A 115,069-nucleotide genomic window follows, 5' to 3' on the forward strand; every position below is an offset into this window, starting at 1 on the left:
TATATCGGTCTATGTTTGGACATCTTTTACCGGCTAATTTCGGTCATGGTAGGTTAGCGGAAACAGAGTGTGTCAATGGTATTCCATAATTAATCTTCTCAAACGAAAGTCAACTCACTAAGTTTGCGTTAATGAAATCAACATGGAGTCAACCTGTCTTGTGACAAGCCGTTTAATAATAAATTTTGAATTTTAAATTCTTTTGTTTAGCTAATAACAAAACATGGAACTCCTTGTTTCTGCCGATTCAATTACCTCAAGTCGTATGTCCGGTGCAGGAATGCGTCGAAACGTGTAGAATCCATAAGCATCCTACTTATTGGAATTAGACTGTTCAGCGAGGATGGGACGAATGAAGAAAATCGGACTGATTTCGGCGTTAATTGTATTCGCGACATGTCTCTGGTCGCCGACGAAGGAGAGGGTGACCGCTGCGGCGGTGAGTTGGCAGACGGTACAGGTGGCTAGCTTTTACGACAATAAAATCGTTACGACCCCGGACGGAATGGCTTGGACGATTGGGGTCATGGAATGCAACGACGGATATAACCCGGATAAGAGCTATACGAACATTCGAGGCGTTCGGCACGTTCAATCCACCGCGATCGGCGAGCAACATGCGCTCATGCTTAACGATGTCGGAGAGGTTTACGCGATCGGCTGCAACAAAGTGGGCCAGATGGGCATGGGACATATTCCGAGCTATACCTGGCATTGGAACGCCGTTCGCATACCGGGAATGCCCGCGGTTCGTCAAATTGCGGCCGAAGCCTATATGTCCTACGCTTTGGATCAGATGGGAATGATCTGGTACTGGGGGAACGACATCCAATATGTGCCGAAGGCTGTCGAAGGCTATACGGCAACGTCGATCAGCGCAAACGGCAACTCCGGGTTCGTCGCGTCCATGTCGGATGGCACGGTGTGGCAAGGGTCATTCGAAGATGATCACTCGCTTTCGATGATGCAGCTGACGGAGTACGCTGGTATTTCCTCCATATCGTCTAGAGATGGCCACGTGTTGGCGCTTGGCCGTGACGGTACCGTGTGGGAACAGAGCTACGGCGAAGACGGACGGCAGGTTCCGGGACTCCCGACAATTAAGGCGATATCAGCAGGGGATACCTTCGCGCTGGCGTTGGATGAGAAGGACACGCTATGGTCCTGGCGGTATGGCGAGGAGGAGAGGCCGAGTCAAGTGCCGGGCCTCGCGAACGTCGTTTCCTTTTTTGCGAATTACGGACAGGCGAACGCGGCGACGGCAAGCGGCAAGCTGTATGAATGGCATTACGACGACACGTCCAAGCTGACACCGACGATAGTGACGCTTCCGCCGTATGAGGTAAAGTTCAACTCGCTTGAGGAATTTTTCCTGAAATACAACGTCGACTACACTCATATGGAAGGGGATACGCTGTACTTTTCCCACCTCATGAACCAATACGAGATTAAGAAGGGTTCTTTGACCGCAAGAATCTCGAATCATTACGATACGAACGTCGAAATCTACGATCGCGATAGTCCTATCGCCAAGTACGTCATCTCACGCGGCTATTTCATGGACAGGATCGCCGGGGATTGGATCTACTACTTGGACCGCGTCGACATTAACAAGCCGCTCGAGTACAAGCGCATCAAGAAAGACGGCACCGGAGAATCCTTGATTCTGCGAGGCGACGATAAAGACGACTATATATGGCTAGATCATATCGAGGGCGACTGGTTTTATTACAACCATGACATAGACGGCGGGCAAGCGAAGCTACTAAGGAAGAACATGCAAACGGGCAAAACGGAAGTCGTGCTGTCTAATTTCGATTTTTTTCCGGTAGGTCCGGAGATCAACTTCAACTACGCCACAAGGAACAGCTGGAACATGCGCTTCCAGACAGAGACGACCGGGATTTCTTCTCCGTACTTCGAGAATAACAAGATTTATTACACGGTGAGCGGAGTGCTCTACTCGTCTAATCTCGATGGAACAGGGAAGAAGCGGCTGATGAAGGCCGGCCAAGTCTCGTTCTACGAGAAAATCATTTTCGCTAAGGACTGGATTTATTACTATACGTACCCGGGCAGCGTGTATAAGGTAAAGAAAGACGGTTCGCAGCCTACGCGTATTATCAAGAATGTGGTATCCGATTTCTTCATGTTCGACGGCGTGATGGACGGATGGCTTTATTACACGGACAGCGATCTGTACAAAATCCGGTTGGACGGTACGCAGAAGACGAAGCTGTTTGACGTCGAGAACAACTTGAATGCGGTGATCGACAGCATTTACAACGATAAATTCAGAATTAAGGTGTTTTCTATGTTCAGCGGCATAAAGGGGTATTACTTGTATGAATCGAAGACGAAGACGAAGAAGTTCCAGCCGACGGAGATACAGCCCATACCGAACTGATTATAGTTAATTCAATGGACTTGACGGAGTAATGAGCATAATGACTTAGATCGGTGCTTCATCAATATGTTGTGAATTATTTCAATAACACTTCCGGAGGGAATCCGACAGCTGGAGTGATTGGATTTCTTACAATGACAACCCCATCGCCGCCGGAGAGAAAAAATAACTGGGAGACACTTAACAGTATGTGAAGTTGAATACAGAGCACGGTGAACTGAACCCCGTTGCTCTGTATTTTTTATTTGCCGAAGTCAACACGGAGTCAACGCTCGCTCTCAGAAAACATTTTCCGGAGCTATGGAAACCGAGCGTGCATTCTCATGCCCGTGCATACAAAGAAAGGGTCGGATGCCCCACCATAGTGGTGCTGCAAAACCCGGCCCCAATCATATAAGTCAACAATCTGAGTTAGCTAAAAAGTTGATCAACGAAAAAACAACAAATATTTGGTACTTCGGGGGGCGGCCGTTACGATATTCGGTTTATGATGCCTTCGAATTCAGTCCGAATCTATGCCGCCGGAAACGGCAAGTCCGATGGAGCCGATATGCTTCTCAGCCCGGATGGCAGGGGCGAGGTTCCTCCTAATGCGGAGGCTTTATCGTTTGATCCTTTGGATTATGGCAGACCGGCACCCGCCGCGACCCCTTTTGATGAGAATAGCCGTTTTGATCAGAAGTTCAAGAGGGTGATGGGGACTTGGTCAAAATTACTATCGTGATTTCGCGCGGATAATCCTGGTATTTAGATGAACCATTGTTATAATCTCGAACACGCCTCGGTAGGGATGATGATGCAACTGGCCTATGAAGGGGTGACATCGCCCTTCGAGGTCGGCAGGGCGACGAGGAATAATCCGGAATAGTCGTCATAAACGTAACTGAAATCAGAAAAAAGTCCGCCGTCCCGATGGGGACGACGGATCCAATCATGCGGCCTAAACCTGAATAGCCGAAGACCTGCGGATTGCCCACCGGCCTGTTGCTTATGGTGTTGTTACGTTTCGGCGGTCGTGCAACAAGCCACTCCATCGTGAAAACTAAACTTAACTTAACCCTATTCTACATGAATGGAGGCAAACCTTTTCCGATCCGTTTTGATTTCGTTTTCGAATGCTTTTTTGTATTCCTTATATTCGTTAGTCGATACGACATCGTTTTTGGATTGCGCGGAAATAAGCACGCTCGAATTGGGGCCGGCAATTAATAGCGAACCATCTGGTTGAGCATATGCGGCTATCACATAATACTTACCTTTTTCTAATAGCGTGTCATTTTCATAGAGAATGTACTTACTGCCATCTTTACTTAAACCCCCGGCTTGCTGAATTGGAATAGCGTTATTCTTCTTCAACTTTCCTTTGATATTCTCTATGACTGTAATTGTATAGTTAGTGTAGGGGTCTGAAATTTCTTTGGAACCAACTTTTACAGCATTTTTGTAGACGGTATCAACCAACTCTTCGACATGTCCGACAAATACGTAATCCGCATCGCCAATAACGGCTTTGGGATCGTTCACGTCAACATTAAACGTTGCTTGCAAATATTCGGTAGTAGGAGTATTAATCCCATTAGCGCTATTGTCGTTAGATGTGCATCCGACTAGAAGTAAAGTCAACACGACAGCTATTATCGCTTTTTTCATTATTTCCCTCCTAGTAATAGTTGTTATATGCCAAGTCATACGAATCTTTATCATTGGTACTTAAAGTCGTATTCGTCGTAACATTCACATACATAACATCGGAAGTTGTATTGTGGTCTAATCTTAATGCATGTCCTAGTTCATGTAAATATTAGTCTTTTTTGCCTTTGTGAAATTAGTTCCAGTAAAAATGTATTCGTTGACAAAAGTTGGATTAGCAACTCGACCAGCCCTATCGCTGTTGGAGACGAAGAAGAACAGAAAGACGTATAACAGTACTTTAATGACGAATACACCGCCATGTTGCCCAAAGGCTCTGACGGTGTATTTTTGATGTCGAGAAGTCAACACAGAGTCAACAAACGGCTTCGATGCCGCACGTCTGAGCGAACCGGCTCTCCCTATAAGTTGACCGACTTCATGCTTGCGTCCGGATAACGATTACCGGCGGCGACGCCCTTAGGTGCTGCCTCGTCGATGCGGGCGAGATCGTCCCCGGATAGCTTCACATCTAGTGCGCCAACGTTATCCTCGAGGTATGTTCTGCGCTTCGTGCCTGGAATCGGCGCAATGTCTTCGCCTTGGGCGAGCAGCCATGCGAGAGCCAATTGCGACGGCGTACATCCTTTCTCAGAGGCAATCTCCACAATTTTATCCACGAGATCCAAGTTTTTTGCAAAGTTATCACCTTGAAATCGGGGAGAGTTCCGACGGAAATCGTCCTCCGCCAAATCCTCGAAGCGGCGAATTTGACCGGTCAGAAACCCGCGACCCAGCGGGCTGTAAGGAACGAAGCCGATGCCCAGCTCGCGGCACGTCGGTAAAATATCATCCTCCACATCACGGCTCCAGAGCGAATATTCCGTCTGCAGCGCGGTAATCGGATGGACAGCGTGCGCCCGGCGAATTGTCGCCGGCCCCGCCTCGGACAAGCCGAGGTATCGCACTTTGCCTTCGCGTATGAGGTCGGCCATCGCGCCAACCGTCTCTTCGATCGGCGTATTGGCATCAACGCGATGCTGGTAATAGAGGTCGATATGATCGACGCCGAGCCGGCGTAAGCTAGCTTCGCAAGCCGTTCGCACGTATTCGGGACGACCATCGATCCGCAGCATTTTACCGTTTTCATCCCTCACGTTGCCGAACTTGGTCGCCAGCACGACTTCGTCGCGCCGTCCCTTGATCGCCCGGCCGACTAGCTCCTCGTTGCGGCCGATGCCATATATGTCCGCCGTGTCCAGGAACGTCACGCCGAGCTCCAGCGCCCGATGCAGCGTGCGCACCGACTCTTCGTCATCCCTTCCGCTGTAGAAATCCGACATCCCCATGCATCCTAGCCCGAGCGCCGATACTTTCAACCCGCCATTACCTAATGTTCTTTGCTCCACTTCTACTCCGCCTTTCGGGATATAATCACGATACCGCCTCTTGTTATATCCTTATTTTACCTCTGGGAAACAAGGGAAGCAAAACGCGCGGAGTCAACAGTCGGATGCTGTTGTATTAATATGTAAGTTGATAGAATGAGTTATAAGATACTTTTACGCATAGCGGCGGATAATCAATCAGTAGTCTCCCAGAGAGATAGGTGAATTTCAGTGAAAAAGAAAGTTGTCAAAATTGCTTTGGTTCAGATGAACAGTGAAAAAGCAGCAATTGACCGTAACCTCGAATTAATGAAGCGATACATCATTGCAAGTCGAGAAAACGGAGTGGATATTATTTGTTTTCCTGAGATGAATATTACAGGATACATTGATCCCATTAAGCATTCGCATGCCATCATAACCTTTGATCATAGGGCAATCGACCAAGTTATCATACTAAGTGGTCTATATAACATGTGTATAATCGCCGGATTTGTAGAATATAACCCCATGGGCAAGCCGTACATTACTCAGTTTGTTGCCCATAACGGGAAATTACTTGGATTCTATCGGAAGCAAACAATAAAAGACGGAGAGGAAGATTGGTTCGCTCCCGGTGATCAACAACCAACATTTTTCGTTTCCGGGGTGACATTTGGTTTATCCGTTTGCGCGGACATAGACGACTCAAGTATTTTTAGCAAATATGCTGAAAAGGGTGCAACAATCGTTTTTGAAAGTGCTGCCCCTGGGTTGTATGGAGATCAAGAAACAAGGAATTGGTCATCAGGTTATCATTGGTGGAGAAGCAAATGCATGGATCAATTGGGGAACTACGCAGCTAAAGAATCGCTCTATATTGGAGTTGCCACACAAGCCGGACGTACGACAGATGAAGACTTCCCAGGGGGCGGATATCTATTTAATCCGCGGGGTGAATGTACGGCTGAATCGGGTGACTGGAATGAGGGTGTAATTTATGTTCAAATGGAAATTTGAGTAGGTAGTGGATTATAGGCAATCGCCCGATAAAAGGAGGATATTCACCATGAGAAAAATACTTTGTCTTAGCGATTTTACTTCGGAGCAGCAAGCGGCGGTGCGGCGTGCTGCTCCGGAATTCTCGATTGTTTTCGGCCGGCCGACCGATAAGGAAGATCAAGATTACCGGGAAGCGGAGATCATTTGCGGTTGGGATGCGAAGGTGAAGGAAGTTGCGCTGAGGGAAGGCGCCAAGCTGCGTTGGGTGCAGAGCTGGTCGTCGGGGATCGACAGTCTGCCGCTCGGCCTTCTGGAAGAGCGCGGCATTCTGCTGACCGATGCTAGCGGCGTTCATGCCCGATCTGTATCCGAGACGGCCGTCGCCATGATGCTGGGGCTGTCACGCGGAATTGCAGCCGCCGTTCGCAATCAGCAATCGGGCGTATGGGAAAGCCCGAAAACGCTTGCCGAGATGAACGGAAGCACCGTCGCGATTGTCGGCGCCGGCGAGATCGGCCGCGAGGTGGCCCGGCTTGCGCGCGCATTCGATATGCGCGTCGTCGCCGTCCGCCGATCGGGCGGAACCCTGCCGGAAGTGGATGTAGTCTACGATACTTCCCACCTCGACGACGCGCTGCGGGAAGCCGATTACGTCGTCAACATTTTGCCCCTCACGAACGAGACGCAGCATATATTCGATGCCGAACGATTCGCCGTCATGAAGAGCAGCGCCTATTTTATCAACGTTGGGCGCGGCGCGACGGTTCGGACGGAGGATCTGATCGAAGCGTTGGACAAGGGCATCATCGCGGGGGCCGGACTCGACGTGTTCGAACATGAGCCGCTGCCTGCTAGCCATGCGTTCTGGGCAATGCCAAACGTGATCCTCACGCCGCACAATGCTGGCGGTATGACTGTTCGCAACACGGAGCGACTCGCAAAGCTGTTCGTCTCGAATCTTGAGATTTACTTGTCCGGCGAGACTGGAAATCTGCGCAATCTGGTCGACTACAAGAAGAAGTACTGAACGACAGCTGGAGTGATTGGATTTCATACAAATAAGGTGCAGCCTCCTCTCTATTTAGGGAGCAGAGATGCGAGGAAAGGGAAAAAGACCGGCCCCGAACAAATAAGGGCCAGTCTGCGAGAAATCGCGATTGCGGGGGATTATACTCCTTACGAAATTAAAGGAAAGTAACTTGGATCACATCACTGCCGATGAGAGTCCCCGAGCTGTTATAAACCGACGCGAGAATTTTGTAAGTCCCGCCTGCCAGCACGAGCTTCGTACTGTTCGATAGCGTATGGCGAATGTCGGATCCGCTGGACGGCACGTTAATCTTGCCCGAATAGTAGGATCGTGATCCGTTGTTCGTCTCCTGAATGCGGATCTCGTACTGGTAAGCCCCGGTCGGCTTCGTAATGCCGATATAATTCGGAACCGCGCCGGTGCTATTCGGATACGGGTTAAACACATAAACCCCATTGGCCGCGCTCGCTTGGGAAGCGATCCCGAGCAGCAAACCGATGGCCATGACAAGCGACAACATTTTCTTCATTATTCATTCCTCCTAGTAAGGTTCGTCTTACCCGTTCCGGCCGAAACGGAAATGCACCTTTGCAGAGAGCTCTCGCGATGAATATATCATCATATGGAAGAAGTAACTATATTTAGAATTTTGAATTGTATGTCTATTTCTATCGGATTAAAGATAAACAAGTGGTTAACCGTCCTAAAAAGACCGGCACTCCCCAGGGAGTGCCGGTCTTGCGTCATGGCTAGTTTATCTCGGAGGCAAGGGCCCGAAATATTGATAGTACGTACACTCGATCTGACCGTTGAACAACTTGCGCTTCTTGTCCGCCTTCCGGCCGAATTTCGCTTCGAACTCCTTGTCCGGAGTAATAACGAAGTGAGACCAGTTCGGCAATTGCTTCGCAATCTGCCCTAGCTGTTTCGTCAGCCGTTCGACCTCGGAGGTCGTCCCGATTCGTTCTCCGTATGGCGGATTCGTAATGATGCATCCGTAATCGCCTTCCGGGCGCGCGTCCGCGACGGACATAACTTTCAGCTTGATTTCCTTGCTCATTCCCGCGCTCTTCAAGTTGGCGAGCGAAGCTTGAATCGCATCGCGATCAATATCGGAGCCTACGATGTTGATGGGGAGGTTATCCTTCATTAAATCGTACGCTTCTTCGCGGGCTTCCTCCCACATGGCCGCCGTTACGCTAGGCCAGCCTTGTGCGTTGAAGGTGCGACGCAATCCCGGCGCGATGTTCCAGCCGATCAGTGCGGCTTCGAAGAGAATCGTCCCCGAACCGCAGAACGGGTCGTACAGCGGACGCTCCGGGCGCCATCGGCTGAGCAAGACCATCGCCGCGGCAAGAGACTCTCGCAAGGGCGCTTCTGTCGTATCGACGCGATAACCGCGTTTGTGCAACCCCGTCCCCGAGGTGTCGAGCGTTAACGTCGCGACATCATTCAGCAACGTTACCTCCGCCACATAACGGCCTCCCGTCTCCGGGAACCATTCGGTGTCGTAGCGCTGCTTCATTTTCTCCACGATGGCTTTCTTAACGATCCCTTGGCAAGCGGGCACGCTGCTAAGTTGCGACTTATGAGACCGACCGTCTACCGGGAATTGTCCGTCTTGAGGAATCCAATCGGGCCAAGCTAACGCTTTGGTTCCTTCGAATAGCTGGTCGAACGTGCGCGCTTCGAATTCGCCCATCTTAATTAGGACGCGACCTGCGGTTCTTAGCCATAAGTTGGTTCTGCATATATCGATCTCCGTGCCGTAGAACGTGACGCGACCATTCTCGACGAGCTGGTCCTCGTAGCCCAGGCTCTTCAGCTCTCTGGCGAGCACGGCTTCAAGTCCCATTGGGCACGTTGCGATCAGTTCGAATTTAGTCATTAGGGTATCACTCGTTTTTCATTAATGGTAGCATTGGCACGATTCGAAAGCAACGGGTCCGCTTGTGGCTGTCATTTTGCCATGGATTTTGCATCGCGGTGACTTGCCCTGGCTTCCTTAAGCGTTTTACTTGCCCTCGGCGAAGCTCCCGCGCGGCGTTGGCTAGCCTTCGGACGCGGACATACTTTCCGAATGTCTCTCCCGTCCAAGCCTGAAATAATCGGTGAAAATGAAACGGTGAATATCCGAACTCGCGGGCAGCGGCTTCGGAAAGCAACACTTGACTTTTATTGCTGAATCACAGGGAGTGTCCCTTAGTCATCTAGGATGACTGAGGGATGCTTTTTTTTGCATTTCATAACCGACAAAATTCTACGCAGTCCGCGATTTGTTTAGGTTTTGTTTAGACTTGCTTTGATATGGTGGAACAAATTGTTCAGATCTTGGCTGAATTTGATGAAATATTGCGGGAGGGGAAGCACCTTGTACAAACGTTTACTAAGTTTACTGCTATCGTTCGCTATTCTCATATCGTTAGTTCCCACGCAGATCTATGCGGCTGAGCGCAATACTGTCGATGCATCTTCGGCAATTAATTGGCATGATGTGTCGCCTAATACTATGGTAGCTGCTGCGAACGGCCCTAGTGGGCAACAATCCGTTCAAAATTCTTTTGGGGACGTTAAAGCAACGGACTGGTTCTATAATGCGATCACGTATGTCAAACAGAATGGCATATTCGGCGGTACAGGCAATGATAGCTTCTCGCCCGACGGTACAATGACTCGTGCCATGTACGTAACTGTGCTCGGGCGTATGGCGGGAGTTGATATAAGTAAATATACAACTTCCGCATTTACGGACGTAAAGTCGGACGCTTGGTATGCGCCTTATGTGCGATGGGCCGTTGAAAAGGGCATTACAGGCGGTACAGGCAATCATAAATTTACTCCGGACATGGCTATAACAAGAGAACAGATGGCAACGCTGACTTTGCGGTTTTTCGAAGTCTTCAACATCCCTTATCAGACGAATGCCAGCGTAACCACGAAACCGAAAGACTTATCCAGCATTTCTCTTTGGGCGGTTGATGCGATCGTCAAGCTCTGGCAGGCGGGCTTGCTTACTGGAGATGCCAACGGCAATTTTAATCCACAATCCAAGGCTACTCGTGCAGAGGCAGCTACTTTTGCCATGCGCAGCAACGAGGTTGTGAAAGCAGGAGCAAACCCGGATCCAGCAACGCCAACAACGCCAACTACAACAGGCCCGAGCTCTGGTGGTAGCGGATCAGGCGCCTCTAGCTATACCATTACGTTCGAAACCAATGGTGGCGCTGCTATTAATAGCCTCACGCTGCGTCCGGGCGAACCACTAAGCAATCTCCCGGCTCCAGTGAAGAAAGGGTATATTTTTCAGGGTTGGTATAGGGACAGGGCTTTAACGCAAGTACTCGTTGAGGGCGATCCAGTCACCGGCAATATGACGCTGTATGCCAATTATATAGGCAGTTCCGATAAGGCCGTGGCGAGTGTGCCCGGTGTATCCGTGCTGGATGTAGCGCCAACCTTCACCATCGGGGTGAACGATGCGACAGGCCAAATGACGGCTGCCCAAGTGCAAGCGGGTATGACGTTCGATTCCCCGGCGAATCCTTTGTTTGCAGGTATTGTCGTCACCGGATCGAATGGTCACTTCACGGTAGCATCTGCGGCTCAAGACGGTAAATTCGAGGAAGGACACACGTACCAACTTACGCTGACGGACACTAACCTCTCTTTTGCGGGTCAAGACGCTACAACAAAGATCTATGTTTTCAGCATTGCCAAACAGGAAGTCATGAAATTACCGTTCAATCCAGACATGATCTATCTATCATTCGCGGACGTATCAAATATGATGCTAAACGGAGCGGATGTGGATTCCCCTTCGATTCCGGTTATCACGACTAATGTCGGCGATAGCGGCAACGGTCTGGACGCAGCGAATGCGACCAATGGGACATTTGACTATACCGGTGGCACAGAGATTCAAGTTGGCAATACCGTCGCCATCTATGAAGGTGCTCGCCCTGATCAGCGCACGGTGGATAACGCCAATGACGGCAGTGTTGCCTATATACAGATCACGGCGATCAATGGCGGCACCTACACTTATACCCATGCGGATTCTAAGAATGTATTGACCAAACCCGATGTGCTTCCCGTGAGTACGGCGGCGGACACGGATGGGGACGCGACGAACCATTCCATCACGGTGGAGCATACCGCGATGAACTATAGTGACAATCTGTATGCGCCATATGGTCTGAATGAACTCACCGTGGTCAATGCGGGAGACTTCATCGGTTTCTACACGGGTAAATTTGCTAGCGAAGGCTCCACTGTAACAGGTTATGGGCGCATCACGTCGATTACACATGACGGAGAAATGGATACCATCACGTATACCGATGCCACAGTAGACGAGATGACGCATACCCTCGATGTCTATCAGCAACAACAGCTCAATGGCGATCAATTATTGTCCGCCGAGGATATCGCGACGTTGGAAGGGCAAGTCGAGCAACAAGCAAAAGACAGCGGGTTCGTCGCTCAAGCCGCCGATTATCTGTCTGACTTGGCGTTGCAGACCGACAGTTTCAAGCAACAGTACAGTCAGCTTGCGCCGATGGCCGCAAGCAGCAGTCCTTCCAGAGTAAGCGTGAAAAATCTGACTGTCGTAGCTGAAGCAGGCACTACGCTGAGACACATCTCCGGGAAAACCTCCGGCGTAAGCGTCGCGTTGCAAGTGGGCGCCGATATTGTCGTTAGTATCAACGACTCCAGCGACCTCGTCATCCACTTGACCGGTACATTCTCCGAAGAGATGTACCTAAACCTCGGTGTCAATGGGGATGTCGAAGGGCATTGGCTTAAAATTTCTACTTTCTTTGGAGATATCCCATACTGGTATGTCATAGATGACTATACGGTCACTGCTAGCTTAGATGCCTATACGTATACCGGGATCAGCGTAAACGCCCTGATCAGCACCGTCGAACATTCTGACTTGGCGAGTGTGTTAGAAAACAGGGGCGTAGCCGATGCGGAAGGAAAACTAGGGAAAGTAGAGAATATCAAGGCAGAGCTTGAGGCGTTGATGGAAGGTGTGCAGGATACAAGCATCGACGCCACGACACTAAAAGATAGCTACAAAAGTATGCTGGAAAAAGAGACGGATTGGGTTCCGTTATTTGAGAGAAATATCGTGGATGAACGTCTAAGAGTGTGTGTCTTTGCCATCGAGGTCCAATTTAAAGTAGACTTCGTGGTCAGCGCCAATGTGAATCTGTCGGTAGGTATTGATCTTAGTTACAACAGCGCTAAGCGGTACTCGGCTCACATACACGTTCTCAGTTTTACAGGCGATAGTAGTACCGTAGACTTGCCTGGCAATGGGGATTACAATTTTGATTTTTATGTTATGGGTACCCTCGGATTACGAGCGGGTGTTAAGGTGGCGCTTAACGCGGGCCTCGGTAGTGTCAAGTGGGATAGTATTGGCGTCTTCGTGGAGCCCGGCTTGTATTTAAATTTGTGGGGGTACTTCTACTATCAAGTCAAGAGTGTAAGCGGTGTGAAGACCACCAAGACCATTGGCGCGCTGTATTTGGAACTTGGCATTTACTTGGTTTCCGAAGTCGGGGCGCAATTAGGCGATGGTTATCTCGCCACCAGTCATGAGCTCATGAACAAAACGTGGCCGCTTTTCACGGCTGGAGATGTCAATAATGCGGTGGATTTCTCTTATCCTCAATCTGCTATATCTCCCATTGATCTCTCAGCCTTTTATATGAGTCCAGATCCTTCCATATATATGAATCAATTGAGCGGTAACTATATGAGAATGGAAAAAATGAACATTAAGACCGGCGACACGACCACGGAACTGTTAGATCGGTCGAATTTCACCATCACGTCGGATAGTAGCGATTTCTCTTATGATCCCGTAACCAATCGCATAGAGATTTCACAGGATTTGTTCACGCAAATGAAGAAAGGTTTCCCGATTCATGCGAAAGGGTCTTTAACTATCAGATATAATAGCGGCAAATTGGCGATTGCGCCAACGCGCACTGTTCCATTGACGGTCGACATTAAAGTGAACGACACTTACTTCCAATTAAATCCAGTTAACGGCAATACTAATCTTATCACTATTACCGGGCAACCCGGAGACCCCATTACCGGCACTGCCGATCCTGTAAAGCCGGGATACACCTTTAATGGATGGTATACGGACCCGCAATACGGCACGAAGGTTACGATTCCTACCGTTATGCCGACATGGGAAGTAATGGTACAGAATAAAACCTTAATGTTCTATGCTCACTGGTCGCCTAGGACGGATACGCCGTACAAAGTAAACTACTATATGGCTAAGCCGGATCGCGATCGTACAAGGATTGACCTTTCGCAGTATACCCTTATGGCGACTGAAGACTATACGGGGACCACGGGTGCGCAGATCAATCTTCCTAGCAACATCTCCAGCCGATTCACAGCGCAGGGGTATACTTGCGACAACTGTTTGTTGGTTGCGCATTCGGGGTATATTCAGCCGGATGGTTCGACCAGTGTGAATATTTTATACGTGCCTGTTTCGGTATCTATAACCTTTAGTAAAGGCTACGGGGTTAATAACGGCGCACTCTATGCCATATCCACTGAATCCAAGAGCACCTTTACCTGGACGCCGCCTGTCGTGTCAAGGCCGGGCTATCTATTTACCGGTTGGTCGCCGTCCATTCCAAGTACGACACCGGATCATGACACTACGTACACTGCGCAGTGGAAGGCCAGAGACGATGTACATTACAAAGTCGTGTACTTGAAGCAGGATATTACCAAGACTACCGTAGAGGGCTACTGGATTTCGAATACTTACCCTGTTCTAATTCACGATCCAGTTGCGAATACGTACAAATGGCAATCAACGGTTCCGACTCCCGCAAATACCTACACCGTCGCCGACGTTGAAGATTATATCGGTTCAACAGATGCCGTCACGAGTGCGGTAACGCCTAAGAATTATGAGGGCTTCACTTTTGACAGCAGTGTTCGGGGTACCGTTTTGTCGAGTACAATAGCAGCGGATGGTACTACGGTTCTCAAGTTGTACTACAAGCGCAATACGTATAACGCAACATTTGATCCGAACGGCGGATCAGGCAGTGTCTCGACAGAAAAGGTTCCGTATGGAGCTAGCATACCGCAGCCTTCCGTGACCAAGGACAATTATTCACTCTCTTGGATGCCTGCCGTTCCGGCAACGATGCCGGCGCATGATGTTAGTTTCACCGCGCAGTGGGATACGAAGAAGGTTTCGTATACGGTAACCTATTATGGAGCCAACTCCGTGACGTCGGGTTACACCGCAATCGGAACGGATACGTTTAGCGACATCGTGGGCGCATCGGTCACCGCAACACCGAAGAGTATCGAGGGATTCTCGTATGACAGCAGCGTGTCAAGTACGGTCGTATCGGGGACAATCCCGACGAGCGGTACGCTCCAATTGAAGCTGTACTACTCACGCAACGTCTACAAGCTGAAATTCGATCCCAATGGCGGCGTTGTCAATGGAAACACGACAACCGTTCTTGCGGTAGGTGAACGGTATGGGGATTCCTTGTCATCGATATCGGGAATATCCATTACAAGGGCAGGTTATATATTCGCGGGCTGGTCCCCTGCTATACCTGCGACAATGCCTGCTAATGATCTTACGGTTATCGCGCAGTGGACGGTTAATAACACCATTTCCAATGTAAGTGTCGACAATACGACCCCCGCGATAGGGGACACCTTGAATGCGGCTGTATCGATGGGTGATGGGAATGCCGCCGGTAGTCGCGTCACCTATCAATGGAAGGTCGAGACGGCAGCGGGAAGCGGGACGTATGAGAATATCACGGACGCAACATCAGCAAGTTACCAGGTTATAACTGAGGACATGGGCAAGAAGCTGCAAGTGGTGGTGACGGGGGTAAGCCCGATTACCGGCTCGCGAACGGCAACGACCGACGTGGTATCTATTCCGATCACCAGCGTCACGATAGACAAACCGTCTCCAGCCTTGGGCGATACGCTTACAGCCAGCGTGACCATGGGCGATGGCAGCGCGGCGGGCAATCAAGTGAAGTATCAATGGCAAGTCGAGACGGCGACCAGCGGGACGTACGCGAATGTCACGGGCAAAATAACGGCCAGTTACACGATTACGGCAGCAGATGTAGGCAAACGACTGCGAATTGTGGTGTCGTATATGGGCCGAGCGACTAGTGCCGTACCAAGCGCACCGACAAGTGCGGTAGTCAGACCGCTTCCTGAATGGATCTCTAGCGCGACAGCATTGGATTTGGACGATGCGACGGTCACTGTTGCGTCCCCAACGGAAGTGACCATTAGCGGTGCTGCGCTGACGGATGATTGGACGATTCCGGAAGACGTAACGCTGAATATGAGCAGTACGGCGCTCAATGGTCACACGTTGACCCTTTCGGATGGTTCGACGCTGAATGTGAGCAATTCAACGGTGGATGGATATATCGAAGTCGGGACGGGCGCTACGCTGAATGTGAATAATACGACGTTGGACGAGGGTTATTATTGGAACATCGCTGCGGGAGCAGCGTTGAATGTGAGCGGAACATTGACGCTGGCTGCGCCAGCCCCAGATGAGTTCGGTCCGACTGCAGAACTGGCTGTTTACGGCACATTCCATATTTTAAGCTCAGCGACCGTGATCAATAACGGCACAATCACAGTATATGAACTCACGGGCGTCCTCACGAACAACGGCACGATCACGAACAACAACGGCATCTCGGTCTGGTACAGAATGACGAACAGCGGCACGATCACGAACTCCGCAAACGGCACGATCACGAACTTCGGTACGATCACGAACAACGGCACGATCACGAACAATGGCATGATTCTGAATGACGTTACCGGTACGATATCCGGTACAGGCTCGATCAACGGTAACGCTCCGACTACACCGTAACGAGATCGCCGGTTGACGTGGTGAAGGGGCTTTTCCCGATAATGGAGAAGCCCCTTTCCCTATTAACCTATGCTGGAGGTCTATCATGCACAATCGGATTGGCACGATAAGTTTGGCTCTTGCGGTGCTGTTGGGGAGCTTAGTCACATCATCTTCCGCGTCGGCAACATCATCTGTATCGACAACGCAGATCATCATGTACGACGACAATGGGACGAACTTCGCGTCGCGGATTATGGAGGAACTCAACAGGGTACGGACAGCGATGGGTCTACCCACGGTCAAGCCCGACCAATATCTCGCCCAAGCGGCTCAGAACCATGCGGCTTACATGATCGCCAACGTCACCTACAGCCACGACGAGAATCGAAAAGGTCAAGGATTCACAGGGGTGACTCACGCCGATCGAATCCACGCCGTCGGTGGCGACACATCGATCCCTACTTGGGAAATTATGACCGTGGACGAAAGCGATCCGCACGTCATTATCGAGGAGTTTCTGAACACGGCGTACCACCGCGAGCCTTTGATTTCACCGGATGCCACGGAAATCGGGGTCGGTATGGTTGGCAGTGCCGTCGTCATCGAGATCGCTTGCGCGGCCAATACAATGGGATACGCCACGTACCCTTACGATGGTCAGACCAACGTGATCACGACTTTCTCCGGGCATGAGATCCCTAACCCCATCGAGCAATTCGGGGTAGCTCAGTCAGGGCAGATCATCACGCTCAAGACTCCTTACCTGCTGGATGGCATAGACGTAACCCTCACCAACAGTGCAGGCGAGGCGATACCGTTCTTTAAGCCTTTTACTGCATCGAACTATTGGCATATCATTCCGAAGTCTCCGCTTGCGGGCAACGAGACCTACACCGTCTCGGTAACGTTCGCGCCTTGGTCGGGTCCCGACGCTGGCAAGACGTTCAACAAGACTTGGTCTTTTAGTACGGGGAGCGCCCTCACTCCAAGCATCGCCGCAATATTCAGTCCGAACAACATCGGTATCCAGCTTAACGGCACCTATATAACGGTAAACCCGAAGCCGCAAATCATTGGCGGCAGCACATTCATTCCGCTCCGCGGAGTATTCGAGAAGTTAGGGGCAACCGTAACCTATCACGCGAAGAATAAGTCCATCGACATCATCAAGAACCGTACGATAATCCACCTACAGATCGGCAGCAAAACCGCGACGGTTGGCGGCAAGCCGATCACCCTAACCACGGCTCCATTCACCGATAAGAGCGGATCTACCTTCGTGCCGCTCCGCTTCGCAAGTGAAGCGCTCGACGCAACGGTAACATGGGACGATGCAAACTGGACTGCCGTAATCGATACAAAGTAAAAGAAACGGCACCGGGACTCGCTCCCTGTGCCTTTTTCGTCAACGCCTTCCCATCAATCCGTATTGTTCTTATCCGCAAACTCCAGCATTCTCCTGGCCGTTTCCTTCGGCTCCATTCTAAACTCGGTCAGCAACATCGTCCTTAACGCCTCATACTGCTTTATCGCAGAAATACGATCGTCCGCCAACACCAGCACGTGAATAAGCTGCTCATGGATGTGCTCATTCAGCGGATCATGTGCAAGCGCCTGCCGCAGCAGATCCGCAGCGGCATTATACTGTCCCCGCTGCTTCTCGCGTTCATGAAGACGAAGCAACGTCGCGACGTATTCGCTTTCCAGGCGAATTCGCGTCGACGCTGCCCATTCGTACGAGGTGCCCGCCATGTAGCCCTCTCCGTATAATTGAACAAACTCAGCGGCATAGTCACGCAACGCATTGTTATCTATCTGCGCCCCGGCGGCCAGCAAGCGATCCCATTCATCGAGATCGCATTCCAATAGGCTCATATCGATACGGTAACCGCCTTCCACATGTTGGACGATACCGTCAAGCCCGATTTGGCTTAAAGCCTTTCGCAAATTGTAAGCCGTTGTATTAAACTGAGTTCCTGCCCGGTCAACCTCCACCTCTCCCCACAAACAATCGAGAATTTGATCCCTGCTCAACGCCTTGCCGCGATGGTGAATGAGGAATGCCATCAACTCCGCGGTTTTGGATGTCCGCCACTTGATCGCATGACCATTCTTGGTCTCTATGCGCAGCCTTCCAAAACATCGAATTTTAATTCGTCGCGGAGAAGGAAAGACATTGAACGCTTGCAGTACGAGACGCGCATAATCCGCCGATCCCGTGTCTTTGTCCCCATGCGACCGCGCATAAAGAGACAACAGCTCCGCCATCGCCGATCCTTCGTCCACGAAGCTGCGTATGAACCCTTGTGGTTCGGCGAGACGCAAAGCGGTAGCCAGCTGCGCAAGCGCCGGCTCAATCCGATTGTCGCGATATAACGTCATGCTTTGCACGATCAGAACGTGAATGCGGTCCCTCAGGCGGTCTTCCTTCGTCAGCAGCTCGTACAGACGCTCTGCGAGAGACAGCGCCGGTTCGAAATTTCCGCACGCGGCAAGCGCGCGAACAAGCGCCAACTGTTCCGAAACTTTGTCCAGCGTTGCTTCGTCCGAATGCGACAGCCCGCATTGCTTCAACCATCGCCGAGCAGACGCCATGTCGCCTTGACGCACCGCCAGGCTTGCCTGCTCCGCTTCGATTTTACGTATGAAAATATCATAGTCGGGCGATTCAATCTTCAGCTTAAGTTGTTCTAGCAGCGCCGCGGCTTCTAGGGGGTTCCCCTTCGCTTGCTGAATTCTTGAAGCAGCCACATAAAGTTGATACCGGTTGCGAGGAACCGGCGCGAATCCGTCTGCATGCATAATGCGGACCAGCCAGTCCTCCGCTTCCTCCAGCCGGTTCCACTCGTACAATACCTTGGCATAGGAAGCGTACATCGGCGTCGCATACGGATGGTTAACGCGATCCCTCCAATACGCCAGCATCCTAGTGAAAAATTGTGATGCATCATGAAAGTCGTTAATGTAACTCAGATGGTCATCGAATTCTTCGACCGAATAATGCTTATTGTTGCCGCCTTGAATAAAAAAGTTTTGCTCGGCCGCAAACGTATCGCCACGGATAAAATAGTCGGCCGTGCCCGCGAGGTCTCTTTTCACATAGGCCGCAGTACCGCAGACAAAATAGATATCTCCCATCGTCATGCGCCATACGTCAGCGTCCATATGATCCTTCATCGCTTCGAACCGGATACGAAGCCGTTCCGCTCGATCCGGAATGCCGCTAAACTGCCGAATACCGACCAATACATACAAATAAAAAAGCTCGACAAGCGGCCTGCTCGCTACGTATTGCTCGGGTACTTGTATCGCCCAGCGAGCAACCGCGACGTTCTTGCCTCCAAGAAGTTCGTACAGATGCGCTTCGATCAAGCGAACGACATCTTCATATTGCCGTCCCGCCAAATAGTGCTCCGCGGCTTCTACGATAAACCCGTTATTTTCGAGCCATTGCGCGGCACGCACATTCGCCTGAACCCACAGCTCGGGCGCTGTTCGAGCAAGCATCGCCTGCAGGAAGTCGGACAGCAGATGGTGATAGCGGTACCAGTTGCGTTGATCGTCCAGCGGAATGATGAATAGCTGAAGCTGTTCCAGTTGTTCCAACTGTTGCTGACTTCTCGCTTGACCGGTTACCGCCTCGCATATTGCATAATTCATCTGGCTTAACACGGAGGTTTGCAGCAAAAAGTCGCGCATCGTCTCGGGCAGATCGCGAATGACTTCTTCCAGCAAGTAATCGGATATGTGCTGCTGATGGCCGCTGAATTGACGGATCGATTCAGCCACATTGCCGCTTCGTTTCAGCGAGATGGCCGCAAGCCGCAAGCCGCAAATCCAGCCTTCGGTTTGGTTGTATAGGATATTGAGCTGCTCCGCCGACAGCTTCAATTCCGTCGTCTCTCGGAAGAAATCGTACACTTCTTCCGGCCGGAACCGCAACTGCTCGATTGTAATCCGTTGCATCTCGCCTTTAACCAACAATCTTGCTGTCGGAAAAGGGAGGTCGTTGCGGCTTGCGATATATAAATGAATTTGGTTCGGGAGGTATTCGAGCAAGTAACTCATCGACTTCTGGATGGCTGGCATCGTCGTAAGATGATAATCGTCAAACATGATGACCAGCTCGCCCGGCAGTCGATTCAGCTCGTTCAGCAGCGCATTCATCGCCGGCTCCATCGACGCAGAAGATGCAGAAGGCCCCTCCGCCAGCAGCGGCCGAACGGTCAGGCCAAAGCCGTCGACTCGATTCTGGATCGAAGCAATAACCATGTTCCAGAAGGTAATCCAGTCGTCGTCCTGCTTGCCCAGTGACACCCAGGCAACAAGCTTGCCGCTTTGTTTGGCCCATTCGCTTAATGCGGTGGTTTTCCCATAGCCGGATGGAGCGAATAAGAGCGTCAGCTTTGCGTCCATGCCCTCATCAAGCAGCCGAAGTAGTTCCGAGCGTGCAATTAAGGTATGCCGTTCATGAGGGATGTGCATCTTTGTTGCGGCAATCATCGAGAGCCCTCCAAAATAAAGACAGAAAATGAGTAAGTAGGAGTAACTTCGACACCCAACTCGCAAATTCCTGTGCTTAGTTAAGGGAGCATCTGGCTTGGCTTTTCTTTTAGATCTTAACAATTCGATTTTCACCAGCAGAACGATAAACCGCTTCGGTTAGCGACACGACACGGATCGCATCCGGCCCCGGAGAGAGATTAGGTGCTTCGCCCTTAATGGTTGCTATGAAGGCTTCCATTGCCGAGAAATCCGGGAGCTGCACATCGATCTTCTCTCGTTGTCCGCCTTTGGATATCCATGCCTCGTCTCCATTGCAATGGATGATGCCCGAATCGCCAATAAGGGTTAGATCCATAGCCATGGCCGGTCCGGTCCCTTGTAAGGTTTCGTTGGATTGGATCGAGACATGCGCGCCATTGGATAACTTAGCTTGGACGCTAGTGTACTTCTCCGTCGAAGATTCGGTCGTTTCCATAAACGCCGCAGTGCTTTCAGGATCCGCGCCGGCTAGCCAGAGGGCTAAGTCGACAAAATGTGAACCCGTATCGAAGAATATCCCTCCACCTTTATCAGAGCGTTCTTTTCTCCAGTAACCATCGAGGTTGCCATCGCCAAAGATTCCTGGCGGTATCCCTATAGACGAAAGAAAGCCGAGAAATCCCTAAGGGATAGTATCGCCACCGAACAAGCCGAAATAATCCTGGGCGACAGAGACGCTAACTTGCCTGACGGTTCCAATCGCGCCATTTTGTATCTCGGACTTTATCGTGCGAAATAAACCTTTGAATCGGCGATCATAACCAACCATAAGCACCCTTTCGGCTTTCTCGGCGGCTTGAACCATTAGCCGGGCATCATGACTGGTGACTGCCAGAGGCTTTTCAACAAACACGTGCAGTCCGTGCTCAAGTGCAGCAATAACGGGCTCCGCGTGCGCCGGGTGGGCAGTACTTACGACGACGGCGTCCAACTCATTGCGGTTAATAAGCTCCCGCCAATCGGTATAAGCATGGCTGACATTTAAACTTTGCCTTGCAAGCTCCAGACGTTCGGGGGTCCGTCGTGAAATGGAGACCAATTGTGCCCTTTCCGAGCTTCTTATTGCAGGAACATGAGTAAACATGGACCAAAACCCGATTCCGATTATCCCAATACGAAGCGGTTTAGTCTCATGCTGCAGGTCAATATTGTGCATGCGGTCACGGCTCCCATTCCATACGATTATAGGGGACGTTCCCCTTAAAACCAGTATAGAATCAGCGCCTGAAGGCTGAGAATTACCCGAAAGTTGTATTCATGCGGTTAAGTATTATAGAGCTTGGAGAGTTGTACTCGGTTTTAATATCTAGCTTCTCGAAAATATTGGACAGGAGTTTCTTTACGGTGGCCTCGCTCAGGAACAGCTCGCGTGCAATGTCCTTGTTGGAGCTTCCGTTTATTACGCAATGCACGACCTCTTGCTCCCTGGGGGACAGTCGGCAATCCAGGTTCGAACGATCTTGTTTGGAGGTTAAGGAAAGGCCGAAGGAAGAGATCATTTTATCCATGTAGGGTAAAATTTTCGTGCCTCTCGTATCCATGACGTAGTAAGGGGTCGGCGTTTCTCCGTCGTAATCGTAATGAATGATGTCGTCCCTCGGTAATAAACGTGGATATCGTAGCCTGCATTACGCTCGGATCGTAGTAATCGAATACATCGACGGTTTGGACGAAATAACCGGCTTTCGTATGCCCGGGAACGCTCAATTGTGTGCTCTCGGCTTCCGAAAGCCGACCTGAAGTAGGCGGCGGAGATGGGGCGGGTCTTCAAATAATCCAGTGTAAGCTCGTTGATGGGGATACTCACTATGAGACCGTAAATATTGCCTTTCTCGTTCCGGATAAGCTTTACGCAGGCGGGGTCTAGCTCGTACAGCTCTTTCAGTCGTATTTGATTCAATATATTTAAGCTTTCCTTAGCCGTCATTAAATAGGTGGCTTGTTCGTTGGTTGACGGGTCTACGTATACGACGTTGCCGTCTTTCGCCGTAGCGTGCCGCTGCTCCATATATTGCTCCGCTTCCGCCCAGTTCGCGGGATGCAGCTGCTCCATGCTGTAGGAGATTGACTGTCGATTCAATAGAAACTGGATAAGATAATTCCCGATATAAAATAAGATTTCGGCGTTCTCCCAAGCTGCCATACCGATCTTGGCAGATCGTTTGATTTTGTCCGAATAATAGGAAACAGAGCGCAACCAAAGCTGATTATAGAAGTCCGGACTCCGGCGACGGAAGTCGAGCCCGATCGCATCGCGCAGCAAATCATGCAATATCCATCCACGGTCGACCCGTTGTACGAAAGAATAAGAGATTAAGCTGCGGAATTGCTCGCCCGTGACGGTCCTACCGAGCGCATAATTCAGCAACTCATGATTGAAATGGCGCAATACGGACGCCGCTTCCACGATTTCCTTCATGTCCGGATCGGGAACTTCCTGAAGCCAAGCAGCAGCAACGTGTGCGAACACATCGTTTTCATCAGGTACAAAGGTTTGGGAGGATGACCCGACAAGCATCGTCGATACAAGCAGCGAAAGCGTCAGTGGATGCCCCTGTGTTCTTGCCCAGATCTGATGAACGCTGTTGGGTTGCGTGATGTCGGACAGTTCCAAATACTTCTTAACTGCTTCCAAATCAAAGTTGACCCACTATTGTAAGAAAGAGGATTCTGGCTTGTAAAGTAGAATTAACTTAGTTAATTATTGGTGGATCATATTCAGGTCGGAGGACTTTTTAATGCTGAACATACGGTTTTACCCTATCAAAAAAGCTTTTCTTTTACTCGTCATCTTTGCCATTACCTCATCTTTCGCTAATCCCGTTTCAGGCTCGGCTACAAACCTACAACAACAAGAGATGTCTCTCGATAAAGTAATAACATGGGCTAAGCAACTTGTGCCCTGGTATACGGCAAATTATGAATATCAGACAAAGTTGATCGAAGTTGGCGATTTAACATCAAAATTATTGAAAATTGAGTTTTATCACCCAGACAATCCGTTTGAAGATACTTCTAGTTTCCTGATAGACCTTTCACAACCTCGGATATTTGACTATTCGGCGGGGTACTTGGAGAGGCAAGAAGTCATTCATTTTCCTTTTAAAGTAAGCCGTGAAAAGGCCAAAACCATCGCCCAAGCCTTTATATATAAAGCGGTTCCATCTCTTCAAGGCACTCAGCTTCTGGAGGTCGAAGATCGAGTCCAGAAGGAAATGGATGATGCCCTCCTTGGACCGTCTAAATATCAATTTGAATTTATTCAAGAAAAACAAGGCCCCCCGTATCAAATGTATGATATCAGGCTTAATGCCGACGGAAAGGTAATTGGCTTTAATTCCAGCGGCGAAATGTCAGTCTCATTGCAAGAGTATTATGAAATATATAATAACTCTGCAACCGAAAGAAAATTACCTGATATCGTGGCTAAACACAAAGAAAAGAAATCGCTTGAGGCGCTATTTAAGTATCATATTTTCTCGTGGAATGAGACGATTCCCATTAAACCCGATCAGTCTTTGAAATTAGGCGACCTGTTCCGCATCGTCAAAAAATCCATCTCGCCATACTCGGATGAAATCGAATATGAGAAGGGAACGGGAGCGATATCTTCTGATGTCGGATTCTCCTCTGATTACTATCCCTACGTGTTTTACTTCTACAAACAAAATTGGGTAGTTAAAGATAAAAAGAAAAAGTTGTATGTGGATGCCAACTTAACCCGCGATTCGGCTGCCTATTATCTCACTAAAGTAGCCGGATTAGATAAACTATCAGAGAAATACAAAAAAGATCCGATCGTTTCAAAACTAAAGGATTATAAAAGCATTAAAAATCCGGGAGCAGTCGCAATCATGTTGAAAACCGGTTGGATGAGCGCAAAGGACGGTCAATTCCAACCTAATGGCAAAGTAACTTTAGCTGATCTAGCCGTTACTTTAAACAAAATGTCTAAGCATAAAGATGACTTTACAAAAGCGGTCAAACAATAATAGTAGCGAATCGTGAATAAATTTGAAGGAGTCTGAGGGAATGAGGTTAGTACGGCGTTTTCCAATTAACGCACTCGAAAAAGGGACATTCAAAGAATTTATTTTTTCATCTAATAATTGGTTAGTGGCGTCGTTTACTCGTGGGGTAATGATCTGGAACATGGAATCCAAAGAGTTGGTGAGAGACCTCGGGAAAATCAATAGCATTTCAAAAAATTTTAAATATGTAGGACAGTATGAAAAAGGCTTTAACACTCCATCGGAGATCAAGATTTTCGAATTAGCAACGAATCGCATTGTATATCAGGATCTAAATGTTCATAAGTATGCCGTCAAAAATATTTATTTTACGCCCGATTCAACTCGTTTTCTAATACATACCTATAGCGAGTCCATAAAAGTATTCGATATTCAAACAGGACAAGAGTTAAGAGAGTTCTATATCATTCCATACTCTGAATCCATAGAAAGTAAAGCTACGCAATTGAAATTTCATATCGGCGAATCGAGAGAGTATCTTCTCTGCAATGGGAATAGATACACTAGGTTGTACGATTTATCTAAAGGCGAGCTGGAGCATGCTTTCAAGCATGATCATTCAAGTCCGGCAAGATCGATCGCCTTTACTAAGGACGGAGCTACTCTGCTTACTGGCAACGATAACGGCGATATTCTTTGGTGGAGAACGAAAGACGGCTTACTCTTAAAATCTTTGAAGGCAAGCCTGTATCCCGTTAATGCGCTTGATGTTTCGAGCGTTTCGCTCGCTGCCGTCGGCCAATCTTTCAGGGACGATCCTAACGTTTATATATACGATTTGGAGGGTAACGAAAAGACAAGCTTCAAGGCGGGCAAACAATCATGTTCGGGGGTTAGGTTTTCTCCGGACGGGAAGTATGTGGCCATTGCGTCTGACGATGGCATTTATTACTGTCAAATCTGATCATCTGGGGGCAAAAAAGATGTCTTACCTGTTTCCGATTCAAACCGGCCGATCATCCTTTGGTTATATTAATGTTCATGGTCAGGTCGTTATTGAATCCAAATTTAAAAACGCACGAGAGTTCTCGGAAGGGCTCGCCTATGTAGAAAGCAATTTTAGAGGAGAGAAGGGGTTTATTGGTCTCGACGGAAAACTAAAATTCACAATAGAAAATATTAGTATCTGTCAGATCGACGCTGATCCGTTTAGAGACGGTTTAGCGATGATTACCGAAACGGATGATTTCTATCACCAGTCCTACTTTGTAGACACAATGGGTAAAAAACCTTTCGAAGTGGATTTTAACTCCGTCGAGCCGTTTTCTGAAGGCTTAGCAAGGATTACTCATAGGGACTATTCAAGTCTTCAATCAACCATTCGTTCAGGCTATATCGATACTCGCGGAAAAGTCATTATTCAACCTAAGTTCGATGATGCACGGGACTTTTCGAGGGGTATGGCTGGCGCGATGGTCGATGGTAAGTGGGGATTAATCAATAAATCAGGCGATTGGGTCGAAAAACCGACTTTTGATGACGTGCGGTCGCATTGTGAGGGTCTGGCTGCAGTTAAATCGAAAGGTAAATGGGGATATTATCGCAAGGCGGACGGCTCTCTTGCGATCAACCCGCAATTTGATTTTGCAGGAGATTTTTCGGATGGATTAGCTTATGTGGTACACGACGATAAACCGGCCTATATCGATAAAAGCGGCCAAATCGCGTTTACGACGCCACATAACGATTTCATGGTGAAAAACCACTCGGATTATTATACGCGTTTTTCGGAAGGAGCAGCTGGCGTTCGGGTAGAAGGGATGTGGGGCTTTATCGACAAGAGAGGAAGTTTTATTACGAGGCCCCAATTCACCTCTATATCGCCCTTTAAAAATGGGCTTGCTTCCGTCTACTATGATGAGAACGACTGGACCCGAATTTATAGTTATATTGATCTGACGGGTAAGGTCGTTTGGAGTAGTACGGTTGATTTTACGCCCAGCGAGTATTCGTATTACTAAACATATAAGCCATCGCAGGGGTCCGTAGACCCTAGCGGTGGTTTTTCATATCTACCGACTCCAGCAAGTATTCTCATTCACGACGCGTTACGCCAAATCCCAACTACTTAATATCGCTTTGCCTCATTCCAATTTACAATTCAGATTCTATGATAGGAGTTAGACCTATCCGTCGGATTGTATTAGAGGAGGCAAAGTATGAATTTCGATAAGCTGACAGCTTACTTGGAACGGTTCTATGAAGAGAAGAACATCCCCGGCGTCGGACTGGCGATGTACTACAAGCACGAGCCGGTGTTCGAGCATTATACCGGCTATGCGGACGTGGACAATCGAATCGCGTTCGGTCCTGATACGATATTCCGGTTGTACTCCGCGACCAAAGTCATTACATGTACGGCTATGCTGCAATTGGTTGAGTCGGGCCGAGTTAAGCTCAGCGATCCGCTGCATGCGTATATTCCGGAGTATGAGCATATGACCGTGCGCCATCAGCTGCCGGACGGTACGCAAGAGCTTCGGCCGGCGACTGCGCCGATTACGATCGAGCATTTGCTTAGCATGACGGCCGGCATCGAGCGTTACGACACGCCGGAAGCGCGGCGCATTATTGCGGCGTCAGGCGGCGAAGGCCAAACGCTCGATGTAATCCGGGCGGTGGCGAAGGAGCCGCTGCTGTTCGAGCCGGGAACGCGCTTCAAATACACGGTCTGTCACGATGTGTTAGGCGCGGTCATTGAGGTAGTAACGGGCAAGAAGCTTAGCGCGTATATGCAGGACCATATATTCGGTCCGGTCGGGATGACGGATACTTCCTTCGACTTGAAGGACGAGGCGCGGTTCGCGAAGCTGTACAATCGGTTCGACGGCAAGACGCACAAGGCGGAAAGCATCGGGGAGTCGTTTAACTTGAAGCCTGGGCGAGCGTACGAGAGCGGTGGCGGCGGACTATATTCGACCGTGCCGGACTATGTGCTGTTCGCCGAAACGCTTTGCAATTATGGTCTTGCGCCGAGCGGGGAGCGCATCTTGCGGCCAGAGACGGTGAACGATCTGCGCAAGCGGCGGCTGTACGGCGAGGCGCAGGAGGATTTTGCCCGATTCGGCGGCGTGAGCAAGAGCGGCTACAGCTACGGACTCGGCGTGCGTACTTTGGTCGATCCCGAGGATAACAACGCGCTCAGCATGAAGGGCGAGTTCGGCTGGGACGGCGCTCGCGGCTGCTACGTCGTCATCGATCCGGATGCCGAGATCACATTGTTTTATGCGCAGCAGGAGGGCGGATCGCCGTGGTATCGCTGGCACGGCTCGGTGCGCAATTACGCGTATGCTAGCGTGTGGTGACATCAGATTAATATGGTCAGCGCTAAAGAATCAACCATAAATGATTACGTAGATCAGCGTCTCAAAAGTGAGTTCTAAATTTTTTTGTCATTTCCGAACCATCCTGCCATTATCGACACTATTGAGATGAAAGGCAGGTGAAGCTTGCGTGCCGGATACGATAGCCAAGACTATTCAACGTGAGTACTTAGAGAAGCTTTATTACTTCGCGTTGAAGAAGACGGGAAGCAAACACGATGCAGAAGATTTGGCTCAGGACATTGCCTCCCAAGCGCTGCTCAGCCTCGCGAAAGGAAGTCGACCGGATGACTTCAGTCGATGGCTCTGGACAATTGCACGAAACCGCTATGCAAGGTGGGCCAAAGAAAAGAAACGTCGTAGCGGCATAGTCTTCAGCGAAGTACCGCATGACAACATGCCGGACGGGCAAGCGACAGCGGAAAACCAGCTGCTGCTTCGGGAGAATCTTGCTTTGTTACGGCGAGAGTTGTCGCTTCTGGCTTCCGGCTACCGCGAAATCGTCGTGGCCTACTACTTCGAGGGTGAACGACTCGCTGACATTGCGAAAAGGCTCGGTTTGCCTGAAGGGACGGTTAAACGCAAACTTCACGAATGCCGCAAGAACATGCGGGAGGGGATCGAAATGGCAAGGGAAATCGGATTGCGCAGCTTTAAGGCAGAGGACGTACACTTTAGCAAGAGCGGTCCAGACGGCAAGGACGGTACGCCTTGGCGACTTATCCAACGTCTTATTCCGAAGAACATTCTGCTCGCCGCTTACCGGAATCCACTGAACATGGAGGAACTTAGTCTAGAGCTCGGCATCTCGATGCCGTACATGGAGGAAGAGGTCAATCTGCTCAAAAACGGCACATTGCTAAAGGAAGTGGCAAAAGGACGTTTCGAGACCGACTTTATTATCGTAGATCGGGACATGCAGCGTGATATTTTTATAAGCGCGGAAGAGGTGGCAGAGAAGTTTGCACCGCTGTTAATTGAAATGCTGGATGCTGCGCTACCGGAGCTAGAGCGGGCATTCGAGTTGCGTTGGGAGCGTAGCTTTATTTTGTGGACACTCATCCCGATGGCGGTAGATTTCGTAGCGCGGGAAGTGCTACGTCGGAATAGAGTACCCGATGGATATACGATGCGTCCTCACGACGGTCACTGGGATATGGTAGGGTATGAAATGTATACCTACCCGTATAGCGTTAAATCAGGTCATAACGGCGCAGGAAGCAAACAAAACACGATGTGGTTCTATAAAATTGACATGCAAGACATGTGGAACCGTGCAGGCGAACTGTCATCCCATGAGGTGGGCGTCCTGGCCTCCGTGATAAGGGATAAGCGTATGTTATCCGATCTCGGTTCGGCCGAGCAGGATGTCATGCAGGAACTTGGAGCTCGATGCTTCGTAAATCTGCAGGATGAGGTTTTTACGCCAAACTTTCCAGTATTCAAGAAAGATATATTTGCTCAGGTAAGTCATCTAGCCAACCTTCCGCAATACATGCATTTACAGGCGGAGATGGACGCCTTTTACAAGACAATATACGCTGTAGTTGGACGGGATGTACCAGCCAGACTGACCGAGCAGTTGAAGTTCGTATCCGGCGAATTCCTTTATACCATGCGAATGATGAGCCTGCAGTATGCTTTGGAAAAAGGATATATCAAGTTGCCGAAGGAGCCGATTAAAAGCACGATTGCCATGTATATGATATTGAGTTAAAACACCGGAGAGCAAGGGACTTTAATACAGAGCACGATGAGAGAGATTTACTCACATCTAATCTGACCGATATGCAAAGTTATTTTTAAAATATAGACGGCCTATTTTCCAACCATCTCCAGCGCTATGATGAACTTAAATCAGTTGCGCGCCTGATGCTGTTACCAACAAAGCATATGAGGAGATGATCCAATGAGCAGAGATATTATTCTAAGATCCATACTGTCCGACAAGGTCGACATGACGCCGAACGGATTCGTGGCCGATCAACTGACCCCGGAGCAGTTCTGGGACTGCCACGAATTGTTTTTCGATAAGGTCCTCGAGATCCATGCATCGGACATATCGGGCATTGAAGGTTATGGCAACTTCAATGAGGAATGTAAAACGGAGCACGCGACCTATCGGGAACACTTAATCGACAACTTCGCTGAACATAAGGAAGGGTACTGGTATAATTGGAGGGAAATGTTCGATACTACGCTCTTGAAGCGGGAGTTCTTCGAGCATTACTACAAAGAGATGGAAGACCGGATTCCTTATTGCGAGGGACATCGTTATTTAATCAATGAATTTACGTTCTTCGTCAATATGATCACGGACGGCAAAACAACGGTCGGGTTCCCCGATTGGACGTTCGCCGGCATCGGCGACTTCCTTACGGACATCGCGATTATGGACTTAAATAAGCCATATCTTCGCATACCGGAGTTGTTCGTCCAGTATTGCGAGAAGCGGGGCATCGTGATTCCGGATTTCAAAGAAAGATATTTATGCACGGCGTATTGCAAAGGACTTGACGGTTTGCGTTGGCATGCATCGATTGACGATGAGGAGTCCTGCACATCCATCATGAAGTCCATGACCGAGCTGAAAGATCGAATCTACGCCCTATAGATGGTGATCGCATGAAATACGAGAATGCCGGCGATATCCTCCCGGAAGAGTTGCTGAGAGAGCTTCAGAAATACGTGTCGGGCAAGCTTATATACGTTCCTTCCGGGGATGAGAAGAGGGCTTGGGGCGAAGCCTCGGGGTACCGGGATCAATTGCACAGACGCAATCGAATGATCCGCAACAAGTACGCCCATGGGCTCACGGTATCGGAACTCGCGGACGAATACTTTTTATCGCTCGATTCTATCAAGAAGATTATTTACTCGAAGAAAAATAATAACGGTTACGCGGCGTATGCGCCGACGATCGATTCGGCTGTCCAATATGCGAGCGCCGGAATTCTCGAGGAATGGATTCAATGCTATCAGCAGTTCACCCGAAAGGCTGAGCCCGATACTCGTGAGTTGGGAAAGGATCATCTCTATTTCGGCGTCGTTAAGTTCCCTTTGCGTCTTATTCAAACGGATGGAATCGAGGAAAACCGGCGCCAGGAAGACCAAGATCATCTATTCGAAGGCCCACCGCTCTTGATCCAGTATGAGCAGGGCAAATTTTATTGCACGGAACAGAAAGAGCTGTTTGCCGCGTTAAAACAGCGCAAGGTAAACGCTTATCCGTCCATCGTCGTATTGAGGGAAAATGCAGATTATAAACGCTTTATGAAGTTTTACGGCACGGTTTTGTTTTTCGTCGGAAAAGCATGAACAGGAATACAGAGCGCAGGGATTTAATTGCCGTAGCTCTGTATTTTTTGTGGCATGAAGTCGAGGCTCCAGCCTATCAGGTAAAACATGGATGGAACGTTTATGTGTTACAATGATTCGGATAATCGAGAGATTTGAAGTTTATATTTCGGTGCATAATGAATGGAGATATAGAAAATGAGTTTGTTGACGGTTGAAGACTTATCGCACTCGTTCGGCGATCGGGTATTGTTCAAGAATGTGTCTTTCCGATTGAATGAGGGAGAGCATGTCGGGTTGGTCGGTGCGAACGGAACGGGAAAATCTACGCTTATGAACATTTTGACGGGCAAGTTGTTGAAGGACGAAGGTAAGGTGGAGTGGACGCCTAATGTTCACTACGGTTACTTGGATCAGCATACGAAGCTGGAAGCAGGTAAAACTATCCGAGACGTGTTGAAGGATGCGTTCTTGCCTTTACTCGTATTAGAACAAGAGCTTAACGATGTTGCTGCGCAGATGGGCGATGCCGATCCGGATACGTTGGATCAACTTCTGGTGCGTATGGGAGAGATTCAAGAGGCGCTTGAAATCGGCGACTTCTATTTAATCGACGTGAAGGTCGATGAAATGGCATATGGCTTAGGCCTTAATGCGATCGGGCTTGACCGCGACGTCACGGCGCTTAGCGGCGGACAGCGTACGAAGGTTCTGCTTGCCAAGCTGCTGCTTGAGAAGCCGGGCGTCTTATTGCTGGATGAGCCGACGAACTACTTGGATGAAGAGCATATTAACTGGCTGACGAATTATTTGAAAAAATATCCCTATGCATTCGTTCTTATTTCTCATGATACGGGCTTCATGAATCAGATCGTAGACGTTATCTATCATCTTGAATTTACGAAGATGACGCGTTACTCGGCCAATTACGAGAAGTTTCTGGAGATGGCTGAACTGAACAAAGCGCAGCATCTCGATTCCTACGAGAAGCAAAGGGAATATATTAAGAAGCAAGAGGAATTCATTAATAAAAACAAGGCGCGAGCTTCCACTTCCGGACGCGCGAAGAGCCGCGAGAAGCAGCTCGACAAGGTAGAACGCATCGACAAGCCGGAGGAAGCGGCCAAGCCGACCTTTAATTTTAAAGAATCCAGACCAAGCGGCAAGACCGTATTTGAAACAGAGGGAATGGTGATCGGCTACAATAGGCCGCTTCTGCCCAAGATGAACATGGTCGTCGAGCGAGGCGATAAGATTGCCATCGCAGGCTGCAACGGCGTCGGCAAATCAACGCTCCTGAAGACGATTCTGGGCGTTATTCCTCCGCTGGAAGGCCAGACGTATCAGGGCGATTATCTATCTCCGGCTTATTTCGAGCAAGAGGCTAAGGCCCCAACGATGACTCCGCTGGAGGACGTATGGGATGAGTTTTCCTTCATGAACCAGTCCGAGGTGCGGGGAGCGCTTGCCCGCGTCGGTCTCAAGAACGAGCATATTACGCGCCCTCTTAATCAGCTTAGCGGCGGAGAGCAGGCGAAGGTTCGTCTTTGCAAGCTGATGATGCAAGAAAGCAACTGGATTCTGCTTGATGAGCCGACGAACCATTTGGACATCGTCGCTAAAGCCGAGCTGAAGCGAGCTTTACAAGCCTATAAGGGTACAGTCGTTCTCGTCTCTCACGAGCCTGAGTTCTATGAGGATTGGGTAACGAAAACGTGGGATGTAGAAGCCTGGTCCATGCAGAGTTAGAGGAGATTGAGAATAACCGAGAGACATATAGCAATATGAATACATTAAATACATCGCCATGCGCCTCATGCGTCCCGACGATGTATTTTTTGTGCCTCGAAGTTAACACGGAGTCAACAGGCGTCCCTTGGGCGGTTCAACAGGTAAATGGATATTATTACGAGAATATAATTAAGGATAAGAAATAATAAAATATATTGACGTCCGGTGTCGGACATCATATAATCTAGCTAGAAAAGAGAATTTCCTGTAATTGCTAGTTGCAAAATTCATTTGCTAGATTTCCCTCTTTTCAATGAAGGAGGAGGAAGCCGTATTAACCCACTGAACGAGATTATGTCTACTGAGGAAGCATCCAAGCTTTGGGGAGTTCATCAAGACCATGTAAAACGGTTATGTCGTGAAGGAAAGGTTATCTGTCGCAAGTTCGGGAAGACTTACATCCTCAATAAGAGTCAACCGAAGCCTGGCATTCAAAAAGCGGTTGTCTAACCTACTTCAAGACGTTCGAAGGGATTTGCCAAAATGGTTTACGACGGTATCGTGATCGGGCTTGTTGTAGGATGGATTCGTGCCGGTTGGCGTAATGGCCTGATGGCTCTCTCGCAGATTCGAATTCGCGGGGGATGGATTTTTCCGGTGCTTCTCCTGATTCAATTCGGGCTATACTCCCTGCATGATAACGTTCAGGTCATTGAAGATTATAACGGTTACATGTTCATGGTCGTTTATGTAGCGGGGCTTTACATGCTGTGGTTGAATCGAAAGGAACGAGGATTTTGGTGGATCTTTGCCGGTGTTGCGCTTAACTTTATCGTCATGTTGGCGAACGGAGGCAAGATGCCGGTTTCCATAGATGCGATCGCTGTATTAGATCCGAATTATGCGGATACGCTGAATGGCGAGTCGATCACAACTAAGCACGAACTGTTAACGGATTCAACATTGCTGCCGTTTCTAGGGGACATTATTCCGCTTACGCTGCCGTACCCAAGAAGCTTAGTCATCAGCATCGGTGATGTGATTATGAACTTCGGCATCTTCATTTATCTGCAGCATGCTTTGTTGGCTCACAAATTAAGTACATCCTTTGCCAAGGCAAAATAAAATACATTCTAAATCCAATTGAAAAGGAGCTTGGTCCCAATGAAAAAATTAGAAGGAATCAAAATCACTCGCATTCTTATTAACGCGCTTATCGTAGCTTCCGTTGTAATCGCACTAACGTCTGGATTCAAAGTCGGCGACTAATATTAAAAGGGGCTAATACATATGAAAAAATTAGAAGGTATTAAAATCACTCGCATTCTCATTAACGCAATCATTGTTGGTTCTGTAATTATCTCCCTTACATCTGGTTTCAAAGTCGGTGATTAAATAATTCACTTAGGGGAAACAGGGATCCTGTTTCCCTATAACATTTTTGATAGCGCTAATGAAAGGTTTGAAATCATAATGGGAGTCGCTCGTAGGTACATAGGTCAGTTACGTCAACCCAGTTATACCTATGTGTTACTAATTTGTCTGGCTGGTGCGATCCTGTTTGTTTCAAGTGTCATTCTATCTTTCCGGTCCTATTCACTTACGGATTGGGTCATGATCTATGCACTCGTTGTTTCTGTTCGAATTTTAGATTATTTTACATTCCGGCTCCCCCCCCAGGGAAACCAGCAGTCTATGGACTCATCCATTTTTTTGGCTGCTGTTTTTATATTCGGTGCGGGGTTTTCTCTATTTGTATTGTTAATTAGTTCGATAATATCCATACTGTATAATCGTTCGATGAGATGGTGGAAGCATCTGTTCAACTTCTCAAATTATACGATCATGATAACTGGAGCCAGTGCTGCGTACCACCTTTTTGGAGGGAATACCGGATTATTCGATAGTAAGAATTTATATGCTTATATGATTGCTCTAGCCGTTTATTTCTTAACAAACGTATTCCTTGTTGGATTCTATTACTTTCTATTATATAAAGGGGTATTATATGAAATTATAAAAGCAATTCTGAAGGATGCCATGTTTGCTTATTTAAGCACCTTACTCCTCTCCATCGCTCTCGTGATTCTAATCAATAACGCAAATACTTTCGGATTGTTTTTATTTTTAGCCATTGCAATGCTGCTATCCCACGCGTTCCGGCAACTGTTCAAGATGTACCACGAAATGAGTGCAAAAGCGAATACAGACCAGCGAACAGGCCTCTATAGCCACAGCTACTTCGAGGAAAAGCTGGATGAATATATGAAACAGGCCAGGGAAAAGGATTCAGACTTGTCTTTGGTGATGATCGACCTAGATGATTTCAAAAAATATAACGATGCTTATGGCCACCCGCAAGGGGATCGGCTTCTGGCTTTCTTCGGACAGTTTATTAAAGAAGAATGTGAGCCTCTTCAATTATTCGCTGCCCGTTATGGGGGAGAAGAATTTTCGATCATCATGCCAGGATTCGCAAGTGATTCAGCCAAGGATTTTATCGATAAGCTAAGGAAGAAAATCAACGATACTCCCTTCGAGGGGGTGGAAGTTCTCCCTCATGGTTGCGTTTCCTTTTCGGCAGGAGTTATGGCTTTCCACAAGGACACCTATGACAAGTCCCAATTGATAGATTGTGTGGACCGTGCGCTCTACAAAGCGAAGTCAAAAGGGAAAAACACAGTTTGCATCTATGGTGAGGAGAGCGAAATTCCTCAGAGACTGGAACACGATATTAATGAGATCGAGCAACATATCAAAATTTTTCTATCTAAAGATGTCTATACGTTTAAGCACTCAAAACGCGTCTTCTCCTATGCGGTGGATATGGCTGATGTCTTAGAACTCAATGAGGCAGATCGCCGGTTATTAGTTCTGGGAGCATTGATCCATGATATCGGAAAATTGGAAATCCCTCGAGATATTCTGAATAAGAAGACGAAGCTAACGAACGAAGAATGGGAAATCGTTAAGAAACATGTTCAATGGGGCAAGGAAATCGTGATGGTAACGGACAAGTACAAGGATTTGGTGCCGTTAGTTGAGCTGCATCATGAGAGATACGATGGCAAAGGTTATCCTTATGGTTTGAAAAATATTGAAATTCCCCGGCTTGCTCGCATGTTGTGCATCATAGATTCCTTTGATGCGATGACAACCGAACGGCCTTACCAGAAAACAAAGTCGTTCGTAGAAGCCCTTCAGGAGCTGCGAGCATGTTCCGGTACGCAATTTGATCCGGAGCTTGTCGGTTATTTTGTCCGTTACATCGAACTAAAAAGAGGCATCGATCATGCTCCTGGGGCGTGATAACTAAGGGCCGGGAGACACCATAAGTTGGTGCCTTCACGGCCCTTAGTTTTACGCCGAAATCAATAGGGAGATAAGAAGGGCTGGGGAATTTTTATAGCAATAAAACGATTACAAGTAGCTCGAAGAGAACCAGAGTGAGAATGGCAGCTTCGCTAGCAGCGGCGCTAGGTCCAAAAAAAGGAGGACCGCCGAAGCCAGGACCACCAAAGCCAGGACCACCAAAGCCAGGGCCGCCAAAGCCAAAACCGGGGCCAAAAAAGCGGTGCCCGGATGGGGCTGAAACCATTAAACGAACGTGTTGGCCATCCGTGTGAACAATTACGCCCTCGTAGGTATGGCCATCCAATGTCTGAACACGAACCAATCGATTTACGTGCGTGCTGCAAATCTGGTGTACGCGATCGCGAATTGATTTTAAAGTGGATGCTTTATTAGAATCTGATTGATAAAGTACTTGATACTTAGTTTCCGGCATTTGATCAGCCATTAACATTACCTCCGAGAATCCATATGATTACTTCCTCTCATGCTATGCATTAGCCTAGCTTTAGGTTCGGCGATTAATTAGCGCTATTGGATTGGACATACTTCTCTAATTAAATGGATTATATTACCAGGCCATGCTCTAGAAAGCATAGTATAATTATGTAATCTTATAAAATATTACAGACGAAAAGCGAGGATGACATGAAAACAGCAGCTTCTATCGCACTCACTTCAGCATTATTCCTTAGTATGGCTGCACCGGCACAAGCAGCAACGACGTCATTTGCCATCCAGCCTCAGTATGAAGAAGTGCGCTCATTCGATTCCGGTACGGCCGCTGTCAAAAGCGATGGAGGATGGGGATTAATCGACAAGACGGGCAAGCTTATCGTATCCCCCCGCTATGATGACATTGAACGCTTCAATGAGCATGGACTAGCCGAAGTCGTCAAAGACGAAAAACATGGACTTATCGATCGCACAGGCAAAGAGATCGTCGTACCGGTGTATAGTTACATTGGGGATTTTGAGAATGGACTAGCTATCATCCTAGACAACAAGTATGGTCTTATTGATGTAACCGGCAAAGTAGTCGTAGCGCCTAAATACGATCGCATCGAGGATAAGAGGGGACTCGTAAACGACGTCGGTCTTATTGAAGTGGAGTTGAATGACAAATACGGCCTTGTGAATAAAGCGGGCGTTGAGGTGTTGAAGCCGGAATTTGACTATACTTCAGACTTTGTTGGTGGACTAGCTGTTGTCAAACAAAACGCCAAGATGGCACTTATCGATAAATCGGGTAAATTCCTTACTCCGGTTGCTTACGATTGGATTGACAACTTCTCTGAAGGCTTAGCTGCCGTCAGCAAGAACAAGAAAATAGGCTATATTAATGCAAGCGGCAAAGAGGTTATACCGCCCAAATACGATGATGCCACCAAGTTTGTCGGCAGCACGGCTCTCGTAGATCGAGCGGATAAAACCGGGCTCATTAATAAATCCGGCAAAGAAATCGTCCCTCCCAAATATGATTACGCGCTGGGATTCAACGACAGCGGCGTGTCGATTGTTAATAAAGGGGGCAAGTACGGGCTCATTAATCGTACGGGCAAGGAAATTGCTGCTGTGCAATACTACAATATAGAAAAGCAGGAATCGGGATTTTTCAAAGTGACTGTTCGCAGTTCCGATAACAACTATTCTTACGGTTTTTATAATAAAAGCGGCATGCTCGTCGCTAAGCCTGTATACTCAAGCGTCGGAGCGTTCAATGAAGGTATGGCTGCAGTACGAAAAGGCGGCGACAAAGACGGTAAATGGGGCTTTATTGACGCAGCCGGTAAAGTAATCGTCCAGCCAAAGTATGACGAGGCATTCGATTTCAGAGATGGTTTAGCCCCGGTAATTACGAAGAACAAGCTGGGCTATATCAATAAGCAGGGCAAGGAAGCCATTAAACCGCAGTTCGAGTACGATCGTTCTTTCAGCGGCGTTGACATTCAATTCCGTGGCGGAGTAGCAATGATCTCTAAGAGCCATAAGGTTGGTCTGATCGATAAGACGGGAAAAGTAATTACCAAGCCTGCTTATGATCGAATAGATCGGATCGCGAATGGTCTATTCCGCGTATCGTCCGTTATATCGGGCAATTGGGGATGGGGACTGCTCAATGCGAAGGGGCAGGTACTCATCAAGCCGGAGCTGAGCTATGTTCAAGAGTTTATGGGTAAAGATCAGCGGTTTGCGATTACGGAGAAGGCTGGGAAGAAAGGGCTTATCGATAATACGGGCAAACAGCTCCTGCTTCCGATCTATGACGATATCGATGTAGAATTCAAGGATGAGAAGGTCGTCGGTTTTATTCAGGTGAAAAAGGGAAATCAGTTCGGACTCGTCAATCTGACCGGCAAAGTGATCGTCCCCGTAGTTTATGATTCGGTTAATCATTGGTCATTCGATGACTATGCGACGGCCGGAACGAACGGCGGCAAGACGGCCGTTTACAATCTGAATGGGGTACTTATTACGAAAGACTATGATTCTGTGAATTTTGTAGACGGATGGGGCATCGTGACTACGGGAGGCAAATCCGGTATCATAACGAAAACAGGCAAAGTGGTTGTAGAGCCGGTATACGAAGATATCCAATCGTTCAGCGAAGGACTTGCAGCAGCGAAGATAGATGGCAAGTGGGGCTATATTACGCTGCTGAAGCTATAATATTACATGGGAAGAGACCGGATCGCTCCGGCCTCTTCTTTTTTTGCGCCACGCATGGCGATTAACTAGCGGCTCACGTTGTCCGCGCAAGCCGACCGTTGCGCTAAATTCAGACTAGTTAGTATCGAATTGTCTCATTCCAATTTGCGATCCAGATTCTATGATAAGAGTGAGACTTATGAGTCGGATTGTATTGGAGGAGGCACATCATGAATTTCAATAAGCTGACAGCTTACTTGGATCGGTTTTACGAAGAGAAGAACATCCCCGGCGTCGGACTGGCGATGTACTACAAGCATGAGCCGGTGTTCGAGCATTATACCGGCTATGCCGACGTGGACAATCGGATCGCGTTCGGCCCGGAGACGATATTCCGGTTGTACTCCGCGACCAAAGTCATTACATGCACGGCGATGCTGCAGTTGGTCGAGTCGGGCCAAGTAAAGCTCAGTGATCCGCTGTACGCGTATATTCCGGAATTTGAGCATATGACCGTGCGTAATGAGTTGCCGGACGGTACGCAAGAATTTCGACCCGCGATTACGCCGATTACGATCGAGCATCTGTTCAGCATGACGGCCGGCATCGAGCGTTATGACACGCCGGAGGCGCGGAGCGTCATCGAGGCGTCGGGCGGTGAAGGCCGGACGCTGGATGTGATCCGAGCGCTGGCGAAGGAGCCGTTGCTGTTCGAGCCGGGAACGCGCTTTAAATACACCGTCTGTCACGATGTGTTAGGCGCGGTTATTGAGGTGGTATCAGGTAAGAAACTTAGCGCGTATATGCGGGACTATATTTTCGATCCGATCGGGATGACGGATACTTCCTTCGACTTGAAGGACGAGAAGCGGTTCGCGAAGCTGTACAATCAGTTCAACGGCAAGACGCACAAGGCGGAAAGCATCGGGGAGTCGTTCAACTTGAAGCCCGGGCGGGCGTACGAGAGCGGAGGCGGCGGACTGTATTCGACCGTTCCGGACTATATTTTGTTCGCCGAAGCGCTCTGCAATTATGGGCTTGCACCCAACGGGGAGCGCATCCTGCGGCCAGAGACGGTGAACGATATGCGTACACGGCGGCTGTATGGCGAAGCGCAGCAAGATTTTGCGCGTTTTGGCGGCGTGAGTAAAAGCGGCTACAGCTACGGACTCGGCGTGCGCACGTTGGTCAATCCAGAGGACAACAATGCGCTCAGCATGAAGGGCGAGTTCGGCTGGGATGGCGCTCGCGGCTGTTACGTCGTCATCGATCCGGATGCCGAAATTACGCTGTTCTATGCGCAGCAGGAGGGCGGATCGCCGTGGTATCGCTGGCACGGCTCGGTGCGCAATTACGCTTACGCTAGCTTGTGGTGACAATCAATGATATCCGAACCCCAATTTCCTCAATCCTGATTTTAAATACCTGAGAAATTTGCTGAACTACCCACTTTATTTTTTTGGAAAACCTACCCATTTGGGTAGGTTAATTTTTTTCATTAAGACTTATAGTTGAGAATATTGAAGCCTATGCGGATTTTGCAACATAAGCAGGCTCTGCTATGTCCCGAGGAATGTTAGACCAATAAATCAAAAAGGAGAATCCAAATGTTATTATTTATTCATCGTACAAAATGGTTGGTTGTTACTCTCGTCTTGTTGCTGTTATTGACCAGTTTCTCATCGCTTAGTATGGCGGGTGTTGATCGCTCCGGCGAAAACGGCCTGTAGAAGAAGAACGTGCCCTTTACAGCACGTGCGAAGATTGCGACGAGCGAGCTTGAATTTGCGCAGAGCTGAGTCAGCTGTGGGCCCGAAGCATGCACTATGGAACACTGCAAGCACATCAGCTTCAGCGCGATCAACAAAACCACGAACAGGCTTTCCAACAGAACGGGGAAAAGCACACGCAGGCATTGGCACTACGGGAAAAGGCGGCGGCAAGCAAAGCAGCAGCAAGCCGACCAAACCAAAGCAAACGCTAAGAAGTTTAAGGGGTTTGTGTATTCGTGTTTTGGCTTTGGCTGACTTGCGTGAGGAAACACGATGCGGAAGATTTGGCTCAGGACATCGCCTCCCAAGCGTTGCTAAGCCTCGCGAAAGGAAGTCGACCGGATGACTTCAGTCGATGGATTTGGACGATTGCGCGAAACCGCTATGCGAGGTGGGCCAAAGAGAAAAAACGTCGCAACGGCACAGTCTTCAGCGAAGCACCGCTCGACAACGTGCCCGACGGGCAAGCGACAGCGGAAGAACAGCTGCTGCTTCGGGAGAATCTTGCTTTGTTACGGCGAGAGTTGTCGCTTCTTGCTTCCGGCTACCGTGAAATCGTCGTGGCCTACTACTTCGAGGGTGAACGTCTCGCTGACATTGCGACGAGGCTCGGTTTACCTGAAGGGACGGTTAAACGCAAACTTCACGAATGCCGCAAAAATATGCGGGAGGGGATCGAAATGGCAAGGGAAATCGGGTTGCGCAGCTTTAAGGCAGAGGACGTACACTTCAGTAAGAGTGGTCCGGACGGCAAGGACGGTACGCCTTGGCGGCTTATCCAACGGCTTATTCCGAAGAACATTTTGCTCGCCGCTTACCGGAATCCGCTGAATCTTGAGGAACTTAGTCTCGAACTCGGCATCTCGATGCCGTACATGGAGGAAGAGGTCAATCTGCTCAAGGATGGCACTCTGCTAAAGGAAGTGGCAAAAGGGCGTTTCGAGACCGACTTTATTATCGTAGATCGCGACATGCAGCGAGATATTTTTCATAGGGCGGAAGAGTTGACAGAGCAGTTCGCGCCGCTGTTGATTGAATTGCTGGATGCTACGCTACCGGAGTTGGTGAGGGTGTTCGGGTGGCGTTGGGAGCGTAGTTTTATTCTATGGACACTCATCCCCATGGCGGTAGACTACTTGGCGCGGGACGTACAACGACGGAATGGTGTGTCCGATGGATATACGATGCGTCCTCACGACGGTCATTGGGATATCGTAGGGTATGAAGTGTATGCCTACCCGTATAGCGTTAAATCGGGACATAACGGCGCAGGAAGCAAGCAAGATGCGTTGTGGTTCTATAAAATCGACATGCAAGACATGTGGAACCGTGCAGGTGAACTGTCATCCCATGAAGTCAACGTCCTGGCATCCGTAATTCGGGCCAACCGGAAGTTATCCGATCTCGGTTCGGCCGAGCAGGCTATCATGCACGATCTGGTAGCACGATGCTTCATAAATGTGCAAGATGAGGTTTGTACGCCGAACTTTCCAGTATTCAAGAAAGAACTATTCACAATGCCCGTGTTGGCCATCGCTGGAAAGACGTATAATAGTAGGGGAAATCTACAATAGCCTTGGATATCTATCGTCGTTTAATCAGTATAGGAGACTTGCAGAATGCGAGAAGTAGAACAATATAGCGAAGAATTGGAGTTCATCTTCTTAGAGGCATCGAAGGAAATGGCAGAGCTTCCGGAAGGGCTTCGCGAACGGGGACAGGAGCTGCTCGCGCTCAGTCATCCGCTGCGCAACGGGGGGCGGGCGAATCGGATCAGCTACCTGCTGCCGTACTGGATGCGAGATCGGACGCACAGCCCGATCGAGTTGTGCGGCGATTTGGCGGTCGGCAATATCTATGCCATGCTTCGCTATTTTCTATTAGACGATGCGATGGACGGGATGGAGCGGAATCCGGAGGGGATACGAAGTTCCTTGGCGCTTGGCCAGTTGTTGGAGGAACTGTTCAGACGACGTTACCAACGCCATTTTCCGCATGATTCTATGCTGTGGGACTGCTATCGCCGATACGTGGGGGAGTGGGCGTCCGCGGTCTATTCTGAAATGGCTCATCCAATTAACCCGAAAGACTTCGAAGCATTAGCCCGGAAAGCGGCTCCGGTTAAATTAGGGGCGAGCGGGTTGTTGCTTCATGCAGGGATGCCGGATCGAATTCCAGATGCGGAGCTGGCTATCGACATGGCGCTTGCGGCGCTCCAGTTGTCCGATGATTGGACCGATTGGCGAGACGATCTGCCCTCCCCCAATGGCAACGCATTTCTATCGATCGTACGCTCCAGCCTTCCGCAGTTTGCCGGTGAAACATTGGATGAACGCGCGGTCAGAACGGCGATATACCACTATCATGCCGTAGACATACTCGCAGACATTGCCGAGAGCTATGTTGAGCGGCTCCAACAGGACCCCCTCGTACCAGAGCGACTCGTGGCTTTTGCCGATGCTATCGCAGAAGGGATCCGTAAGGATGCCGAGCGTATAGAGAAATCAAAACTAAGCTTGGCCGCAGAAGGCGGATTATCCCATTTGCTGTCGAAAATTAAGCGATAATGGTACATATTACCTAAAAAATGCTATGATAGGAGAGCCAGTCCATTTCTCCCATGAAAGGTTGTTGTTCTATGTCTTTGGAATCCTTAAAAGTGCAGATCATTCAGAAAGCATGGGAGAATCCAGAATTTAAGGCACAACTGCTGGCCGACCCGAAGAGCGCGCTTCAAGCATCATTCGGCATCACGCTTCCAGAGGAAATCGAGCTTCTGGCCGTGGAAGAAACACCTTCGCGTTATTTCTTGGTTATTCCGCCTAGTCCGGCAGAGCTCGAAAGCTCGGAAGGCGAACCGGGCAACCTCAAATACAATTGGGGCTAATCCTGACGCACGAGAGGGAATCGAATCGTCGCTTCGGTTCCCTTGCCTATTTCACTGCGAAATACAAGCGTTCCTTGCATAACCTCAATGATCCGGAAAGTGACCATCAGTCCGAGACCGGTGCCTTTGGTTTTCGTAGAGAAATAAGGATTGCCGAGCTTGGCGAGCTGCTCTTCGTCCATTCCTTGTCCGTTATCCGAAATCCGTATGACCACCGTGGAATTTTCCTCGTAAGCCGCCACCTCGATTTTCCCATCTTGCTGTAGAGATTCGACGCTGTTCTTCATCATATTAATAAGAGCTTGTTTGAATTTGGACGAGCTTCCGACGATCGTAAGATGTTCGGATGCTTCCACGAACAAAACCCCTCCGTGCAGCATGATCATTGGACGTAAAATCGTTTCGATCGCGCTCAGTTCTTGCTTGACGTCCATTATGACCAGTGTCTCCTGCTCGGGCTTAGCGAACGTTAAATAATCCGTAATGATGGCGGCTGCCCGATCCAGCTCGCTAATGGCCATGCTGTACTGGAATTGGTTAGACTCGTTGGCTTTGCCCGAGAGCAACTGCAAGAACCCTCTCGTCACCTGCAGCGGGTTTCTTATCTCGTGCGCGATCGAGGCGGCCATTTCGCTGATCACCTGCATTCTCTCCGTTTTTTGCAACTGATGGTTGTACAGTTCCAGTTCTCTGGAATAGGAGAGCAGTCTCGCATAATCGGCGGCTATTCTTCGATTCAATGCCATGACGAGACAAGCAATGAGAAACACGAGGCCGAATTTCCATAATACGAATTGATACGGACCATGACGAGTGTACAGGATAATCAGCTCGGCGGCACCGGAAACCGCAAGACCGATAATTCCCGTCGATACAAGCATGGAATGGCGGTCTCCTCGGAAGGTATTCCGAATGGCAAGGACGATGGTGACGATCAGCTGTAACAGAACGAGAGGCGCCAGAATCCAGAACGTAAAGAGCTTGTAATAGAAGTAAAATGATCCGCCGACGGCTTTATAGACGACCATAACAAGGAAACTCGCGCCATAATAACCGATAAGCCATTTTTCGGACTTTTTCAGCCACGCATAGGGTTCTTCGAAGGAATGGACGACGAAATAGAGCAGGGAAGGAAACAGCATCAACATAAACGCATCAAATAAAAAGAACAGCAGTTGCCCGTAGTCTGGGTAATAAAAGTAAGGCAATGACGAATTCGTGATGATCAGAATGCCTGTAGATAGGATAAACAGGCCGAGAGCGTTGGCCGTCTTGGTTAGATTCCGGACGAAAAACCCGGTGGAGAGGAGCATGATAAAGCCAAGAAACGCAATCGCGACTCCAAGCAGAACATTCGGAAGCATCTTGCGAACGTTCAAGGAGGACAGGGCGGTGAATTCGCCGATTCGCACCGAGCTGCTGATTCCGGCGCCTTCTTTGGATGCAATGCGGATGTATAGATCTGAAGCAACCGGCTTGGCGTTCAGCGGGAGAAGGACGATGTTGCGCTCGAAATCATAGTCCCGCGAGGAGCGATAAATCGCGAGATCGTCTTCGTATACGGTAACGTCGAGTCCATACAGACGTTCGATATATAATCCCGGGTGCTTGAAACCGATTGTAGGTGGAACAACGACATGCACCCAGGCGCCTTTAGCTCCTTCCGGCAAGGCGATGAGGGGACGATCTGTTGTTGCGGAAAGCCAGGATGGATCCCTAGGCGGAGTTGGGCTGGACAATTCCGACTTCTGGCTCCAGACGACGCTCCATTCGGAAACGGAAATTTCCGAAGCGTCGTCATGGGACCTTGCGGAGACGAAAGACATGACGGCAATGGCAATACTAACAATCAAAAAGACGATTATAGGCTGCCGAAAAGGTTGCATGAGACACACCTCGATGGTTTCGCGAGCTACTTTAGAACCATTTCGACATTATTCGAATCAATCCTGTAAAATAAGCGACAAATTATTTGCGAAGTCGACAAAAAACGGACACCGGTTGAATGCCGGTTGCCTTGCATACATCGCCATGCGGTCCTTGAATCGCCGGCGGTTTTTTGCGTTGAGCGGCTTCAGAGGAAGCAAATATCGCCTTGCGTCATGCAATTTGTCCAGCTTAGCTTTTTTTTTTTCAAGTTGAGCGGGCATGGCCAAGATTCCTATAATGAATGCTAAAAAGAAGGGAAGTGACCGCATGAAACCAGTCACCGCGATATTGATCGGAGCGGGGCAGCGGGGGATGAACACGTATGCCACCTATGCGCTGGAACATCCGGATGAAATCCGCTTCGTCGGCATATGCGAACCGGATGAACGGCGGCGCTCCGAATTTAGCTTGGTGCATAACATCGATCCGGATAACGCTTGGGCGAATTGGAATCCGAATAAATAAAGTATAACCGTTCTCCAGCGGTGGCAAAATAAACATCACCGCGACGAGGAGGGATTTCGGCTTGTGTCAATATACACTGTGTTACTTTTATTAGGTGCGGCCGCCTGTATATTTTTGTTAATTAGCTCCTTCTATTTCATTCGCAAGCAAGGGGGTAAGGAATTGGACAAAGACATTCATCCGTATACCGTTCGGCATCAAGTCGGCGCAAACCCGATGGTCATCGGCTACTGGGTCTTTCCGATCCTCGTCATATTGGGTGCGATCTTGTTGGCGATATTCATGAAATAAGCGGTAAAGGAGAACGTGACGGTGGATAAGAAAAACTATTACGTGTCGGTCCATTCCAAATCGATTATGTACCATCAAGGCGATGCCGCTTATGAATTCGAAATCGTCGCTTCCGAGGAAGACGCGGATAAACTGAAGAATTTGTTCGAGGATTTGGAGCAATCCGATGAATCGGCCTTTTTCCGAGCCCATCATCCCGGAATTCCTTACCATCATGACGAAGAGAACGACAGATACGACAGTGTTCTAAAGGAGATCTACGGGTTGATTCACGATTTGGGCACGGATCAAACGAAAAGTCATATCGAATCGATGAATTTGCAAATGGGCGCAGCGCACGAGTGAAGATAGCAGGTGCAACCTGATCCTCAACTGAATAAACCTATCGGAGAGGATATACGCGGATGAAAAAGTTCATTGTAACGGTGTTAGCGATGCTTCTGGTCGTTCAGACGCAAGCGGTTGGAGCGGCAGGCAACAGAATGACATCCAGGCCTGCTAATCCTTCGTTGCTGAATTCGCTTCGCCAAGGCGGTTATATTCTGTATGTCAAACATGGAGAAGCAACGGTGGGTGCAGATCAGCCGAACCTGGTCTTGGGCGATTGCGCGACTCAAAGAAATCTTTCCGAGGAGGGAAAGGAGCTTTCGTTGCTTTTCGGGAAGTCACTCAGGAGCTTGCGAATTCCCGTGCAAACTCCGGTGCAAGCGAGTCCCTTATGTAGATCAAGGGAATCGGCAGCGTTAGCATTTGGCGCGGACAACGTACAAGCGGATCCGGCTTGGTTCGATGTTTACCGTCTGAGTAGCGATATAACACCTGATGAAAAAGAACGGATACTAGTCGGATTGAAAGCCATGCTGGAAAAAGTTCCTTCTCCGAGGCTCAATCAAGTTGTCGTCGCCCACGGTTTTCCTCAAGGACTCGCATTGGGCGAGATGTCTGACTTAGACACTGTTATCGTCAGGCCGAAGGGGCAGGGTCAAGGTTATGAAATTATTGACAAGCTTACTTTGGCCGATTGGAAGAAGTTGCGATGAACTTCGACATCCGCGAAAAAAGACCGATAATCCCCTTAAGCGGGAATGTCGGTCTAATTTATTTACTCGGTTTTAGATGGGTGATTCTCAAACGGCGAATAAGGCTCTCCTTGGGCAGTCGAGCCGATCGGTTTCAGGAGCACGGCGGCGAGGGCAGGATTACCGTCGGAAAATGTCGAAATAATCATGACGTCTTCCATAAGGTGGGAGTCACGTGCTTCGAGATTTAATCGTTAACGTATCGATTATGACCGTGTTTATTTTTACGGCTAGTCACTATATCATCAATCTTCCCGAACGCCGAAGCTGGAGGTTTAGGCTTCTGTCGGGTTTTTTAAGCGGTTTGCTGGGCGCGTTGCTTATTTATTATGGTGTTAGAATTGATCAGTCGCTCGTGGATCTCCGCTATTTTCCTATTCTGATCGCGGCGGAGATGGGCGGTTTTTGGACAGCGGGTATAGCGGAAGTGGTCATTATCGCTTACCGCCTAAGCATGTCCAATATTCACATTCCGTCCATTAGCGCAATCATTACGATCGTGGTGCTTGTAATCGGCTCGGGGTATCTTGTCCGGACGCGGTTGGGAATATGGCAACGTTGGATCGCCTCGCTCTTGCTTATTAACGTGCTTTTGCACCTGACGAATATTTTGTTCAATAAAGTGCCCTTATCTATCATGCTGCAGTTTAGTGCCGTTATTGTCGTCAGCGGCTTGTTCATAGGTTATCTCTACTCTTATTGCTTGCGCGCGATCGGAATGGAGCAGGAAATTAAATCGACGGCTATCCGTCTAAAAGAAAACGAGAAACGGTACCGGACGATCGTGGAGACTTCCGACGATTTCATTTTGTCGATGAAGCCGGATGGGACGATTGCTTCCGCGAACGGATCGTTCGTCGCTCGACTAGGCTTCGTTCTGGAAGGGATCATTGGTCGAAAGCTGACCGAGCTAACGGAGATGCAACGGCAAGAAGCGTGGAACGAGGCGCTGGCTTCGGTCAATCAGACGGGTCAGTTGCGCAAATTCGAATTAGAGATGCGTATGCGGGACGAGCCGTATCGCTATTATTCCGTGACCTTGTCCTCGTCGGATGCGGACAGGAAAGCGCCGCTCTTGGCGGTCATTCACGATTGGACCGACTTGAAGCTGAAGCAGGAAGCGGAGGCGGCGAACAGCGCCAAAAGCCGGTTCCTGGCGACGATGAGTCATGAGATTCGTACCCCGATGAACGCCATCATCGGACTGAACGAGCTACTCGGGAGGACGGCTTAATCAAGTGCTCCTAAATCTTGCGAACAACGCGCTAAAATTCACCGAAGCGGGAGAGGTGCGTATTGCCGTGACGGCGGCAAGCCGAACGGACAAAGCTGCTTCATTGCTCTTTGAGGTGAGCGATACCGGTATTGGGATGACCGAGGCGCAACGCTCGCGTCTGTTCCAGCCGTTCAGCCAAGCAGACTATTCCACCACCCGTAAATTCGGGGGAACGGGGCTCGGTCTCGCGATCAGTCAAAGCCTTGTCGAGCTTATGGGAGGCGAAATCGAGGCTGTTAGCGAATCGGGACACGGGAGCACGTTTTCTTTTACCCTTGCATTCGAGCATTCAACGTTGACGGCACTAGATTCGAATGAAGCGGCGGCTACGGCGGAGCGGACGGATAGCGAGGAGAGTCAGAATAATAAAGTTGACGCGTTTGATGGATTTCGTTTGCTCTTGGTCGAGGACAATGAGATCAATCAGATTGTCGCGCATGAAATTTTGCAGAGCAGCGGTATGTGGGTCGACATCGCGGAGAACGGGCAGATTGCATTGGATAAGGTACGGCTTAACCGATATGACGCGATTTTGATGGATTTGCAAATGCCCGTCATGGACGGTTTCGAGGCAACGAAACAGATCCGCGGGTTGCCGGGCGGAGACCGCATTCCGATTATCGCCATGACCGCCGACGCGATGGACGGCGTTAAGAAAGAAGTGTTGGCAGCAGGGATGCAAACCTACGTAGCGAAACCGTTCGAGCCTTCTCAGCTGTTCAGGATATTAAGCAGCTTGAGGGATGTCTAGCGTCCAGTCAGGTACCTTAGAGAAAAGGACGCAACGCAGCAAGGAGTGCATCAGCCGATGCATACCTGTTTTTCTTGTCTTCGTCAAAGGGGTTTAATAGAACAGACCTAAGTTGGCTATCGCGAAATTCCGCCTTATGAATATCCGGTAGCGTCCCGTTCATGAGGAAAGCGCACATTTTGCACACATCCTGCAGCTCTTTGAACATGACATCGGGACTTACGATCTTTTTGGCAATGTTGAAATCGACTAATTTGACCGTCTCGGGCTTATTGTGATGAATCATTACATTCTTAGGCTTCACATCATCATGGATATACCCCGTTTTGTGAAGTTGTCTTAGACCCTTGAGGATGTTGATCGTAATCGCTACGCTCAAGGCCTGATCCAGCTTATTCTTATTAGTATTATGAAAGCTTTTGCCCAAATTCGACCCTTTGATGTACTCGGAGACCAAATAGCCATCTTCCCCGATTTCGAAATAGTCATAATAGCGCGGCAAAAACTCGCAGGACTGGTAACTCTGCATAATCCTCGCTTCGTGTTTGGCCGCATCGCGGTCATCGCTCACTTTAATGGCCAGCTTGCGTCCTTGCGGATCAAAAGCTTTATAGACCTTGGCAAAGGATCCTTTCCCGATCACGTCACCGACGTAATAATTCCCCCACTTGGTTCGCATCATAGTCACCCCAGTACTAGCGAAATGAATGGCTGAATTATAGTATTCAAGCCTGGCGATATGGTTTGGACAATCGGGAGCCATGGGAGAAGAGGAATGAGCAGGAACACAATAAAGGCTGGGATCCCTTTGGAGGGCTCCAGCCTTTATTATGTGGAACTCTTATTAAAGTTTTAACGATACACAGAACTCAATCAACATGGTAACAGATGATAAAGAAACAGTCTATATCTTTAGCCGCATTTGCTATACAGTTGTGTTGCTGGCCGGCAAATCCCTATGAAATGGAGCATTGCCTAATGAAATTTGAAGCTCATCTGACCTCTGAACAATTACAGAATTATGTTGCCAAAGTGTTTGGCGCCGGTTATCGCGTTGAAGGAATCGCAAGACTTCACGGCGGCGCGCAAAAAGTCGTATACAAAATCGACTGCACCAATGGATTCTCTTGCGTTCTATACGTTTGGGATCTGAGCCAAAATTATTTCAAGGAAGATATTCTAAATGAGCCCGCATTTCAGCAATCGTATGGCGGGGGTTTATTCGCAATGAATAATCGTTATCTTAGGCAACGAGGAATTCGAACGCCGGAGCTATACGATATGAATAGGGATAGAGACTGGCACGCTTTTGACTACGCGCTCGTCGAATACGTACATGGACAAAAAGCTCAAGCTTATTTTCAAGAGGAAACCACGGTCCGGCATGAGTTGTTCCAACGAGTTGGGGATATGTTATCTGAAATGCATGCTATCGAAAGAGATGTCTATGGTGCCGCGGATTATAGCGGAAGTAACGATAAACCATGTTATGAGCTGCAGAGAGAACATGCAAAAATGTCCTTAGAATATGCTTCCCGGCACATGGTAAGCGTAAGAGACAATTACAGCCGTTTACTCGATAAGTTAGATGAATTGGAAGCTGCAATCCAACCAAGAAGCCATTACGGCCTGATACATGGAGAGCTGGGCCCAGATCATATCTTGGTGGATGATCAGCTTCAGCCCTACCTAATCGATATTGAGGGAGCAGGCTACTTCGATATTGAGCATGAGCATAGTTTCTTGGGAATCCGGTTCGGGGAGTATTACCGTTATTTAGAAAATAACAATCTCGATACTAACCGGATGGCATTTTATCGCTATTGCCATCATTTATCGTTGACTTCGGGCGGATTAAAGCTGCTTCACAGGAACTTTCCGGACCAGTCGTTTGCAAAGGGGCTCGCGGATTATCATTCCCGATGCGCGTTTGAATGGAAAGCGTGATTTTTTATGCCCCGTGGATTTAAACCGCATAATCCATTAGAATCTAACAATCAGCGGTTAAGGGGATTTTCAATATGCAGTCGAATCAAGCCGGGTTTATGTCCAAAGCCATGAACCTGTTTCGAGTCCAAGGGTTTCCGGCTCTTATTTTCGTTAATATCCTGTTAGGCATTTCTTTTTCTTTCGTGCTGCCGTTCACCTCTCTGTTCGGCATTGATGAAGTCGAAATGACGAATACGAGCTTCGGCGTGTTTATGACCGTGTCTACCATTGCCAATGTCATCGTCTCCACCTATGTCGGCAAAATTTCAGACGGTAACTTCAGCAGAAGAACGGTCATCCTCATCTGTACGGTTTCGGCTGCAATCGGTTATACCGGGTATGCGTTCGTGCGCGACTACTATGCTCTGCTGGCCATCTCGTCAATCGTACTCGGTGTTGCTTCATCCTCATTCGGGCAAGTATTCGCCTATGCGCGAGTCGCGTTGTCCCGATCCGGGTTATCCGAGCAAGATACGCCGTTCTACATGAATTTGTTTAGAATGTTTTTCGCTCTATCGTGGACGGTGGGGCCGGCGATCGGTTCGTTTATCTTAATCAAGCATGGTTTTAAAGGGTTGTTTCTCAGCGCGGTAATTATGTACGTCTTGGTTATTGCCGCTGTTCTGCTCTTCATGAAGAACGACGAGGAGGAACGGCAGAGCCGGCAGCCTAAAGCCGTTCTAGCACCGCCCGTCCCTTTGGGCAAGCTCATCCTGCGGCCGCACATCTTCGTGAATCTAGTCGCATTCACATTCGTAGCCGCGGCTACAACGATCGGCAGCTTGAATATGTCCCAATTCCTGACCAAGGTCATGCATAGCGGAGAAGGGCAGATCGGAATCGCGTTCAGCATTCCTCCCGTCTTTGAAATTCCGTTCATGCTTATGTTCGGGATCATTGCTACGAAGATTGATAACCGAATTCTCATTCGTCTTGGCGTTCTCTTCGGTTTTCTTTACTTCGCATTGTTGTATCTGTCGACTAACGAATGGGAAATTTATTTGATCCAAATATTAAGCGCCGCAATGGTCTCCATTACGCAAGGCATTGCGCTTACCTATTTCCAGAACTTTATTCCCGATATGCCCGGAACAGCCACGACGCTCTATATGAACACCGGGAAAGTAGGCTCCATGATCGCTTTCCTGATTTTCGGTTTCACCGCGGAATTGTACGGTTATCGCTCCGTTTATCTCGTCTGCACCGTGTTGGTCGCCATCTCGTTGGTATTGCTGTGGGTTGTCGGGAAACGCGAGGTTCGGGAGGCGGCATCTTGAGCTGCTAAGGGTTTAGAACGCTTCGAAAAAGATACTTGATAGTCTATAAAGTTCGAAAACATCGCCACTGGGGTCATACCCTTCGGCGATGTTTTTATGTTCTTACATAAATCAATAGATGTAAAATAGAGGGAAAAATAAAAGGATTTAAGTAATCGAGGTGGTTACCGGACGGATTAACCTTCGTTATGGGATTCAGGCTAATATAGTGAGCGAATAAGTTAACAGGACCTTCCGGAAGATGGTCGGAGTTGCCGGATCGGGTATTACTCTTTACTGCGGGTTTCCAAAGCTTCGGACTGCTCCCCTTGTTCCCCATAAATAATTCTCCTTTATATGCCTTTCCATTAAGCTATTCGGCATACAGGTGAATGTCACAGGGTCCGACTTTGAAATTTGCGTTCGACACTTTATTCGCTCATATAGTTAAAGTTACCGAAGCATAATTTAAGAACGCCTCATTCTTCCGGCGCTTTCATCTGTTATACACTGAGAGTAGCCGATCTACATACTGGGGATGCCTCCCGTATATAAAACTATCGGGGAGGACATCCATATGAGGAATAAGTTTGTTAAATTACTGTTGCCCGCAACGATAATGCTGACCGTATTGAGCGGATGCACGTCTTCCGACGCGTCTTCTGGTTCGCCATCTGCCACACCATCCAGTGCATCATCTGCCACACCATCCAGTTCACCATCCAGTTCACCATCCGGTTCGCCTTCCAACGCGCCATCTGCTTCACCGGCCAATGCGCCTTCCGCTTCACCAGCCAGTTCACTCCCGAATGCGGACGTGTCCTCGGGCAATCCGATTTACACGAGTATTTTCACCGCCGATCCATCCGCGCACGTGTGGGATGACGGACGAATTTACGTGTATCCTTCGCACGATATTTTCCCTTCCAGGGGCAGCGATCTGATGGATAAATATCACGTCTTCTCGTCGGACAACATGGTCGACTGGGTGGACGAAGGCGAAATCCTAGGTGCTGACGACGTGTCATGGGGGCGGCCGGAGGGCGGCTTCATGTGGGCTCCCGACGCAGCCTATAAGGATGGCAAATATTATTTCTATTTTCCGCATCCTAGCGATTCGAATTGGAACAATTCATGGAAAATCGGAGTGGCTACAAGCAATAAGCCCGCGGCGGATTTCAAAGTCCAAGGTTATATCGAAGGGCTACCCGGCGACAGTCTGATCGATCCGAGCGTGTTCCGCGACGATGACGGTTCCTATTATCTCTATGCCGGCGGCGGAGGGAAAAGCTTCGGCGTCAAGCTGAAGGACGACATGATGTCGCTCGACGGACCACCCAAGCGCTTCGCCGAGCTGGCGGACTTCCACGAAGCTAGCTGGGTATTCAAGCGGGAAGGCCTCTATTATATGATGTACGCCGACAATCATAACGGGGGCAACCAGATGCGGTATGCTACCAGCGACAACCCGCTTGGACCTTGGACCAACCGCGGTGTCCTCCTGGATCCGGTGAAGAATAGCGGCACATCGCACGGATCTATTGTTCAATACAAAGGCAATTGGTACTTGTTTTACCATAACGCCGAGATTTCTTCTAACGGTACGCTGCGTTCCGTCTGCGTGGACCAAGTTTTCTTCAATGAGGACGGTACAATCCAGAAGGTTAAGCAGACAACCGAGGGCGTTCCGGCGGTCGGGCCGAGCTCCAAGGCCACGGAGGTCAAGTATCGCGACTTGGTCGGCGGGACCTTCGACGAATACACCGCGAAGACGGAATATCCCGTGAGCGACAAACACGTCACCATCGGGGGCGGGGCAAGCAAATCGGATACGAGTATTGAGAACATGCACGTCGAAAGTTCCTACATTGAGCTTAGCGGCATTAACGGCGGAGCGGGCGGCAAGGCGCTGCTTACGGTAGTGTACGCTTCCGCCGACGGCGGAGCGGCCTTCAAGGTAGACGCCAGCGGCGATACCGCGGGGGAAGGCTACTTCCTTTCGCTGCCCGGCACCGGAGGTTGGGGCAACTATACCGGTCAAGCAAGCCGATTAATCGATCTGAAACCGGGTACGGATAACGTCATTAGGCTAAACGGTGGCATGGGCGGCGCTAATGTTTCCCTTGTATCCGTGTCTTTAGTTCCTTAACTCTTACACCGTGTGGCACCCCTATTGGGCAATGTCATTAAGTTAAAGCAAATGCCCAAAAGCTATCCTCCTTTAGTTGGGCAAGTCTTGACGAAATGTATCGCCACTTCTCCCAAAACATCGACAGCTCGCGCCGCCCAGCCTCGTTAAGGCTGTAAAACTTCCTTGGCGGTCCGATTTCGGACGGTTTTTTCTCTATGTCGACGAGGTTGTTTTTTTCTAGCCGTACCAAGATGGTGTACACCGTTCCCTCGACAACATCTTCAAATCCGAGTGCTAAGGGGATAAGAAAGACAGCGGAAAGTTTAAAATTGCCTTACTACAGAACAAGTTAACTATGAGGTATGCTAGTATTGATTTGCGCGTTTACATTTTTATCCATACTCGATGCCGGGAGGTGGTTGCAACAGCTTCGCTGTCTGGTGGCTAAGCAGAAGCAATGGTAAGCAAGCAAAGGCTTACCGGGATGCAACCTTAATTCAGGTATCGAGGAGGCAAGTTAATGAGAAGAAGGCTTTCGAGTCTGTTCCTGTCAGGAACCATGCTATTGTCCGTTCTAGTGGGATTTACGTCCTCTTCTTCGGCCGCGGATCCCGTCGTCATGTCCGGAAACCCCATTATTACGAGTATGTTCACCGCCGATCCTTCCGCGCACGTGTGGAGCGACGGACGAATTTACGTGTACGCGTCTCACGATATTTTTCCATCTAGAGGTAGCGATCTAATGGATAAATATCACGTCTTCTCGTCGGATAACATGGTGGACTGGGTGGACGAAGGGGAGATTTTACGTGCCAGCCAAGTGTCGTGGGGGCGGCCGGAGGGCGGCTTCATGTGGGCGCCGGACGCAGCTTACAAGAACGGAACTTATTACTTCTTCTTCCCTCATCCAAGCGACACGAATTGGAATAACTCCTGGAAGATCGGTGTAGCTACGAGCACTAAGCCGGATGCGGATTTTACCGTTCAAGGCTATATCGGGGGACTGCCCGGCACCAATATGATCGATCCTAGCGTGTTCCGCGATGATGATGGAAGTTATTATCTGTATGCCGGCGGCGGAGCAGTTAGTTATGGCGTTAAGCTAGGCGCCGACATGATGTCGATTAGCGGAACGATCAAGCAATTCACCGAGCTGCAGGACTACCACGAGGCGCCTTGGGTGTTCAAGAAGGGAAGCCTATATTACATGATGTATGCCGACGGTAACCCGGGCGCCAACCGGCTGCGATACGCAACAAGCAGCAATCCGCTCGGACCATGGACGAACCGCGGAATCGTTCTGGATCCGGTAGCGAACAGCGAGACCACGCACGGATCTATCGTGGAATATAAGGGGAGCTGGTATTTGTTCTACCACAACGCCAAGGTGTCATCCAACGGTACGCTGCGTTCCACCAACGTCGATAAGTTGACCTTCAATGCGGACGGAACCATCCAGAAAGTTATTCAGACGACCGACGGCGTCCCGAACGTCGGGCCTCCTTCCCAAGCTACGGAGGTCAAGTACTACGATTTAATTAACAATAACTATAGCCAGTACACTCAGAAAACGGATTATGCCATGACCGCCAGCAACGTAACCATCGGGGGAGGGGCTACCCGATCGGGAGCGAATATCGAGAATATGCATATCCAAGGCTCCTATATCCAGTTGACCGGCATCAACGGCGGCACGGGCGGCAAGGCGCTCCTTACCGTGCAATACGCTACCCCCGATAACGGAGTAGCTTTCAAGGCAGATGCTAGCGGGGATACGACCGGAGACGGTTATTATGTTCCTCTGCCTAGCACGGGAGGCTGGGGTAACTATACCGGTCAAGCGAAGCGCCTCGTCAATTTGAACGTGGGCACGAATAACGTTATTAAGCTGAACGGCGGCACGGGCGGCGCCAACGTATCCAAAGTCAGCGTGTCGTTAATACCTACCACGGGCCAGGAGACGACCTATCCCGTAACCGGAAGCAATGTGACCGTCGGGGGCGGGGCGACCAAATCGAGCACAAGCATCGAGAACATGCATATCTCGGGTGCATACTTCCAGGTGACCGGTGTGAACGGAGGAGTGGGCGGCCAAGCGCAAGTGACCGTCATCTACGGTTCCGCGGACAGCCAAGCGACCTTCGGCATAGTCGCTGGCAGCAACACGTATTCTCTAACGCTGCCCGGTACGGGCGGCTGGAGCACGTATACCGGCAGCGTCAGCCGTCTCGTCACGCTGGGCGCGGGCACGAACAACACCATTAAGTTCACCGGCGGTATGGGCGGAGCGAATGTTACGAAAGTCATTGTTAAGTTGAATCCGTAGAAAAAAGGCCGGAACTCCTCGTCTAGGAGTTCCGGCCTTCTTCGTGATGGGCAACTCAGAATAGGGTAGGAATCGGAGGGCAAGCCACGGCATCGACTAATCTGGGGTCGAAGCCATAGAACACCCAAGTTACCCCGTTCCATCTAAAGCCCGCAACGCCAAAGCTCTGAAGATAGACGGGGAAAAACCAGAAGCTTTCTCCGTTGCGAAGCCACACGTAAGAATCTTTATTGATGCAGTCAATCATATACGAGACGCTAGGCTTCGGCGGAATATAAGCAGGCGGAGGAGCGGGAGGCACTCTCATGTATCCATTAGCCCTTGCCCGGGGCATATTCATCGATGGCTTTCACTCCTTCAATAGTTATTTATCACTCCGATTCGCACTTTTATTGTACGTAGGTGAATAACTATTGGTCTGTACAGGGGCCTATCGGCCCCTTCTAAATGAAACAAAAAACAATACGCCCTTGGACGTATTATGGACGCCGACTACGCCTTTATGGTTCTCGACGATCTCCTTGACGATGGACAAGCCAAGGCCGTAGCGGCCTTCTTCCCGATTACGGGCTTGATCGACGCGGAAGAAGCTTTCCCAGATGCGAGCTTGCATCTGCTGCGGGATCGGCTCGCCTTCGTTCTCGATTTCGAATCGTATATCGGGTTCGGTACACGTTAGCCGAACGGAAATAGATTTTCCAACGGGCGTATGATGAATGGCATTGCCGATCAAATTGCTGAACACAGTCTCGAGCTGAGCTTCATTGGCTGCGAAGGAACAGGCGGCGATCTGAGCTTGCTCAATGTCGATCTCTTTTCTCTTAGCCAACGGAGTCAGACGGTTAAGCGTTCGAAGAAGTACGCCGTCGAGCGAAACTTCGGATTTGTTTAGCGTCACGTTGCCATTTTGCAGCAGGGATAAATCGAGCATGTCCTTGACGAGCTTGCCCATTTTGCCTGCTTCGTCTTGAATCGTCTTGGCGTATTCTTCCCGTTCTTGCTCGCTCGTTACGATACCGTCCGCCAAGCTTTCGGCATAACCGGAAATGATGCTGATCGGAGTCTTCAGTTCGTGCGACGCGTTCGCGAGGAATTGCTTCCTCATCGCTTCCGTCTTCTTATCTTGTTCGATTTCGCGGATTAACGGACGAGCGACTAGCCTCGCGATCAACAAGGAGAGCACGATAGAAAGCCCTACGGCCGCCAAGACGATATAAATCGTCGATTTTCTTAACGTAACTACCGCTTCGTCTACCGGCTGCAAGGAGGTTGTGGTCACCATTAAATAAGTGGAGCCGTTATCGAATTGGATCGTCCGATATCTGGCCAAATATTGAATACCGTACATGTCCATTTTCATTTGCTGAACGTTTTTCCATTGCGAGATATCCGTGGGCCATTCTAGAAGCTGAAGAATTTGCGCGGCTGCTTCATTCGAGCTTGAATCGATATTGCCATTGCCGTCGACTAACAAGCGTTTGATAATGGATTTGATGTCTTCCGGGGTTCCCGGTTCGAACGGATATAGCGCGATTTCGATGGGGTTTTCCTTTTGGAGATTATTTATGAGGTCCTTCATTTCAATCTCGGAACCGTTCGTAAGCAGTATCTTGCTAGCTACGGAACGTTCGTCCGATTCGAATTGCCGGGCCTTCTGGTTCGTATAATATTCGACAAAGTAGAGGGATTGCGCATACAGTAAGCCTGCCGCCAGGAGAACGAGGAATAGGGCGGTGATCACGAACAATTTGGCATGCAAAATCCGGTATTTCATCGTTTCACCTCGAATTTATACCCGTACCCCGAAGCGGTTTGGATATAGTCCGCGTAGTCCCCGAGTTTGCGGCGTAAATGGCTAATATGAATATCGACGGTTCGATCGCCGCCACTATAATCGGTTCCCCATACTTGCGTCAAAATTTGTTCGCGGGAGAGCATGATGTTCGCGTTCCGCATTAAGTAGGCAAGCAATTCGTACTCCTTCGGTTTGAGCTGGAGTGCCCGCCCGCCGACAAATGCTTGCCTGGCGTGCTCGTCCAGTCTGACTTCTTCGACCTGCACGACGGCATTCCCATAGGCTTTTCTGTCCAATCTCGCGAATACCGCCGAAACCTTGGCTGCGAGAGCTTTGACGCTAAAAGGTTTCTCTACGTAATCGTCGACGCCCATGCGGTAATAGTCCACGTGCTTATCCTCTCCCGTCGTGGCGGTGAGTACGATAATATACACGTCGGAGACTTCCCTAACTGCTTTTATGAAGCCTGCCCCATCCATTAAAGGCATCATCAGGTCGAGAATGACGAGCTCGATATTGCGGGAGGCCATCATTTCCAAAGCTTCTTTGCCGTTGCTGGCCTCGTTCACTTGAAATTGCTTTTCGCGCAAATAACGTCCGATCATCTTTCGGATTCTCGCTTCGTCGTCCACGACGAGGACAGAACGCTCCATCTTAACCCTCCGTTTTCCTTGCATTCCGACATAGGAAACGACCGGATGCTTCGCATCCGATCGTTAAGAACGCTATCGCTTATTCGCCGCTGTGTGCCATTTTATAGGCTCGAAGAGCTTCTTCGATTTGATCGTCGTTCTTGCCCGTGATGTCGATGTTCAGCTCTTGAGCTACCTCGACGAGGGCTTGATGAAGCTGTTCGGGCGTCATCGCGTTTTTGTCGATACTACGGCCGTTCGACTGCTCGGCGTCTTTCGCGCGATTGTCCGTGATCGCTTGCTTCACTTGGCTATCGGTCATTCCGGTCGTGTCGATTCCCAATTTCTTAGCCATGTCTTGAATGCTCGCGTGAGCTTCCGGCGAGGCTTGGTCCGGGCCGCGTTTCAGCTTCTCCGCATCCAGAGCCGCTTCGATTTGTTCGTCGGTCATGCCGGTGATGTCGATTCCGAACTCCTTCGCAACGCCCGTGAGTTTATCATGCCTTGCGAAAGCCTCATTGCCCGCTGGTTGCGTTCCCTCTTGCGCTACGCCTTGCGCGGCTTGCTCTTGCTTCGGTTGGTCGCCGTTGTCCGATGCCCAGGCGGAAGCGCTGTATACGGTGCCCGTCAGCGCGATAATAGCCGCGATTGCCGATAATTTCTTAATCTTCTTCTTTTCCATCGTAATCTCCTCCTACGGGTTAATCAAGCTGGGCTTGATAACCTCATCATAAGGGCTGCTTGTTTTCAAATTATTTACGAATCGAGAAATCGGATTATCGAGTGTACGGTATACGCCATACTCGGCTCCTCCTATTCGGCTTCGAATCGTGGTGCCTGTTTCCATGTGCTAAAAATTCCACTTATTTGCATTTATCATAGCCGTACAGGTACCTATTCGCTAAGCGTACAGTACACGACGCGCGCGAGCGCGTGAGATGATGGGCCTATCCGGAACGAAGGGAGGCGGTAACAACCGAAAGGCAGCTTAGGCTTATACTCGGGAAAAGCAAAGGAAGCAAACGAAGTAACTAATGACAAGGAGATGAATGATGAGATGCGTGGAACAAGAATATCGGCAAGACCGGGCAAGCGGTTAGTCGGCTTACTGTTCGCGGCGGCGATTCTGTTGCCGATCCTACCGATGCCGGCGGCAAGCGCGGCGACGCTAAGCGTAACGTCATATGGGGCAAACGGCGGGGATACGGCGGACGACACGACGGCGATCAACAACGCCATCGCGGCGGCCGCGGCAGGAGATACGGTCTATTTTCCATCCGGCACGTACGTGACATCGGGAGCGATCATACCGAAGACGAGCGTGAAGCTGATCGGCCAGAGCAAGACGACTACTATTATTAAATACGTAGGCACGACGGACAACTACATGATCAACCTCGGCAACAAATCGAACGTCGAAATTGCGCAACTGACGCTGGACGGCAACAGCAACATCCACGTCGTCGCGGGCATCTGGGGCGAGCCCGGCGATAGTCAATACATCCACGACAATATTATTAAGGATATTACGAAAGCGGACGGCTTCGCTCCGTTCGGCATTCTGCTCTCGGCGACCTCCAATTCGATCATCGCGAACAATACGATCTCCAATATCGGCGTGAACTCTTCATGGGGAGCGGGGATCCGGGCGGGGTGGAACTCGAATAACACGCAGATTCTCAATAACACGATCTCCGAGACGGGACGCGGGGGCATCTTCGCCAGCGACGGCTGCAACGGCGTCGTCGTCAAGGGCAACACGATAACGGGCTCCGGACGACATGAGCACGGTTTGAGCATCGAGCTGCATACGAGCTGCAACTACTCCGTCATCGAGGACAATAACGTTGACCACTGGATCAGCGCGGTCCGCTCCGAATATATCGCGGTGCGGCGCAATACGGTCCACACGACGGACGGTACGGTCCAAGGAATGGGACTGGAAGTCATGGTCACGCACGGCGTTACGACGGATAACCTTGTCGACGGCGGCCAACAGGTGGGCATGCAGCAGTCTCCTGGCACGGGGTATCAATATTGGGGCTACAATACGGTCCAGAACATCGTCATGTGGGGGATGCAGCTCCAGGGTGAAGGGACGGGCGAGACGGAGCAATATCAGTATTTCTATAAGAACACGTTCAAGGATGGGCCGAACAACAATCCGGCGGCGGCTTACAACGGCTATCAGGGCAACGCCGTCCGGATACACGGCAACTCCAAGAACATTACGTTCGACAGCAACAATATTATTAATAACGGACGCAAGGCAATCGAAATCACGACCGCGTCCGGCACCGACCGCCTTAGCTTCATCAACAATACGATTACGGGCAACGCGGGGCCGTCGATCGACCAATATCCTTCTTCCGCGGCGGATTTGGAATGGTCGGGCAACATCGTCAGCGGCAACGGCACGGACACGCAGCTGACGAGTCGCGGCTTCAGCGATCCGAAGCCGGTCGCGAACTTCACGTCGCCGCTGTCGGTGCAGCTCGGACAGCCGATCACGTTCACGAACTCGTCCACGGACAACGGCACGATTGCCGAGAACCTGTGGGATTTGGGCGAAGGACCGCCGGTAACGGCGACCAGCCCGACGTACACGTATCAAAATCCGGGCAACTATCGCGTCACGCTCGTCGTGTGGGATAACGGCGGACGTGCGAGTCTGAAGCAACAGACGATCAATGTGTACGCCGGCCCGCCGGATACGCAGGCACCGACGGCACCGACGCTGTCGTCTCCATCCAAGTCGAACGTTACGGTGGACCTGTCGTGGTCGGGCGCGACGGATAACGTCGGCGTCATCGGGTACGACGTATACAAGGGCGGCACGCTGTACGGCTCGACCGCCGGCACTTCCCTGACCGTATCGGGCCTGACGCCGAGCACGGCGTACAGCTTCACCGTCAAGTCGAAGGACGCAGCGGGCAACGTCTCCGCTAGCAGCAATACGCTGAACGTTACAACCGCTGCGGGAGATACGCAGGCGCCGACGACGCCGACCGGCTTGTCGGTAACGGACGTCACGGATACGACCGTCGGCCTCGCTTGGTCGCCTGCGACGGATAACATGGCCGTGACGGGGTACGACGTCTATAGCGGCACTACGGTCGTCGGCTCCACGACCGGCGCGACGAATACTTTCGCGACGATCGGCGGTCTGGCGCCAAGCACGTCATATACGTTCACGGTCAAGGCGAAGGACGCGTCCAATAACGTCTCCGCTGCGAGCAACTCGGTCAGCGCGACGACCGATCCGCAGGCGAACTGGGTGAACTGCGCGGGCGAGAATCAGACTTGTACGTTCTCCGGCACGAAGGAAGTGCGGTTCGGGGCGAACGGAAGCTTCAATTACGGCATCTTCACGAACTCCGTCGTCTGCTCGAACAACCAATTCGGCGACCCGGCGCCGGGCTATTACAAGACGTGCGATGTGAACCTAGCGGGCACGGGTAGCACGGACACGACGGCGCCTTCCGCGCCGGCGAACCTCAGCTCGCCTTCGAAGACGAGCAGCAGCGTCAATCTGTCGTGGTCTTCCTCGACCGATAACGTCGGCGTCACGGGCTACGACGTGTATAACGGTTCGACGCTGGCAGGTACGACGGCGGGCACTACGTTCAGTGTGAACGGATTGTCGCCGAGCACGACTTACAGCTTCACGGTGAAGGCGAAGGACGCCGCGGGCAACGCCTCCGCCGCGAGCTCCGCGCTCAGCGTGACGACGAACGCGGCGGCGGATACGACGGCGCCATCCGTGCCGACGGGGTTGACCTCGCCGTCGAAGACGAGCACGAGCGTCAATCTGTCCTGGACCGCTTCCACGGACAACGTGGGCGTGACGGGCTACGAAATCTACAGCGGCGGCACGCTGGCGACGACTTCGGCGGGCACGACCGCCACGGTAAGCGGTCTGACGCCGAGCACGGCGTATTCGTTCACGGTCAAGGCGAAGGACGCCGCGGGCAACCTGTCCGCCGCGAGCTCCGCGCTGAGCGTAACGACGAACGCGGCGGCCGACATGCAATCGCCGACCGCTCCGACCGGCCTGACGTCGCCGTCGAAGACGACGACGAGCGTGAGCCTGTCCTGGACGGCTTCGACGGACAACGTTGGCGTGACGGGCTACGATGTCTATAACGGCTCCGTGCTGGCGGGCACGACGACCGGCACGACCTACACGGTGACCGGCTTGACGGAGAACACGTCCTATACGTTCACGGTCAAGGCGAAAGACGCCGTCGGCAACGTCTCCGCGGCGAGCGCCGCGCTGAACGTGACGACGAGCAGCTCGTCTGCGGCGAACTGGGTCAACTGCGCGGGCGAGAACAATACGTGTACGTTCAGCGGCACGAAGGAAGTCCGCTACGGGGCGAACGGATTTTACGCGTACGGCACGTACACGAACTCCGTCTATTGCGGCAATAGCACCTTCGGCGATCCGATCCCCGGCACGTACAAGACGTGCGACGTGAACACGGGCGGCAGCGGCGGCTCGGATACGCAAGCGCCGAGCGCGCCGGCGAATCTCGCTTCTCCGTCCAAGTCGAGCACGAGCGTCAACTTGACGTGGACGGCGTCGACCGATAACGTTGCCGTGACCGGCTATAACGTCTATAACGGCACGACGCTCGTCGGCTCGCCGACGGGCACCTCGTACACGGTGAGCGGCCTCTCGCCGAGCACGGCGTACACGTTCTCCGTTAAGGCGAAAGATGCGACGGGCAACCTGTCCGCGGCCAGCGGGTCGATTTCCGTCACGACGGATTCCGGTAGCACGGGCGGCGGCGCGGGTAGCGTCGTCCGCGAATACTGGACCGGCGTATCGGGTACGGCGGTAGCAGACATTCCTACAGGTACGTCGCCTTCCGGAACGCAGACGTTGACCAGCCTGGAGGGACCGACGAACTGGTCGGATAACTACGGCGACCGCATCCGCGGCTACCTTACGCCGACGACGAGCGGCACGTACACGTTCTATATCGCCGCGGACGACGCCTCCCAGCTGTGGCTGAGCACGAACAACAGCACGGCGAACAAGGCGATGATCGCCAGCACCTACGAATACACGGGCGTGCGCGAATGGAACAAACATACGACCCAGCAATCGGTAGCGATTACGCTGACCGCCGGGCAACCGTATTACTTCGAGATTCTGCACAAGGAAGGCGGAGGCGGGGATAATCTCGCGGTCGGCTGGACCGGCCCGGGCATCTCGACGATTACCGTCATCGGCGGCGCGTATTTGAGCCAGTATTAATCGATTCGCTGCATTCGTCGCCAAGGGCACCAAGGCGATCTCCGAGCCGCAGACGATGTCATGGGGGCATACGACCGGATTTTTCGCTAACCATTCCCTGTTCGCCGTAACCCGGTTCCGGTCGCGGAGGGAGCATAACTTGGTCGATATACGATCGTAACGGAGACCGTCCTCATCGAGGGCGGTCTCTCTTCTTTAGGATGATCTCCGTAGTTGCGTTATTTGCCCCCCTTTAGACGATAGGATGGACTTTATCAAAAATATGAAATTTTGAAAGGGTTTTGTTTCCTTGCAACGAACTATCTAACTGAGCGCACATGTTCTTTCGATGGGTTCCTCAAGTATTGGAGGATGAGACTATGACCGTTAAAGAACAGACGATTATGAATGTAGTCGGTAACAAGATCCATACGTCGGACCAAGAGATTACGATAGTCGGCAAAATAGACGAGCCGCTGATCCTCATTCTGGACAACGTATTAAGCGCTATGGAATGCGAAGCTCTGATCGACTTGGCTAAGAGCAGGCTGCAGCGTGCTAAAATCGGCAGCACTCACCTGGAAAGCGATGTTAGAACGAACAGCAGTATGTTTTTCGAGGAAAGCGAGAACGAATTGGTCCTTAAAGTCGAGACCAGGGTATCCGAGCTGATGGGTATTCCGGTTTCCCACGCCGAACCGCTACAAATTTTACATTATAAAGCCGGCGATCAGTATAAGCCTCATTATGACTATTTTACGACCGGCCAGGTCGTCAACAATCGGATTAGCACGCTGGTGATGTATTTGAACGATGTAGAAGAGGGCGGCGAGACGTATTTCCCATCGCTTCGTTTGTCGGTAATGCCTAAGCGAGGTCGCGCCGTCTATTTTGAATACTTTTATAACGACAATCTCTTGAACGAACTGACGCTGCATGCGGGGAATCCCGTTACGGTCGGGGAAAAATGGGTAGCGACCCAGTGGATGAGAAGACAGCGGCATCGCTACTTATAATACGATGTACGGACAATGAAAGAGCCAAGCAGGACACCAGAATCGGTGCGCCGCTTGGCTCTTCGATTATTAATAGTCTCGATAACGTCAAGCTCCAAAGGTCGCTGCGTTGTCGGCTTTTACGGCTCGTAACGTGGTCAATCAAGGGCGATCTAGCTTCGGCCGGCGCGCAAGCGGTACTCCGTCGGGGAGCAGCTAGCTTCTTTGCGGAACGCTTTGGCGAAGTGGTTGGTGTCGGGATAACCGACGCGCTCCGCGATCTCCTTGACCGGTAGATCGGTCGAGCCGAGAAGCGACTTGGCCTTCTGCATGCGCTTGCTGCTTAAATATTTGAGAGGCGAAACCGCGAAGTGCTTGTTAAAATAGCGCACAAGATAGTTCGGGTGCAGGTGAACGTGTTTGGCCAGCTGTTCGAGCGTCAGCGCTTCGGACAGGTGGTCGTTGATGAATGCCTCGATCTGCTTTAATCGTTCGATATCGCCGAGACGGCCCGGCATAAACCGCAGGTGCGTGTTCGATTCCGTCAGGAAGCAGGCTACGATCTCGAGCAGAATGGCCTTCTCCCGGATGCGCGCCAAGTAGCTTCGATCCTGGTACAGGTCGACAAGCTCTCCGAACAGCGATTTAAGGTGGTCCATACGGGACGCCGGAACGTCAAGGATGTAAGGGGCATCTAACCATTGAAAGAGATCCATCCCTCCCATCGTTGCCGTAAAATGACACCAGTACTTCGCATAAGGCCGATCGTTGACCGCGGAATAGGATTGCAGGACGTGGGCGGGCATATGCACGAGCTGGCCGGGAACCGGCTGGTAATCCTTGCCGTCAATCCGGAGCCAACCGTCGCCCCCGCAGATCAAATAAAATTTGTTGTGCGAGGGGACGTAATCGATCTCGCGCCATTGCGGCGAGCATTCGGTATAGTACGCCTCCCCCAGGTGAACTTGTAGATGCTGAATCATCTCGCTTAGAAAGTCCGGGTTCTGGTTAAACGGCATACTGGGGCTCCTCGACATAGGTTAATCTGATCCCTATTTAGGCTAATTTGTTGCCTATAGCTTATCACAAATTGTTGCTAGACTAATGATAAATCCGAGGTCATGGAGGCCTGATTATCCGATGAGTCAATCCTATATCGAGCAACGAACCGAGCGCACCGAGTGGTTCCTTCAAGATCGCTTCGGCATGTTTATCCACTGGGGGCTATACGCGATTCCCGCTCGCGGGGAATGGGTGAAAAGCGTCGAGCGAATCAGCGACGAGAACTATCAAGTCTACTTCGACGAGTTCAATCCGGATCGCTACGATCCGAAGGAATGGGCCAAGGCGGCAAAGGCAGCCGGGATGAAATACGCGGTTCTCACGGCTAAGCATCACGACGGATTTTGCCTATTCGATAGCAAGTTGACCGATTACAAATCGACCAATACGAAGTGCGAACGCGACCTAGTGAGAGAGTTCCTCGACGCGTTCCGCGCGGAAGGGCTGAAGGTCGGCCTGTACTACTCGTTGATCGACTGGCATCATTCGGACTACCCGGCGTACGGGGATTCGTTCCATCCGATGCGAGACAACGAGGCCTACAAGCGAGATCCTGCCAGCTTCGGCGTCTATATTGACTATATGCACGGACAAGTCCGCGAGCTGCTGACGGAATACGGCAAGCTCGACATCATGTGGTTCGATTTTTCCTACGACAAAATGAAGGGCGAAGCGTGGCGGGCGACGGAGTTGATGGAGATGATTCGATCCATTCAACCGCACATCATCGTGGACAACCGGCTCGACGCAAGCGGTGGAGAAGGCGGCTCCATCTATACGAACAATCCGAGCATCTATTCGGGCGACTTCGCGTCACCGGAGCAGATTATTCCGCCGAGCGGCGTGACGGACGAAGGGGGCAACTCCATTCCGTGGGAAGCGTGTATCACGCTGAACAACAACTGGGGCTACGATGCGACAGACCATATCTATAAGACGGCCAAGACGGTTATCCGCAAGCTCGTCGAGTGCGTCAGCAAGAACGGCAACTTGCTCCTCAACGTCGGTCCGGATGCGAAAGGCGAAATTCCGCGAAAGTCACTTGCGGTACTCGAGGAAGTCGGCGAATGGATGGGCAAGAACGGAGACAGTATCTACGGTTGCGGACAAGCCGATCTGCCGAAGCCCGAGTGGGGCCGGTATACGCGCAAAGGCGACAAGCTGTACGCTCATCTTCTCGAGGAGAGCGTCGGGCCGGTTAATCTTCTCGGACTGGCGGGCCGCGTGAAGGCTGTAAGACTTCTGTCGGACGGAGCGGAGGTATTCGTCTCGCGTCCGTGGAATGCGGGCCAGTATCGGAACGACGCTTTCTTCAACTTCGCGCGGCCGGAGCACGGCACGTATCCGCTTCCGGACGAGCGGGATACGGTCGTCGAGATTACGCTGATTGAAGAATGATCAACTAAATAGGCGTCAACTAACAATTGGAGCCCCCTATCTGCATGGGGGCTTCTCTTGTTTTTCTCAATCCTATGTCTACATAACGCTAGGATTGAGGCGAGAGTTGAAATGATACGTTCCGGAGGTTACCTTGCATAAGACATAATCCGTATTTGCATAGTCCAATATTCTTAATTCCTTCACGTACTCCAAGGGGATATCGCTTTCCTTAACGATATCGGTATGCGTGGTCGGAATGTAGATCGTTGCCTGGGCGTTTGCGGGTACCGTTACCTTCATGCGGAAATCGCCATCCTCGAACAGTTGCCAAGACACTTGAAGTTCGCCGTACAGCGTCTCTATTTCGGCGGAAACCTGAGTCAGCGATCCCAAGACGTGCGGTTTTACCGTAAAGGATTGATAGCCTGGTGCATCGGGTATGATGCCGGCCAGATACTTATAGAACCACTCTACGACAGTGCCGAACATGTAATGGTTTTGCGACCGGGACTTTAACTCCCATTCTTCCAGCAGCGTATGGATGCCGCTTTCCAGCCAGAATCCCCAGCTCGGATAAGTTCGTTGATCCGCGATCGCATAGGCGACATTGCCGAAACCCAATTCCGTAAGAACGGGAAGAATGTATTTCGTACCGATGATTCCCGTATTCAGATGCTTATCGCGGACATTAATGATGTCATGCATTAAATGGTGGACTACTTGAGCTTTATCTTCATTAGGGGTCAGCCCGAACGCAAGCGGAATGAGACTGGAAGCTTGCCGATAACCGGCTTCGATTTCGGTTTCGTATATCCCTTTGTCACGGTTGAAAAAAGCGGTATGGAAGCTCGCTTCCACCTTTTGAGCCACATGGCTAAATCGTTCGACATCCGATTCCGATCCTACGACTTCGGCAATCCGGCTCATGGTCTTGAGAATATGGAACACATAGGCCGCCGCCATCAAACGAGATCCTTCCGGAGGCGCCCATTCGACGGCGCCCGGGGGGACCCAATCTCCAAGAACGCTATGCGCGGTATAATCCTCGTTAAGCTTGGATATCTCCCACTCCACATAGGCTTTCATTGTGCCGTAGTGTTGCTCTAGTACGCTTCGATCCCCATAGTGCGAATAGAGATACCAAGGAATAAGAACGTATACGGAGGTCCACACCGGCGCATGGTCCCATCCCCACTTGGAAGCCGGCACGATAAGAGGGACGGCGCCATCGGGTTTTTGACAATCTTGAATGTCTTGCACCCACTTTTCCCAGAAGAGAAGCAGGTCAAAGCTATAATTGGCAGTCTCCGCGATGAGGTGCGCATCTCCCGTCCAGCCGTTCTTCTCGTAGACAGGCGTATCGGTCGGGATGCTATGCAGATTATTAAGGATAGTACGGTTCGTTGCTTCGTAGATTTGGTTGAATAAAGGGTTGGAACAGCTGAATTTCCCCGTGGTTCTCACCGATGATCGTACGATTTTGCCGCTGATGCTATCTAGACTCGGTACTTCCGGCCAATGATCCAATTGCACGTAACGAAAGCCCTTATAACTGAAGGCGGGCTCCCATGCTTCTGTTCCGTTACCGCTGAAAATATAATGATCCGTTTGGCTTTCCGCGTGAACGTACGAATTTTCGTTATTTACCGTATCGTCGGGATTTAATTTTTCGCCATATCTGATTTGCACGGCATGACCGGCTTGGCCTTGCGCTCGGAATTCCACCCATCCGACGATATTGACGCCGAAATCGACGATGAAGTGACCTGCATCCGAACGTCGAATGCTTGTAGGTCGAATGGAATCGACGATTTGAATCGGTGGAATGATTTGCGATTGCAGCTTCGCCGGAGGCGGCGTTATCAAGGCGGCCGTCGGCCAATCGGCATCGTCGAACTCGGCTGACGTCCAACCCGGCTTTTCAAGGCTGGCATCGTAGGTTTCGCCGCTATATAAAGAGTTTTTCAATCTTGGTCCGGATATCGTGCGCCAGGTTTCATCGCTTGCAATCCACTGAATCGAGCCGTCCTCGAAAGTGATGTTCACCTGGATGAGAAGCTTCGGCTCGCTATTCCATGAGGCTTGCTCCCAATGCCATACGTTCGGGGTTTTGAGGGCGTAAAAACCTCGTCCGAGCTCCACGCCGATGCTGTTTATGCCCGTATTCAAGTTAGATGTAATATCGTGAGTCACATAGAATACGCGTTGATCGTAATTCGTAAATCCCGGATCCAATACGTTGTTGCCGATTTTAATGCCATTGATATGCAGTTCATGATAACCGAGACCGCAAATATAAGCTCTGGCGTGCGCGATTCGCTTATCTAATTGAAAGGTTGTTCTTAATAGAGGCGCCGGAGCTTCGACATCCGTTGGAGCGGGATTGCCGCTAATCCAATGTCCTTGCCAATCCGTGACCTGCAACAGCCCCATTTCCCACCATTCCGTATCGCTCCATCCGCTTGGAGTATCGTTTTGATCCCAAATTCTTATTTTCCAATAGCAACGTTGACCGGATATAAGTTCGCTTCCTTCATACCGGATAGCGTGTAACTGCCCGGAATTGATTTTGCCTGTGTTCCACAAGTCGCCTTTATCCTTCGCAAGGGCTTCAGGGCTAGAGGAAACTATAATTTGATAGGCCGTTTGCTTCGCGCCGCGATCTTCCGATTCCATGCGCCAGCTTAATCTCGGGTTTAAGGCGTCTATGCCAAGAGGCTTAATCGAATACTCTGTTTTTAAGCTTGTTATTTTCATTCGGCTCACCTCTTTTATTTAAGCTGAATATCGGTGGTTTTTCTCTCATTATACCGTTCCAAGCTGGACAATAAAGGGATGATCATGCCAAAATTAGAGGTGATATTGCCATTTGAGGAGGCCGCTTATGGTTAGGAAAAAGATTGAAGTTACGCCGGCGCGACTCTTCTTTGACGAAGATTTGCCTTATAACGTGAGCCGTATATCCGAGTCCTTCTCCTTGCAAGTACATGAGCACGAGTTTACGGAAATTTGTTATGTTGCCGAGGGAAATGGCATTCATTATATCGGGGGCGAGGAGCTAAAAGTGAGTCCCGGGGATCTGTTTATATTGCCGCTGGGTACCTCGCACGTTTTCCGCCCGCGGTCTACCGGCCCTGAGCATGCGCTCGTCGTATACAACTTTATCTTCATGGCCGATCGGGTTGCCGAAGCGTTAGGGCGGTTTCCGGGGCTGGAGTCTTTGAAGGAGGCGCTTACCCTTCTTAACCTTGTGCCGGCCCAACCGACCTGGAGGCAGGTTCGCGATTCCTCCGGTACGTTTCGCTCCTTGCTTGTTCAAGCTCATCAGGAATTTCTTCAGCGCAGGATCGGTTTCGTACCGAGATTGCATAGCTTGTTTATCGCGCTTGCAACGGAAATCGAACGACATCTTGCCACGACGGAAAGCGAGACCCCGGCTAACGCGGATAACTTACTTGGGGCGGGGATAAGCTTCATTCGCAATCGTTTTACTGAAAACATTACGGCCTCCCGAGCCGCGAATGCCGCCGGGATCAGCATAAGGCATTTCCATCGTCTGTTTAACCAAGCAATGGGAGTTACCTTTACTCGGTATGTTCAGAACCTGAGAATTGAACTCGGTTGCGAGCTGCTAAGAACGACTCGCCTATCCGTATCCGAAATTGCGGAGAGAACAGGTTATCAGGATAAAGGCTTCTTTGTCAGGTTGTTCAAGATGAGAACCGGTCAAACTCCTCGTTCTTATCGAAAAGGGAATTTTACATGCAACTAAATTGTTGCATATATTAAGCGCATGGACAAACTTTTCAAAGCACTTGCAGACAGCACGCGAAGGCAATTACTCGACATCTTGTACGCGAACAGCGGTCAGACCTTAACAGAGCTTTGCAAACAAATGACGATGACCCGTCAAGCGGTTACGAAGCACCTATTACTGCTGGAGGAGGCTAATTTGGTTACCGTCGTATGGCAGGGGCGCGAAAAGCTGCATTATCTAAATCCGGTACCTATCGGGGTAATTTACGAGCGTTGGATCGGCAAGTTCGAGCGTCACCGGGTTGAGGCGTTACACACGCTCAAGCAAGCCTTAGGCAAGTCGGCTCCAGCTTCAAGCTGATGGATAACGAATGAGGTTCGATCTCCTTCAACGTCTTTGACGCTCCAGCTAACGGAAAGTACGCTGTACGGATCATAGAAGCAACGGCAGGCGGGGACTCGAAATAGGAGTCTTCGCCTGCCGTTGTTTGTTGGTTGATGGAGAATTAATCGCCATGAATCAGGTGAGGCCTCAGGACTAGTTGCACTGCGTACAGCTATTTGCCGCAGACTCGTTGTCCCACGCTATGCGAGTTGTATTGAATACACCTAGATCGCCGCACGCCAGCCCAAACAGCCAGTTTCCCGGAATCTAAGTGTACGGAATCCACCTAGCCCTCACTTATTCGACGAAATCGGTAAAGTAACTGTATGCTGTGCAACTAGCAGCGGCTCTCGAAGGGTCATGCCGATTCCCGGTCTGAGACTTCGGAGTGGATGAGCCCTCGAGAACCTACCGCAACATTAAATCGTCTCCGGTCCGGCATCTTTCTTCATCGCGCCATCGCCGTTCGCCAGTCTGCGGAGCAGTTGGTTGACGTCGACGCCGGTCAAGGCGTTCACCGTCTCCGGCATCTTGGCGAGAATATCGGTGACATAACCGGTGACCTTGCTCGCTCCGCCGCCAGGACCGCTTCCGCCTCCGTCGACGATGACGATCTTCTCGGTTCTCGAGAGCGGCTCGGATATCGCGCGCGCGATGTCCGGGAACTTCTGGATGATGAGCTCGACGACGGCCGCTTCGCCGTACTTGCGGAGCGCGTCGGCGATTTTGTCCTTCGCTTCGGCTTCCGCGAGACCTTTAAGCCGGATAACGTCCGCCTGCGCGGTACCTTCGGCTCTTTCCTTATCGGCGTTCGCGTTACCGGCGAGCCGTACCGATTCCGCGTCGGCTTTCGCCTTGGCTTCGATCTGGTAGCGATCGGCGTCGGCCCGCTGCTCTTGCGCGAAACGCTCCGCCTCGGCCTGCTTCTTCACGGTAGCGACGAGCTCCTTCTCGCGGCGGTCGATTTCCTTCGATTCGAGCTCGATCTGCTTTTCCCGCTCGATGACTTGAATTTGCATCTCCTCGGCTTTGACGGATTGCATCGTCTTCGCTTCCTGCAGCTTGTAAGCCTGGTCCGCTTCCGCCTTCTTCATGTCCTGCTCCTGCTTGAACGCCGCCTTCTTCACTTCCATCTCTTTGTGCGACTCGGCGATGTTCGTCTCCGCGGTAAATTCGGCCTTCTTGCCTTCTTCGAGCGCCTTCGACTTCGCGATTTGCTCGTCGCGGTAGGCGTTCGCCTTGGCGATTTCCGCGTCGCGTTTGACCGATGCGATCTGCGGCTGTCCGAGCGCTTCCAAATAGCCGTTCTTGTCGCGGACGTCGCGAATCGTGAAGGAGACGATCTGCAGCCCCATCTTATTCAAGTCGCTTGCCGCGACTTCCTGGACGTTCTTGGCGAACTCGTCCCGGTTGCGGTACACGTCTTCGACGGTCATTGTACCGAGAATCGCCCGCAGATGGCCTTCCATCGTCTGGGTCGCGATGCCCTTGAGCTCTGCTTCCGGCTTACCCAGAAATTGCTCGGCGGCGGTCGAAATCGACTCCAGGTCTCCTTTGATTTTAATTTGCGCGACGCCTTCCACCATGACCGGCACTCCGTGCATCGTGTAAACCTCCGGCGTGTGGATTTCGATCGTCTGCACTTGCAGGGTCAAGAAAGAAGCGCTTTGGACAACCGGCCACAGGAACGTGCCGCCTGCCTTGACGATTTTCATGCCGTCGCCCGTCAGCGCTCCCGTCACGACCATCGCTTCATCGGCTTTAACCGTGCGATAACGCGACGCGAATACGATAATCAGTAAGAAAATAACGATAACGATACCAGCCGGAATATAGATCGTGGCGTCCAGGTTCAATGAAATCTTCCTCTCTATGCGTCTATGCGCGAATTTGACTTATATTTTTTCTACGACGAAGGTACCGGCCAGCTCGCCGACGATGCGCACTTCGGCGCCTTGCTCGATGTTCCCGTTGGCTTTAGCGGGCGCACTGTGACGGGAGCCTCCTTGCTCGTATACGATTTCGCCAACGCGGCGAACTTCGATGGACGTTACGACTTTGGCCTCGCGCCCGATCATCGTCTTCGCGGAAAGCGCGACGCCCTTCTGCGCCGCATGAAGCGGTATAACGACGAGGAACAGGATCGCGGAAGAAACGCCGAGCGCCGCAAGCAGCGCGAGACCCGCGACGGGAACCGCCGTCAAGTCCGTATTATGCAGCAGCAAATAGCCGATTCCTCCGAATACCGTTACGAACGTGGCGATTACCGTCGGCGACAGGAAGGGCAGACCTCCGGCGTGCGCCTCCATGCCGAAGAGGTCGCCGACGATCGTCGTCAGGACCGCGTACCCGACGCCGATAAGAAACAACGCCATCATTAAAGTTTCCAAGTTAAACCTCCCATTTCTGAATGATTTCGACCATAAGAGTATTACGCAGGGGGAAATGGAAAGTTCCCCCTAATTAGCAAGAGATCGCGGAAAATGTCGTTCGACAATAAATAATAAAAAGCGTTCTCGGCCTGTTGGCCGGGAACGCTCTTTTGTCTCTATGTCACGCTTATTTCGCAGGGAAGCCGATCGAGCCGAGCCACTCTACGCATAGCGGGAACCAGTGGGCGGCATGAGGGTGTGGCGAATTCACTTCCTCGTTGCACATGGACAACCCATGATGTCCCTTATTGAAGATATGGCACTCGAACGATACCTTATGCTTACGCAGCGCGCCGATCAGCAGCAGCGCGTTCTCGATCGGAACGACCGAATCGTCCTCCGTATGCCATAGGAAGGTCGGCGGCGTCTCGCCGTTCACGCGCTTGTCGAGGGAGAAAAATTCGGCAACCGCATCGTTCTCATGGGATCCGCTTATGGCCGTGAAGGAGCCCCGGTGCGCGAACTCGCCCGACGAGATAACCGGGTAACACAAAATCATCGCATTCGGCTTGTATCGATCGTCCGTGTAGCCTAGCTTCTCCATAAGCGCGGGTTCGTTCCACATCGTGCCGCAGGAAGCCGCCAAATGTCCGCCCGCCGAAAATCCGCACGTCACGATTTTGTCCGGCGCGATCAGCCATTCCTCCGCGTTCTCTCTTAGCAGCTTAATCGCCGTGAGCGCCTCCGCCATAGGCTGCATATTTCTCGCTTCTTCTTTTATGGAATAACGCAGTATTCCGACTTGGTAGCCTGCATTGTAGAACGCGATCGCAACCGGCTCCGCCTCGCGCTCGGAGACGAATTCGTAGCCCCCACCGGGAATGACCAATATGGCCGGACGCGCCTGGTCGCCCAGCTCCTTCGTAATATTGTGAAGGTACAAGGTAAGCGTAGCGCTGTTGCTGTTCTCCAGCTTAATCGTTTCGAGTTTCATAGGAATTTATCCCCCTGTAACCGTTTTCTCATCATACTATCATGCGAGGGAAAGCTTGTATAGGGTGAGGGGCAGCACCTCGCAATTCCGACAAGTGGCAAAAAAATAGGAGCCTTAGGCAGGCTCCATCGCCGAACATAGAAAGCCAGAACTCTTCAATAGAGTTCTGGCTTTGTGCTTACTTGCTGCCGGTAAACGTAATTCCTTTGACGAAAAATCGGTTAAAGCCGATGTAGATCAGCAGAGCCGGAATCGTCATGATGATGGAGGCGGCCATAATATAATTCCAGAAGCTGATGTATTGACCTTTAAACGTATTCAAGCCCACCGACAGAGTAAACATAGCCTTATCGGAGATTAGCATGAGCGGTTTAAGGAACTCGTTCCAGGCGCCCATGAAAATAAAGATCGTTTGCGCGGCTAGCGCGGGTTTGGCAAGCGGCAGCACGACTTTGAAAAACAATCCGAACCGTCCCAATCCGTCGAGCTCCGCCGCTTCTTCCAACTCGCGGGGAAAGTTGATGAAGAACTGCCTCATCATGAAGATGTACGTTGCTTGTGCAGCCATAGGGACGATAATGGCCTCATAGCTGTTCAGCCAGCCCAAGGATTTGATAATCAGATAGCTTGGGATGATGGTAAGCTGGCCGGGTATCATGATCATGGCCAAGATGCTGTAGAACATCAAGGTGCTGCCTGGAAAACGAATTCTGGCCAACGCATATCCCGCCATGGAATTGAACAGGAGATTAGATACGGTAACCGAAACGGCGATAATCGCGCTATTCAGAAACCAACGGAAGAAAAGCGGCTCCTGGTGGAAAATGGTCCGATAATTGTCCAAAGTAAAATTTTTCGGTATCAAAGATATGCCGCCATGAACGATCTCCGGAAGCGTCTTGAACGAGGTGGACAGTGCCCATAAGAACGGAACGAATGTAATGGCAGCATAGACAGAAAGCAACACATAGAACAACGGCCTGAAACGGCTAATCGACGAACGCATTTCAATCCCTCCTAATTCAGACGTTCTTCTTTGAATATCAGTCTCTGAATAACCGTGATCAACATGATGACTACCGCGAGCATGAACGCCAGCGCTGACGCGTAGCCCATATCGAGATTCTTAAAGGCATATTGGTAAATCAGAAGCACCATAGTTAAAGTCGCATTGCTAGGTCCGCCGGAACCGCCAGAGAAAATGTACGATTGGTCGAATATTTGGAAGGTGCCGATCACGCCCATGACAACAACGTAAAAGGTAACCGGCTTCAGCTGAGGCACGGTAATACGCCAAAACTTTTTCCAAGCATTCGCGCCGTCGATTTCGGCCGCTTCGTACAACGAGTCGGGAATATCCTGTAAGGCAGCCAAGTAAATGACCATAAATAGGGGCGCGGTAGACCAAATGTTCATGATCATGATTCCAAATAGCGCGACGGACGGGTCGCCGAGCCAATTGTAAGTCGGTAAACCAACGGACTCGAGAATAAAATTCAATAGCCCGTTTTTATTGTAAATCCACATGAAAATGAGAACGAGAACCGCGGACGAAGTAACGGTCGGAAGATAAAAGGCAACCCTGAAAAAATTGCGGAATCGCAGCTTCATATTTAGAATCGCCGCTAGTACGAGGGCTAGCAGGGTTTGGCTAGGGACGACGATCAATGCGTATCTGAACGTGTTCTTTAAGGCGATCCACAGCCTAGGATCGTCTACCATACGTTCGAAATTGTCCGTCCCGATAAATTTATAGCTGACGTGGCCAAGCAAATTCACCTTGTGAAAGGACAGGAAGATCGAGTAGAGGATCGGCAGCAACAAAAAAACGACGAGAACGATGAGAGCGGGAAACATGAAAGAGTATCCTGCGAGCAATTCCTTAAGCTTGCGTTTGACATTCGTTTTAGTCATTTGATGTTTCTCCTTCCGGCCTTTATCCGTTGGGGCGCGACACGACTGAAGCCGTTACGCCCGATGAAGCCATCGGCTGCACTCGTTTCGCGCCAACCAGGCCGCCGCGATAAGCGAGGGACGCAAGAAACGTTCATTGAGCGCCTCATGCGTCCCCTGCTTCGCTTACGCCTGAATCTTAATTGCCGGCTTTGATTTCTTTGTTCGCAGTATCTTGCGCTTTTTTAAGCGCATCCGTCAGGGAAGATAAATTATTGTAAGCGGCTACAAATTCATTGTTGAAGTTGTTCATAATCGTCGGCAGCGTCGTGCCTGCTTGCCATGGCGTCGCGTACGATCCGCCTGCGACCAGAGCGCCGCGCAACGCGTCTTTGTCGAAGCCGAGCTCGGCGGCGACCGATTTACGGGTCGGCAAGGCGAAGCCCTTGCTGGTCCAAGTCTTCATGCCTTCTTTGCCCGTCAGGTAAGAGATCAGCTTCCAAGCTGCCTCTTTTTTCTCGGAGTTTTTGTTCATAACATAGGCAACCGTGAAGGCCATCGTACCTTTTTGTCCGTTAACCGTCGGAACTTCAGCCGTTGAGAAGTCGAGGTCGGCAAAGTTGGATTGCAAATAAGGAATTGCCCAGTTGCCTTCCAGAACCATTGCGGCTTTTCCTTGCCCGAGCATTTCTCCGCCCCAGCCTGCGCCGACGTCGGAAGGTTGGCCTGCCGTCTTCGCTTTGTTATGCTGGTCGACGACGAGAGCAAGACCTTTTTCGGCTTCAGGCGTCGCGAATGTAGCGTTGCCTTCGCTGTCGGACAATTGTCCGCCGAACGCTTTGATCATGAACATTTGGCGCGCCAATTCAGGTGCTTGGCCCAATCCGTAAACTTCCACTTTGTCGCCGTTTTTCTTCGTCAACTTCTCGGAATCGGCTTGCAGTTCGTCCCAAGTTGCCGGAGGCGCCGCGATGCCCGCATCGGCGAACATTTTTTTGTTGTAGAACAAAGCAAGGGTCGAGTAGTCTTTCGGGAAACCGTACATTTTGCCATCCGGAGATTTGAATGCGTTCAGCATAGGCGCTTCGAAATCGCTTGTATCGAACTCGTCCGTTACATAGCTATCAAGCGGCTCGAGTACGTCTTTCGCGATCAGGGCAGGAGCCTCGAATGCATCCAGATAAAACACGTCAGGAGCTTCGCCACCGATCAATCGGGTCTTGATCACGTCCATATACTGATCGGCGATGACTTCGTATTTGACTTTAACGTCAGGGTTTTTGGCTTGGAATTCATCGAGCACCTGTTGCAACAAAGCTTGTTCTTCCGGCGAAGAGCCCCAGCCTGCGAGCGTCACTTCAACGGGATCCTTGGCAGGCTCCGGAGTAGCGGACGGCTCGGCCGATGGGGATGCGGAAGGAGAAGACGTGGAAGGAGAAGCTCCTTCGTTTTTGTTCGAGTTGTTGCCGCATGCGGAAAGAACCAAGGCAAGACCAAGCATTAGAACCAATAACGTGGATAAGTGCTTTTTCATTGAAAATCTTCCTCCCTTTTATTGTTTATATAATTAAACGGCTAGGGAAAGTCGCTTGGATCGACGAGTTACGAGCCGGCGGTACCAGCCGGTCGATCGTCGACGGCAAACGCTTATCTTCGCCTGCTTAATTCCGTTGAACCTCTGCGGTCTGGCCGACGATTTCGACTCGGCATCCGCTGCTATTGTCCAAAATTTCCGCATGAACGGTATCCGTGCCGGTGTTACGCGTCAGCTTGACGGATAGGGTGCCGCCGGCAACGGGCAAATCCCGTACCGTCAAACGGTTAACGTTACCGGGTAGGAACGGATCGAGAGAGACTTTGCCGTTCGGCGCATCGGGGCGAATCCCCAGAATCGCTTGTATGATAGAGACGGATGTTCCGGCAGCCCATGCTTGCGGAGAGCAAGCAACCGGGTAGGATACCGGATAGCCGATCGTATCGTCATAGCCGCAGAACAGCTCCGGAAGTCGGGTATATTCGAAATGCTCCGCCGCTTTGAGAAGTCCCGAGATTACGGTCGACGCTTCTTCTTTAAAGCCCATCCGGCTCATCCCTAGCAGAGCAAGAGAGTTATCGTGAGGCCAGACACTGCCATCGTGGTAGCTCATCGGATTGTAGCCCGTTGAACCGCTGGACATGGTGCGAATGCCGTATCCGCCGAACATATCGCTAGCCACTAGCCGTTGCGCGACTTGTTGGGCTCTCTCGGCCGAGATGATATCGCTCATGAGCAAATGACCGGGGTTGGAGGTAACGGAACGCACCTGTTCTTTGTTTCCGTCCAAAGCGATTGCGTAGAACTGCTCTTCCGGCATCCAGAACGCACCTTCGAATTTATTCTTGAGGAGAGCGATTTCTTCGCGAAGGCGTTTCGCTAGCGCCTCGAAGCCGAGCTTTTCAACGATAGGCGCCAGCCTGCTCTTCGCCTGATAGACGTAGCCTTGGACTTCGACTAAGGCGATCGGAGCGATCGCGAATTCGCCATTGGCGTGGATGACGGAATCGGCGGAATCTTTCCACCCTTGGTTGGCGATTCCTTTGGACGACTCTTGATAATACTCGACCATTCCGTCGTTATCCCGATCGCCATGCTGATCCATCCAGGTGAAAGCTCTTTCAATATTCGGCATCAAGCCGGCGATCGTATCCAAATCCCCGGTCCAATGGGCATATTCTGCCGCCAGGACAACGAACAGGGGGGTAGAATCGATGCTTCCGTAATAAGGAGCGAACGGAACTTGGCCTGAGCGGGCCAACTCGCCGCTTCGCATTTCGTGCATGATTTTCCCGGGCTGCTCGTCTTTCCACGGATTCAACTCGTCGCCCTGGTAAGCAGCCATCATCTTCAGAGTGCCGCGGGCAACCTCTGGATTGAGCGGCAACATCTGCAATGCGGCGATCAAGCTGTCTCTTCCGAACGGAACCGCATACCAAGGCAATCCCGCGACCGGGAACAAGCCGTACCCGAAGTCGCTAAGCAGTACGCGCAGATCCTGTACTCCGCGGTCGTAAAGACGATTCAGAACAGGCGAATCGCTGTCGACTTTCGTGTGATTGTTCCCCCATCGCTCGTAAGACGCCTGCAACTCCTGAAGCGCAACCTCGCGAGGTTGCGTAGTCGGATAATTTCCATCAATAGAAGGAGAGATCGTAAAAGTGATCTGCCTTGCTTTAGCAGGCTCCAAATTGATTTGGAACAACACTTTTCCCGATTCGGCGATTTGATCGGGTTTCGAGTCCCATGCGATAGCCGTTTCCCTTCTTACGCCATCTACGCCCATGTATACGGTATGCCAACCGTTGTCGTCCATTTTGCGCTCCGTTACCTTGCCGAGCTCTTCGGCAGGCTGGAAGCCTCGGACAAGAAACATGTCGCTGTAGTCCGCGTCGAAAGCCATTCCAAGATCGAATGAAATCGTTTTAGTCGAATAATTCATCATGGAGATCGTTTCATATAGGACATCCCCGTAAATAAACCGTTCGCGGATCAGCTCTAACGATTCTCTCCACAACCGAACCTTGCCGTCCTCTTCTTCATGCTCGTTGGTCATGCGGATTCTGGCAACGAAGTTCTCGTCCGCAGCGGAGGACAAAAGCAGGGGACGCTTACCGTTGATCGTAAGCTCCAGTTTGCTGAGGAACCGCATATCTTTCGTGTAAAGACCGCCCTGAAGATCCCCTTGAATATTTCCGTAATGGTCTGTCATCAGGAACAAGTCGTTGTTTTTAATGACTCTGTATTTCATTCCCATCTCCACCTTGTCTAGTTGTATAGACTTTCCAAGTAATCGTTAAGTCAATCAAATGAAACCCGAAACGTTTCGGGTAAGGAGAAAAAATAATCCCGAAACGTTTCGGAAAAAGATAAAAAAAACAAGAAATCAGTCGATAATCGACCGCGTGCTTTCCCTGACGATCAATTGATTGGTCAGGATTACTTTTCTGTTATCGGTTCTGTTCTCTAGCATGTCGATCAACATTTGAGCAGCTTGATAGCCGAGCTCGTACTTGTCTTGTCTGACTGTCGTCAATTTCGGCGAACAGTAAGCGGCGATATTGATGTCGTCGAACCCGACGATGGAGATATCCCCCGGAACGTTGCGGTTCATCCGCTCCAGTGTTCGCATCGCCCCAAGCGCCATCAAGTCGCTTGCGCAAAATACCGCGGTGACCTCGGGATGCTGCAGCAAAATTTGATACATAGCCTCTGCGCCGCCGTCTTCTGAGAACTTCCCGTCATATACGGGATTGGTATCTTCGGGCAATCCGAATTCCACTAAGGCATCTTTAAATCCGCTCAACCGTTCCATGCTGACGAAAGCCTGATCGTGGCCATTGATCATGGCGATATGCCGATGTCCGCCTTCTAACAAATGACGAACTGCCTTGGTAGCGCCAAGCCGATTGTCTGACGTGATGTGAGCAACGTTCTCTCCAGCCTTGGGAATATCGATCAGCACGCATGGGAAAGCATTCTGTTCAATGACTTCCTGCAAATAAGGGTCGTCTATGCGTAGTCCGGACATGATCGCGCCCTCTACGTTCCGTTCCCTGCAAAGCGCGGTGTACGACTTTTCCATTTGCTTCGATGGATTCGTGCTGAACAGCAGCAAATCGTAATTCAGTTCACCCGTGCGGTCATTGATGCCGCATAGCACTTCATATGCGAATGCGTCCTTCGCGCCCGCGCGGTTGATATCGGAAATAATGAGGCCGATCGTACGCGTTTTCTTGGACACGAGGCTTCGGGCCACGGCGTTGGGGCTATAGGATAGCTCGGAGGCCGTTTTTTGAATCTTCTTTCTCGTTTCTTCGCTAACGTCATCATAACCGTTCAAGGCTCTGGAAACCGTAGTGACGGATACGCCTGCCTTTTTCGCGATATCTTTAATGGTTGCCATCCGTATCACCTTTCCAAAACGTTTCGGGTTAATTATATAGGAAACCGCCGATCATTTGCAAGCGCTTTATTTTTACCGCTACCGCCGCAAAGTGATGACCACGCTATGAGATACGAGGGACTCTTCGCGGGGACATCCGTCATTTATGTTCTCATTGCCGCTCTCGCATTCGTGTTCCTGCAACAACGTGTACCGGCGCAAGGCCATGCAAGGAAAGCACAAACCGCGGAGCGCTATTCGCTTAGAAATAAGCAGATCTGGATGCCGTGGACCGCCTTTATCTTGATGTTCATCGTCAATTTCGTTAACGGGATCAATACCCCGCTATTCATTGTGAATGAGCTGCAAGGCACGCATGCGGATGTCGGCGCGGTGGTCAGTCTATGCGCCGGCTTGGAAATTCCCATTATGCTTGGGCTAGGGGCCTTGGCTTTACGTCCAGTGAGGTCATCAACAATCGCATTAGCACGCTGATTATGTATCTTAACGACGTAGAGGAAGGCGGCGAGACGTATTTTCCTTCGCTGGGGTTTTCGGTAACGCCTAGAAAAGGCAGTGCCGTCTATTTCGAATATTTTTATACCGATGACCGCCTGAATGAACTAACGTTGCATGCCGGAAATCCCGTAACGGTAGGGGAGAAATGGATAGCCACACAGTGGATGAGAAGGCAAAGCTATCGCTAACGACGATCAGCACGGCACGGCCGTCGTCATGCTGGCGGGACTTCTGAATGCGCTGAAGATTGTCGGCAAAAGCCTGGAAAACATCAAGGTTGTCGTCGTCGGCATAGGCGCGGCAGGAGTAGCTTGTTCGAAAATGATGCTGGCTGCGGGTGTCCGGAATTTAATTGCGGTTGACCGGCATGGGGCGATTGTCGCCGGCGAGGATTATGCCAATCCGATGTGGCGGTGGCTCGCTGATCACTCCAATCCGCATCGCGCAACGGGGTCGTTGTCGGAAGTGCTGAAGGATGCGGATGTATTCCTCGGACTATCGGGACCGGGCGTGCTCAAGGTGGAAGATTTGAAGAAGATGGCCAGGGATCCGATCGTCTTCGCGATGGCCAATCCCGAGCCGGAGATCGACCCCGAGTCCGCGGAGCCGTATGTGCGCGTAATGGCGACAGGACGGAGCGACTATCCGAATCAAATCAACAATGTGCTGTGTTTCCCCGGTATTTTCCGGGGGGCATTGGAATGCCGGGCCCGTTCGATTAACGAACGAATGAAGCTGGCCGCCGCTGAAGCGATCTCCTCCGTGGTCGGAGCCGAGGAGCTGAATGAGCAGTACATCATTCCTAGCGTCTTTAACGAAGAGGTCGTGATCAAGGTCAGGGCAGCGGTGATCCAGGCCGCGATCGAAACCGGCGAGGCCAGAAGAATACCAAGGGATTTCCGGTGACCGTTGTCGTCTATCTTTCCCAAATCTTCTGGTAGGAGGGGCTTAAATGAGCGGAATCGCGACCACAGCCATTGTCGAAATCAACCAGACGGCCGGCAGCTATCAATCCAGCATCGTTCTTCATTGCGATAGCAAATGCATCGATGTCAAAAGCATCCTTGGCTTGACTTTATCCCTGATTCGGGACAAAGCTTACCGTCTTGATGTTCATGGACCTGACGAAGCGGAAGCTAAAAAGGCTATGAAGGAAATATTCGAGAAGCACGGTCTCGCGGTACAGTTCGGAGTGTAATCAAGCAGCAAGGAAGGGGGTGTGCCAAAAGTCATTAATAAATGACTGAGCTCTCACTTTTTAGTTCGCTTGCCCACAATCTACTTAAGAAGGCCGCAATAGACCAAAACAAAATGAGGATGGAGCAGATATAGACCCTGCTCCATCCTCATTTTTACTTTTTGCGTTTGTTTCTTAGGATGAGCTGTCTCGGAGGAGATAAAGGGATCTGTCTTGGGGCTCCATTAACTCTTGACCGAGGCATATTCATGGATGAGCTTCATTCTCCTCTCTCCTGATTCGACAGCTTTTTTAATTAGCGGAGGTTAATATCTTATTAATATTAAATACGCGGCGCTTACCGGGAGCGATAAAACGACAATGAAGATGGTTCGTCAGGTGCTTGATGATCTGCAACAGAAACGTTTCGTAGGGCGGGAGAAAGAGCTGGCCGTCATGCGGCAGCAACTGGAGAGTATGAATGACGACTGGTGCCTTATTCATATTCACGGTCCTGGAGGTATAGGAAAAAGCGCTTTGCTTCGGGCTTTTCAGTGGACAGCTAGAGAACGACTCTTCTTATATGTGGATGGCCGTTCCTTCCTGAATCCAGCTCATTTTGCGGAAGCCTTGCGAATGAGATTAGCGAACGCGGGATTACCTCTGGATCAACCGACGGATGAATCAAGGCCGGGGGAAACGGAAGCCGAGTCGATCAATCGAATTGCTGAACGGACCGGCGGCATCGCCCTGCTGCTCGATAGTATGGATCAGTGGGGAGCGGTTGGGACGTGGCTATGGGAAAAGTGGTTGCCCCTATTGACGGTGCGGGTCAAAGTCTATTCGGCCGGAAGATACCCGCTCGATGAAGGGTTGCTGTCCGCCTCCGACTGGAGCGGGGGGTGTCGGAATATGAGATTATCCCCGTTGAACAGAAGGGAAATGGAATATTATACGATCGCTTGCGGCATCGCCGACCCAGAGCTTCGTTATACGATCGAACAGTTCTCGGGCGGAATTCCGCTGGCGCTTTCGCTGGCATGCGAAACGGTATTGAGGCACGGGGCTTCTTCGTTCTTGGAGGGGGGACAGACCCAGTCCATTATCGCCTCGATGGATCGCACCCTGTTCCGGGACGGAGAAGAGCCAATGCAGCACAAACGGCTGCTTGCCGCCGCTTCGCTTCTATGGCGATTCGATCAGGACATGCTGCAATGGATTTTAGGAGAGGAAATCCCGCAATCCTTGTTCAACGACTTTTGCAATCTTCCCTATGTAAAGCTGTTTCGGCAGGGAGGTTATTACATTCTGGATGCCGTGCGCAAATGGATGAACGATGAACTGGAGCACCGCGCTCCCGATACGCATGCGACCTACAAGCAACGGGCGCTGACCGCCATCGAACGGCGATGGGTAAAGACGGATCCGGGCGACGAGGAACGCAAACAATTGCTGCGGCTAGAAAAGGCTTTTCTGTTCTCCGATGAATTTATGAAGAGCTTTTATTTCTACGGAGATCGCTCGGGGTTCGAGATTCGGGCCGCGGCTCAAGAACACGTATCTCTATTGGGCGAGATGATTCAGCAATTTATGCTCAGTTTCCCCCCGTTTTTACCTGACGACACGATGCAATACGCTTTTCTCGACGCCGTATGGGAAGTGGAGCCTTCCGCGTTTCGAGTCGTTTACTATGAAGATAAGGTCGCCGGAATATACACGTTCGTGCCGATCAATGAAAGAACGCGTCCGATTTTTGCCGACAATTGCGTATATCGTACCTTTATTAAGGAAACGCCGCCGCACGAGAAGGAATATTTGGTCTGGATCCTTGGCACTCAGCGGGAATTCGAACCGGCGCTCAGCTCGGTTATTGTGCAGGAGCATCTGTCTCGCGGGATTACAGGCAAGCGGGTATCCCTGATCACTCCGATCGAAGGTCCGCTCGAGTCGAGTTGCCGGATCGGGTTCGAGCGAATCCCGTGGGCCGACTACCGCTCTCCCGGAGGGCTTCACTGGAAAGCGGCGCGTATCGACCTGAGGAACGAAGACTTCTTCCATCGGATTTCCGTTGCGGGCGGCATGAAGCCGATTTCTATCGCCCAAGGTACTCGTATTGAACTGGTTAAGCAAGTGCTGGAACGATACCATTCATTGAATCGAGAGAGTTCTCTGCTGGATGCTATCGGCAGCCTGGGCTCCGGAATGCCGGCCCACAAAGGATACGAAGCGTTATCGGCCCGAATCGCAAGCCTGGTAGAAGAGAGTCTTGAGAGATTGGCGAATGGGAAGAGACAAGAACAGACGCAGAATCGGATCTTGAAGCTGTTTTACATCGAGCGAATCGGCTCTCACGAGACCGTCGCTTATCGGCTCGGACTTCCCATGTCGACCTACTACCGTTATTTGAAAAAAGCCGTCCGCCGACTGGCGGACGATTTCTTCCCGTGATACGTACCGGTTTATTTGGTCTTAATGGAGAGCAGCTTGGCTGTCGGATCCCATGTATAGGATTTGCCAAGAAGCTGTGCGACGGTATCGACGGCTACGTAGTTGACACCTTTAACGAGGTACGGCTTGTTGTCGGCGGTCGTAACCAGCTTCTTGCCTCCGATCATGATCGTGCTGCCGGATACGGAAAATTTGGCTCCGAGGGCAGTGGATACCGATCTTAGCGATGCGAAGAGATGGCCGTTTTTCGTCTGGATGTCCGTGACGAACGCTTTGCCGTCTACCGTAATTTTCGATGCGCCTTTCGGAGCTCCGAATCGTCCTCATCTTCCATCCTCCTCGAAATGGCCTATCTGTCCGCATCTTACCCGACATTCTCTTCCACTTTTACTACCAATTCGCTACCATAATAAGCTTCAATATGAGATAGACTTACCCCCGACACGCAAACAAGGCCGCCCCGAGTTTATGCTCGAGACGGCCTTGATGACGCATGTCCGCTTACTTCACTTTAAACTCCACCGGAAATGTTATTTGGTAAGTATAGGGGATAAGTAAACGAATATTAATGTATCAGGAGGGAGAATTTTATGGCAGGGTTCCTTATTCTCTTATGGATACTATCGATCATTGGGCTGTTTTGGGTGTGGAGCGATGCTTTTATTGCCTATTTATTTGTAAGGAACTCGGATTAACATGACCCAATTACCCAATGAAATCGTCGGAAGATACGATTCGCCAGTTAGCGTCAAAGTATTAGCAGTCGGAGCCGGTTCATTGTTGGTCTCTTTAGTTGAGGCATTGTTCGAATCCGGATTGTCGGAAGTCCATGTGATTGTTACGGACTCGGAACCGACCGACAGGCACTTGTTGATAGCTCTAGCCGAAAAAGCTAGGAAGTCTGACCCCAAAGCTGAATTAAAAGAATGGACTATATACCAAAGGACCTTAAGTGCTTGGAGAGAAAGGGTTCAGCCGTTCGATTGGATTTTGTATGTCAGTCAGCAGATGAAGGTAGAAGAAATTCAGGCTATACATTCGGCCTGCAGAGCTGAAATGAAGTCCCTACTCATCGCCACGTGCATTGGGCAAACGGGCTTTGCTGGACCGTATGTTAATCCGAACTCTGAAGGATGTTGGGAGTCTGCACGGAGGCGCATTCATCAGTCCGGGATTCGTAATGATCCAATGCCTTCTATTATTAGCTTTGCAGCAAGACTAATGCTGGTCAATATCATCGTATTTGATATGTATAGAACGATTACGAGAATGTCGGAGTCGGAATTGAACAATAGATTGTTTGTGCTGGATCTGCAAACGCTGGAAGGAGGCTATCATTCATTCCTGCCCCATCCGCTGATTACGAGTGGAATCGCAGCCGAACAAATTCAAAATTGGGATCAGCTGCTCGTAGAAGATAGTAGTATCCATGCCGATCCCCAAGAGTTCCTGTCGTTTATTAGTCAGTTAACTTCGCCGCAATCAGGGATTTTACATCTTTGGGATGAAGGGGACCTGAACCAGCTTCCGCTCTCGCAGTGCCGTGTTCAGGCGGTTGACCCGCTGTCGGAAGGGCCTGCGGGGTTGCTTCCGGTTATCATTTGCTCTGGTCTGACGCATTTGGAGGCTCGTAAGGAAGCCGGGTTAGCCGGAATAGAAGCGTACGTACAAAGAATGAGTCATGAGAATACAGGGTTATCGGAACAAGTTGAAGTCGGAGCGGGGGAAACGGTCAAGGAAGCCGTGTATCGCGGTTTGCAGAAGTGTTTAACTCACGAATTAAGAAAACGAGCGGTTGACCGAAAGTTCATCGCCCACGAAACACGGATTACGCATATTGAGGATCTGCGCTGCCGCCATTATTTACAAGTATTGACCACGATGCAAGGGGCACCGACAATTGGATTAGGCGATGATTTGCTCGGCTTCCAGGTCGTATGGATCGGTACGGGTGATCGGTGGCACGGCTGTGTAGGTTTAAATAGGACATTGGCGCTTAGAATGGCACTTCAGCAAGCTATTCATAAGGCACAAAATCCAACGGAGTTAGTTATGCTGCAAGGTGTTGAGGTTCCAACCCTAGATCTAGAAGAGGCCATTGTGGCAAACCTGGAAATCAAAGCGGTTGAAGATACGGTTCAAGTGGAGTCGATACAATACGCCTTACCGGTATTGCAACGTAATCAAATGCGATTATCCGTCTATCAAATGAGGGCAGAACCCTTCCTAAATGAACATCTGGGAGGGCTGCTTTGTGTCATGCTTGGAAGGGAGGAAGCATCCGGGTGAATGACGCCATTGCGGTTATCGGCACAGGACTGTTAGCCCAATTTGTCAGCGATCTGTTATCCGAACAATATAAAGTCATTCAACAAATTGATTTCAATCTTGGTGTCCCGGAATCGGTGAAATTGGCCTTGGTGCTATCCGATGAATGGCGTCCCTCCGATTATGAGTTAGCCGAACAAGTGCTGCAGAAAGCCGGGATTTCTTGGCTAAGAGGATTTATATTACATGACGAAGGCGTGATCGGACCGTTGGTTGAGCGGGGTAAGCCCGGCTGCACCCAGTGCGCTGAGCTACGGAGCTTTATGGCCGGACAGGATCGGGAGAATAGTCTGGAATTGCAAATGTCTCTATTGTTGCACGGTGCAATCCCACGTGATTTATCGACCTCGCGGTTTGGAGTTTGGCAGACTAGCTGCTTAATCGCCGCGGAAGCTCAGAAAATGATTCATGGAGTACCTGCTCAAACGGAAAGAGGGGTGTATTTAGTCGATTTAAAAACGTTGAAGAGTTCACTTCACGCGTTTTTGCCGGACCCCATGTGCCCACTTTGCGGAAATGTGCCCATCGATTTACCGGATAACGCGAGGATTTCGTTGCAGCCAAGCCTTAAATTCAATAGTGAAGCTTATCGATGCAAACCGTTGGGCGACCTTGGGATAGGATTGGTAAGAGACTATTGGGATGAACGGACGGGCTTGTTTAATAAAAAAACGTTTGATTTGTTATCGCCATTTTCTAATGTATATGTGAATTTGCCAACGGTGATGGGTAATGTAACTTCGGCAGGCCGCGCTCATTCCTATGCACGAAGTGAACTAGCTGCTATTCTGGAAGGCTTGGAGCGTTATTGCGGAACCTGTCCGCGCGGTAAAAGAACTGTTGTTCATGACTCTTACAGCAACTTGTCTGACCGAGCACTCAACCCTATGGAGGTAGGAGTGTATTCGGCAGATCAGTATGCGCAGGTTGACTTTCCATATAAACCCTTTGATCCTGAGCTCCCGATGAATTGGGTTTGGGGTTATTCGTTTATTCAGGACAGTCCGATTCTGGTTCCTGAACAGCTCGCCTATTATAGCTTAGAACATGGAGACAGCTTTGTTGTAGAAGGCTCGAACGGATGCGCATTGGGGGGGAGTTTGGAGGAAGCGATCTTCTACGGAATTATGGAAGTAGTCGAGCGCGATTCGTTCCTGTTGACCTGGTATGCGCGGCTCTCCGTCCCTCGACTTGATCCTTATTCATCCAACGATAAAGAATTGCGGCTCATGCTAGACCGTTTGCAGGACATAGCAGGCTATGAAATATGTCTGTTTAACACAACGATGGAGAATGGCATTCCAAGCATTTGGGCGATAGCGAAAAACAAGGGGAAAACGGGAGCGAATCTCATTTGTGCGGGAGGAGCCCACTTGGATCCGATACGTGCTGCGAAAAGCGCGATTCTAGAAGTGGCGGGCAATATAATATTTCTCGGCGAAATGATGAAGGAGAACAGGGAAGAGTACTATCGAATGGTGGATGATCCTTACCTGGTGAGGCGGATGGAGGACCACTCCTTGTTGTACAGCCTCCCTGAAACGGAGGACCGACTGCATTTCCTACTGGAACAGAATCGTCCGCTTAGAACCTTTGATGAGGAGTTTATTCCAAGACCGCTGCATGCTGATCTAACTGATGAGCTGAAGGATATTCTTCGGCAATTCCATCGAATAAACCTTGACGTTATCGTGATAAACCAGACAGCGCCCGAAACTTTACGAAACGGATTATATTGCGTTAAAGTTCTGATCCCGGGGATGTTACCCATGTCCTTCGGACATCAACTTGTCCGCGTGACAGGATTGGAAAGAGTGTTGAAAGTTCCGCTAAAGCTTGGTTATACGAAGAATTTGCTGACTGCTCAAGAGATAAATCCACATCCGCACCCATTTCTTTAAATCAGCTCGCTGTACTGTGCGAATGCACTTGCCATATAAATATCCCAGCATAATTTAACATGGTGATACCCAATCACAATTTGAAGAAATCAGGTGGTGATTGCGATGAGTTATGGTGGATCTTGTGCAGGATATGGCGGTATGCAAGCAGCAGCTTTTGTACTGGTACTTTTCATTCTTTTGGTTATCATCTTGCGAGCCGGCTACTAATCATCGTATTACCACCATGCTCTTGAGCATGGTGGTTTTTTTGCGTGCAAAATCGATTGGGTTCTGTTTGCGAATAACCATTATATAAATGGACAGCCTATCCAACGGAAATTCTATTGGAAGGAAGAGTTCATATGGAGAATGCAACAACGCTTTATGAAAAGAAGCATCAAAGCTTGATCAATAGAGCATATGCTTCTCCTAGCCTTAGGCAGAATATTCTTAACGCGGGCATGATTTGCTTGTATTGTGATTTTTCCGGTCACGATGAACATAACTTTTGCGGTTTAGCTTGCTGTTTTGTCCATAACAAAACCATCAAGGTTTATGCGAAAAAAGTACCGTTTGAGTATATAGGGAATTCCGTCTATGGCGAGTTATTAGCAATCCTCTATAGTCTTGAAATTCTTGGGGAAGAACTACGAGACGTATTATCGGACCATCGTCCGAAAATAGCTTTATTGTATACGGACTATAGCCGCATAGCGCAGCTGTTATCATCCATCCATCACTCCAAACCCATTTACGAAGAAATAGGAAACCGAATCGCGATAACTCACAACGATCTGGAAATAAGGTATCCCGGGGTCGAAGTAAGAGTGAAGTACATCAGCAAGCACAAAAAGAATAATGCGCTGCACAAGATGGCACACATTGCGGCTAGGAAGACTATCGGAAAGTAGGTCAACAAATGAGTGCCACTTCCAGCAAAACGAGAAATCAAAAAAGCCGTCGTTTTGTCGCCATGGGCAACGAAACAACGGCTTTTTCGGTGCTCTCCCGAGCGCGTTAGGCTTAAACTTCGCAGCGGAGGAAGGCGACGGCCAGCGCCATCGCGCTTCGAGTCGCCGCAGTATCCGCCAGCGAATTGAGCATAACGAAGTCGTGGATCGTACCCTGCATGCGCGCTTGCGCAACGCGAACACCGGCTTTCCGTAGTTTGTTGGCGTAAGCCTCGCCTTCGTCGCGGAGGACGTCCGCCTGGCCTGTAATGATCATGGCGGGCGGCAACCCTTGCAGCTGCTCGGTCGTCGCGCGAAGCGGGGATGCCGTTATCTGCGCTCTTTGCGTAGGATCGGTCGTGTATTGGTCCCAGAACCACTGCATGACGTCGCGGCGAAGATAATAGCCCTCGGCGAACTGTTTGTACGAAGGCGTATCGAAGGAAGCGTCCGTTACCGGATAGAACATCAGCTGCTTGGAGATTGTCGGTCCGCCGAGCTGCTTCGCCAGGATCGCGACGGCCGTGGACATATTGCCGCCTACGCTATCGCCAGCGACGATGATCTTAGTCGGATCCATGCCGTACTTGCTGCCGTGACCAGCTACCCATTGCAATGCTGCGTATATTTCTTTGATGGCGGTCGGATATTTCGCTTCCGGAGAAAGGCTGTAGTTCACGAAGATAACGACAGAATTCGATCTGACCGCCAACTCGCGGACCAGCCGTTCGTGCGTGCCGAAGTTTCCAGTCACCCACCCTCCGCCGTGGGAATACAGGACGACGGGCAGGTTGCCCTTCGCTTGCTTCGGCCGAACGATCGTTACAGACACTTTACCGGTCGGCCCGCCTTTAATCGTCGCGTTCTGAATATCGGCAGGCAGCATCTTTACGGGCCTGGCCTGCGTTTTGTCCAGCTGCTTGCGCGCTTTTTGCGGACCGAGATCGTACAAATAAGGCGGTTTGGCGGTTTCGTCGGCTACTTTTTGGGCTTCGGGCTCTAGCACGACTTCGCCCGCGGTGTCTGGAGAAGACGGGCGGGGACCGGCCTCCGCCAGGCCGTTGCCGAATAACGTTGCACCGATCAGTAACGTAAGGCAAGCAGATGCGAGAACCTTGCCATTCAAACGCATAAGTCGATTCATCCTTTATCGCGAGATTTTGTACCCGCATAAGGTGTACATAATTTTCCAAGTTATGCATCTTCGCGATGTTTCGGGAGGATATTTTAATCGCTTCGCGAATACTCTATTTGCTTCAATCATTAAACAACGGGATGAGGTATTTCAGTTGACGATACTTGGCAAATGGATAGGTACGGGATCGAGTTGCGAAGTATACGAATGGGGAGACGACGACAAAGTCGTCAAGCTGTTTCATTCAAATATGCCGCTTGAAGCCGTTCAACTGGAATATCGGAACTGCTCTGCGGCATGGGAAAGCGGTCTGCCCGCCGCGCGCCCGTTCGAGCTAGTCCTATGGGAAGGGCGCCACGGCATTATTTTCGAGAAAATCGTCGGGGAAACGCTCATGGAGCGACTATTCGAATACCTATACTCTTATCAAATGATAAACGCTAGCGAAGAAGACAACGATTTACTAAAATTCGCGAGAGTGCTGAATGATGTTCATAAAGGAAACGTCGTAGGTTTCGTTACCGAGCAAATAGAGCATTTGAAAGCCATTATCGGCCGACCTGCGGCGTTTACCAGCGACGAGATAACGGCCATCCATACATATATGGATCGGTTGCCCGTCAAACGTCAAGTATGCCACGGCGATACGAATCCGGGCAATCTGATCGTGAGAGGCGGCAAACCGGTTATGGTCGACTGGATGCATGCTTCGATCGGTAATCCGGCCGCGGACGTCGCGGAAGTATGCGTCATGATCGAATATGCCGTTTTGCCCCCGGAAACTCCGCCTGCCGTTAATGCGTTTTTTGAAAGCTTCAGAAAAGTCGCCTATAATACATTCGTCGAAGAGTATTGCAAGTTGTCGGGAGTAACGGAGGCAGAAATACGGGCTTGGTACGTTCCGGCGGCCGCGCGCTCCATTGCGTCGGGGGCGTTGGCGGACGAACAAGTCGCAAATCTTGCAGCTATGATTCGAAATCAACTAGGCAGGTAATGCACGAAGGAGTATAGGACATATGACATTGAATAATATAAACAAACTCACCGAAGTGAGCAGAACGCTAGCTAAGGTCGCAATGGGAGAAGCTTGTGCCGATGTAGTCATTCAGAACGGAACATTGGTCAATGTGTATTCAGGTGAATTGCTAGAGAACATGGATGTTGCGATTGCGGCTGGTAGAATTGCGTATGTGGGCAAGGCAGACCATACGATCGGGGAGCATACGATTGTTATTAATGCCGCCGGTAAATACATAACTCCAGGCTTTTTAGACGGTCATATGCATGTTGAAAGCACGATGCTTTCCGTTACCGAATTTGCCAAAGCCGCGCTCGCCAAAGGAACGACCGGCATTTTTATGGATCCGCATGAAATTGCCAATGTGTTCGGTGCTGAAGGTGTTAGGCTCATGCACGAAGAGGGACAGCAGCTGCCTCTTAAAGTATTTACGACGTTCCCCTCTTGCGTACCGGCCACGAACGATTTGGAGGATGCAGGCGCAAGCTTGGACGTGAAAGATATTAAAGAAGGTCTGACGTGGGATAACGTAGTCGGTCTCGGCGAGGTCATGAACTTCCCGGGCGTCGTATACGGCGATCCGAAAATGTGCGGAGAGATCGAAGAAACCATTAAGGCCGGCAAAACGGTGACCGGCCATTTCCCTAGCGACGACGATCGCATGCTACAAGCTTATATCGCATCGGGAGTGACGTCCGATCATGAAACCGTAACCCGGGAACAAGGCCTTCACAAAGTCCGCATGGGCATGCACCTTATGATTCGCGAAGGCTCGGCATGGCATGACGTGAAAGAGGTTATCAAGGTAGTTACCGAGGATAAGGCGAACACCGACAATATCTCCCTCGTGACCGATGACGTCAATCCGCAGACGCTAGTCGAGCAAGGACATCTTAACCATGTCGTGCGCCGCGCGATAGAAGAGGGAGTCCAACCGGTAACGGCCATCCAGATGGTCACGCTCAATGTGGCGCGGTACTTTAAGTTAGAGCAAGATTTGGGTAGCATTACGCCCGGAAAATGCGCGGACCTCCTGTTGATCGACGATTTGCGGAAGATGGAGCCGTCGACCGTTATCACCGATGGACAAGTGGTTTATGAGAATGGCCGACTTAGCGTAGACTTCCCGCGTTTTGTCTATCCGGAGCACATCCGCAAATCCATACATGTGAAGCGGGAGCTTACGGCCGAGGATTTCAAGCTTGCAAGTAGAAGCAATCAAAGTACAACGCAGGTCAACGTCATTAACATAATCGAAAACAGCGCGAGAACAGAGAGGGGGACAGCGACGCTTGCCGTTGAACAAGGAATCATCCAACCCGATGCGGCACAGGATGTTATTCGTCTGGCTTGCATCGAGCGGCACCGCGGCACAGGTCAAATTTCGCTTGGTTTTGCCCATGGTTTTCAAGTGAAATCAGGCGCGGTAGCGTCAACCGTGGCCCATGACAGTCACAATCTGCTCGTAATGGGAATCGATGAGCAAGACATGGCTTTCGCGGCCAATGAGCTTGTCAAAATCGGGGGCGGCATGATTGTCGTCGAGAACGGTCAAGTATTGGCGCAAGTGCCGATGACCATTGCAGGCTTGATGTCGGAGAAGTCCTTGTCTGAAGTCTTTACCGAGGTAGTAGAGCTCGAGCAAGCATGGAAGCAAATCGGCTGTCTGCTCAACGCGCCGTTTATGACCTTTTCGCTAATTGCGCTGCCTGTCATCCCGGAAATTCGGATTTCAAACCGAGGACTTGTAGATGTTACGCAGTTCAAGCTAATCGACGTGGAAATCACATGAACAACAATATTCTTCTCATAGAGGATAACGAGCAGCTGCAAAAATACATATGCGAATACTTAAGCGCCTTCGGATTCGATGCGAAGCCACCGCCCCACCTCTAGCTGCTCCATCCGGGACGTGACGGATCGCGAGATGATGAGGGAGGAACGGTTCCGCCGAATTTTTAACGCGACTCCCTTCCTGATTGCTTTGAGGTCGATGAAGGACAAGCGATACATTAACGTAAACGAAAGCTTCCTGACGACCATCGGACTTCCGATCAACGAGGTCATCAACCAAACCGCGGATCTGCTGCATTATATCGTGGATACGGACGACCAAGGCGAATTGACGTCGAATCGCAACGATCCGTGGACAAAGGAACGACTTTCTTCGTACATTTTAGCCTGCAATAACAATTTGCACTCAATATAGCGGAGGTGCTCTATGTATTTCTATCTCTTTATCGTACTGGCTTTGTGCATCGATCAAGCGACGAAAATCGCGATTCGCGCGAATGTGGCTTTGGGGGAGAAAAAGGAGCTGTGGGGCTTCATCCGGCTTACTCACCTTGAAAATACCGGCTCATCCGGCAATATGCTGCATGGGCAAGGCAGACTATTGGCCATTCTAATCCTGACATTGGCAGGGATCGCGCTATACTTAAAGAGCCGGGGAAGGTTCCGGGGAACGTTGACACAGGTCGGCGTCGCGTTGTTCATCGGCGGAGGGATCGGCAATGCACTTGATCGAATCCTGTACAACCAAGTGACGGACTTTTTGTATTTTGCCGATGCGGCAACGATGAATTTCGCGGACATCTGGGTATTCCTAGCCTTTGTGTGCATCGTCGCCAGCCAATTCAAACCATTGTTCAAGCCGAACGCTGCAGGCTTAGAGGACAAGCGGCATACGTGAAATCTTAGAGCTAGCGAGATGCTAGACCGGGAATGCCGCTACTTGGCGGCTCCCGGTTTTTTGGTGTCCGCGGGCAGGATGTTTCGCGAGCATCTCTCTCGAGATGTTACAATAGAGAGGAATGGAATGACGGAAAGAAGGATCGGGGAGCATGGACGATCAAACATGGCAGCGGCTAGTCAACGACGTCGCGGAGCATTTTGAAGACATAACGTTAAAGCGCGGGTTCCAATATTATCGGCAGAAAAGGGTAGCCGGGCTCATGGATACCGGCAACGGCTCGCTGCAAGCAGTCGTCGAGGGCGGCGAGGTTTATCGGGTACACGTAGATTTAGATTTCTTCGAGGTGAGCCGATGCGATTGTCCGGTGAACGGGTATTGCAAGCATATCGCGGCGGTGCTTATGGTTTACGCGGAACGTCATGGCAGATCCGTACACGCCCTTGCGAATGCGGATACGCTGGCGGAGCTCCGGAGCGCTCCGGTTAAATCCGCTAGCTCGGGCGGCAAAGTTTCCTCCATAGACAAGCTGCGCAAAGCGAAGCTGGAAGCCGCAAGTCTCGCGGGAGCGAACGTCGACACTTGGCGGGAATGGTTCCGGAGCTGTACGGCGCGGGTTGCGGACATCACCCGTAATCCAATGTTCGTCAAGCAAGCGTTGAAGACGATCCGCGACAATCAACCGTCGCTATCTGCGGGAGAGCAACCGATTTTCCAACTTAATGCGCGATTGTATTTGCTGGAGAATCTGTTTGCGCCGCTCGGTAACACCTCTTCTTACTTCCTCGGCTATTATTCGCAATTGGCCGTTACCGATCTCGTGCATGAGCTAGAGGGCGTGCTTGGCGCGCCATTACCGGCAGAACGCGACCCCGTTAGGGAGGCGCGACTCTTGGAGACGCTGTCGTTCGTAAGGACAGGGATGCTAAGACATTCGCAGGCTTCCCCTACGTTCGCGTCCGTCTATGGGAGCATGTGGCAGCAATGGCTTTACCCGGCGCGGGAACCGGAGGTTTTTGCCTACGAGGCCGAGCTAGATCGATTGGCGGCCGAGCGGGAAGCGTTGAACGGCGCGTACGATTCTCTGTACGGCGCGTTGGCCCGGGCGAGAATGCAATTTTATGCCGGACGCGACGAAGAAGCGATGAAGGAATTAAACGCGACGGGTCGATTCCGCGACGGTCGGAGCGAATCCGCGCTAGCGTTCATGGATGAGCTGAAGCGTGGCGAGGAGTGGCCTCGGCTTCTTGCTTGGCTGACGGGCACGGAAGAGCTGTTCGAGTCCGATCGCAGGACGATCGAGCCTTACTTCGGGTTATGGGACGAGTTAGTCCGTGAAAATCCTGAAGCGGAGAGCGGGATGTGGAGCGCGTTGATCGCCATGCTTCCGGCCTCCGGCCACTTCTACGAGGAGCGGCTGCAACATTACGGCTTCTGGGAAGTATGGCTGGATTATCATTTGAGCATCGGCACCGATCCGCTCGAGCTGCGGGCTACCGCTCTTCAGCCCGCGGAGAAGGAAGCCCCGGAGATGCTGTTGCCCTTCTACCATCAGGCGGTCGAGCGATACGTGTCGCTTCGGAACCGGGACGGTTACAAGGCGGCGACCAAGCTATTGAAGCGGCTTGCGAAGCTCTATAAGAAGCTGAAACGAAGCGAACGCTGGGAGAGCTTCTTCGATGCGTTCTCCGAACGTCATAGCCGACTGCGCGCGTTGCAAGAAGAACTGCGGAAAGGAAAGTTGCTGTCGTGAGCGTTTATGGGAGTGCCATTCAAGTCAGAGTCGAACTTCAACCGAATGGCGATGCCTATCTGACGGGCTCCATCGCCCATTACGATCTATCCGGGTTAACCGTCAAACACCGGTTGTTTGCCCGGCACGAAGCTTCGTTCTATGGGACGCAGCTCGAAGTCGTGACTGTGGACGGGGAATCGTACGTCGTATTGCCAGCCGAGCAGGTCATCGGCTATTTCGCGGCGACGGAACGGCTGCGGCATATCGAATGGGCATGGGATGCGGACGGCGAATGGTTAGTGCAGCGGTCGCCGCTCTTGTATGAGGCTATAGAAAACCGGCGTTATGAGCCGAGCTTCGAGGCGTTCAGAGGCGGGAAACTGGCCTGGGCATGGAATGCCGGAGGCTGGGAGGAAGATCAAGCGGAACAACTGAAGGGAGCGCTCTCGGAGCTCGCGGAATTGCCCGAGCAGAGCCGGATCGGCATCGCCGCGGCGTTCTCGGCAGCCGTGTTCGACCGTTGGTACGGCTCCAAGGAGACGGCTTCGGACTTGCGGCGGGAATACCCGGCGTTGTTCGCGCGCGGTGACGGCTTGGCGGGCATGACCGCCAACGAATGGTTGATAGCGGTCGGCTGGAAAGCCGACAGCGCTCCGTTCCGGCCGGCGCTGCGGTTGTCCGAGCCGGTCGATCCAATGGATGCGGGGGATGCGGCCGTCGTGGGCTGGCGGTTGGATTTCGTGCTGCAGGACAAGCAGGATGTTGCGCGCATCGTGGAAGTCGTGTTGTCCGGCGAAGGCCGGGCAGAGGGACGTTGGCCGGCCGAGTGGACGGAAGAGATCGCCGCGAGAGCGCCGGGCTGGCTCGCGAGGCTGCGAGCGCTGCTGCCGCGATATCCGTTCGCGGCAGGCATGGACGCGTTGGCGGCCCCGCTCGGCGATGCCGACGCTTGGAGATTCCTCGCGGAAGACAGCCGACGGCTGCTGGACGCGGGATGGAACGTATGGCTGCCCGCGTGGTGGGAAGCAGCACGCAAGAAGAAGCCGCGCGTTCGAGCCAAGCTGGAGGGCGGCACGAACGCGGGTCAATCGCTGTTCGGCCTCGATACGCTGCTCTCGTTCGATTGGCGCATCGCGATCGGCGACGCCGAGCTGTCCGAGGAGGAATTCGCGTCTCTCGTGGCGAGAGGGGAGCGGCTCGTCCGCTTCCGCGGACAATGGCTGGCGCTCGATCCCGCTTTGCTGGAGCAAATCCGGCGGACGATGGCGCTGGTTGACCGCAAGAGCGGCCTGTCGTTCCAAGACGTGCTGCAGCTGCATCTGCTCGGCGAAGCGGATAACGCGGAACGTGCCGACGGACAAGACGGGGCGTCCGAGGCGGATCGCCATGCGGCGGAAGAGGCGGTTCGGCTCGAGGTTGAACTTGGGGGACACTTGCTGTCTCTTGTCAACCAGATTGGACGGCACAACGATTGGCCGGCGTTGCCGGTTCCGGCTTCACTGAAGGCGGAGCTTCGGAGCTATCAGCGCGAAGGCTATTCATGGCTCGCGTTCCTTCGGCGCTTCGGCTTGGGGGCTTGTTTGGCGGACGACATGGGGCTTGGCAAGACGGTCCAATTCATCGCCTACCTGCTGCGCGTCAAGGAAGCATCGGACGGGGAAGATCAGCCGGGGACCGGTCCGGCCTTGCTGGTTTGCCCGACGTCGGTGTTGGGCAACTGGCAGAAGGAGCTGCGCAGGTTCGCCCCATCGTTGCGGGTGATGCTCCACTATGGCGGCCGGCGCGCGCAAGGAGAAGGTTTCCTGAAGGAGGCGGGACAAGTTGACGTCGTGCTTACTTCTTATGCGATCGCGTCGCTCGACCAGGAGACGCTCGCGGAGACGGTGTGGTCCTCGCTCTGTCTGGACGAAGCGCAAAATATTAAGAACGCGCATACGAAGCAGTCCGTCGCGGTGCGAAGCCTAAGGGCGCTGCATCGGATCGCGCTGACCGGCACGCCGATCGAGAATAGGCTGTCCGAGCTCTGGTCGATCTACGATTTCATTACGCCGGGTTACTTGGGCACGCAGCGCGGATTCCAGCAGCGTTTCGGACAAGCCGTCGAGAAGGCGCGCGACGAGGCGCGCACGGCCGACCTGCGCAAGCTCGTGCAGCCGTTCTTGCTCCGGCGCAAGAAGAAAGACCCTTCCATACAGCTCGATCTTCCGGAAAAGAACGAAATGAAGACGTACGTTCATCTTACCGCCGAGCAAGGGGTGCTCTACGATCAGGCCGTCAATCGGTTGATGGAACGGATGAACGCGCTCGAAGGCATCGAGAGAAAAGGTGCCATCCTAGCCGCGCTTACGCAGCTGAAGCAAATTTGCGATCATCCGCTTTTGGCGACGAAGGAGGACCTACCTCTGGACGACGCGTCATCCGAGGCATGGGAGGCGATCGTCGCTCGCTCGTCCAAGCTCGAGAGACTGGTCGCCATGGTGAAGGAGCTTCGCGAGGAGGGCGACCGTTGCTTGATTTTCACGCAATACGTCGGCATGGGCCGCATGCTCCAGACCGTGTTGGGGCGCGAGCTGGGGGAAGAGATTTTATACCTGAGCGGAAGCTCGTCCAAGACGGCAAGGGATCGCATGATCGAGCGATTCCAGGCACCCGGCGACGCGGGCGCAGAGGCTCCGCCGGGCGTGTTCGTCCTGTCTCTGAAAGCCGGGGGCGTCGGACTAAACTTGACGGCGGCCAGCCATGTGTTCCACTTCGATCGCTGGTGGAATCCCGCCGTGGAGAATCAAGCAACGGACCGCGCGTACCGGATGGGACAGACGCGCGACGTGCAGGTGCACAAGTTCATATCGCTCGGCACGCTCGAGGAGAAGATTGACGAGATGTTAGAGAGCAAACAGCAGTTGAGCGACAACGTCGTGGCCAGCTCTTCGGAGGGCTGGATTACCGAGCTGTCCACGGAAGCGCTGCAAGATTTATTTACGCTGCGGCGAGATTTGCTGATCGGGTAAGACTGCGGTGGGAGCATATGAATGTTTATCCTATACGGAGAATGCCGGCATCATTGCCTAAGCGATGTTGCAATCAGATTGGCGGAGAGAGGTTATCATCTTATGCGTAAACAACAACGGTTACAATCCAGCTTCCTGCTCTTGATTACCGCTTGCATCTGGGGGTTCGCTTTCGTAGCGCAGCGTCAGGGGATGGAGCATACGGGGCCTTTTACCTTTAATGCGGTTAGATTTGCATTAGGGGCGTTATCGTTGGTGCCCCTCATTCTCGTACTCGATAGAAGATCCGGGCTGCGATGGGGTTCGCAAGAGGCCAAATCCTCTTGGAGCCGCGCGTCGGCTTCCGGGTTGTTGGCAGGCCTTATCCTGTTCTGCGGAGCGTCGTTGCAACAGATCGGGCTCGTCCATACCACGGCGGGGAAAGCTGCTTTCGTGACGGGGTTATACATAGTCATCGTGCCGTTCCTAGGCTTGTTCCTGAAGCAGCGTCTTAACTTAAACAGCGGTTTGGGTGCGATCGTGGCGGTTATCGGCTTATATCTGCTGTGCATCAAGAACGATTTCACGCTAGGAGAAGGCGACATCTACGAGCTCGTCGGAGCTTTCTTCTGGTCGGCGCATATTCTCCTCATCGACAGGCTGTCTCGTACAACGGACGTGATCAAGCTATCCTTTTTCCAAGTGTTGACCTGTTCGATGCTTAGCTTCGTCGTAGCCGTAGCAGCGGAAAAGATCGAATGGACGGGCTTGTCGCAGGCGCTTATTCCGATTCTGTATGGCGGGATTTGCTCCGTGGGTATCGCTTATACGCTGCAGGTAGTCGGACAGAAAAACGCGCAACCTACGCAAGCGGCCATTATTATGAGCATGGAAACGGTGTTCGCGGTCATCGGCGGCTACTTTATTCTGGATGAGTCGCTGGGGAGCCGAGGGATCATCGGTTGCTCGTTGATGCTCGTGGGAATGATTGTGCCCCAGCTTCCGCGAATCGGTCTTTTGCGGAGGCAACTTGCATCTACTGAGGGACGTTAGTCGGAAACAAGGGAGGGCCAGCTTGACAGGGCGGAATAGCCGCCGTTGCAACGCAAGCCATACAGGGCCGGGAACTGCCGCCATCAGGTGACAGTCCCGGTCTTTCTTTGGCTTATTCAATCAACAGCTATCCGCGGGTTTGAATTGTACGTTCTATCGCCTGCTTCATCGCTCTACCGGCTCTTCCCCAGGTCCATTTAAGCGAATCGCGTTTGCCTTGCAGCCCCTTTTTCCTGCATAGCGAGGGGTTTTCGTAAGCTGCTCTCATTATTCTTCGCAAGCTGCGCACGTCTACTTCCGCCCATTGTTGCCCCGGCTCCGCGAACAGGCTGCGGAAGCTACGCGATATGGAATGACGGCTGTTCATGCTGGCGGCAGGGTTCTTCAATTTGTAGGGGATCAGGAAAGAATTGCGGCTATTCAGGAAATCCATTTGCCCGCCCCAAGCGGTAGCAATGACAGGTAAACCGCTTGACATGGCCTCAAGAAAAGGCAAGCCCACGCCTTCCCCTCGGGTGGGGAGCACGTAAACGTCCCCTCGGTTATATAACTGCTTCATCTGTCCGCTATTCATGCGCCTGGCGATCACGGCGAGCTTAGCGGTCTTTTTCCGTATGGGGAGACTGCTCTTGTACCGTAAAATTCGCTGTTTAATCCAATTCTCATTCTCTCCCGGCGCGTAGCCATTCGTTTTAATAACCAGAGTCGCGTTGTCCTTGGGGGAGAACTCTTCCCAGAATGCTCTTAAGAGCGTTTCGGGATTTTTGCGGTGTTGGAACCCGAATACGGAGAGGAAGACGAACGGGCGTTGCGGCGACGCTACGGATCGACCGCGCTTAATCCGAGAATTCGATCCGCTGCCAACGCCGTGAGGAACGATGTAAACGGGCACTTTGACGCCGCTGTTCTTCATGGCTTTCAGGTTGTGGGTCGAGGGCACGCAGACGGCATCGAATCGGTTAATAGAGGAAAGCCATCGTCTAGGGATTCGGGTCGTCTCCCATACGGTATTGAGCAATATGGGGTGGTATTGCTTCCGTGCCTTTTTGAAATCAAGAGTATGGGGAGGGTAATGGTAGATCAGGATATTCCGCTTATTCCCGGTCTGCCGGGTGCCCGGTTTATTATTCCGGCCGGTTGTCCGCACATCGACGCCCAACCGCCGTAAGGACCGGACATAGGCTCTGCTGGCGATCCCGATACCGGATAATCGGCCTAACGGCCCCCTCCAAGTTACGCGGTAACTGGTCATGATCGCTCCGCCTTCCGTTTAGGTGATGAATTAAGATATGTCGAGCGGGTCAAAAAGAGTGGGCGTTGTTAAGATCGACTTTTTAGCTTTGCCACGGATTGAAAACGTTATCTATACCGGCTGCATTATTATTAATTTTGGGGATCTTCACGCACCATGCCCACACCTTCTATCAGAAGTTGTCCAACGTGTATCCGGGGTTTACGAAGACTAAGCTCTTCGTATGTGGATGCTCGGGCGATTACGCATGCAGATGCAATTCCACCTCTTGCGGCCGGGGTTATTATGACGGGGCTTTGACCATCAACAATAATCAAATCGATATTAGGGTTAGCGCTAATCGGGTTTGAAAATGACGCAGAGCACCGGGGTGGGTTCCGATGCTCTGTTTTATTTCCGCGACCGGATTGAAATCTAGCGGATGTGAGAATGCTAATAGATTCGGGTAATAGGTACCTACTCAAACCAATCGAAGAGGTGTCGGACGATGACGTTCCAAGCAGGCAAAACCTTTATTAACTTACCGGTCAAAGACTTGAAGGCAACGATGGACTTCTTCACCGCGCTCGGCTTCGCATTCAATACGCAATTCACGAACGACAACGCGGCTTGTCTGATCATCAACGAGAGTACGTTCGCGATGTTGATTACGGAACCGCTATTCCGCACGTTCATTACGAAGGAAATCGCGGACGCGAAGAGTAGCACGGAAGTGCTCGTGGCGCTGTCCGTCGATAGCCGTTCGCAAGTGGACGAGCTCATGAAGATAGCTCTAGCTTCCGGCGGAAGCCCGGCGAGCGATCCGCAGGACCACGGATTCATGTACAGCAGGAGTTTCCAAGACGTTGACGGCCATATTTGGGAAGTGTTCTATATGGACGAAAGCGCGGTTCCGCAAGGCTAATCGGGACGCATAACGAGGGGCCGCCGGGGTTTTTTCGGCGGCTTTTTTCATTGGGCGGACATTCCAGCAATTATGAAATTAATCTCATTAACCTTTACAGGCTCGGTCGATTCCTTTACTCTTGAACAAAGCAAAGTTTGTCGAAGGAGTCCGATATGAGTCTGGTACAGAAGATGAAGAAGCGGATAGGCAAGCCCATGCTCGTTGCGATCGGGGCGTTGCTCTTATCGGCTACGATACCGCTGACCGCGGTTGCCGCTCAGGAGAAAGTAACGGAAGCGGAGAACGTGAAGATCGAATTAGATGGACAAACGATAAAGCTCGCCGATCCTATAAGGGAGAAGGCGGACAGGTTGTACCTTCCGGTCGCGCAGCTGGCCAAGATGTTCGGGGCTAAGGTAGACTGGGATGCGAAAAACGAAGAAGCGACGATCGATACGAAGTACGGGGATCGCATCGTGCTCGGCAATGGCGTGCCGGTCGTTTATTTCAACGACGCGCGCTATATTATGGATGCGTTTCCATTCGAGACCGACGGACGCATGTACGTTCCTTTGCGCGATGCCGCCGAATTGCTGCATGCCAAAGTTAGCTGGAACGACGAAGAGCGAACGGCCGTATTGGAGTCCGTTCCGCTGGCCGTCGTGACCGAAGAGCTGGGTTTGGCCGAGATCAGCAAACAAGTCGGAAGCAGTCCCAAAGAGCTGCTGAAGCGTAACGAGCTGGATTCCGAAGACGCCATCGTGACGGGGAAGAAGCTTCGCGTCGTCATTCCGTCCCTTATGGACCATGCGGCGAAGCCGTTCACGGACAAAGACAGGCTGCTGCTCGCGAAGATTACGCAAGTCGAAGCCGGAGACGAGTCTTATGAAAGCCAGTTAGCGGTGGCGAACGTCATTTTGAACCGGGTGAAGAATCCGCAGTTCCCGGATACGATCAAAGACGTCATCTACTCCGGCAAGCAATTCCCGCCGGCGCATAACGGGCTGCTCGACCGAAGCGTACCGCAAGCCGACGCGCTGCGTGCCGCGAAAGACGCGCTGAACGGCAAAAGCAACGTCGAGGATGCCGTCTATTTCTACAATCCCAAAGTATCCAAAGGCGAGTTCTGGGCTAGCCTGACGGTAATCGATACGATTGGGTCCCACCGATACGCGAAGTAAGAGCGAATAGTCAAAGGGCAGGGAAGTCACCCGTTATACGGTGACGACCCTGCTCTTTTGTTGTATGCGTTCCTATGTTTCATTTGCTGCAAGTTGGCTATCGATGAGCGTCTTGGCCGCCGAGGAGAATAATTCCGGTCTGAATTCCGCTTTGTTGATATAAGCAACCATGACCGCGCCGCTCCACAGCATGCGGATCTGCTCGACTAACTGATGGGACTCGGCAATGCCGGCTTGCTGCACCACCTGCTCGAGCTCTTCCCATAACGCGCTCCGACATTCGAGAGCTTTCGCATGGCCGGGATGTTCGATATCCGGAAATTCGACCGCAGTGTTCATGAACGGGCATCCCCGGTAACCGTACTGCTTCATATTCTCGGCTAGCTTATCCATAAGGGAACGCAAGCGCTCCGGTTCGGAATCGAAGGGCTCGCTCCGCGCTCTGGCGAAGAAGTTGACGATCCGGCCGAGACGGTGCTCTAGATAGGCAACGATCAGATCGTCCTTGGTCGCGAAATTTCGATAAAAGCTGGCTTTGGCAACACCCGACTCCGCAATGATCCGATCGATGCCGACTGCCCGAATCCCCTCGCGGTAAAACAAATCGTCCGCTACCCGCAGTATCCTCTCACTTGCAGACTCCTTCTTGCCCTCCATGTTGAGCACCCGCCTCAGCTTATATTTTTACCAATTTATGAATGGGAAAAGATTGACATGAGACAGAACTGTCTGTATTATAAGGGCATGAAAGGAGACAGATCTGTCTCTTATATTCTAAATAAGGCTGGCGGGTCCTGTCAACCGCAATAGCCAAGTTCCCGGAAAGAGGTGCAAGAAATGAAGAACGCTAATCCGCCTACGCAGTCGGTCGATCCAAGAAGGTGGCTGTCGCTCTCCGTCATTATCGTGGCCGTGTTCATGGTCGTGCTCGATACGTTCATCGTGAACGTCGCTTTACCGTCGATCGAGAACAATTTGCATGCCGATTTCGCCAAGCTGCAACTAATTGTCGCCGCGTATATATTGGGATATGCCGTCTTGCTCATAACGGGGGGCAGAATGGGCGACCTGTACGGCCGCAAAAAGATGTTTCTGACCGGCGTAGCGGGTTTTGTCGCCGCCTCCGCTTGGTGCGGCTTCGCCGGTTCGGCGGATATGCTTATCATAGCGCGGGTGTTTCAAGGGATCTCCGCGGCGGCAATGACGCCTCAGGTGCTTTCGTTGATTCACGTGACTTTTCCCGCGGGAGAAAAAGGGAAGGCGCTCGGGATATATGGGGCGGTGTTGGGATTGGGGGCCGTTACGGGGCAGCTCGTAGGAGGCCTACTGCTGCAAGCCGATTGGTGGGGAATGGGCTGGCGGTTAGTATTCCTCGTGAACATTCCGGTCGGTATCGCGGCTTTCGCGTGCGCGCTATGGCTAGTTCGCGAATCGCGCACCGCGGAGCGTAAGAAGATGGATACGACTGGCATCGGTATACTGACGGCGGGACTGGTCTTATTCATCTACCCGATCGTCGTCGGAAGGGAGCAAGGCTGGCCTTGGTGGGTATTCATCAGTCTTGCGGCATCGCTCGCCATCCTCGCGGGTTTCGTTCGATACGAGAGCAGATTGCCTGGCAGGGGCACGTCGCCGCTACTGCCGATGACGTTGTTCCGGGAACGTTCATTCCGCCTCGGCATAATAATCGTATCGATATTCTTCAGCGGAAACTCGGCTCTGTATCTCATCTTCTCCGTATTCATGCAGAGCGGGCGCGGAGCAACGCCGATGGAATCCGCCTACGCTTTCGTTCCGATGGCAATCGGCTTCTTCTCGGCTTCCCTGCTTGCCCCGAGATGGAAACGGCGGTGGGGAAACCGCGTGCTCCAAGCCGGAGCGCTGCTCATGGTTATCGGCTATGCTGCGCTTATCCTGATCCTCGGCTACACTTCCGGTCTTGGACTGGCCGAGATGTTCCTGCCGGTACTCCTAGCAGGCTTCGGTCAGGGGGCCATCACTTCGCCGCTCATTCATACGGTGCTTGCCGACGTTCAGCCTCAGAACGCTGGAGCGGCTTCGGGGGCGTTCAGCACGTTCATGCAAATCTCGTCGGCGGTTGGCATCGCCATTATCGGCACCTTATATCAGTCCATGGTCGAGCATAGCGGGCAGAGCTCTCTTGCTGCGGCGCATGTTCACACCTTGCAATGGTCGCTAGTTATTTTGATTGCGCTCGCGATGCTGACTTTCGTGCTTCTCGCGGCGATTAGCAGCAAGCGCGCACCGGACGCGAAGCCTGCGGAGAAGGCGAAGGCGATGGCGAGATGATCGCGAGTGTCCGATGAATACATCTATCCTCCCGCGCTCACACTGTAATGATAAGAAGCAAAGGAGGCATAACTAATGAACATTCTACGGGCACAGGAGATCGCCGCATCCCCGAATATGGAGAACGTGGAGTATAACGGAGTCCCGGTCTATATCCAGCGCGTGGACCAAGAAAACGAGACGGCAAGAATTTACCCCCTCGATCAGCCGGACCAAGAACAAGAGGTGCCGGTGCGGAGTCTTACCGAGCCTTCGTCTTCGATGGCTATGGAAGTCGAGCAAATCGCATGCCGGGTTTCGAGCAACGATACATAGCTGTACTTGGCAAGGGTTTACCGGTACAATAGAGGAACAAATGTTCTTCTCGGAGGCTTTGAGCCCATGCCGGATATCGTCAACCTATCGGTTAGAAGCCTTGTCGAGTACGTCTGTTCAAGCGGAAGCATCGATTCCGGGTTTCGGACGGCCAGCACGCTGCCGGGCGGGACGAAGGCGCATCAGAAAATACAGAAGCAGTACGGCGATTCGGATCAGAAGGAAGTTTATTTAAGCGCGGAGATTCCCTGTGGGGATCTCCTCTTTGTCGTGGATGGACGTTGCGACGGTTTGCTGGTTGACGCAAACGGCGGCATTACGATAGATGAAATCAAGTCGACGGAACGGGACGTCCTGTCGATGTTGGAAGCGGATGCCCCTCTCGTTCACTGGGCACAAGCTAAGCTGTATGCCTACATGTACGCGCGCGAAAACGAGGTTGAGTGGTTGCGGGTCCGACTGACCTACGTCCGCATAGATACGGAGGAGCAGCGGCGGTTCGAGCGGGAGGTTACGTTAGCTGAGTTGTCGGCTTTCGCGGAACAACTCGTTGAAAGCTACGCTCCATACGCTAAGCTGTTGGTTCGGAACCGCACACTCAGGAACGACAGCATCGGCGAGCTCGGGTTTCCTTTTAAGGATTACCGCAAAGGCCAACGGAAGCTGGTCGGGTCCGTCTATAAGGCGATCGACGAGAAGCGCAAGCTGTTCGCCAAAGCGCCGACGGGCATTGGGAAGACCGTATCCACGCTGTTTCCGGCCATTAAGGCGATTGGCGCAGGCAAGATCGAGCACCTCTTTTACTTAACGGCCAGAACGATTACGAGAACGGCGGCGGAGGACGCGCTTGCGTTGATGAAGGAGCAAGGGCTGAACCTGCGATCGGTCACGGTGACGGCTAAGGAGAAGATTTGTTTTCGGGATCAGGTCGATTGCCGGCCCGAGGCGTGCCCGTACGCGGACGGTTACTATGATCGGATTAACGGTGCCGTCATGGACTTGTTGGAGCAGGATACGCTAATCCGCCGGGACGTCATAGAGAGCTGCGCGCGGAAGCATACGGTGTGTCCTTTCGAGCTGTCGCTCGACGCAGCTTATGGGGCGGATGCCGTCATCTGCGACTACAACTATTTGTTCGACCCTCGGGTATCGTTGAAAAGGTTGACCGGAGAGCGCAAGCAGGGCACCGTTCTGCTCGTGGACGAGGCGCATAATCTGATCGATCGCGCCCGCGAGATGTATTCGGCGGCGTTGGAGAAGAGGGATTTTCTCGAGCTGGAGCGGGAATTCAAGGGCGTTCGCGAAGACGTTCGCGCGGCTGCCAAAGCGGTGAACAAGTGGTTCATCGAGCTTAAGAAACGCATTGTCGGCGAAGCAGACGTGTCGAAGGAGCCGCCAGCGAAGCTGCTGGAGCTCGTCGAGGGTTTCGTTGCCGTTGCGGAGCAGGCGTTGGCCAGCGGGACGATTACGAGCGAGAGGCTGCTGGACGTCTATTTCTCGGCTTTGAGCTTTATTCGCATCGGCAAGCTGTATGACGACAGCTACGTTACTTACGCCGAGCTGGATCGGAATGACGTCCGGCTGAAAATGTTTTGCATGAATCCGTCGAGCCTGCTGAAGCAGATGGGCAAAGGGTTTCGGGCGCACGTCTTCTTCTCGGCGACGCTATCTCCGCTGAGTTATTACATGGACATGCTGGGCGCGGGAGAAGAAGATTATTCGGTCACGCTTGGCTCTCCGTTCGCGAAGGAGCAATGGGAGTTTGAGATCGTGCCGCTTTCTACTAGATACGTTGATCGTGCCGCGACAAAGGATCGGTTGACGGCGAAGCTTCGGGCAACTGTGGATAAGCGTCCCGGCAACTATTTGTTTTTCTTTCCTTCCTACGCTTATATGAACGTGATTTACGAAGCCTTCATGGAGGGAATCGAGGGCGCCACGGGAATCCGAACGTTATTGCAAACGCCGAACATGGCGGAAGAGGAGCGGGAACGCTTCTTAGGTGCGTTCGTCGGAGGGCAAGAGGGGAGCTTGATCGGTTTTGCGGTCATGGGCGGCATTTTCTCGGAAGGCATCGATTTGGTAGGAGACCGGCTTACCGGCGTGGCGGTAGTCGGAACGGGAATGCCGAAGCTGGGGCTGGAGCCGAATTTGATCAGCGGATATTTTGCCGGCGAGGGCAAGAACGGATTCGATTATGCGTACGTTTACCCTGGAATCAACAAGGTGCTGCAGGCCGGAGGCCGGCTTATTCGCTCGGAGCACGACCGCGGCGTTCTCATGCTCATAGACGATCGCTATCTGGAACCGCGTTATTCGCGGCTGTTGCCGGAGGAGTGGCGATAGGCGCAGAAACATTTTATGGGAAAATTAGTTGCAATAGCATTCTACCTCGCATATACTTCAATTAGTTGCAATAACATCCTATTGAGGGGTGAGGGAAAATGAAAGACGATTGGGCGGTGCCGCATGGCCATTCCGTGGAGTCTCACGGAAAGTACATTTCGGCGATTTATCGCCATATGCAGGTTCTCATCGCGGCCGAGCTGGCTCCTTATCGTATCGGAAGCGGGCAATACATCTTCCTGATGTCGATCGCAAGTCAGGGGAGAACGACGCAAAAGGCGCTAAGCGAGGAGCTGTTGATCGATAAAACGACGACGGCGAAGGCGATCGCGAAGCTGGAGGCCGAAGGCTACGTGCGGAGGGAACCCGATCCGGCGGATAATCGGTACCATTTGCTGCAGTTGTCGGAAGCGGGCAAGGCGGTTATTCCGGACGTTCAAGAGGCGCTGAGCCGCGTGAAAGACAAAACCCGCATGGGCCTAGCGGATGGGGAGTATGCGCTGTTACTGGATCTATTGAAGAAAGTGCTTCGCAATGTGAGCCAATAGGAGGCTAATCCATGAGCGCGAGCAATAAGGACATCTTGACCGAAGCGTTGTTATCTTGGGCGGGAGTAACGGTGGAGCCCCATCGATTCGGCGGAATCGAATTTGCGTTCGAAGGCAAGGAAATCGGGCATCTCCACGGAGATCAGCTCGTTGACGCACCCTTGTCGAAAGCGATGCGCGATGAATGCGTCGCTGCCGGCAAAGCTGAGCCCCATCACATTTTCCCCGAATCGGGGTGGGTGTCGATCTATTTGAATTCGGAGGCGGAAGTCGCGGGCGCTTTAGAAATATTGCGAATGAATTATGAGCGTTTGACCAAAGGGAGGACGAAACCATGATCATAGCCAATCCGTTCGTCGCGGTAGATAACTGCAAAGATCAGCTTAGCTTCTATCAAGGGTTATTCGGCGGCGAGGTTGTCGTGCTGAGGAAGCAAGGGGACGAGGTTCTTAACGCGGAAATCCGACTGGGCGGCAGCAAAATCTCTTTCGCCGACACCCAAGCGGCTAGGCCATCGGCGAAAGGCGACAATGTGAGAGTCTTCTTGCGAATCGAGGCGGAAGAGGAGTTTCATCAGGTGTATGAAGGGCTGGCAGCGGGCGGAGTTGTCGTTACGGAAGCGTATAAGGCGCCCTTCAACGGGCTGCTTGGCGTCGTGACGGATCGGAACGGGGTTTGTTGGGTGCTTTCTTATTATCGGGGTTAGCGGACGGGATTAAAATTATAGGCGAGAAGCAGAGCATGGCGGTCTGTCGCTATTGCTCTTTTTTTATCCGATTTTATCGCATCATTAGGGATATTTTAACAAACCGCGCCTAAAATCCTAAATTTCCCATACAAATAGCCGATAATAGTCCTAGGAGTCTAGTGATTTCGGAGGGCATAAGATGAAAATTAGGCGAAAAATAAGTAGGGGTATTGCTAGAAAAACGAATATCATCGTATCGATGGCTATGGTTTTAACCCAGCAGATTTCCCCGTTTATCCATCAGGCATCGGCGAAATCATCCGATTACACGCCCGTAACCTATCTGACGATTCCTATTGGGAAGAAATTCAAGATGGATATTGCCGATCAATATATTTTACAAGCTAACGGATATAATGGAGCCATTATTAGTATTACATCGAGCGCGGGAAACGTACTGACGATTGAACCTCTCAAGGAGGGCAGTACTTTTTTAAGTTTGACTTTTAACGATAACAGCGGATCCGTGACCCAGACTTTCGTAATTAACGTCGTCGATTCAGGTGCCGATAAGACGCTGGATATCGGCGATATCGTAAAGTATTTGAATGCCAATACTTCCTCACTGCTTGTGAGCGATATTAGCAATATGCTCAATAACCTTGGGCCGGTTTTATATCCTGCATCCTCATCGGTCGTGATTAATTATGCGCCGATAGCTTTGCAGTCGCAATCGGTGTTCGTTTACAACCCGACGAGCGTCGTCTATGTTTCGAATGTAGACAGCTTGTATTCGAGCTTCTTCGATGCAAACGGCACGAGCGACTTAGTTGGGTTTAATATCGTCCAAGCGCCTAACCCGGCTAGCGGCGTGTCGGTATCGATCGATGGAACAACGCTGCATTTAGGCGGTACGCCGACGATGCCGGCTTCGTTCAAGGTGAGAGCGACAGACAGTCAAGGCTTGTTCGCAGATATGACTTACAAGGTTAACTTTACGCCGGAGTCTTTAGGCGCTCAGCCTACGATCGCCATAACCGGCTCGCCAACGACGGTCGATCTGAGCAGCTACTTCATCGATCGAGATGGAGATGCATTAACCTACTTGTTGGCGGGCGTGGAAGGCGTGGGGCACTGGGCTGCGATCAGCGGTAGCGTCTTGAGTGTTTGGGGCGATGCAACGCTTCCGGCTCAAGTTATAGTCGGGGCCTCTGACGGCTATTACACGGCGATCAACACGGTGAGCTTTGCCGGACAGAACGTGGCGCCGGAGGCGCTATCGTCGCAGTCGGTGTTCGTCTACAACCCGACGAGTGCCGTTTACGCTTCCGGCGTCAGCAGCCTGTACTCGAGTTTTTACGATGCGAACGGCACGAGCGATTTGGTCGGGTTCATGCTCGTCCAAGCACCAAATCCTGCAAGCGGAGTGTCTGTATCGATTAACGGATCGACTCTGCATCTTGGCGGCACGCCGACGATGCCGGCTTCGTTCGTCGTGCGCGCTACCGACAGCGCAGGACAGTTCGCCGACCAAACGTACAAGGTTAATTTCATGCCGGAGTCTTTAGGCGCACAGCCTACGATCGCCATAACCGGCTCGCCAACGACGGTCGATCTGAGCAGCTACTTCATCGATCGAGACGGAGATGCTTTAACCTACTTTTTGGCGGGGATGGAAGGCGTGGGACATTGGGTTGCGATTAGCGGCAGCGTCCTGAGCGTTTGGGGCGATGCAACGCTTCCGGCTCAAGTTATAGTCGGGGCGTCTGACGGCTTCAGCTATTACACCGCGCTCAACACGGTGAGCTTTGCCGGACAAAATGTGGCGCCGGAGGCGCTATCGTCGCAGTCGGTGTTCGTCTATAACCCGACGAGTGCCGTCTATGCTTCGAGCGTAGACAACTTATATTCGAGCTTCTTCGATGCAAACGGCACGAGCGATATAGTTGGGTTTACGATCATCCAAGCACCAAATCCTGCAAGCGGAGTGTCTGTATCGATTAACGGATCGACTCTGCATCTTGGCGGCACGCCGACGATGCCGGCTTCGTTCAAGGTGCGAGCGACAGATAGTCAGGGCTTGTACGCAGATAAAACGTATGCGATAAACTTTACGCCGGAGGCCGTTGCTAGGCCGGCTGTCTATCCTTCGGGAGTATTTGTGTCAGTCGATCTTAGCAGTTATTTTACCGATCGAGACGGAGACAGCTTGAACTATTACGTAACACCGATCGACGACGAGCACTCGATTTGGATAAGCGGCAGCATTTTGAACGTCTGGAGCGAAAGCGTCGCGCCTTATCAATTGCAAATCGGGGCGTCTGACGGCTTCAGCTATTACACCGCGCTCAACACGGTGAGCTTTGCCGGACAAAATGTGGCGCCGGAGGCGCTATCGTCGCAGTCGGTGTTCGTCTATAACCCGACGAGTGCCGTCTATGCTTCGAGCATAGACAACTTATATTCGAGCTTCTTCGATGCAAACGGCACGAGCGACATAGTTGGGTTTACGATCATCCAAGCACCAAATCCTGCAAGCGGAGTGTCTGTATCGATTAACGGATCGACTCTGCATCTTGGCGGCACGCCGACGATGCCGGCTTCGTTCAAGGTGCGAGCGACAGATAGTCAGGGCTTGTACGCAGACAAAACGTATGCGATAAACTTTACGCCGGAGGCCGTTGCTGGGCCGGCTGTCTATCCTTCGGGAGTATTTGTGTCAGTCGATCTTAGCAGTTATTTTACCGATCGAG

Annotated in this window: 88 protein-coding genes and 5 pseudogenes; 60 read left to right on the forward strand and 33 right to left on the reverse strand. The window is 51.3% G+C overall.

All coding sequences use genetic code 11. The annotated features are described in order from the left end of the window. The first annotated feature begins 352 nt into the window (after positions 1-352). Entirely contained in the window at positions 353-2,407 is a 2,055-nt protein-coding gene (locus tag ACFPQ4_RS01615; protein ID WP_378109973.1) for a DUF5050 domain-containing protein, read from the forward strand. 1,059 nt (positions 2,408-3,466) lie between these two features. Here ACFPQ4_RS01615 and ACFPQ4_RS01620 read toward each other — a convergent pair. After that, positions 3,467-4,057: a hypothetical protein gene (locus ACFPQ4_RS01620; RefSeq protein WP_378109974.1), complete on the reverse strand. Its 591-nt coding sequence runs from the start codon at positions 4,055-4,057 to the stop codon at positions 3,467-3,469. Between the two features lie 401 nt (positions 4,058-4,458). After that, entirely contained in the window at positions 4,459-5,445 is a 987-nt protein-coding gene (locus tag ACFPQ4_RS01625) for an aldo/keto reductase (RefSeq protein ID WP_378109975.1), read from the reverse strand. A 210-nt stretch (positions 5,446-5,655) separates the two neighbouring features. Here ACFPQ4_RS01625 and ACFPQ4_RS01630 point away from each other — a divergent pair, with 210 nt between their 5' ends. Continuing rightward, positions 5,656-6,423: a carbon-nitrogen hydrolase family protein gene (locus ACFPQ4_RS01630; RefSeq protein WP_378109976.1), complete on the forward strand. Its 768-nt coding sequence runs from the start codon at positions 5,656-5,658 to the stop codon at positions 6,421-6,423. Positions 6,424-6,472: 49 nt separating this feature from the next. Continuing rightward, a complete protein-coding gene (locus ACFPQ4_RS01635; protein WP_378109977.1) occupies positions 6,473-7,432 on the forward strand; it encodes a D-2-hydroxyacid dehydrogenase in 960 nt (319 codons plus the stop codon). Between the two features lie 157 nt (positions 7,433-7,589). Here ACFPQ4_RS01635 and ACFPQ4_RS01640 read toward each other — a convergent pair whose 3' ends face one another. The 3 genes from ACFPQ4_RS01640 to ACFPQ4_RS01650 all read right to left on the reverse strand — a co-directional run bounded on the left by ACFPQ4_RS01640 (position 7,590) and on the right by ACFPQ4_RS01650 (position 9,603). Next, positions 7,590-7,964 carry a hypothetical protein gene (locus ACFPQ4_RS01640; protein ID WP_378109979.1) on the reverse strand — a complete coding sequence of 125 codons (375 nt, stop codon included), beginning with the start codon at positions 7,962-7,964 and terminating at the stop codon, positions 7,590-7,592. Between the two features lie 225 nt (positions 7,965-8,189). Next, positions 8,190-9,323 carry a THUMP domain-containing class I SAM-dependent RNA methyltransferase gene (locus ACFPQ4_RS01645; RefSeq protein WP_378109980.1) on the reverse strand — a complete coding sequence of 378 codons (1,134 nt, stop codon included), beginning with the start codon at positions 9,321-9,323 and terminating at the stop codon, positions 8,190-8,192. 7 nt (positions 9,324-9,330) lie between these two features. Further along, positions 9,331-9,603: a helix-turn-helix domain-containing protein gene (locus tag ACFPQ4_RS01650; protein WP_378109981.1), complete on the reverse strand. Its 273-nt coding sequence runs from the start codon at positions 9,601-9,603 to the stop codon at positions 9,331-9,333. Between the two features lie 203 nt (positions 9,604-9,806). On the opposite strand from ACFPQ4_RS01650, the gene ACFPQ4_RS01655 reads away from it, so the two are divergent. Both ACFPQ4_RS01655 and ACFPQ4_RS01660 read left to right on the forward strand, forming a co-directional pair. Continuing rightward, positions 9,807-16,376, forward strand: coding sequence for an InlB B-repeat-containing protein (locus tag ACFPQ4_RS01655; RefSeq protein WP_378109983.1), 6,570 nt, complete (start codon positions 9,807-9,809; stop codon positions 16,374-16,376). Between the two features lie 85 nt (positions 16,377-16,461). Continuing rightward, entirely contained in the window at positions 16,462-17,724 is a 1,263-nt protein-coding gene (locus ACFPQ4_RS01660) for a stalk domain-containing protein (protein WP_378109985.1), read from the forward strand. Between the two features lie 53 nt (positions 17,725-17,777). Here the strand turns inward: ACFPQ4_RS01660 and ACFPQ4_RS01665 are convergent, their stop codons facing one another. From ACFPQ4_RS01665 to ACFPQ4_RS01685, 5 genes are all read right to left on the reverse strand, one after another. Then, complete coding sequence (locus ACFPQ4_RS01665; protein ID WP_378109986.1) at positions 17,778-20,861, reverse strand: winged helix-turn-helix domain-containing protein; 3,084 nt, start codon at positions 20,859-20,861, stop codon at positions 17,778-17,780. A gap of 109 nt (positions 20,862-20,970) precedes the next feature. Further along, the gene (locus ACFPQ4_RS01670) at positions 20,971-21,501 is read right to left on the reverse strand and encodes a Gfo/Idh/MocA family protein (RefSeq protein WP_378110069.1); all 531 of its coding nucleotides are present in this window, start codon (positions 21,499-21,501) and stop codon (positions 20,971-20,973) included. Positions 21,502-21,525: 24 nt separating this feature from the next. Beyond that, positions 21,526-22,059, reverse strand: coding sequence for a Gfo/Idh/MocA family protein (locus tag ACFPQ4_RS01675; protein ID WP_378109987.1), 534 nt, complete (start codon positions 22,057-22,059; stop codon positions 21,526-21,528). 82 nt (positions 22,060-22,141) lie between these two features. Beyond that, positions 22,142-22,444 (reverse strand): response regulator transcription factor, encoded by a 303-nt coding sequence (locus ACFPQ4_RS01680; RefSeq protein ID WP_378109988.1) that lies wholly within the window; start codon positions 22,442-22,444, stop codon positions 22,142-22,144. Continuing rightward, entirely contained in the window at positions 22,399-23,538 is a 1,140-nt protein-coding gene (locus ACFPQ4_RS01685; RefSeq protein WP_378109989.1) for a hypothetical protein, read from the reverse strand. The genes ACFPQ4_RS01680 and ACFPQ4_RS01685 overlap by 46 nt, the downstream gene beginning before the upstream one ends. Before the next feature lie 103 nt (positions 23,539-23,641). Between ACFPQ4_RS01685 and ACFPQ4_RS01690 the strand changes: the two genes are divergently transcribed. The 11 genes and pseudogenes from ACFPQ4_RS01690 (at position 23,642) to ACFPQ4_RS01740 (ending at position 36,594) form a co-directional block, all read left to right on the forward strand. After that, entirely contained in the window at positions 23,642-24,895 is a 1,254-nt protein-coding gene (locus tag ACFPQ4_RS01690) for an S-layer homology domain-containing protein (protein ID WP_378109990.1), read from the forward strand. Between the two features lie 40 nt (positions 24,896-24,935). Next, the gene (locus tag ACFPQ4_RS01695; RefSeq protein WP_378109991.1) at positions 24,936-25,838 is read left to right on the forward strand and encodes a WD40 repeat domain-containing protein; all 903 of its coding nucleotides are present in this window, start codon (positions 24,936-24,938) and stop codon (positions 25,836-25,838) included. After that, positions 25,801-26,895 (forward strand): WG repeat-containing protein, encoded by a 1,095-nt coding sequence (locus tag ACFPQ4_RS01700; RefSeq protein ID WP_378109992.1) that lies wholly within the window; start codon positions 25,801-25,803, stop codon positions 26,893-26,895. Before ACFPQ4_RS01695 ends, ACFPQ4_RS01700 begins: the two co-directional genes overlap by 38 nt. Positions 26,896-27,093: 198 nt before the next feature. Beyond that, positions 27,094-28,239 (forward strand): serine hydrolase domain-containing protein, encoded by a 1,146-nt coding sequence (locus ACFPQ4_RS01705; protein ID WP_378109993.1) that lies wholly within the window; start codon positions 27,094-27,096, stop codon positions 28,237-28,239. 148 nt (positions 28,240-28,387) lie between these two features. Further along, entirely contained in the window at positions 28,388-29,974 is a 1,587-nt protein-coding gene (locus ACFPQ4_RS01710) for an RNA polymerase sigma factor (protein ID WP_378109994.1), read from the forward strand. 192 nt (positions 29,975-30,166) lie between these two features. Continuing rightward, the gene (locus ACFPQ4_RS01715; RefSeq protein WP_378109995.1) at positions 30,167-30,871 is read left to right on the forward strand and encodes a phosphotransferase family protein; all 705 of its coding nucleotides are present in this window, start codon (positions 30,167-30,169) and stop codon (positions 30,869-30,871) included. Positions 30,872-30,882: 11 nt separating this feature from the next. After that, a pseudogene (locus ACFPQ4_RS24775) lies at positions 30,883-31,140 on the forward strand (CD3324 family protein); the annotation flags it as partial. 612 nt (positions 31,141-31,752) lie between these two features. Next, positions 31,753-33,303 carry an ABC-F family ATP-binding cassette domain-containing protein gene (locus tag ACFPQ4_RS01725; RefSeq protein ID WP_378109997.1) on the forward strand — a complete coding sequence of 517 codons (1,551 nt, stop codon included), beginning with the start codon at positions 31,753-31,755 and terminating at the stop codon, positions 33,301-33,303. 336 nt (positions 33,304-33,639) lie between these two features. Continuing rightward, positions 33,640-33,795, forward strand: coding sequence for a helix-turn-helix domain-containing protein (locus tag ACFPQ4_RS01730; RefSeq protein ID WP_378109998.1), 156 nt, complete (start codon positions 33,640-33,642; stop codon positions 33,793-33,795). A gap of 33 nt (positions 33,796-33,828) precedes the next feature. After that, the gene (locus ACFPQ4_RS01735; RefSeq protein ID WP_378109999.1) at positions 33,829-34,410 is read left to right on the forward strand and encodes a DUF5317 domain-containing protein; all 582 of its coding nucleotides are present in this window, start codon (positions 33,829-33,831) and stop codon (positions 34,408-34,410) included. Between the two features lie 570 nt (positions 34,411-34,980). Continuing rightward, entirely contained in the window at positions 34,981-36,594 is a 1,614-nt protein-coding gene (locus ACFPQ4_RS01740) for a bifunctional diguanylate cyclase/phosphohydrolase (RefSeq protein ID WP_378110000.1), read from the forward strand. 94 nt (positions 36,595-36,688) lie between these two features. On the opposite strand, the gene ACFPQ4_RS01745 is transcribed toward ACFPQ4_RS01740, so the two are convergent. Continuing rightward, complete coding sequence (locus tag ACFPQ4_RS01745; RefSeq protein WP_378110001.1) at positions 36,689-37,084, reverse strand: hypothetical protein; 396 nt, start codon at positions 37,082-37,084, stop codon at positions 36,689-36,691. 200 nt (positions 37,085-37,284) lie between these two features. On the opposite strand from ACFPQ4_RS01745, the gene ACFPQ4_RS01750 reads away from it, so the two are divergent. The 5 genes from ACFPQ4_RS01750 (at position 37,285) to ACFPQ4_RS01770 (ending at position 43,944) form a co-directional block, all read left to right on the forward strand. After that, positions 37,285-39,306 (forward strand): WG repeat-containing protein, encoded by a 2,022-nt coding sequence (locus ACFPQ4_RS01750; protein ID WP_378110002.1) that lies wholly within the window; start codon positions 37,285-37,287, stop codon positions 39,304-39,306. 209 nt (positions 39,307-39,515) lie between these two features. Continuing rightward, entirely contained in the window at positions 39,516-40,661 is a 1,146-nt protein-coding gene (locus tag ACFPQ4_RS01755; RefSeq protein ID WP_378110003.1) for a serine hydrolase domain-containing protein, read from the forward strand. 632 nt (positions 40,662-41,293) lie between these two features. Then, complete coding sequence (locus ACFPQ4_RS01760; RefSeq protein WP_378110004.1) at positions 41,294-42,631, forward strand: RNA polymerase sigma factor; 1,338 nt, start codon at positions 41,294-41,296, stop codon at positions 42,629-42,631. A 45-nt stretch (positions 42,632-42,676) separates the two neighbouring features. Next, the gene (locus tag ACFPQ4_RS01765; protein ID WP_378110005.1) at positions 42,677-43,624 is read left to right on the forward strand and encodes a hypothetical protein; all 948 of its coding nucleotides are present in this window, start codon (positions 42,677-42,679) and stop codon (positions 43,622-43,624) included. A 71-nt stretch (positions 43,625-43,695) separates the two neighbouring features. Then, positions 43,696-43,944, forward strand: coding sequence for an NHLP leader peptide family RiPP precursor (locus tag ACFPQ4_RS01770; protein WP_378110007.1), 249 nt, complete (start codon positions 43,696-43,698; stop codon positions 43,942-43,944). On the opposite strand, the gene ACFPQ4_RS01775 is transcribed toward ACFPQ4_RS01770, so the two are convergent. Then, entirely contained in the window at positions 43,941-45,830 is a 1,890-nt protein-coding gene (locus ACFPQ4_RS01775) for an ATP-binding protein (protein WP_378110008.1), read from the reverse strand. The two genes, ACFPQ4_RS01770 and ACFPQ4_RS01775, sit on opposite strands and share 4 nt — an antisense overlap. Before the next feature lie 310 nt (positions 45,831-46,140). Here ACFPQ4_RS01775 and ACFPQ4_RS01780 point away from each other — a divergent pair, with 310 nt between their 5' ends. The 6 genes from ACFPQ4_RS01780 to ACFPQ4_RS01805 all read left to right on the forward strand — a co-directional run bounded on the left by ACFPQ4_RS01780 (position 46,141) and on the right by ACFPQ4_RS01805 (position 49,735). Continuing rightward, the gene (locus ACFPQ4_RS01780; protein ID WP_378110009.1) at positions 46,141-46,338 is read left to right on the forward strand and encodes a hypothetical protein; all 198 of its coding nucleotides are present in this window, start codon (positions 46,141-46,143) and stop codon (positions 46,336-46,338) included. 162 nt (positions 46,339-46,500) lie between these two features. Continuing rightward, a complete protein-coding gene (locus ACFPQ4_RS01785; RefSeq protein ID WP_378110010.1) occupies positions 46,501-46,629 on the forward strand; it encodes a hypothetical protein in 129 nt (42 codons plus the stop codon). Between the two features lie 21 nt (positions 46,630-46,650). Further along, positions 46,651-46,974 (forward strand): hypothetical protein, encoded by a 324-nt coding sequence (locus ACFPQ4_RS01790; protein ID WP_378110011.1) that lies wholly within the window; start codon positions 46,651-46,653, stop codon positions 46,972-46,974. 59 nt (positions 46,975-47,033) lie between these two features. After that, entirely contained in the window at positions 47,034-47,669 is a 636-nt protein-coding gene (locus ACFPQ4_RS01795) for a histidine phosphatase family protein (RefSeq protein WP_378110012.1), read from the forward strand. A gap of 214 nt (positions 47,670-47,883) precedes the next feature. After that, on the forward strand, positions 47,884-48,942 hold the full coding sequence (locus ACFPQ4_RS01800; RefSeq protein WP_378110013.1) for a PAS domain S-box protein: 1,059 nt from the start codon (positions 47,884-47,886) through the stop codon (positions 48,940-48,942). Positions 48,943-48,946: 4 nt separating this feature from the next. Continuing rightward, on the forward strand, positions 48,947-49,735 hold the full coding sequence (locus tag ACFPQ4_RS01805) for an ATP-binding protein (RefSeq protein WP_378110014.1): 789 nt from the start codon (positions 48,947-48,949) through the stop codon (positions 49,733-49,735). A gap of 16 nt (positions 49,736-49,751) precedes the next feature. Here ACFPQ4_RS01805 and ACFPQ4_RS01810 read toward each other — a convergent pair whose 3' ends face one another. Beyond that, entirely contained in the window at positions 49,752-50,414 is a 663-nt protein-coding gene (locus tag ACFPQ4_RS01810; protein ID WP_378110015.1) for a protein kinase family protein, read from the reverse strand. 299 nt (positions 50,415-50,713) lie between these two features. On the opposite strand from ACFPQ4_RS01810, the gene ACFPQ4_RS01815 reads away from it, so the two are divergent. After that, a complete protein-coding gene (locus tag ACFPQ4_RS01815) occupies positions 50,714-51,682 on the forward strand; it encodes a phosphotransferase family protein (protein WP_378110016.1) in 969 nt (322 codons plus the stop codon). Between the two features lie 74 nt (positions 51,683-51,756). Next, positions 51,757-53,001 carry a sugar efflux transporter gene (locus ACFPQ4_RS01820; RefSeq protein WP_378110017.1) on the forward strand — a complete coding sequence of 415 codons (1,245 nt, stop codon included), beginning with the start codon at positions 51,757-51,759 and terminating at the stop codon, positions 52,999-53,001. Between the two features lie 504 nt (positions 53,002-53,505). Here ACFPQ4_RS01820 and ACFPQ4_RS01825 read toward each other — a convergent pair. Then, the gene (locus tag ACFPQ4_RS01825) at positions 53,506-53,754 is read right to left on the reverse strand and encodes a hypothetical protein (protein ID WP_378110018.1); all 249 of its coding nucleotides are present in this window, start codon (positions 53,752-53,754) and stop codon (positions 53,506-53,508) included. Positions 53,755-53,797: 43 nt separating this feature from the next. On the opposite strand from ACFPQ4_RS01825, the gene ACFPQ4_RS01830 reads away from it, so the two are divergent. Further along, positions 53,798-55,129, forward strand: a complete 1,332-nt coding sequence (locus ACFPQ4_RS01830; protein ID WP_378110019.1) for a family 43 glycosylhydrolase — start codon at positions 53,798-53,800, stop codon at positions 55,127-55,129. 37 nt (positions 55,130-55,166) lie between these two features. Here ACFPQ4_RS01830 and ACFPQ4_RS01835 read toward each other — a convergent pair. Then, a pseudogene (locus ACFPQ4_RS01835) lies at positions 55,167-55,403 on the reverse strand (PadR family transcriptional regulator); the annotation flags it as partial. A gap of 228 nt (positions 55,404-55,631) precedes the next feature. On the opposite strand from ACFPQ4_RS01835, the gene ACFPQ4_RS01840 reads away from it, so the two are divergent. After that, positions 55,632-57,437 carry a family 43 glycosylhydrolase gene (locus ACFPQ4_RS01840; protein WP_378110020.1) on the forward strand — a complete coding sequence of 602 codons (1,806 nt, stop codon included), beginning with the start codon at positions 55,632-55,634 and terminating at the stop codon, positions 57,435-57,437. Positions 57,438-57,492: 55 nt separating this feature from the next. Here ACFPQ4_RS01840 and ACFPQ4_RS01845 read toward each other — a convergent pair whose 3' ends face one another. From ACFPQ4_RS01845 to ACFPQ4_RS01860, 4 genes are all read right to left on the reverse strand, one after another. Continuing rightward, a complete protein-coding gene (locus ACFPQ4_RS01845) occupies positions 57,493-57,777 on the reverse strand; it encodes a transporter (protein ID WP_378110021.1) in 285 nt (94 codons plus the stop codon). Between the two features lie 90 nt (positions 57,778-57,867). After that, positions 57,868-59,211, reverse strand: coding sequence for a sensor histidine kinase (locus tag ACFPQ4_RS01850; RefSeq protein WP_378110022.1), 1,344 nt, complete (start codon positions 59,209-59,211; stop codon positions 57,868-57,870). After that, complete coding sequence (locus ACFPQ4_RS01855; protein WP_378110023.1) at positions 59,208-59,885, reverse strand: response regulator transcription factor; 678 nt, start codon at positions 59,883-59,885, stop codon at positions 59,208-59,210. The genes ACFPQ4_RS01850 and ACFPQ4_RS01855 overlap by 4 nt, the downstream gene beginning before the upstream one ends. Positions 59,886-59,964: 79 nt before the next feature. Continuing rightward, entirely contained in the window at positions 59,965-60,546 is a 582-nt protein-coding gene (locus tag ACFPQ4_RS01860) for a hypothetical protein (RefSeq protein WP_378110024.1), read from the reverse strand. A gap of 375 nt (positions 60,547-60,921) precedes the next feature. Here ACFPQ4_RS01860 and ACFPQ4_RS01865 point away from each other — a divergent pair, with 375 nt between their 5' ends. Together ACFPQ4_RS01865 and ACFPQ4_RS01870 are read left to right on the forward strand one after the other, a co-directional pair. Continuing rightward, complete coding sequence (locus ACFPQ4_RS01865; protein WP_378110026.1) at positions 60,922-65,130, forward strand: fibronectin type III domain-containing protein; 4,209 nt, start codon at positions 60,922-60,924, stop codon at positions 65,128-65,130. 359 nt (positions 65,131-65,489) lie between these two features. Further along, the gene (locus tag ACFPQ4_RS01870; RefSeq protein WP_378110027.1) at positions 65,490-66,125 is read left to right on the forward strand and encodes a prolyl hydroxylase family protein; all 636 of its coding nucleotides are present in this window, start codon (positions 65,490-65,492) and stop codon (positions 66,123-66,125) included. Positions 66,126-66,277: 152 nt separating this feature from the next. On the opposite strand, the gene ACFPQ4_RS01875 is transcribed toward ACFPQ4_RS01870, so the two are convergent. Further along, on the reverse strand, positions 66,278-67,123 hold the full coding sequence (locus ACFPQ4_RS01875; protein ID WP_378110028.1) for a helix-turn-helix transcriptional regulator: 846 nt from the start codon (positions 67,121-67,123) through the stop codon (positions 66,278-66,280). 121 nt (positions 67,124-67,244) lie between these two features. Here ACFPQ4_RS01875 and ACFPQ4_RS01880 point away from each other — a divergent pair, with 121 nt between their 5' ends. After that, on the forward strand, positions 67,245-68,564 hold the full coding sequence (locus ACFPQ4_RS01880; RefSeq protein ID WP_378110029.1) for an alpha-L-fucosidase: 1,320 nt from the start codon (positions 67,245-67,247) through the stop codon (positions 68,562-68,564). A gap of 78 nt (positions 68,565-68,642) precedes the next feature. On the opposite strand, the gene ACFPQ4_RS01885 is transcribed toward ACFPQ4_RS01880, so the two are convergent. After that, a complete protein-coding gene (locus tag ACFPQ4_RS01885; protein ID WP_378110030.1) occupies positions 68,643-71,303 on the reverse strand; it encodes an alpha-L-rhamnosidase in 2,661 nt (886 codons plus the stop codon). Positions 71,304-71,430: 127 nt separating this feature from the next. Here ACFPQ4_RS01885 and ACFPQ4_RS01890 point away from each other — a divergent pair, with 127 nt between their 5' ends. Together ACFPQ4_RS01890 and ACFPQ4_RS01895 are read left to right on the forward strand one after the other, a co-directional pair. Beyond that, entirely contained in the window at positions 71,431-72,318 is an 888-nt protein-coding gene (locus ACFPQ4_RS01890; RefSeq protein ID WP_378110031.1) for a helix-turn-helix domain-containing protein, read from the forward strand. A gap of 21 nt (positions 72,319-72,339) precedes the next feature. Continuing rightward, positions 72,340-72,663, forward strand: a complete 324-nt coding sequence (locus ACFPQ4_RS01895; protein WP_378110032.1) for an ArsR/SmtB family transcription factor — start codon at positions 72,340-72,342, stop codon at positions 72,661-72,663. Between the two features lie 443 nt (positions 72,664-73,106). On the opposite strand, the gene ACFPQ4_RS01900 is transcribed toward ACFPQ4_RS01895, so the two are convergent. The 8 genes from ACFPQ4_RS01900 to ACFPQ4_RS01935 all read right to left on the reverse strand — a co-directional run bounded on the left by ACFPQ4_RS01900 (position 73,107) and on the right by ACFPQ4_RS01935 (position 82,886). Next, positions 73,107-74,543, reverse strand: a complete 1,437-nt coding sequence (locus ACFPQ4_RS01900; protein ID WP_378110033.1) for a flotillin family protein — start codon at positions 74,541-74,543, stop codon at positions 73,107-73,109. Between the two features lie 39 nt (positions 74,544-74,582). Further along, positions 74,583-75,077, reverse strand: a complete 495-nt coding sequence (locus tag ACFPQ4_RS01905) for an NfeD family membrane protein (protein ID WP_378110034.1) — start codon at positions 75,075-75,077, stop codon at positions 74,583-74,585. A 169-nt stretch (positions 75,078-75,246) separates the two neighbouring features. Continuing rightward, the gene (locus ACFPQ4_RS01910) at positions 75,247-76,053 is read right to left on the reverse strand and encodes an alpha/beta hydrolase (RefSeq protein WP_378110035.1); all 807 of its coding nucleotides are present in this window, start codon (positions 76,051-76,053) and stop codon (positions 75,247-75,249) included. 178 nt (positions 76,054-76,231) lie between these two features. Continuing rightward, complete coding sequence (locus ACFPQ4_RS01915) at positions 76,232-77,059, reverse strand: carbohydrate ABC transporter permease (RefSeq protein ID WP_378110037.1); 828 nt, start codon at positions 77,057-77,059, stop codon at positions 76,232-76,234. Between the two features lie 11 nt (positions 77,060-77,070). Next, the gene (locus ACFPQ4_RS01920) at positions 77,071-77,967 is read right to left on the reverse strand and encodes a carbohydrate ABC transporter permease (RefSeq protein ID WP_378110038.1); all 897 of its coding nucleotides are present in this window, start codon (positions 77,965-77,967) and stop codon (positions 77,071-77,073) included. A gap of 178 nt (positions 77,968-78,145) precedes the next feature. Further along, a complete protein-coding gene (locus ACFPQ4_RS01925) occupies positions 78,146-79,480 on the reverse strand; it encodes an ABC transporter substrate-binding protein (RefSeq protein ID WP_378110039.1) in 1,335 nt (444 codons plus the stop codon). Between the two features lie 127 nt (positions 79,481-79,607). Then, positions 79,608-81,731 carry an amylo-alpha-1,6-glucosidase gene (locus tag ACFPQ4_RS01930; protein ID WP_378110040.1) on the reverse strand — a complete coding sequence of 708 codons (2,124 nt, stop codon included), beginning with the start codon at positions 81,729-81,731 and terminating at the stop codon, positions 79,608-79,610. A 135-nt stretch (positions 81,732-81,866) separates the two neighbouring features. Next, positions 81,867-82,886: a LacI family DNA-binding transcriptional regulator gene (locus tag ACFPQ4_RS01935; protein WP_378110041.1), complete on the reverse strand. Its 1,020-nt coding sequence runs from the start codon at positions 82,884-82,886 to the stop codon at positions 81,867-81,869. Positions 82,887-83,323: 437 nt separating this feature from the next. Between ACFPQ4_RS01935 and ACFPQ4_RS01940 the strand changes: the two are divergent. The 4 genes and pseudogenes from ACFPQ4_RS01940 to ACFPQ4_RS01955 all read left to right on the forward strand — a co-directional run. Continuing rightward, positions 83,324-83,572 (forward strand): annotated as a pseudogene (locus ACFPQ4_RS01940) (prolyl hydroxylase family protein); the annotation flags it as partial. Then, a pseudogene (locus ACFPQ4_RS01945) lies at positions 83,565-84,290 on the forward strand (NAD(P)-dependent malic enzyme); the annotation flags it as partial. The pseudogenes ACFPQ4_RS01940 and ACFPQ4_RS01945, both read left to right, overlap by 8 nt. Before the next feature lie 46 nt (positions 84,291-84,336). Further along, positions 84,337-84,582 (forward strand): HPr family phosphocarrier protein, encoded by a 246-nt coding sequence (locus ACFPQ4_RS01950; protein ID WP_378110042.1) that lies wholly within the window; start codon positions 84,337-84,339, stop codon positions 84,580-84,582. A 360-nt stretch (positions 84,583-84,942) separates the two neighbouring features. Further along, positions 84,943-87,009 carry an ATP-binding protein gene (locus ACFPQ4_RS01955; RefSeq protein ID WP_378110043.1) on the forward strand — a complete coding sequence of 689 codons (2,067 nt, stop codon included), beginning with the start codon at positions 84,943-84,945 and terminating at the stop codon, positions 87,007-87,009. Between the two features lie 11 nt (positions 87,010-87,020). Here ACFPQ4_RS01955 and ACFPQ4_RS01960 read toward each other — a convergent pair whose 3' ends face one another. After that, entirely contained in the window at positions 87,021-87,176 is a 156-nt protein-coding gene (locus ACFPQ4_RS01960; protein WP_378110044.1) for a stalk domain-containing protein, read from the reverse strand. 529 nt (positions 87,177-87,705) lie between these two features. Here ACFPQ4_RS01960 and ACFPQ4_RS01965 point away from each other — a divergent pair. The 4 genes from ACFPQ4_RS01965 (at position 87,706) to ACFPQ4_RS01980 (ending at position 92,131) form a co-directional block, all read left to right on the forward strand. Further along, positions 87,706-89,298, forward strand: coding sequence for a bacteriocin maturation protein (locus tag ACFPQ4_RS01965; protein WP_378110045.1), 1,593 nt, complete (start codon positions 87,706-87,708; stop codon positions 89,296-89,298). Beyond that, positions 89,295-91,238, forward strand: a complete 1,944-nt coding sequence (locus ACFPQ4_RS01970) for a TOMM precursor leader peptide-binding protein (RefSeq protein WP_378110046.1) — start codon at positions 89,295-89,297, stop codon at positions 91,236-91,238. Before ACFPQ4_RS01965 ends, ACFPQ4_RS01970 begins: the two co-directional genes overlap by 4 nt. 105 nt (positions 91,239-91,343) lie before the next feature. Next, entirely contained in the window at positions 91,344-91,448 is a 105-nt protein-coding gene (gene yjcZ, locus ACFPQ4_RS01975; RefSeq protein ID WP_169280063.1) for a sporulation protein YjcZ, read from the forward strand. A gap of 134 nt (positions 91,449-91,582) precedes the next feature. Further along, a complete protein-coding gene (locus ACFPQ4_RS01980; protein ID WP_378110047.1) occupies positions 91,583-92,131 on the forward strand; it encodes a hypothetical protein in 549 nt (182 codons plus the stop codon). A gap of 112 nt (positions 92,132-92,243) precedes the next feature. Here ACFPQ4_RS01980 and ACFPQ4_RS01985 read toward each other — a convergent pair whose 3' ends face one another. Next, on the reverse strand, positions 92,244-93,302 hold the full coding sequence (locus tag ACFPQ4_RS01985) for an alpha/beta hydrolase (protein WP_378110048.1): 1,059 nt from the start codon (positions 93,300-93,302) through the stop codon (positions 92,244-92,246). Between the two features lie 157 nt (positions 93,303-93,459). On the opposite strand from ACFPQ4_RS01985, the gene ACFPQ4_RS01990 reads away from it, so the two are divergent. The 7 genes from ACFPQ4_RS01990 (at position 93,460) to ACFPQ4_RS02020 (ending at position 102,790) form a co-directional block, all read left to right on the forward strand. Beyond that, on the forward strand, positions 93,460-94,299 hold the full coding sequence (locus ACFPQ4_RS01990) for a phosphotransferase (RefSeq protein ID WP_378110049.1): 840 nt from the start codon (positions 93,460-93,462) through the stop codon (positions 94,297-94,299). Between the two features lie 22 nt (positions 94,300-94,321). Next, a complete protein-coding gene (ade, locus tag ACFPQ4_RS01995; protein ID WP_378110050.1) occupies positions 94,322-96,115 on the forward strand; it encodes an adenine deaminase in 1,794 nt (597 codons plus the stop codon). Between the two features lie 138 nt (positions 96,116-96,253). Beyond that, positions 96,254-96,532, forward strand: a complete 279-nt coding sequence (locus ACFPQ4_RS02000) for a PAS domain-containing protein (RefSeq protein ID WP_378110070.1) — start codon at positions 96,254-96,256, stop codon at positions 96,530-96,532. Between the two features lie 12 nt (positions 96,533-96,544). Further along, positions 96,545-97,015 carry a signal peptidase II gene (lspA, locus tag ACFPQ4_RS02005; protein ID WP_378110051.1) on the forward strand — a complete coding sequence of 157 codons (471 nt, stop codon included), beginning with the start codon at positions 96,545-96,547 and terminating at the stop codon, positions 97,013-97,015. Between the two features lie 151 nt (positions 97,016-97,166). After that, a complete protein-coding gene (locus ACFPQ4_RS02010) occupies positions 97,167-98,768 on the forward strand; it encodes an SWIM zinc finger family protein (protein ID WP_378110052.1) in 1,602 nt (533 codons plus the stop codon). Continuing rightward, the gene (locus tag ACFPQ4_RS02015) at positions 98,765-101,758 is read left to right on the forward strand and encodes a DEAD/DEAH box helicase (RefSeq protein ID WP_378110053.1); all 2,994 of its coding nucleotides are present in this window, start codon (positions 98,765-98,767) and stop codon (positions 101,756-101,758) included. The genes ACFPQ4_RS02010 and ACFPQ4_RS02015 overlap by 4 nt, the downstream gene beginning before the upstream one ends. 102 nt (positions 101,759-101,860) lie before the next feature. After that, complete coding sequence (locus ACFPQ4_RS02020) at positions 101,861-102,790, forward strand: DMT family transporter (RefSeq protein WP_378110054.1); 930 nt, start codon at positions 101,861-101,863, stop codon at positions 102,788-102,790. Positions 102,791-102,917: 127 nt separating this feature from the next. Here the strand turns inward: ACFPQ4_RS02020 and ACFPQ4_RS02025 are convergent, their stop codons facing one another. Further along, positions 102,918-104,042: a glycosyltransferase gene (locus tag ACFPQ4_RS02025; RefSeq protein WP_378110055.1), complete on the reverse strand. Its 1,125-nt coding sequence runs from the start codon at positions 104,040-104,042 to the stop codon at positions 102,918-102,920. Positions 104,043-104,529: 487 nt separating this feature from the next. Between ACFPQ4_RS02025 and ACFPQ4_RS02030 the strand changes: the two genes are divergently transcribed. Both ACFPQ4_RS02030 and ACFPQ4_RS02035 read left to right on the forward strand, forming a co-directional pair. Then, on the forward strand, positions 104,530-104,946 hold the full coding sequence (locus ACFPQ4_RS02030; RefSeq protein WP_378110056.1) for a VOC family protein: 417 nt from the start codon (positions 104,530-104,532) through the stop codon (positions 104,944-104,946). A gap of 155 nt (positions 104,947-105,101) precedes the next feature. After that, positions 105,102-106,109: a cell wall hydrolase gene (locus tag ACFPQ4_RS02035; protein ID WP_378110058.1), complete on the forward strand. Its 1,008-nt coding sequence runs from the start codon at positions 105,102-105,104 to the stop codon at positions 106,107-106,109. A gap of 72 nt (positions 106,110-106,181) precedes the next feature. Here the strand turns inward: ACFPQ4_RS02035 and ACFPQ4_RS02040 are convergent, their stop codons facing one another. Next, a complete protein-coding gene (locus ACFPQ4_RS02040) occupies positions 106,182-106,766 on the reverse strand; it encodes a TetR/AcrR family transcriptional regulator (protein ID WP_378110059.1) in 585 nt (194 codons plus the stop codon). 180 nt (positions 106,767-106,946) lie between these two features. On the opposite strand from ACFPQ4_RS02040, the gene ACFPQ4_RS02045 reads away from it, so the two are divergent. From ACFPQ4_RS02045 to ACFPQ4_RS02075, 7 genes and pseudogenes are all read left to right on the forward strand, one after another. Beyond that, the gene (locus ACFPQ4_RS02045) at positions 106,947-108,419 is read left to right on the forward strand and encodes an MFS transporter (protein ID WP_378110060.1); all 1,473 of its coding nucleotides are present in this window, start codon (positions 106,947-106,949) and stop codon (positions 108,417-108,419) included. A gap of 75 nt (positions 108,420-108,494) precedes the next feature. Beyond that, positions 108,495-108,668, forward strand: a pseudogene (locus tag ACFPQ4_RS02050) (small acid-soluble spore protein H); the annotation flags it as partial. Between the two features lie 132 nt (positions 108,669-108,800). Continuing rightward, positions 108,801-111,080 carry an ATP-dependent DNA helicase gene (locus ACFPQ4_RS02055; RefSeq protein WP_378110062.1) on the forward strand — a complete coding sequence of 760 codons (2,280 nt, stop codon included), beginning with the start codon at positions 108,801-108,803 and terminating at the stop codon, positions 111,078-111,080. A gap of 98 nt (positions 111,081-111,178) precedes the next feature. Beyond that, positions 111,179-111,628: a MarR family winged helix-turn-helix transcriptional regulator gene (locus ACFPQ4_RS02060; RefSeq protein WP_378110063.1), complete on the forward strand. Its 450-nt coding sequence runs from the start codon at positions 111,179-111,181 to the stop codon at positions 111,626-111,628. A gap of 11 nt (positions 111,629-111,639) precedes the next feature. Then, a complete protein-coding gene (locus ACFPQ4_RS02065; RefSeq protein ID WP_378110065.1) occupies positions 111,640-111,966 on the forward strand; it encodes a luciferase domain-containing protein in 327 nt (108 codons plus the stop codon). Beyond that, the gene (locus ACFPQ4_RS02070) at positions 111,963-112,334 is read left to right on the forward strand and encodes a VOC family protein (protein ID WP_378110067.1); all 372 of its coding nucleotides are present in this window, start codon (positions 111,963-111,965) and stop codon (positions 112,332-112,334) included. Before ACFPQ4_RS02065 ends, ACFPQ4_RS02070 begins: the two co-directional genes overlap by 4 nt. Positions 112,335-112,515: 181 nt before the next feature. Beyond that, positions 112,516-115,069, forward strand: a 2,554-nt coding sequence (locus ACFPQ4_RS02075; protein WP_378110068.1) for a hypothetical protein, incomplete at its 3' end; no start/stop codon positions are given.

This window comes from Cohnella yongneupensis, assembly GCF_042655785.1.
Classification (GTDB): domain Bacteria; phylum Bacillota; class Bacilli; order Paenibacillales; family Paenibacillaceae; genus Cohnella; species Cohnella yongneupensis.

Excerpts from the sequence above, each read along its gene's own strand:
- ACFPQ4_RS01615 (WP_378109973.1), top strand. The coding sequence starts at position 353 with ATGAAGAAAATCGGACTGATTTCGGCGTTAATTGTATTCGCGACATGT.
- ACFPQ4_RS01620 (WP_378109974.1), bottom strand. The coding sequence starts at position 4,057 with ATGAAAAAAGCGATAATAGCTGTCGTGTTGACTTTACTTCTAGTCGGA.
- ACFPQ4_RS01635 (WP_378109977.1), top strand. The coding sequence starts at position 6,473 with ATGAGAAAAATACTTTGTCTTAGCGATTTTACTTCGGAGCAGCAAGCG.
- ACFPQ4_RS01640 (WP_378109979.1), bottom strand. The coding sequence starts at position 7,964 with ATGAAGAAAATGTTGTCGCTTGTCATGGCCATCGGTTTGCTGCTCGGG.
- ACFPQ4_RS01645 (WP_378109980.1), bottom strand. The coding sequence starts at position 9,323 with ATGACTAAATTCGAACTGATCGCAACGTGCCCAATGGGACTTGAAGCC.
- ACFPQ4_RS01660 (WP_378109985.1), top strand. The coding sequence starts at position 16,462 with ATGCACAATCGGATTGGCACGATAAGTTTGGCTCTTGCGGTGCTGTTG.
- ACFPQ4_RS01665 (WP_378109986.1), bottom strand. The coding sequence starts at position 20,861 with ATGATTGCCGCAACAAAGATGCACATCCCTCATGAACGGCATACCTTA.
- ACFPQ4_RS01675 (WP_378109987.1), bottom strand. The coding sequence starts at position 22,059 with ATGCACAATATTGACCTGCAGCATGAGACTAAACCGCTTCGTATTGGG.
- ACFPQ4_RS01680 (WP_378109988.1), bottom strand. The coding sequence starts at position 22,444 with ATGGATACGAGAGGCACGAAAATTTTACCCTACATGGATAAAATGATC.
- ACFPQ4_RS01690 (WP_378109990.1), top strand. The coding sequence starts at position 23,642 with ATGCTGAACATACGGTTTTACCCTATCAAAAAAGCTTTTCTTTTACTC.
- ACFPQ4_RS01695 (WP_378109991.1), top strand. The coding sequence starts at position 24,936 with ATGAGGTTAGTACGGCGTTTTCCAATTAACGCACTCGAAAAAGGGACA.
- ACFPQ4_RS01705 (WP_378109993.1), top strand. The coding sequence starts at position 27,094 with ATGAATTTCGATAAGCTGACAGCTTACTTGGAACGGTTCTATGAAGAG.
- ACFPQ4_RS01715 (WP_378109995.1), top strand. The coding sequence starts at position 30,167 with ATGAGCAGAGATATTATTCTAAGATCCATACTGTCCGACAAGGTCGAC.
- ACFPQ4_RS01725 (WP_378109997.1), top strand. The coding sequence starts at position 31,753 with ATGAGTTTGTTGACGGTTGAAGACTTATCGCACTCGTTCGGCGATCGG.
- ACFPQ4_RS01730 (WP_378109998.1), top strand. The coding sequence starts at position 33,640 with ATGTCTACTGAGGAAGCATCCAAGCTTTGGGGAGTTCATCAAGACCAT.
- ACFPQ4_RS01735 (WP_378109999.1), top strand. The coding sequence starts at position 33,829 with ATGGTTTACGACGGTATCGTGATCGGGCTTGTTGTAGGATGGATTCGT.
- ACFPQ4_RS01740 (WP_378110000.1), top strand. The coding sequence starts at position 34,981 with ATGGACTCATCCATTTTTTTGGCTGCTGTTTTTATATTCGGTGCGGGG.
- ACFPQ4_RS01745 (WP_378110001.1), bottom strand. The coding sequence starts at position 37,084 with ATGGCTGATCAAATGCCGGAAACTAAGTATCAAGTACTTTATCAATCA.
- ACFPQ4_RS01750 (WP_378110002.1), top strand. The coding sequence starts at position 37,285 with ATGAAAACAGCAGCTTCTATCGCACTCACTTCAGCATTATTCCTTAGT.
- ACFPQ4_RS01755 (WP_378110003.1), top strand. The coding sequence starts at position 39,516 with ATGAATTTCAATAAGCTGACAGCTTACTTGGATCGGTTTTACGAAGAG.
- ACFPQ4_RS01765 (WP_378110005.1), top strand. The coding sequence starts at position 42,677 with ATGCGAGAAGTAGAACAATATAGCGAAGAATTGGAGTTCATCTTCTTA.
- ACFPQ4_RS01770 (WP_378110007.1), top strand. The coding sequence starts at position 43,696 with ATGTCTTTGGAATCCTTAAAAGTGCAGATCATTCAGAAAGCATGGGAG.
- ACFPQ4_RS01775 (WP_378110008.1), bottom strand. The coding sequence starts at position 45,830 with ATGCAACCTTTTCGGCAGCCTATAATCGTCTTTTTGATTGTTAGTATT.
- ACFPQ4_RS01780 (WP_378110009.1), top strand. The coding sequence starts at position 46,141 with ATGAAACCAGTCACCGCGATATTGATCGGAGCGGGGCAGCGGGGGATG.
- ACFPQ4_RS01795 (WP_378110012.1), top strand. The coding sequence starts at position 47,034 with ATGAAAAAGTTCATTGTAACGGTGTTAGCGATGCTTCTGGTCGTTCAG.
- ACFPQ4_RS01810 (WP_378110015.1), bottom strand. The coding sequence starts at position 50,414 with ATGCGAACCAAGTGGGGGAATTATTACGTCGGTGACGTGATCGGGAAA.
- ACFPQ4_RS01815 (WP_378110016.1), top strand. The coding sequence starts at position 50,714 with ATGAAATTTGAAGCTCATCTGACCTCTGAACAATTACAGAATTATGTT.
- ACFPQ4_RS01820 (WP_378110017.1), top strand. The coding sequence starts at position 51,757 with ATGCAGTCGAATCAAGCCGGGTTTATGTCCAAAGCCATGAACCTGTTT.
- ACFPQ4_RS01840 (WP_378110020.1), top strand. The coding sequence starts at position 55,632 with ATGAGAAGAAGGCTTTCGAGTCTGTTCCTGTCAGGAACCATGCTATTG.
- ACFPQ4_RS01845 (WP_378110021.1), bottom strand. The coding sequence starts at position 57,777 with ATGAATATGCCCCGGGCAAGGGCTAATGGATACATGAGAGTGCCTCCC.
- ACFPQ4_RS01850 (WP_378110022.1), bottom strand. The coding sequence starts at position 59,211 with ATGAAATACCGGATTTTGCATGCCAAATTGTTCGTGATCACCGCCCTA.
- ACFPQ4_RS01855 (WP_378110023.1), bottom strand. The coding sequence starts at position 59,885 with ATGGAGCGTTCTGTCCTCGTCGTGGACGACGAAGCGAGAATCCGAAAG.
- ACFPQ4_RS01860 (WP_378110024.1), bottom strand. The coding sequence starts at position 60,546 with ATGGAAAAGAAGAAGATTAAGAAATTATCGGCAATCGCGGCTATTATC.
- ACFPQ4_RS01865 (WP_378110026.1), top strand. The coding sequence starts at position 60,922 with ATGCGTGGAACAAGAATATCGGCAAGACCGGGCAAGCGGTTAGTCGGC.
- ACFPQ4_RS01870 (WP_378110027.1), top strand. The coding sequence starts at position 65,490 with ATGACCGTTAAAGAACAGACGATTATGAATGTAGTCGGTAACAAGATC.
- ACFPQ4_RS01875 (WP_378110028.1), bottom strand. The coding sequence starts at position 67,123 with ATGCCGTTTAACCAGAACCCGGACTTTCTAAGCGAGATGATTCAGCAT.
- ACFPQ4_RS01880 (WP_378110029.1), top strand. The coding sequence starts at position 67,245 with ATGAGTCAATCCTATATCGAGCAACGAACCGAGCGCACCGAGTGGTTC.
- ACFPQ4_RS01885 (WP_378110030.1), bottom strand. The coding sequence starts at position 71,303 with ATGAAAATAACAAGCTTAAAAACAGAGTATTCGATTAAGCCTCTTGGC.
- ACFPQ4_RS01890 (WP_378110031.1), top strand. The coding sequence starts at position 71,431 with ATGGTTAGGAAAAAGATTGAAGTTACGCCGGCGCGACTCTTCTTTGAC.
- ACFPQ4_RS01895 (WP_378110032.1), top strand. The coding sequence starts at position 72,340 with ATGGACAAACTTTTCAAAGCACTTGCAGACAGCACGCGAAGGCAATTA.
- ACFPQ4_RS01910 (WP_378110035.1), bottom strand. The coding sequence starts at position 76,053 with ATGAAACTCGAAACGATTAAGCTGGAGAACAGCAACAGCGCTACGCTT.
- ACFPQ4_RS01915 (WP_378110037.1), bottom strand. The coding sequence starts at position 77,059 with ATGCGTTCGTCGATTAGCCGTTTCAGGCCGTTGTTCTATGTGTTGCTT.
- ACFPQ4_RS01920 (WP_378110038.1), bottom strand. The coding sequence starts at position 77,967 with ATGACTAAAACGAATGTCAAACGCAAGCTTAAGGAATTGCTCGCAGGA.
- ACFPQ4_RS01925 (WP_378110039.1), bottom strand. The coding sequence starts at position 79,480 with ATGAAAAAGCACTTATCCACGTTATTGGTTCTAATGCTTGGTCTTGCC.
- ACFPQ4_RS01930 (WP_378110040.1), bottom strand. The coding sequence starts at position 81,731 with ATGAAATACAGAGTCATTAAAAACAACGACTTGTTCCTGATGACAGAC.
- ACFPQ4_RS01935 (WP_378110041.1), bottom strand. The coding sequence starts at position 82,886 with ATGGCAACCATTAAAGATATCGCGAAAAAGGCAGGCGTATCCGTCACT.
- ACFPQ4_RS01950 (WP_378110042.1), top strand. The coding sequence starts at position 84,337 with ATGAGCGGAATCGCGACCACAGCCATTGTCGAAATCAACCAGACGGCC.
- ACFPQ4_RS01955 (WP_378110043.1), top strand. The coding sequence starts at position 84,943 with ATGAAGATGGTTCGTCAGGTGCTTGATGATCTGCAACAGAAACGTTTC.
- ACFPQ4_RS01960 (WP_378110044.1), bottom strand. The coding sequence starts at position 87,176 with ATGATCGGAGGCAAGAAGCTGGTTACGACCGCCGACAACAAGCCGTAC.
- ACFPQ4_RS01965 (WP_378110045.1), top strand. The coding sequence starts at position 87,706 with ATGACCCAATTACCCAATGAAATCGTCGGAAGATACGATTCGCCAGTT.
- yjcZ (WP_169280063.1), top strand. The coding sequence starts at position 91,344 with ATGAGTTATGGTGGATCTTGTGCAGGATATGGCGGTATGCAAGCAGCA.
- ACFPQ4_RS01980 (WP_378110047.1), top strand. The coding sequence starts at position 91,583 with ATGGAGAATGCAACAACGCTTTATGAAAAGAAGCATCAAAGCTTGATC.
- ACFPQ4_RS01985 (WP_378110048.1), bottom strand. The coding sequence starts at position 93,302 with ATGCGTTTGAATGGCAAGGTTCTCGCATCTGCTTGCCTTACGTTACTG.
- ade (WP_378110050.1), top strand. The coding sequence starts at position 94,322 with ATGACATTGAATAATATAAACAAACTCACCGAAGTGAGCAGAACGCTA.
- ACFPQ4_RS02000 (WP_378110070.1), top strand. The coding sequence starts at position 96,254 with ATGAGGGAGGAACGGTTCCGCCGAATTTTTAACGCGACTCCCTTCCTG.
- lspA (WP_378110051.1), top strand. The coding sequence starts at position 96,545 with ATGTATTTCTATCTCTTTATCGTACTGGCTTTGTGCATCGATCAAGCG.
- ACFPQ4_RS02010 (WP_378110052.1), top strand. The coding sequence starts at position 97,167 with ATGGACGATCAAACATGGCAGCGGCTAGTCAACGACGTCGCGGAGCAT.
- ACFPQ4_RS02020 (WP_378110054.1), top strand. The coding sequence starts at position 101,861 with ATGCGTAAACAACAACGGTTACAATCCAGCTTCCTGCTCTTGATTACC.
- ACFPQ4_RS02025 (WP_378110055.1), bottom strand. The coding sequence starts at position 104,042 with ATGACCAGTTACCGCGTAACTTGGAGGGGGCCGTTAGGCCGATTATCC.
- ACFPQ4_RS02030 (WP_378110056.1), top strand. The coding sequence starts at position 104,530 with ATGACGTTCCAAGCAGGCAAAACCTTTATTAACTTACCGGTCAAAGAC.
- ACFPQ4_RS02035 (WP_378110058.1), top strand. The coding sequence starts at position 105,102 with ATGAGTCTGGTACAGAAGATGAAGAAGCGGATAGGCAAGCCCATGCTC.
- ACFPQ4_RS02040 (WP_378110059.1), bottom strand. The coding sequence starts at position 106,766 with ATGGAGGGCAAGAAGGAGTCTGCAAGTGAGAGGATACTGCGGGTAGCG.
- ACFPQ4_RS02045 (WP_378110060.1), top strand. The coding sequence starts at position 106,947 with ATGAAGAACGCTAATCCGCCTACGCAGTCGGTCGATCCAAGAAGGTGG.
- ACFPQ4_RS02055 (WP_378110062.1), top strand. The coding sequence starts at position 108,801 with ATGCCGGATATCGTCAACCTATCGGTTAGAAGCCTTGTCGAGTACGTC.
- ACFPQ4_RS02060 (WP_378110063.1), top strand. The coding sequence starts at position 111,179 with ATGAAAGACGATTGGGCGGTGCCGCATGGCCATTCCGTGGAGTCTCAC.
- ACFPQ4_RS02065 (WP_378110065.1), top strand. The coding sequence starts at position 111,640 with ATGAGCGCGAGCAATAAGGACATCTTGACCGAAGCGTTGTTATCTTGG.
- ACFPQ4_RS02070 (WP_378110067.1), top strand. The coding sequence starts at position 111,963 with ATGATCATAGCCAATCCGTTCGTCGCGGTAGATAACTGCAAAGATCAG.